Here is a 110,215-nt window from a genome sequence, read left to right on the forward strand (position 1 = left end):
CCCTCGCTGGTCTTCGTGGCGGCGGTGATCGTCTTGCCCTTCCACTCGGGGTGGGCGGCGGCGACGGCCTCGACGGCCTTCTCGTTCTCGTCGACGAGCTGCTCGCCCTTGGCCTCTTCACCGAGCGCCTTCGACACGAGCTCCATCTGGTCGTCGAAGTCGGTCAGGTAGCTGTCGCCGCCCTCGGGCACGCCGACGGTCGGGGCGATGCTCGACAGGCGGTCGTAACGCTCCTGGTCGCCCGAGCTCTTGGTGTCGAGGATCACGTCGGGCTCGAGGGCCGCGATGGCCTCGTACGAAGGCTCCAGGGTGCCGATGATCTCGGGGGCCTGGTCGTAGAGACCCTGCGCCCAGGGGCCGACGCCGTCGGCCTCGTCGCCGAAGGCCAGCCAGTCCGACGCCCCGACGGGCTGCACGCCCAGCGCGAGCGCCGCCTCGGCGTCGCCCCAGCCCAGCGCGACGACGCGCGTCGGCTTCTTCTCGACGGTGACCTCGCCGAACTTCGTGTCGATCGAGACGGGGAACGCGCCCGACCCGCCCGAGGCGCCGCCGGCGGCGTCGTCGGAGTCGGTGTCGGCCGAGCAGCCGGCCAGGGCGAGGGTGGCGACCGCGACGGCGGCGGCGATCGAGAGTGTCTTGCGCATGTGTTCCTCAGGGCTGTGACGTCGGTGCTGTGACGTGGTGTCGGGCGGGAGGTCGGGTGCCGGGTGCCGCGGCGGGCGCCGCCCGACAAGACTCCAAGTGAGGGTAGCCTAAGCTAATCACCATGGCGATGCCCCGAGCGCTCACGGTCGGCCGTGCCCCGCGACCGACGCGAGGCTCCCGGCGCACCCGCACGCGCCTCCTCGCCCTCGTGGCCGCCCTGGCCCTGTTGGCCCTCGCCGTCGTCCTGGGCCTCGCCGTCGGCGCGCGGCCGGTCGCCCTCGACGAGGTGCTGCGCATCCTCACCGGGGCCGCGAGCCGCGACACGGCCGACGCCACCGCCGTGCTCGACCTCCGCCTGCCGCGTACGGTCGCCGCGATCGTGGCCGGGGCCGGCCTCGGGGTCGCCGGTGCCGTCGTGCAGGCCGTGACGCGCAACCCGCTGGCCGACCCGGGCATCCTCGGCGTCACCTCGGGCAGCGCCTTCGCCGTCGCCCTCGCGGTCGGCTTCGCCGGGGTCACCTCGGCGAGCGGCTGGGTCTGGTTCTCGTTCGTCGGCGCCGGTGTCGCCACGGTCGCCGTCGCGCTGATCGGCGGCGCCGGACGAGGAGGCGGTGGTCCCGCCCGCCTGACCCTCGCCGGCCTCGCGCTCGGGTCGGTGCTCGCGGGCATCACCTCGTCGATCGTGCTGGCCGACCCCCGCCGCTTCGACGCCGTCCGCGCCTGGGAGGTCGGCTCGCTCGCCGACCGCGGCTGGGAGCCCGTGGTCACCGTGCTGCCCTTCGTCACGGCCGGGGTCGTCGTCGCCCTGATCGCCTCGCGTCCGCTCGACGCCGTCGCGCTCGGCGACGAGCACGCCGCCTCGGTCGGCGTCTCGGTGCCCGCCGTCCGCGTCGTCTCGCTGGTCGTCGTCACCCTGCTGGCCGGAGGCGCGACCGCCGTGGTCGGGCCCGTCGCGTTCGTGGGACTCATGGTCGCGCACGCCGCCCGCGGCGTCGTCGGCCCCAGCCAGCCGTGGATCACCGCGCTCTCGGCCGTGCTCGGGCCCGTGCTGCTGCTGCTCGCGGACGTGCTCGGCCGCGTCGTCGCTCCCCCGGGCGAGCTGGCCGCCGGGCTCGTCACGGCTGCGATCGGGGCACCGGTGCTCATCGCGATCGCCCGACGCCGACGGGTGGGCGGCGCATGACGCGGGCGGACCCGGGCACGCGGACGACGCCGGCGACCCCGGGTGTCGGCCCGCGCCTCCTGCGCTCGTGGCGCTCGACCGGCGGACGTCGACGCACGGCGACGCTGGTGCTGGTCGTGGTGGCCGTCGTCGTCGCGGTCGTCGCCCTCGGCATCGGCGACTACCCGCTCAGCCCGCCCGAGGTCGTGCGGGCCCTGTTCGGCGGCGACGGTTTCGCGTCGACCATCGTGCTGAACTGGCGGTTGCCGCGCGTCCTCGCGGCCCTTATCTTCGGCGCCGCACTCGGCGTCTCGGGCGCGATCTTCCAGTCGCTGACCCGCAACCCGCTGGGCTCGCCCGACGTGATCGGCTTCTCGACCGGCGCCTACACCGGGGCGATCGTCGTCATCGTGTCGGGTGCGGCCTCGACGATCGGTACGGCCGCCGGCGCCCTGATCGGCGGGCTCGTCACCGCCCTGGTCGTCTACCTGCTCGCCTACCGCCGCGGCGTCCATGGACTGCGGCTGATCATCGTGGGCATCGGCGTCACGGCCCTGCTGCACTCGGTCAACAGCTGGCTGCTGCTGCGCGCCCAGAACGAGGTCGCCCTGACCGCGTCGTTCTGGGGGGCGGGTTCGTTGGCGCTGGTCGGCTGGCAGCAGCTCGTCCCGGCGCTGGTGCTGCTCGTCGTGCTGACCCCGCTCGTCATGGGGCTGTCCCGGCCGCTACGTCAGCTCGAGCTCGGCGACGACGCCGCCCGGTCGCACGGCCTGCGCGCCGAGCGCTCCCGCCTGGCGCTGGTCGTGGTGGGCGTCGCCCTCACCGCCGTGGTGACCGCCAGCACCGGGCCGATCGCGTTCGTGGCCCTGGCCGCGCCGCAGCTCGCCCGCCGCCTGGTGCGGTCGGCCGGGGTGCCGCTCGTCGCGGGCGGGCTCGTCGGCGGGGTGCTGCTGCTCGTCGCCGACCTGGTCGCCCAGCACGTGGCCGCCAACCCCGTGCCGGTCGGCCTCGTCACCCTCGTGATCGGCGGGGTCTACCTGATCACGCTGCTCGTCTCGGAATCCCGGAGGTCCGCGTGAACGCCGACGCCACCCGCCCGCCCGCCCCCGACGTGACCGGTGCGACCGACGCTACCGACGCGACCGGTGCGACCGACGCCGCCCGCGCCTCCGACGGGACCCGCTCCTCCCGCCTCGTCGCCCGCGGAGCGCACCTCGCCTACGACCGTCGCACGGTGAGCGAGGCCGTCGACGCCGACGTGCGCGACGGCTCGTTCACGGTCATCGTCGGGCCGAACGCCTGCGGGAAGTCGACCCTGCTGAGGGCCTTCGCGCGCCTCCTGAAGCCCCGGTCGGGGTCGGTCCTGCTCGACGGACGCGAGCTCGCGGGCGTGCCGGCGAAAGAGGTGGCCCGCATCGTCGGCCTCCTGCCGCAGACCTCGACCGCACCCGACGGCATCACGGTCGCCGAACTCGTCGCGCGCGGCCGCTACCCGCACCAGGGGCTCTTCCGGCAGTGGACCGGCACCGACCGCGAGGCCGTCGACGCGGCCCTGGCCGAGACCGACCTCACCGCGCTGGTCGACGTGCCGGTCGACGAACTGTCGGGCGGACAGCGCCAGCGCGTGTGGGTGGCGATGGCGCTCGCGCAGCAGACCCCGGTGCTGCTGCTCGACGAGCCGACGACCTACCTCGACATCGCCCACCAGTACGATCTGCTCGACCTCTTCGCCCGGCTGCACGGGCAGGGCACGACCGTGGTCGCGGTGCTGCACGACCTGAACCAGGCCGCGCGGTACGCGACCGACCTGATCGTGATGGCCGACGGCGACGTGGTGGCGACGGGCACCCCGGCCGAGGTGCTGACCGAAGAGCTCGTGACCGACGTGTTCGACCTGCCCTGCGTCGTCGTGCCCGACCCCGTGACCGGGTCGCCCATGGTCGTGCCCCGCCGCCGCTGAGGTCGGGTAGGCACCCGGGGTGCCGGCGAGCAGGATGGTCCCATGAAGATCGAACTCGACGGCACCACCGCACTCGTCACCGGATCGACCCAGGGCATCGGCTTCGCGATCGCCCGCGGGCTCGCCGCCGCCGGGGCCCGCGTCATCGTGAACGGACGCTCGACCGAGACCACGGCGGCGGCCCGGGCGCGCCTCCTCGAATCGTTGGCGAGCGACGCCGACTTCGCCGCCCTCGACGCCGACACCCAGGAGGCGCGGGTCGTCACGCTCGCCGCCGACCTGGCCACCGAGGCGGGCGCGCAGACGGCGATCGCGGCCTTCCCCGAGGTCGACGTGCTGGTGAACAACCTCGGCGTCTTCGGCTCGGCCGACGCCCTGAGCATCGACGACGACGAGTGGCGCCGCTACTTCGAGACGAACGTGCTCTCGGCCGTGCGGCTGACCCGGGCCTACCTGCCCGGCATGATGGAGCGCGGCTGGGGCCGGGTGCAGTACATCGCGAGCGACTCGGCGATCGTGACGCCGGTCGAGATGATCCACTACGGGGTGTCGAAGACGGCCCTGCTCGGGGTGTCGCGGGGGTTCGCGAAGGCGGCGGCGGGTTCGGGCGTGACGGTCAACAGCGTCATCGCCGGGCCGACGCACACGGGTGGCGTCGAGGAGCTCGTGCGCGAGCTGGTCGGCGACGACCTGCCCTGGGACGAGGCGCAGCACGAGTTCATGCTGAAGCACCGGCCGCAGTCGCTCGTCCAGCGACTGATCGAGCCGGAGGAGATCGCGAACATGGTGGTCTACCTCAGCTCACGCTTCGCCTCGGCGACGACGGGCGGGGCGCTGCGGGTCGACGGCGGCTACGTCGACGCGATCGTGCCGTAGGGCGGGAGCCGACGTCGAACCACCGATGTGGTGTCGAACCACGTACATCGGCGGTTCGACACCACATCGGTGGTTCGACCCGGGGGCACAGGCCGGGCACCCGGCTCAGGCCTGGGCTTCGGCGATGACCTCGGCACTCCAGCCGTCGTAGCGACCGCCGGCTCGCTGCACGACGTCGAACACCTCGCGGGTGAAGGTCACGGCGCGGTCGTCGTCGAGCGCGTCCTCACGGCTGGCCCGCAGATCGGCCCCCAGCAGACCGTGCCGGGTGACCGTGGCGTCGTAACCCGAGCTGCGTAGTTCGTCGGCCGCCCGTTCGGCAGCCGCGCGGCGCGGGAAGTCTGCGGAGTGCGTGACCGTCCGCGCGAGGTCGAACCGGTCGCGGAGCTCGTGGCGGGTCACCAGCTGGGCCGCGCAGCGCTGGAGGTGGACGACGAGTCCCGTGTCCATCGTCGTGCCCCGGGCCCGGACTAGCGGGTGCGGGTGGCGGGGCGTCCGCCGCGACCGCGGCGGTCGGCACGCGGCGCACGGGAGGGCAACACCGCCGCGACCAGGAAGAAGACGATGCCGAAGATGACGACGATCGACCCGATGACCATGAGGGCGATGATGACGGTTTCCATCCGCCCATCCTCCCGGGCGGGCGGGGCGCGCACAAGGCGCGACTCCTGAGCATCCACCGCCCGCGCCTCCTCGGGGTACGCCTCCCAGCGTCACGACCACCGCCCGCGGGTAGACAGTCGTACCACCGGCACGGACCGCACGCCCTCTTTCGGCCCGATGTCGGCGGCCGGACGTAGCGTCGAGATCGCCGGTACGACGGGGGACGTCGCCCGGCACCACGTCTTCTCCGAGGAGTCCGAGTGACCAGCGACACGACCACCACCCGCCCGACCCTGTTCTGCCTGCACGCCCTCGGCACGAGCCGCCTCGAGTACGGCCCCGTCACCGACGCACTCGGCGGCGACTTCGAGGTGGTCGCCCTCGATCTGCCCGGCTTCGGCGACGCCACCACGGCCGACGGCGTGACCGTCGACGACATGGTCCGCCAGGTCACCCGGCAGATCCGCCGACACGGCGCCACCCGCTGGCTGCTCGTCGGCCACAGCATGGGCGGCAAGATCGCCTCGATCGTCGCCGCACGCACGCTCGCGGGCCAGGGCGGGCTCTTCGGCCTCGCCGGGGTCGTGCTGCTCGCGGCGTCCCCGCCGTCGCCCGAGCCGATGAGCGAGGCGAACCGCGAGCAGATGATCGCCGCGGCGGCCGACGGCCCGCTCGACACCGACACGACCCGCGCCTTCGTCGACGACAACGTGGGCGCCCCGTTGCCCGCGGTGCTCGACGACCAGGCCCTCGCCGACCTGCACCGCACCTCCCCCGAGGCGTGGACCGCCTGGTTCGACCGCGGCAGCCGCGAGGACTGGTCGGCCGAGGTGGGCAGCCTCGACCTGCCCGCCCTGATCGTGGCCGGCGGGGCCGACGGCCCGCTCGGCGAGGACGCCCAGCGTCGCCTCAACGGCTCCGTCTACCCGCGCGCCACGCATCTCACCCTCGACGGGGCCGGCCACCTGCTGCCGCTCGAGCGTCCGGCCGAGGTCGCTTCGGCCATCGTCGACTTCTGGCGCGACGACGCCGGGCGGGCGCCGGTGATGTCGGACGACTTCGCGCGCGTCGTCGCGTCGAGCCGCACCGCGTCGAACACGCGCGGCATCCTCGCGAAGCGCTCCGTGGCCGACGACCCGCGCTACGCCCCGCACGTGCTGACCGAGGCACAGCTGACGACGCTGCGCGCCGTCGCCGCCCGCGTCGTGCCGCAGGACGACCCCGCGCACTCGATCGACCTCGCCGCACGCGTCGACGCACAGCTCGCCGCCGGCTACGGCGACGGCTGGCGCAACGCCGACCTGCCGAGCGACCCCGAGGCCTACGCGCTGGGCCTCGACGCCCTCGCCGACTTCGGCGACCTGACGCCCGAGCAGCAGGACGCGCGCCTCACGGCGATCGTCGCGGGCGAGGCACCCGCGACGGACGCCTTCTCGGCCGAGCAGCTGACCGCGTGGTTCGAGGACTGCCGCGTCGACCTGGTCAAGCTCTGGCTCGCCCACCCCGCGACGATGGAACGCATCGGCTTCGACGGTTTTGCGAACGGCCGTGCCGGTCGCGCCCTGCAAGGATTCAGCCGGCTCGGCGCCGGCCAACGAGAGGGCTGGGAACCAGCCATGGAGGTCACCCGATGAAGCTCGACGCGCAACGCACCTACGACGAGTCCGAGGTCGTGGACGCGGTCGTGATCGGCACCGGCGCCGGTGGCGCCCCGATCCTGGCGAAGCTCGCCCTGCAGGGCTTGAAGGTCGTCGCCCTCGAGGCCGGCCGCAACTTCGAGCCCGACGAGTACACGCAGGACGAGATCGAGGCCGTCCAGATCAACTGGATGGACGAGCGCCTCAGCGGCGGCGAGACCCCGACCGCGTTCGGCCAGAACAACAGCGGCAAGGGCGTCGGCGGCTCCACCCTGCACTGGGGTGCGTTCACGCCCCGCCCCGACGAGCGCGACCTCAAGCTCAAGTCGCTGACCGGCAAGGGCGAGGACTGGCCGGTCGACCACGCCGAGCTGATCGACTACATCGAAGAGGTCGAGCACTTCGTCGGCGTCTCCGGCCCGGCCGACTACCCGTGGGACCCGTCGCGTTCGTACCTGATGCCGCCGCCCGCGCGCAACGCGTCGAGCGACATGATGATCCGCGGCTGCGAGGCCCTGGGCATCCGGGCGACCGACGCCCCCGCCGCCCTGGTCAGCCGTGACTGGCGCCAGGAGCACGTCGGCACCCGCCCGGCGTGCGTCGGCTGCGGCAGCTGCCACCAGGGGTGCCGCAGCGGCGCCAAGGTCAGCATGGACACGAGCTACCTGCCGATGGCCGTCGCGAACGGGGCCGAGATCCGCCCCGAGTCGATGGTCACGGGCATCGAGCTCGACGAGGCCGGCGAGGTGTCGGCCGTCGTCTACGTCCGCGACGGTGTCGAGCACCGTCAGCGCACCGCGGCGCTCTTCCTCTGCGCGGGCGGCGTCGAGACCCCGCGCCTGCTGCTCCACGCCGGCATCGCCAACAGCAGCGACCAGGTCGGCCGCAACTTCATGGCCCACGGCGCCACGCAGGTCTGGGGCACCTTCGACACCGAGATGCGCGGCTACCGCGGTTACCCGTCGTCGATCATCACCGAAGACACGATGCGGCCCGAGGGCGTCGACTTCGTCGGCGGCTACCTGATCCAGAGCCTCGGCGCGATGCCGTTGACGCTGGCCACGACGCTCGCCCGCGGCGCCGGCCTGTGGGGCCCCGAACTCGTGAAGGCGCTCGACGACTACCGCTTCATGGCGGGCGTCGGCATCAACGCCGAGTGCCTGCCGAGCGAGCAGAACCGGCTGACGCTGTCCGACGAGGTCGACGAGTTCGGCATGCCCAAGGTCGTCGTCACGTTCACGCCCGGCGAGAACGAGAAGGCGATCGATGACCACGCCGTCGAGACGATGACCGCCATCGTCGAGGCGGCCGGCGGGCGCGACATCCGCGTTCTGGCTCGCACGGCGCACACGATCGGCACCTGCCGCATGGGCACCGACCCCGCGACGGCCGTGGTCGACCCCGACGGACGCAGCTTCGACGTGCCGAACCTCTGGATCGCCGACAACTCGGTCTTCCCGAGCGCCGTCGTCGCCAACCCCGCGCTGACGATCATGGCTCTCGGCCTGCGCACCGCCGACCGTTTCCTGGCGAGCGCCGGGCTGTCGGGCACGGTCGCCGGCGAGCGCGTCGGCGCGGACGTCTCGCGCGTCGTCGACGCGGCCTGAGCCCCCCGGCCCGACCCGCGCCTCCTGAGCCCCGAGCCCAGGAGGCGCGGGTCGCGTCGGTGAGGAACGCCCCCGTGACGCAGGGCCACGGGGGCGCCCTCTCCTAGCCCTTACGCCACAGGTCGAGCGCGAGCCGCGTCACAGTCACGAACATCGTCGCGATCTGCAGCCACGGCACGGTCTTCCTGGGCTGGCCCTCGGCGTCTTTCGACATGAGGATCACCTCCTGGTGTGCGCGCCGGCTAACACGAGGAGCGGAAGGTGCCAGGGATGCAGTCCAGGCGGACCTGGATTACAATCATCCGAGTAGTGAACTCGGGATCGCTTGCATCCCTGGTCTTCCACTCGGAGGACAAACGAAGCCCACGATCGTTCCCGCGGTCGTGGGCTTCACTCTTGCCCGGGGCCGTGACCCGGCGGTGCCCGGCCCCGCCCACTAGCCTATGTGACATGTCAGTCGCACGCGGAGTGGACCACGCTGCAGGGCGGCGGACGCTGCTGCTGGCCGTCACGCTCACGGTCGTGCTCGGCGTCGCCGCGAAACTGCTCGTGCCCGGGCTGACCGGCGACCTGTTCGGCTCGGCGCTCTACACCGTGCTGCTCGCCCTGCTGCTCGCGCTCGTCGCCCCGCGCCTGCCCACCCTCGTCGTGGCCGGTGTCGCCACGGTCGCCTCGGTCGGGGTCGAGCTGCTGCAGCTGACCGGGCTGCCCGCCGCCGCCTCGGCCGCGTTCCCGCCCGCGGCGTGGGTGCTCGGCTCGACGTTCGCGGCGACCGACCTGCTCGGGTACCTGGCCGGGGGCGTCTCGGGACTGGTGCTGCTCGGGGTCCTGCGCCGCGCCTCCTGACCTCCGCACCCCCGGGAGGCGCGGGTCGAGTGGGCGCGGAGTGTCCTTCGTCGAGACGCGAGGGACGTCTTCTGCCCACTCGACCGGCGCGAGAGCCGGCGCCGGGGCGTCAGCTCGCCGAGGCCCGCCCGCGCCAGAGCAGCCAGACGAAGTACGGCGTGCCGATGACGGCGGTCAGCAGGCCGGCGCCGAGCTGCGCCGGGGCGATCAGGGTGCGGCCAAGCACGTCGGCGGCGCAGACCAGCACCGCGCCGAGGAGCACGGCCACGGGCAGCACCCGCGCGTGCCGCCGTCCGACCAGCGAACGCGCGGCGTGCGGGGCGACGAGCCCGACGAATCCGACCACGCCGACGGCGGCCACGGCCGTCGCCGTGAGCAGCACCGCCAGCGACAGGAAGACCAGTCGCGACTGCGAGAGGGAGACCCCGAGGAGGCGCGGGGTGTCGTCGTCCACCCCGAGCAGGTCGAGGCGGCGACGCAGCAGCACGACCACGACGAGAGCGGCCACGAGCACCAGCGACACCGGCAGCGTGTCGTCCGTCGTGCGGCCGTAGGTCGAACCGGACAACCAGGTCAGCGCCTTCGCGCCGTTGAACGGGTCGGTCAGGACGATCAGCAGGCTGATCGCGGCCGCCGTCGCCGTCGAGACGCCGATGCCGATCAGCACGAGACGGTTCTGGGGGAACCCGCCGCGTGAGGCGAGGCCGAACACGACCACGGCCGCCGCGACGGCTCCCGCGAACGCCCCACCCGCGATGCCCCAACCCGTCGCGAGCGGCACGGTGGTGACGAGCAGCACGGCCCCGAGGCCGGCTCCGCCCGTCACGCCGAGGATGCCCGGCTCGGCGAGCGGGTTGCGGGTGACGGCCTGCACGAGCGTGCCGGCGAGCGCCAACGCCGCGCCCGCCGCGAGGGCGGCCGCGACCCGCGGCACGCGCGTGTCGAGGACGTAGGTGACGACGCGGCCGGACCGGCCGGCCACCCAGTTGGCGACGTCGCCGAGCAGCAGCTTGGCGTCGCCCAGCAGCACCGAGCCGAGGACGACGGCGACGAGGGCGACGAGCACGACCGCGACGACCACCACGAAGCGCAGGCGCGAGACCACGGGGTGCCGGTCGGTCGGGGTGACGCCGCCGTGGTCGCGGGCCCGGAAGGCCAGCACGACGAGCACGACCGCCCCGAGCAGCGAGGTCACCACGCCGGTGGGCACCTGGACCGACGTCTCGGCACCGACCAGGGCGCGCAGCAGCACGTCGGCGCCGAGCACGAGGGCGGCACCGGCCAGGGCCGCGAGGGGCAGGAAGACGAGGAAGCGACGGACGGCGGGCACGGCCCGACGCAGCAGTCGGACGAGGGCGGGGGCGCAGAGGCCGACGAAGCCGATCGGCCCCGCGAGGGTGACGGCGGCGGCCGAGAGCAGCACGGCCGCGAGGACGGTCACCACGCGGGTGGTGCGGACGTCGACGCCGACGCTGCGGGCGGTGTCGTCCCCGAGGGCGAGGGCGTCCACGCGGAGGTTCATCGCGACGAGCACCAGCAGCCCGACGACGATGACGGGGGCGAGCTGCACGACGCCGTCGAAGCCGTTCTGCGAGATGCTGCCCTGGCCCCAGGCGTACAGCCCGGCGGTCTGCTGCGGGAAGAGCAGCAGGAGGGCACTCGTCACCGAGGCGAGGCCGAGGGCGAGGGCGCTGCCGGCGAGCACGAGCCGCACGGTGCCCGCTCCCAGCCCGGACACGGCGAGCACGAGCCCCGCGGCGAGCAGCCCACCGACGAAGGCGACGCCGGACGACGCGAGCAGGGGCAGGCTCAGCCCGGTGACGGCGGCGAGCGCGAGCGCGACGTAGGCCCCGGCGTTCACGGCGAGGGTGTCGGGCGAGGCGAGCACGTTGCGGCTCATCTGCTGCAGGGCCGCACCGGCGGCGCCGAGGGCGACGCCGACCAGCAGGCCGGCGACCATCCGCGGGAGGCGCGAGGCCACGACCACGGACGCGTCGCCGGCCGTCGCGGTGCCGGTCAGCGCCTGCCAGACCTGTCGGGCGCCGACGTCGGCGGTGCCCTGCGTGACGTCCACGAGGGCGAGCACCACGACGACGGCGACCAGCGCGACCGTCACGCCCACCGACCCGAGCGTGAGCCGACGGGGGGCGGCGAGCCGCGCCTCCTGGGCTCGTGCCGCGCGGAGCGCCCGCTCGTCGGGCCCGGCGGCGGGCTCGTCGAGCCGGGACGGCGCGGGGTCGGTGGGGGTGACGGTCGTGCTCACGGTGCCGGTTACTTCGTCAGGGTCGACACCAGCGAGTCGACGTAGGCGGTCATCGCGGCGGGGCCACCGAACATCCAGATGCCGTCGTCGAGGCGGTGCACGTCACCGGACTGCACGAACGGCAGCGACGTCCAGACGGCGTTCGAGGCGAGCGACACCGCGAACGGGTCGTCGGCACCGGCGGCCGTGTTGTCGATGTAGAGGAACTGCACGTCGGCGGGCAGCTGCGTGAGGCCCTCGACGTCGGTCGTGGCGAGGCCGTACGCCTCGTCGCCCTCGACGGTCCAGGCGTTCGTCAGGCCCAGCTCTTCGGTGACGTCGGCGACGAGCGAGCCCTTGGCGTAGGGCCGGATGCTGACCTGGCCGGCGTCGACGTACCCGTCGGCGAAGGCGAACGGCGTGCCGGCGAGTCCGGCGTCGGCGAGGGCCTGCTTGCCCGACTCGACGGCGTCGGTGAACTCCTTCTTCACCTCGGTCGCCTTGTCCTCGGTGCCGGTCGCCTTGGCGATGAGGTCGAGGTTGTCCATGCTGTGCTCGATCTGGCGCGAGGCGTCGGCCGAGGTGACCTGCAGCACGGGAGCGATCTCCTTCAGCTGCTCCACGGCCTCGGCGCTCAGCCCGTCGGTCGCGACGATCAGGTCGGGCGCGAGCGACGCGACGGTGTCGAGGCTCGGTTCGCCGCGGGTGCCGATGTCCTTCGGCTCGTTGGTCAGCGGCACGGCCGCGTCCCACTCGTTGTAACCCTTGACGTCGGCGACGCCCACGGGCTCGACGCCGAGGGCGACGAGGTCCTCGACGACGTTCCACTCGGTGCCGACGACCTTGGTCGCCGGGCCGTCGAGGGTGATCTCGGCCCCGGTGCCGTCGGTCAGGGTGATCTGCTCGCCGCTGCCCGAGGTCGAGCCGGCGTCGGCCGACTCGGTGGTGCCGCAGCCGGCGAGGGTCAGGGCCGCGGCGGCGGCGACGGCGGTGACCGTCAGCAGTCGTCGCGCGGGGCGGCGGGCGGACCCGCCGGAGGTCGGGGTGTGGCGGGGCGTCGTCAGAAGGCGCTGGGTCACGGGTGGTGTCTCTCTCATCGGACGGGCGTGTCGGCCCGGGTGTGGTGTCGGCCGATCGCGCGGGTGCGCAGGTGGCCGGTGGTGGGGTCGGTGTCGACGTCGATGCGGATGCCCCAGACGTCGGTCAGGAGGCGCGGTGTCAGCACGTCCCCGGGGTCGCCCTCGGCGACGATGCGGCCCTCGCTGAGCACGACGATGCGGTCGGCGAGCGCGGCGGCCTGGTCGAGGTCGTGCAGGACGACTCCGACCGCGATGCGGCCCGAGTCGGCCAGGTCGCGCACCAGGTCGAGCAGTTCGACCTGGTAGCGCAGGTCGAGGTAGGTGGTGGGCTCGTCGAGCAGCAGCACCCCGGTGTCCTGCGCGAGGCAGCTGGCGAGCCAGACCCGCTGCAGCTGGCCGCCCGAGAGCTGGTCCACGCCGCGATCGGCGAGGTCGGCCACGCCGGTGAGCTCGAGTGCCCGGTCGACGGCGGCGGGGCCCTCGGGGTCGGAACGCCCCCAACGGCCGCGGTGCGGGTAGCGGCCGAACTCGACGACGTCGCGCACACTGAGGCCGCCGGGGGTCGGGCGCCCCTGCGTCAGCAGCGCGACGCGCCGAGCGAACTGTCGCAGCGACAGCTCGAACCCGTCGACGCCCTCGCCCTGGCTCTGGTCGTGGCTCTGGCCGCCGCTTGCCGGGTCGAGTGGGCGGAAAGTGTCCTTCGCCGGACCGGGAGCAACATCTTCCGCCCACTCGCCGGCCCGGTCGTCGCCACGAGGAGGCGCGGCGAGGGTCAGCGAGCCCGTGCGCGGCTTCTGCAGTCGGGCCAGGGTGCGCAGCAGGGTCGACTTGCCGCTGCCGTTCGGGCCGACGAGGGCGGTGACGCAGCCGGGCCGCAGCTCGAGGCGGGCCCCGCGGACGACGTCGACGCCGTCGTAGGCGACCGAGACGTCGTCGGCGCGAAGGGCGGCCGAGGAGGATGCGGTGGCCGCGAGGGGCAGGTCGGTGGTCACGCGCTTAGGTTAGCCTAACCTCACCCCGGTGCCGCAACCCGGCCTCTCGACGTCGAGCCGACCCGCGCCTCCCGGGCGTCGGCGAGACTGGACCGATGACCTCTCGGACGACGATGACGACGACCCTCCTGACCACCGCAGCCCTCGGGCTGGGCCTCGGCCTGGCCGCCTGCTCGACGCCCGGGGCGTCGACCCCCGCCCCGAGCACGACCGCCACCCCGGTCCCCCTGCCCAGCCCGATCGCCGCGCCCGACCTCGGGACCCCCGAGGTCGAGGCCGCACTGGCCGACCTCGAGACCCGGTACGACGCACGGATCGGCCTGAGCGTGCTCGACACCGGCTCGGGCGCGACCCTCGACCACCGCGCCGACGAGCGCTTCGGCTACGCGTCGAGCCTCAAGGCCTTCGCCGCGGCGGCCCTGCTCGACGCGACCGACGACGCCGACCTCGACCGCGTCGTCACCTGGACCCAGGCCGAGGTCGACGCCGCCGGCTACTCGCCGCTGACCGGTCAGCACGTCGCCGACGGGCTCCCGCTGCGGCAGCTCGCCGAGGCGGCCGTGCGGCAGAGCGACAACACGGCGCTGAACCTCGTGCTCGCCGAGCTCGGCGGCCCGACCGGACTCGACGCCGCCCTCGCCGCGCAGGGCGACGACGTGACCGACGTCGTCCACACCGAGCCCGAGCTCAACACCATCACCCCGGGCAGCACGGCCGACACGACCACGCCCGATGCCTTCACCGCCACCCTCGCCCGCATCTCGGACGGCGACTGGCTCGCCGCCGACGACCGCGCCACCGTGCTCGGGTGGATGTCGGGCAACGCGACCGGCGACACCCTGATCCGCGCCGGCGCTCCCGACGGCTGGCAGGTCGCCGACAAGTCAGGAGGCGCGGGCGGCATCCGCAACGACGTCGCGATCGTGGTCCCCCCGTCGGGCGACCCCGTGGTGATCTCGGTGCTCACCACGCGCAACGACCCCGCCGCGAAGTACGACGACGCCCTCGTCGCCGAAGCCGCCCGCATCGCCCTCACCGCGGTTGCCTCCGCCCGCTGACCCGGCCAGCCCCGCCCCCTCCTACGCGCCCCCGTCGAGTGGGCAGAAGATGCTCTTCCCGCGGTGACGAGCAGCATCTTCTGCCCACTCGTCGCCGACCATCAGCGCGGCGACGACCCCGGCCGCACACCCCGCCACCACCTGTTCTCCCGGCGTTCACGCGGCCTCCCCCGGGACGTCGCCGCGCCTCCTTAGCGTGCCCAGCGGGCCGCCCGGTCCCCCGTCGCCCTCACCACATCGAGGCGAACCCCGGCCCCGCACCCCGAAGGACCCACACCGCATGATCGACAAGCGCCTGCTCGTCTCGGCAGCGACCCTCAGCATCGCCGCCCTCGCCCTGACCGGCTGCTCGGCGAGCGCCGACGCCGACAGCGCAGGAGGCGCGGCGAACGGCACCGACGCCGCCACCGCCACCAGCGCCGAGGCCTTCGGAGGCATGGACGCCCTCGTCAGCGCCGCCCAGGCCGAGGGCGAGCTCAACGTCATCGCCCTGCCCGACACCTGGGCGAACTACGGGAAGATCATCGACGGGTTCGAGAAGAAGTACGACATCACCGTCAACTCGGACAGCCCCGACATCTCGAGCGCCGAGGAGATCACCGCCGCCCAGAACCTGAAGGGGCAGGACACCGCCCCCGACGTCTTCGACCTCGGCTCGGCCGTGACGCTCGACAACCTCGACCAGTTCGCGCCGTACAAGGTGTCGACCTGGGACGACATCGCCGACGACCACAAGGACGCCGACGGCAAGTGGGTCTACGACTACACCGGCCTGATGTCGGTCGGCTACGACGCCGACGCCGTGCCCGCCCCCGAGAGCCTGGACGACCTGCTCGGCGGCGACTACAAGGGCAAGGTCGCGATCAACGGCGACCCGACCCAGGCCGGTGCCGCCGCCGCGGCCGTCGAGTGGGCCGCGCTGCAGTCCGGCGGCAGCGCCGACGACGTCAGCACGGGCGTGGACTACTTCTCGAAGCTGGCCGACGCGGGCAACTTCCTGCCCACCGACCCGACCCCGGCGACCATCGCCTCGGGCGAGACCCCGGTCGTCTTCGACTGGAGCTACAACAACCTGGCCGCCGCGGCCGACGCCGGCGGACGCGACTGGAAGACGGCCGTGCTGCCCGGCACCGCCCTCGGCAGCTACTACAACCAGGCGATCAACGTCGACGCGCCGCACCCCGCCGCGGCCCGCCTGTGGCAGGAGTACGTCATGAGCGACGACGCGCAGAACCTGTACCTCGCGGCCGGCGCCTACCCCGTGCGCCTCGCGGCGATGACCGAGGCCGGCACCGTCGACCAGGACGCCCTCGAGAAGGTCGGCGAGCAGCCCGCCGACACCGTGCAGTTCACGGCCGAGCAGACCGAGGCCGCCTCGAAGGTCCTGGCCGACACCTGGGCCACGGCGATCGGCTGATGGTGACGACGTCGACCCGCGCGGCGGACACGACCGCCGACGTGCGGTCGGCACACGAGGGGGACGGCGGCGACCCGTCGACCCGCGCCTCCTCGTCCTCCGCCGGCGTCGGCCCCTCGCGGGGTCGGCGCCGTCCGGCGGCGTGGTGGGGGCTGACCCCGTTCGCCGTCTGGGTGCTCCTCTTCCTGATCGTGCCGTGCCTGCTCGCGCTCGGAACGGGCTTCGTCGACGGTGACGGCGCCCCCACGCTCGACAACCTCGCGGCGCTCGGCGACCCGCTGATCGTGCGGGCCTTCGCCAGCTCGGCGGCCGTCTCGGCCGTCACGGCGGTGGCCGGGGCCGTCGTCGGAGCCGTCGTCTGCTGGGGCCTCACCTCGCTCCGCCCCGACGGAGCCGTCCGCAGCGCGATCGACGCCGCATCGAGCGTGCTCGCCCAGTTCGGCGGCGTCATGCTGGCGTTCGCGTTCATCGCGACGATCGGCATCCAGGGCGTCGTCACGCGGCTGCTGATCGACGTCGCCGGCGTCGACCTCTACGCCGACGGGGTCTGGTTCTACCAGGTGCCCGGGCTGCTGCTGCCCTACCTGTACTTCCAGGTGCCCCTCATGGTGATCACGTTCATGCCCGCCGTCAGCGGCCTCCGCCCGCAGTGGAGCGAGGCCGTCGCCACGCTCGGCGGCACCCGGTGGCAGCACCTCGTCCGCGTGGTCGTCCCGGTGCTCGCCCCGGCGTTCGTCGGCAGCCTGCTGCTGCTCTTCGCCAACGCCTTCTCGTCGTACGCGACCGCCGCCGCACTGATCAGCCAGGGCGCGCAGATCGTGCCGCTGCAGATCCGCGCCGCCCTGATCAGCGAGACCGTGCTCGGCCGCGAGAACGTCGCCGGCGCGCTCGCGCTCGGCATGGTCGTCGTCATGGCCGTGCTGATGACCGGCTACTCGCTGCTGCAGCGCCGCACCGAGCGGTGGCAGCGATGAGCGCCCGGACGACCAGCGCTCCGCGGACGACGAGCGCTCCGCGGTCGACGAGCGCAGGAGGCGCGGGCACGGTCGCGCGCCGCACCGCCCTGGTCGTCGTGGGAGCCCTCTTCGCGGTGCCGATCGCGGCGATGGTCGCGTTCTCGCTGCGCAGCGCCGACGGCACGGGCCACGACCTGAACCACTGGCTGGCGATCGTCGACCCCGAGAACGAGCGGATGTACCGCAACCTCGTCGAGGGAGTCACGAACTCGCTGCTGCTCGCCGTCGTCGCGGCACTGCTCGTGCTCGTGCTGCTGGTGCCGGCCATGGTGCTCGTGCACCTGCGCTACCCGCGCCTCGTGCGGCCGCTCGAGTTCGTCTGCCTCGTGCCGATCACGGTGCCGGCGATCGTGCTCGTGGTCGGCCTCGCACCGGTCTACTCGGTCGTCTCGCGGGTGGTCGGCTCGGGCGCCTGGACGCTCGCGCTCGCGTACGGCGTCACGGTGCTGCCCTACGCCTACCGGGCGGTGCAGTCCGACCTGGCGGCCACCGACCTCCGCACGCTGACCGAGGCCGCGCGCACGCTCGGCTCGAGCTGGCCGCGCACGATGGCCCTCGTGGTCGTGCCGAGCCTGCGCCGGGGCCTGCTCGCGGCGGCGTTCATCACCGTGGCCGTCGTGCTCGGAGAGTTCACCATCGCCTCGCTGCTCAACCGCGTGAACCTGCAGACCGCCCTGGTGCAGGTGTCGCGTTCCGACCCCTACGCCGCCGTGATCCTCGCTCTGATCTCGCTGGCCTTCGCCTTCGTGCTGCTGCTCGTGATCGGCCGGGTCGGAGCCCTCGGGGCCGCCCGTCCGATCCCCACCCGAAAGGCCCTCTCGTGACCGCCACGCTCCCCCGCCCCTCCGTCACGAGTCCGACCGTCGCCGGTGCGGGTGCCGCCGTGGCGTTCCACGACGTCACGAAGCAGTTCGCCGGGCACCGGGCCCTGACCGGGCTCGACCTCGAGCTGCAGCCCGGCGAGCTCGTCGCCGTGCTGGGCCCGTCGGGCTGCGGCAAGACCACCGCACTGCGCAGCCTCGCCGGGCTCGAGGACGTCACGGGCGGCCGCATCACGATCGACGGCCGCGACGTGGTCGGCGTCCCGACGCACCGTCGCGACGTCGGCATGGTGTTCCAGGCGTACTCGCTGTTCCCCCACCTGACCGTGCGGCAGAACGTCGAGTTCGGGCTGCGCATGCGTCGCGTCGACAAGGCCGCCCGGGCCGCCCGGGCGGGCGAGATGCTCGACCTGGTCGGGCTCGGCGACCTCGGCGAGCGCTACGCGCACCAGCTCTCGGGCGGCCAGCAGCAGCGCGTCGCCCTGGCCCGGGCGTTGGTCACGCGACCGCGGGTGCTGCTGCTCGACGAGCCGCTCAGCGCCCTCGACGCGAAGGTGCGGGTGCAACTGCGGGACGAGATCCGCCGCATCCAGCGCGAGCTGTCGATCACGACCCTGTTCGTCACCCACGACCAGGAGGAGGCCCTGGCCGTGGCCGACCGCGTCGCCGTCATGCGCGCCGGGTCGATCGAGCAGGTGGGCACCCCGGAAGAGCTCTACTCGGCCCCCGCGACGGCGTTCGTCGCCGAGTTCGTCGGGACGAGCAACCGGGTGTCCGGCGAGGTCATCGGCGCTCTCGTGCGACTCGCGGGCTGCCCCGAGGTGCCGGTCGTGGGCACGCCGGCCGAGGGACCGGTCTGGGCCTACGTGCGCCCCGAGGACGTGTCGTTCGTCGAGCAGGGCGGACTCGCGGGCGTCGTCGAGTCGGTGTCGTTCCTGGGGGCCGTGTGCCGCACCCGCGTGCGCGTGGACCGCGAGACCCTGCTGGTGCTCGACCACCGGGCCGACGAACGACGCGAGCCGGGGTCGTCGGTGCGCGTCTCGTTCACGCCCGCCCGCGTGGCCGTGACGACCCGCGCCTCCTGACGCGATCAGCCGGGCGACGGAGGCGACACGCCCGACCCCGCCGCTAGCCTCGGGGGATGCCCTCGGTGACCGACCCCGACGACGTGCCCCGCGCCTCCTCGGTGTGGCAGGCCGAGATCGTCACCACCCGGCGACCGCGGCTGCTCGTCGCCGGACGGTGGATCGTCTCGGTCCTCGCCGCGTTCTTCTTCGGCTCGTTCGACGGCGAGTGGCCGGGCTTCGACGTCGTGGTGCGCGAGCGCTCGACCGGTCGCGAGATCCACCGGCTGGCTCCTCAGGGCCTCACCGGCGCCGACGAGTCGAAGCTCGACATCGAGGCGGACCTCGACCGGCTCACCTGTGACGGGTACCGCGCCGAGTGGAAGCTCGACTGACCCACATCTGATACTTCAGGCGGATGCGAGCCATCACCGCGAGGGATGACCAGGAGGCGCGGGTCGTCTTGACTGGGCACATGACTTCCGCTGCGCCCGCCGTCGACTCCCCACCCATCCCCGGCACCCGCTGGAGGTTCGTCGACTCGCTGCGCGGCTTCGCGCTGTTCGGCATCCTGCTGGTCAACACGCTCGACATCACCCGCCTCGGCATCGACCTGGCGATCGAGTCCGCTCGCCCGGTCGACGACCCGGTGCGCGATCTGCTGACCGTCACGGTGCAGACCCGGTTCGTGCCGATTTTCGTGTTCCTCTTCGGCATGAGCCTGTGGTTCGTGCTCGCCGGCGCCCGGTCGCGCTCGCCCCGCCCCGGGCTCGTCATGGTGCGCCGCCTGGTCGGGCTCGTCGCGATCGGCGGGCTGCTCATGTTCGTCTACCCCGGCAACGTGCTCCTCGAGTACGGCGTCGTCGGCCTCGTCATGCTGCCGATCGTCGTCTTCGCACCGCGCTGGGCGACCCTGGCCCTCGGTGCCGCACTGACCGTCGCGGCCTACGCCCTGACCGGTGGCGGTCTGGCCTCGACCCCCGGCCTCATGCTGCTCGGTGCGGGCGCCGCGGCCTACGGCCTGCCCCGCGTGCTCGAGTCGGCCGGGCGCGGCGTCGCCCTGGTCTTCGCCGGGGCCGCGGTGCTCACGGTGCCGGCCCTGCTGTGGCAGGCCACGGCCCCGGGCGACCCGCGTTTCTCGACGCCGGGCAGCATCGCCGGGCTGGTCATGGCCGTCGCCTACGCCACCGCTCTCGCGCTGCTCTGGCGCACCCCCGCCCGCCGTGCCATCGCGGCCGTGTTCGAGCCGCTCGGGCGCATGGCGCTGACCAACTACGTCGTCGCGGCGATCGTCGTGGCCGGCCTCGCGCTCGTGGTCGACTTCGGGCACATGGCCAGCGTCGTGCCGGGGCTGGCCATCAGCGTCGCCCTGATCGCCGTGCAGTCCGTGCTCAGTCGCCTCTGGCTCGCCCGGTTCGTCTACGGACCGGTCGAGTGGTCCTGGCGGAGCGTCACCTGGTGGCGGCCGGCCGCGCTGGTGCGCCGGGCGTCCTGACCGACGCGACGCGCGCCTCCTCGGGTCGGCGGTCGAGCGGTCGCGCGGTCGAGCGGTCGAGCGGTCGCGAATCGTCCTTCACGCGCCCCCGAACCACGATTCGGGACCACTCGGCCACCGAGACGACTAGCGGAGGCTCCACGAGGCGCGCACGACGGTGTCGAGAGCACTCGAGAGGTCGGTGCACCACCAGCGACGCCCGGGGGCTGCGACGAGGGTGAGCTCGTAGCCCGCCTCCGTCTGGGCGACCGTTCCGAGGACCACGAGGGCACCTCGCTCCGACCGGCGCACGTCGACGACGCGCCACCGGCCGCGCCCGACCACGTCGAGCCTCAGGTCGAGCGCGCTCGCCAGGGGGCCCCGCCCGGGCCAGGTCGTCCCCGACCGGCCACTGCCACCCTCGATGAGCATCGTCGCCTCTCTCGCGGCCCGCCCCGATGCGGTCCGACGAGGTGCACGCTAGACACGCGACCTGACAACGCGCGGGGTTGACGCCGAGAACATCGCGTGCTTCCCGTCCCCCGGCGCGTACCCCGTCCCGTACCCCGTCCTTTCGTGGGCGACCCGGCACGAGCCCGGACGCACGGCCCCCCGCCTGTCAGGGTGGAGCGATGCCGTCCCCCACCCCGTCGTCCGACGCCGCGTCCCTCGAGGCCCTGCGCGCCTCCGTCCTGTCGACCCGAGGAGGCGCGGTGGACGACAGCATCCCCCAGCTCGCCGAGGCCGACCCGGAGCTGTTCGGGGTGGCCGTGGTGCGGCCCACCGGCGAGGTGGTCGCGGCCGGCGACTCGGGTCACGCGTTCTCGATCCAGTCGGCGGTCAAGCCGTTCCTCTTCGCGCTCGCCCTCGCCGACACCGGCGGAGCGGCGCTCGACGCGGTCGGCATCGAGCCGACCGGCGAGGCGTTCGACGCGATCAAGCTCGAGGGCGGCACCGGGCGACCGCCGAACCCGATGGTCAACGCCGGAGCCCTGCTCACGGCCAACCTGGTCGACGGCGACACCTGCGACGAGCGCACGGCGCGCATCCTGGCGGGTCTCGGAGGCTTCGCGGGGCGCGAGCTCGACTACGACCGCGAGGTCAGCGAGTCCGAACAGCTGCACGGCGACCGCAACCACGCGCTGGCGCACCTGATGCGGTCGGAGGGCACGCTCGACCGCTCGGCCGACGACGCGGTCGCGCTCTACGCCCGGGCCTGCTCGGTGCTCGTCGACACCGAGGCCCTGGCCGTCATGGGCGCGACGCTCGCGTTCGGCGGCCGCAACCCGGTGACGGGCGTGCAGGTCGTCGACGCCCGCGTCGCCCGCGACGTGGTGTCGGTCATGGCGACCTGCGGCGTCTACGACGGGTCGGGCCGTTGGATGCGTGGCGTCGGGGTGCCGGCGAAGTCGAGCGTCTCGGGCGCGATCGTCCTGTCGGCGCCGAACAGGCTCGGGGCGGCCGTGTTCAGCCCGCCGATCGACGAACAGGGGACGAGCGTTCGTGGTGCCGAGCTGAGCCGCCGGTTGAGCGAGGAACACGACCTGCACTCGTTCGGCTTCCGCGGCTGACACGGTCGAGGCCCCCGGTGGGCATCCTGGGAACAGGAGCCGACCGGGGGCCTCGACGGGTACGAGCCCGGGCTCAGGCCTGGACGTCTCCGCGCCAGGCGCCGTCGACGTTGCCCTCGCGCTCGATGAACTCCTTGAAGTTCTTGAGGTCCTTCTTGATGGCGTGGTTGTCCGCGCCGAGCGTGTTGCCGATCTTCTCGAGGAAGCCCTCGGGGGTCCAGTCGATCTGCACCGTGAGGCGCGTCACGTCGTCGCTCAGCTTGTGGAACGTGATGACGCCGGCGTGGTCGACCTCGCCGCCCGTGCTGTTCCAGGCGACGCGCTCGTCGGGGTGCTGCTCGGTGATCTCGGCTTCGAAGGTCTTCTCGACCGGCCCGACCTTGACCTTCCACACCGTGAGGGTGGGCGTGGTCTGGGTGATCGACTCGACCTCGTCGAGGAACTTCGGGAACTCCTCGAACTGGGTCCACTGGTTGTAGGCGACGCTGACGGGAACGTTGACGTCGATGGTCTCGATGGCCTGTGCCATTGTGCACTCCTTGCTGACGGTGTTCAGGAATCGTGGGCGGCGCCGAGTCGGCGTCGTGCCCTGCGGTGAACGGTAGGAGGCGCGGGTCGGCTTCGCCCACGTGCGGAGGCAACGGTCAGGTGACGGGTGACGCCGCCCACCGCGGGACCGCACAGTACTCGCGTGCCGGCCGCGGAGGGGTGGAGCGGTCCAGCGGTGGTGTCGCCGGAACGGGACCACCCCGCCACGACGGATCGTGACGGGGTGGTCGGGGTCGACGGCGTGGCTGGGCTCGACCGCGTGGTCGGGGTCGACGGCGTAAGCGCCGAGAGGGTCAGCTCGCCGTGTCGCGGGCCGGTGATGCGTCGATCGCGTCGACGGTCTCGTGCGCCTGGCCCGAGACGACCTCGATCTTGCGCGGCTTCGCCCTCTCGCTGACCGGGATGACGAGTGACAACACGCCGTTGTCGTAGTGGGCCGTGATGCGACTCGAGTCGATGCCCTCACCCACGCTGAACTGGCGGAGGTACGAGCCGTGCGGCCGCTCTTGCGCGAGCCACTTGACGCCGTCGCGGGTGTCGGGAGTGCGGTTGGCCCGGATGGTCAGCAACTGACCGTCGACGTCGACGTCGACCGACCCCGGATCGATGCCCGGCATGTCGGCGTTGAGCACGTAGCGGTCGCCGTCGCGGTAGAGGTCGACCGGCATGACCCTGGGCCCCTGTCGCATGCCCGTGAGGGCGCCGGTGAGACGGTCGAGCTCGGTGAAAGGATCGAAAGACATGGCCATGATGAAGAGTCCCCTTTCGGTTGATCGGTGTGACCCGGGACCAGGTGGCCCCGGCTCGTTGACGACACGAATGTACCTCTGACCAGCGTTTCGTACCTCAAACGCAGCTTGAACGCTGCCGAGAGATCACTGAGGACGCTGCGCCTGCCGGCGGGCGGCCAGTTGGGCGTCGATCTCCTCGATGCGGGCCAGGTTGCGCAGCAACCGGAGGAAGTCGGCTGCGGCTGCTTCGACGTCGTCGTAGGTGCGGACGCTCTGTTCCTCGACGAGACCTCGCTCGTCGAGGAAGTAGGTGCTCCACACCTCGTCCCGTCGAGCGAGGACGAGCGCGAAGGGCTTCCCCGTCGTCGCGTCCCCGATGACGGCGTTCAGGTGGCCGAGTCCGCCGGCGTCGACCTGGGTTCGGAGGGCGGCCAGGGTGCGCGCGACCATCGTCATGACGGTTCTCCTGATCGGCGGCGTCGGTCTCGGAGTTCGTCCTGGATCTCGAGCTTGCGATGCTGGGACCTCAGGCGGTCGAGGAAGTCGGCCACGGCCGAGACCTCGTCGGGGAACGCATGCAGGCTCCGTTTCTCCACGGCCGCTCGTTCGTCGATGTAGAAAGTGCTCCACACACCGTCTCGTCGCGCCACGGCGAGACAGTCCGGGCGCCTGAGGTACACGTCACCGAGAGCGACACGGACGCGGACCAAGCCCTCCGCCTCCATCTGCGCAGGCAGCGACTCGAGGTCGGTCATCGACGCACGTTCGACGCGCTCGAGGTCGCGCTCCCGTTGCAGGTCGCGGAGGAGCTTCTTCAGCCGGAGCAGGACGAGGAAGTCCTCCAGGGCCTCGGACTCGCTCGGGTAGGTCCGCACGCTCCCGTCGACGACAGCCGCGCGCTCGTCGGCGGAGAAGGTCACCCAGGCATCGTCGCGTCTTGTGACGACGAGGCAGTCCGTCCTGTTCGCGTGGTCACCGTCGATGACGTGTCCCAGGTCGTGGAGTCCCTCTGCCGCCATGACGGCGTGCACCGACTCGATCGTGGCCATGTCATGCCCTCCCCGGTCGGTCGTCTTGTGACGCGCGCCACGTCTCGTGGGCGAGCCTGTTCTTCTCCCTGATGCGCGACATGAGTGCGTCCTCGTCAGCCCTCAGCCTCATGAGACGCAGGAAGTCGTCCAGAGCGTCGGAGAGTTCCTCGTACGTGCGAACGCTGGTCTTCTCGACACCGGCACGTTCGTTGGTCGAGAACGAGGTCCAAACGCCGTCTCGTCGGGTCAGGACCAGGGCGTCCGCCGAACTGGCGTGATCGTCTCCGATCACGTAGGCGAACCTGTCGAGCCCTTCGGCCTCGATCGTGGCGAGCGTGGCCTCGAGCGTCGTCATGCCCTGGGCCCCTCGGCGGTCGTCGCCGCATGGGGTGAGTCACCCTTGTGCCGGCGCTCCGTGAAGGCGAGTTCGTTCTCTTCGCGGACGCCCCATTCCTTGTGACCTCGACGAAAAGGCCGATGTTCGAGAGTTCCTGCACGCTGGTGGGAAGCAGGATCTGCACCCCACCCCCCGATTGACCGACAGCGGGGGCAATGGGTCCGCGCATCATGTGCCTGTCGCCCCAGGTGAGTTCAGCCTGGATCATTGCGGGGTCGAAGCGTTCGCGAACCGAGCTGCCCGTCACTTCGTCAGAGGATCTTGCTGGCGATGAGGCGTCCGAGATAGGTGACGTCGAACGACCCCCGGAACTCGAATCGGACCTTGCCCAGACCGCTGAACCACAACTCGAGTTCGGCGTCGAGGTCCAGCGTTCCTGCCGTCTCGACAGAGAAGGCCTGCACCTTCGAGTAAGGAAGAGAGCTGAAGTCCCGCTTCTTGCCGGTGATGCCCTGGACATTGACCGCGATGATGCGCTTGTCCGTAAAGACGACGAAATCTCGGACCGTCTTGGCGGCGACGAGCAAGGCCTCCCCCTCGAGCAGCAGCCCTGCGATCTGCGGCTGGATCTCGGCGGGGTCGATGTGGCTCAGTTTGAAAACTGAGCTTGAGGAAAAGTCAATCATGCGGCGACCCTACCGAAGTAGGTGCCGAAGCCACAGTCGGAGCGAGTGACGGGAATCGAACCCGCGCTATCAGCTTGGGAAGCTGAAGTTCTACCATTGAACTACACTCGCGCGGCGCCTCGAGGGCGCGTCAGACCACTATAGCGGCCCGCGCCTCCGGTGCTCCCTGTGCCCTGCCGAGCGTGTGGCACCGCCGGACGGACGTCGCACCGCCGAAGTCGACGGTGCGACGTTCAGCAGGCGGTACGACTCCACGCAGCACCGCCAGGAGGCGCGCTCAGGCCCCGGTCGCGACCGAGACGATGCGCAGGTCGACCGAGGCCGGCGGAACGGGCTCCCCGCTCACCCGGTCGAGCAACGCCTGGGCGACCGCACGGGCCACGAGCGGCCCGGAGCCGCTCTCGTCGACCGCGATGTCGAGGGTGATGCGGGTCTCGAGGTCGGCCACGGCGATGCCGACGAGCGGCACGGGTCGCCCGGGGGCGGCGGCCTCGGCGGAGGCCGGGTCGGCGCGCTCGGCGTCGGGGACGTCGGACGCCGCCGACGCACCCGCCTCGGCCGCGACCGAGTCGTCGCTCTGCACGGTGGAGCCCACGACCCCTCCGCCCCCCACGACGGTGCTCAGCCCCTGCAGGGCCGACCGCACGACGCTGCCGAAGCCGGGCCGTGCCCGGACGTGCACGACGCCGTCGACCGATGCGGCGATCTCGCCGAGCTCCGCGGCGAGCAGGGACAGGTCGGCCGGGCTGATGGGGGCCCGCAGGCCGTCCTCGTCGCTCATGCCGCGCCTCCTTCGCTCTGCAGGTGGACGTCGTCCACGACGACGTCCACGCTCTCGAGGGTCAGTTCGGTCTGACGGGAGAGGCTCGACGACACGGCCGCCTTCACCGCCTCGGCGAGGGCCGGCAGGGGTTCGCCGAACAGGCCGCTGACGACGACCTCGACCCGGACGAGGGCCCCGGGCACGCTGACGTCCCCGTGGATCGTGCACGAGATGACCATGGCGCCCTCGACGCCGTCGCCGGCCTCGCGGATGAGTGCCCGCACGGCACCCTCGGTGATGTGCAGGGTGGAACGCTCGTCGATCGAGGCGAGCGGGATCTGCCGTCCGGCCCGCGACTCGAGGCGCACGCGGTCCATCACGCCCGAGATCCAGCTCGGGTCGGGGGCGGGGGTCGCTGCGGCGTCGGACTCGAGCAGTCGAGCCCCCATCGCCCGCAGGCGCTCGAGGGCCGCGAGCTGGGCCCGGGCCTCGGGCGACTCCTCGATCTCGGGGTCGTACGGCTGCCGACCGGCGTCGAGGTAGTCGACGAGGCGTTCGGGCGAGACGCCGTCGTCGGCACCCTCGACGGGCTCGTCGGACTCCGGGTCGGCCTCGACGGGCCCGTCGGGCGCCGGTTCGACCTCGACGGGAGCGCCCGCCTCGACGGGAGCGCCCGCCTCGACGGGAGCGCCCGCCTCGACGGGAACGCCCAGGTCGACGGGAACGTCGGGCGGGGTCGGGTCTTCGTGGGCATGGTCGGTGCCGTGGGGACGGTCACTCATCGCCAGGCCTCCATCTCGCGGGTCAGGGTCTCTCGGGCCCGGGCGAGCTGCCCCCGGACCGCGGTCACGGTGGTGCCGGTCCGTTCGGCGATCTCGGTGTACGACTCGCCGCCGACCTCGCGCAGCGCCCACACCTGCCGCTGGCTGGCCGGCAGTCGCGCGAGCGCCGCACGCAGCGCCTCCATGGCGTCGTTCGACGACGCCAGGCGTTCCGGATCGGTCGTCGGCGTCGCCGAGGCCAGCTCGAGGTCGTCGACGTCGTCGGTGAGTCGTCGCGACCGGATCAGGTCGAAGGCCTTGCGCGACACGATGCGCATCATCCAGCCCTTGGCCGCGGCGGGCGTCTGCAGCGTGGGCAGTTCACGCCAGATCGTGATGGACGCCTCTTGCACCGCGTCGGTCGCGTCGGCCCGGGAGCCGGTCAGCCGGGTGGCGTACGCCGTCATCAGCCCGAGGTGCCTCCGCAGCAGGACCTCGAAGGCCCGCTCGTCGCCCTCGGCGGCGCGCGACGCGAGCACCGCGTCGGAGGCCTCGGCCAGGTCTGCCGCCATGTCCGCCCCCTTCTGCTGCTGCGTCCGCCCGGTCTCCCCGGGACGAGGAGGCGCGAGTCGCGACCCGTGGATGAGTACCGACGCATTCCGTGACGTTCGGGCCCCGGAACGCGTCTCATTCCTGGATACACCGGAACCACCTGAACCGGTACCGGTTCTCCGGCGCGTCGGTGTCCACCCTCGGCACCCCCCATCGGGTAGGACCGAAGGGTGGCATCGACATTGCCCGCATCGAACACCTCGAACGACGAGAAGGAGTCACCCATGGCACCCGCCGACACGGCCCCCCGCAGCACCGTCCCGAGCACCACGGTCCCGAGCGGCACGGTCCCGAGCAGCACGGTCCCGAGCACGACCACCACGCCGGGCAAGACGGTCGTGGCCGACGGCGTCGTCGCCAAGGTCGCCGGCATCGCCGCCCGCGAGGTGCCCGGCGTCTTCGCCCTCGGCGGCGGCACCGCTCGCGCGTTCGGCGCCCTGCGCGACGTCATCGGCACGACCGACCTCGGTCAGGGCGTGCGCGTCGAGGTGGGCGAGACCCAGGTCGCCGCCGACGTCACGATCGTCGTCGAGTACCCGGCCCCCATGCACACGGTCGCCGAGCAGGTGCGCGCCGCCGTGGCCCGGACGATCGAGCAGCTCGTGGGCATGGAGGTCGCCGAGGTGAACGTCGCGATCAACGACGTCCACATCCCCGGTGACGACGACGCCGACGACGACTCCACCCGCGAGAGCCGCGTCTCGTGACCGCCACCACCACGGGCATGGCCGTCGGCGCCGTGCTCGCTATCTCGGCCCTCGCCTTCGGCTTCTGGGGCCTCGTCCTCGTCGCGGTCTTCATCGCGGTCGGGGCGCTCGTCGGACGCGTCGTCTCGGGTGAGACCGACGTGAAGGGCCTGCTCGACGCCCTGCGCGGACGGCGTTCGTCGTCATGACCGCTGCCGCCACCGCCTCCTCCCCCGCCGTCGAGCGCACGCCTGCGGACTCCGCCGACGTCCGCGGCACGGGTACCGTCGTCGCCGGGCACGTCAGCATCCCCGGCAAGGTGCTGCAGAAGGTGGCCACGGCCGTCGTCGCCGAGACCCTGCGCGTCCGTCGGGCCGACGTCCGCGTCGAGGCGGCGGACGATGCCGGGCACCTCGCCCTGCGCGTCTCGACGCCGGTGCGCGTACCGATGCTCTCCGAGGCCATGACGATGCCCGAGGGCGGGGTCGTCGCCGTCGTGCGCGACCTGCAGTCCACCCTGACCCGCCGGGTCTCCGACCTCGCGGGGCGGACCGTGTCCCGCGTCGACGTGACGGTCAGCGGCAGCCGCCTCGAGCGGACGGGGCACACCTCGTGAGCGAGATCGACCCCGGCCTGTACCGCCGCGTCCTGCGGCGTGAGCTGCACTCCTCCCGCTCGGGCAGCACCATCGTCGTGCTCGTCCTGCTGACGCTCGTCGTCGGGTACGTCGGCGTCGAGGCCGTCTACGCCGCACTCGGGCGACCGGCTCTGCTCTTCTCGCCGGTCGACGTCCTCGCGACGCTGACCTCGTCCGTCGACGGCGGCGGCACCTCGGGCCTCGTGCTCGGCGCGGGTGTCGTCGCAGCGCTCGTCGGTCTCGTCCTCGTCGCCCTCGCCATAACGGCCGGCCGTCGCGGACGCCACACCATCGACGACGCCCGCGTGGCGGTCGTGGTCGACGACCGCGTCATCGCCTCGTCGCTCGCCCGGACCGCCCGCACGTCGGGTCGCCTGTCCGAGCAGCAGGTCTCGGCCTGGGTCTCGAGACGACGGGCGCAGATCGACCTCACGCCGTCCTCGGGCCTCGCGGTCGACGACGCCGCGGTCGATGCCGCGGCCCGTGCCGAGCTCGAGTCCGTCGCCTACCGCCCGGCCCTGTCGGCCCGGGTCCGCACCACCGATCAGGGACGGCTCGGCGCATGACCTCCAGCAATCGGTTCGCGAACCGCCTCTTCCTGTTCGTCGTCGGGCTCGTCACCCTGGCCGTGGGCGTGTTCCTCGTGGTCGTCGCCCTGCCCGGCGGCGGTGCGCTGCGCGACCTGCTGTCGCCCGCGTCGTCGGCCGTCGACGACGCGGTGGCGACGACGCCGATCGACCCGACCGGCGGGACGGGCGGCAGCTGGCTGCCGCTGGCCCTCGCCCTGCTCTGCCTGCTGCTGGTGATCGTCTTCGTCGTCGCGATCTTCGCCCACGGGCACGGTCGCACCGACAGCGTCGTCGTCCACGACGACCCGGCCGGCTCGATCGCCGTGTCGAGCTCGTTCGCCGACACCGCCATCACCGACGCACTTCGCGACCGACGCGACGTGGCCTCGGTCGGCGTCTCGGCGTGGACGGTCACGGGCCGACCGGCCCTCAAGGTGCGCGTGCGCCTGACGGCGGGGTCGTCCCCGGCCCCCGTGGTCGCGGCGGCGTCCGACGTCGCCCGCGGACTCGACCGCGTGCTGGGCGAGACCGTGCCCGTGCTCGTCGAGATCACCGGAGCCTCGGCGGTGCGCAAGGGGTCCGACAGCCGCGTGGCCTGACGACCCGCGCCTCCTCGGCTCTGCGACCCGCACCTCCTCGGTTCGGCTCGGCCTCAGCGGACGGCGAGCAGGATCTTGCCGCTGTGCCCGCCGGACTCCATGCGCTTGTGGGCCGTGGCGACGAACTCGAGCGGGTAGACGCTGTCGAGCACCGGTCGCACCGATCCGGCCTCGACCAGCGGCCAGACGTGCTCGCGCACCTCGGCCATGATGGCGCGACGTTCGTCGAGCGGGCGGGCGCGCAGCGTGGTCGCCCAGACCCGTCCGCGCTTCGCCATCAGGCGCGACAGGTCGATCGTGGCCGACGCACCGCCCTGCACCGCGATCACCATGACGCGGCCGTTCACGGCGAGCGCCTCGACGTCGCGGGCGATGTAGTCGCCGCCGACCAGGTCGAGCACGACGTCGACGCCGCGGCCCTCGGTGAGCTCGTCGACGACCGCGACGAAGTCCTCGGTCTTGTAGTCGATGCCGCGGGTGGCGCCGAGCTGTTCGCAGAACGACGTCTTGTCGGCGGAACCGGCGGTGGCGTAGACGGTCGAGCCGAGCGCCACGGCCACCTGGATGGCGATCGAGCCGACGCCGCTGGCGCCGCCGTGCACGAGCAGGGTCTCACCCGGCTTCAGCCCGGCGCTCATGAACACGTTCGACCAGACGGTGGCGACGGCTTCGGGCAGGCCGGCCGCCTCGACGAGGTCGACGCCTCGGGGCAGGGGCAGCACGAGCCCCTCGTCGACCTGGACGCGGTCGGCGTAGCCACCGCCCGGCAGCAGGGCCACGACGTAGTCGCCGACGGCCGCGGCGGTGACGTGCTCGCCGGTCGCGACGACGGTGCCGCTGACCTCGAGCCCGGGCCAGGACGGTGCCCCGGCGGGCGACGGGTAGTGCCCCTCACGCTGGTTGACGTCGGCGCGGTTGACGCCCGCGGCGGCGACGTCGATCACGACCTCGCGCGGGCCGGGCACCGGCTCGGCCACCTCGGAGACGACGAGGGCGGAGGGCCCTCCGGGCACGGGGACGGTGATGGCACGCATGCTTCCATCCTCCCCCCGCGGCCCGGCACGCGCTGACTAGGCTTGTCGCGTGCTGCTCTCCGACCGCGACATCAAGCTCGAACTCGACGCCGGGCGAATCGGCCTCGACCCCTACGACCCGACGCTGATCCAGCCGTCGAGCATCGACGTGCGGCTCGACAGGTTCTTCCGCCTCTTCGACAACCACAAGTACCCGTTCATCGACCCGGCCGACGAGCAGCCCGAGCTGACCCGCCTGGTCGAGGCGAAGGCCGACGAGCCGTTCATCCTGCACCCGGGCGAGTTCGTGCTGGGCAGCACCTACGAGTTCGTCACCCTGCCCGACGACGTCGCGGCCCGCCTCGAGGGCAAGAGCTCGCTCGGGCGCCTCGGTCTGCTGACGCACTCGACCGCCGGCTTCATCGACCCCGGCTTCGGCGGGCACGTCACGCTCGAGCTGTCGAACGTCGCGACCCTGCCGATCAAGCTCTGGCCCGGCATGAAGATCGGCCAGCTCTGCTTCTTCAAGCTCAGCTCGCCGGCCGAGCACCCCTACGGTTCGTCCGAGTACGGCTCGCGCTACCAGGGCCAGCGCGGCCCGACCGCCAGCCGGTCGTTCCGGGGCTTCGTGCACACGGACGTCTCCGCCCGCGACTGACCGCCGCAGGCTCGTGCCGCGGTCGCGGGAGTCCAGAAGGCGCGGGTCGCGTCCTCGACGCTCGACGCCCCCCAGGAACGAGAAGGGGGTGCGGAAGGAACCCGACTCCCTCCGCACCCCGGCGACACGAGAGAAACCCGACGTCGATCTCGTGCGCTGTGACTCGCGGTCCTGAACCTGTCACCGCGAGGCTTTTTCATTCTGCGACCCTGTGCGCGCCGGGCAAACCCGGGCCTGTCCGGAAAACGAAACGGATGCTCAGCTTGCGAAGCGTAGGTGAAAATCTCATCCATCAGCCCTCGAGGGTGTCCCGGGGTGACCGTCCGAACTCGGCCGTGTACTGAGCCGCGAAGCGGCCCGCGTGGGCGAAACCCCAGCTGAGCGCCACACCCGCGACCGTGTGGCCGAGGGTGGGGTCGGCCATGACGAGGTCGCCGTGCGCCCCGCGCAGTCGGGCCCGCCGCAGCTCGGCCATGGGCGTCGAGTCGAGGTGGCGACGGAACGCCAGCTGCAGGGCCCGCGGCGTCACCCGAGCCGCCTCGGCCATCTCGACGACGCCGATGTCGTCGTGCGCGTGCTGCTCGATGAACTCGCGCGCCCGCCGCACCGTCGAGGGCAGGGGGGTGAGGCCGTCGTCCCCGCCCACACCGACGACGTTCGTCTCGAACGTCTCGAGGTAGGCCGCGACGAGCGACCGGAACGCCGAACCCCGCACGAGGGCGCTCGCCATGGCCGCGTCGTTGCGGATGACGTTCGCGTGGACGTGGGTCACGAGGTCGGACCAGTAACGGGCCATGGCGGCGGACACCGCCTCGGTGGCCGTCGAGCGGAGTCCCCCCGGGGCCGCCAGCCGCATGGCGCCCAGCTCACGCTCGACGGCGGCGCGGTCGAGGAGCACCTGACCGAGCACGAGGTCGAGCGAGTCCATGGTCTTCGCCTCGTGCGAGGGGAACGCGAACGGAGCACCGGGATCGACCCGGATCTCGTGGTCCCGCGTCCGCAACGACAAGCGGCCCGCCATCACCCCACCGGCGACGAGGAACCCCGCGGGCTCGCTCTCGGTCAGCAGTCGACCGCGCCGGTACTCGAAGCGGCACAGCGCGAACCGCGTCTCGCCCGAGACGGCCCGGCTGTAGACGAACGGCTCGGGACCGCTGCCCTCGAGCCGGGTGATCTTGTAGTTCTTGCGGATCAGGGCGTGCGCGACGTCCCGGTCGGTGGTGGTGACGCTGCGGACCCGCGGGTCGACGTGCGCCGAGAGCGGCACCGACGACGAATCGGGCAGGTTGGTCGAGGCTGATCCGGCGGTGGCTGCCGCCGCCTCGGGTGAGACTGATGACACGGTCGTTCCCCTCGGGTGGGACGGTGACCCGGGGTGGTTGGTCCCGGTTCGGTCGGGCCCGACGTCGGCGTCGGACGACCATTCCGAGATTATCCACCAGCTGCATGCGAGGCACCCCACGAACGGGGGGGCTTGTCAAGGCCCCGTCGGTGTGTTCGGGCCGGGCGTAGCGTCAGGTCATGGACTACAGAACCCTCGGGAACAGCGGTGCCTCGGTGTCGGAGCTGACACTCGGCACCATGACCTTCGGCGCCGAAGCCGACGAACCGACCTCACACGACATCCTCGACGCCTTCGTGGCGGGCGGCGGCACGCTCGTCGACACCGCCGACGTCTACAGCGCCGGCACCAGCGAGACCATCATCGGCCGCTGGCTGGCGAGCCACCCCACCGACGCCGATCAGGTGGTGCTCGCGACCAAGGGACGCTTCCCCATGGGCGACGGCCCGAACGACGTCGGCCTCTCGCGTCGTCACCTCGCGAAGTCCCTCGACGCGTCGCTGACCCGGCTCGGCGTCGAGCACGTCGACCTCTACCAGATGCACGCCTGGGACCACCTCACCCCGATCGACGAGACCCTGCGGTTCCTCGACGACGCAATCAGCGCGGGCAAGATCGGCTACTACGGCTTCTCGAACTACCTCGGCTGGCAGGTGACGAAGGCCGTCGGACGAGCCGAGGCCCTCGGGTTCGCACCGCCCGTCACGCTGCAGCCGCAGTACAACCTGCTCGTGCGCGACATCGAGCACGAGGTCGTGCCGGCCTCGCTCGACGCCGGCATCGGGCTGCTGCCCTGGTCGCCGCTGGCCGGCGGCTGGTTGAGCGGCAAGTACGTCCGCGACCAGGCACCCACCGGTGCCACCCGCCTCGGCGAGGACCCGAAGCGGGGCATGGAGGCCTGGGAGGCGCGCAACGCGGACGAGCGCACCTGGACCGTCCTCGACGCGGTCACCTCCATCGCCTCGGCGCACGACGCCTCGGCCTCGCAGGTCGCGCTGGCCTGGCTGCTGCGTCAGCCCGCGGTCACCTCGGTGATCCTCGGTGCGCGCACGGTCGAGCAGCTCGACGACAACCTGGGTTCGTCGGCGCTGGCCGCGGTCCTGACCGACGACGAGGTCGCCCGCCTCACCGCGGCGAGCGCACCCCGGGTCGACGACTACCCCTACGGCACGGCAGGCGTCGCCCAGCGCGACCGGAAGATCACCGGCGGCCGCTGACCAGGAGGCGCGGCGCGCCTCCTGCGGGCACCGCGCCTCCTGCGGGCACCGCGCCTCCGCACGCGCTGCGCCTCCGCACGACACCTCGAGATGGTCACCGCGCCAGGTTTTCTCCTGGCGCGGTGACCATCTCGCGGTGCTGTGGGGTGCAGCGTGGTGCGGCGGCACGCGTGACCGAGCATCCCGCCACGAAGTAAACATCCCGCCACGCAATCGTGTGGCGGGATGTTTACTTCGTGGCGGCGTGCCCTCCCCGAGCAAGGCGGCCCGGTGGACGGGGGTTCAGCGGGCGGGGGCTCAGCGCTGCAGCGACGCGGTGGCGCCGACGCGGCCGCGGGCTGCCCGCACGGCGATCGTGACGACCAGCACGACGACGGCGGCGACGATCGCGGCCACACCGGCGACGACGTTCTCGGGTTCGCCGGTCAGGCGGCCGACGGCGATCCAGGCGAGTCCCCACGACAGCGACAGGGCCGGAGCGATGCGGCCGCGGCCGGCGAAGGCCAGCACGACGCCGACGAGAGCGGCCACGCCGAGGACCACCGACGACCAGAACCCGGCCGCGAAACCGAAGCCGTCGAAGCCCGCGTCGACCAGGCCGGCGGCGATGTTGGCCACGGTCGCGACGCTGACCCACCCGAGGTAGAGGCCGAGCGTGCCGTCGGTGACGATCGCGTCGACCCATCCGCTCGACGCGGTGTGGAACAGGATGACGAAGATGCGTGCGAGCACGAGCAGCAGCGCGACGATCACGGCGGCACCGAGCCACACGCTGCCGAGCTGCACGGCGGCGAACAGCCAGGCCGCGTTGAGCAGCAGCGAGGCCGCGACCCAGTAACCCAGGCGGCGGTGCCGGGTGACGGCGCGCTGACCAGGGAGGGCCTGGTAGATCGCGTAGGCGACGAGGCCGAGGTAGATGACGCTCCAGATGCTGAAGGCCGTGGTCGCGGGAGCGACGGTGGTGGCGGTCGCACTGAGGGCGCCGCCCGCCGCGTCGGAGACCGAGACGCCGCCGAAGGCGCCCGAACCGTAGGCGGCCAGCACGATCGCGAGCACGGCAGTGACGACCACGACGATCTGGCGGACGACGTCGCGCGACGTCGCGGGGTCGGCAGGGGCTCGGGTGCTCGTGTCGGTGGTCATGCCGTGGACGCTAGTCGCGCCCGCCCGCCGATCTCTTAGTTGCTAAGAGGATTGCCAGGGAAGGCGGTCCGCACACCCGAGGAGGCGCGGTGCCGGCGGGCGGTCAGCCCACCTGGACGGGCGGCCCCGCGATCAGCAGCACCACGAAGACGACGACCACCGCGACGACCAGCAGCACGAGGGCGAGGACGAGGTGCCCGAGCATCCAGCGCAACAGGCGGTCGAGCGGACGTCGGTCGCGCGGGTCGTCGGTCGCCGTGCGGCGCCAGGCACCGGCGAGGAGGCCGCGGCGGTCGATCCAGCGCTCGACGGGCAGGGAGGCGAACGGCACCACGGCGCTGGCGAGGGCGGCCAGGGTCACGCCGCCCGACCAGCGCTGGTTCACCGCGACGACGACCCCTGCCACGAGGTAGGCGAGGAACACGAAGCCGTGGATCGGCCCGGCCACGCTGACCGGCCAGTCGCCCACCCCCACCCCGTACTTCAGGACCATGCCCGCAATCAGCAGCGACCAGGTCACCACCTCGGCGACGGCGAACGAACGGAAGAGGGTGCGAGGCGACACGAGCTGCTCCTGGTGAGGGGCCGACGGGGACCCACCCATGCTCGCAGCCCCCGCCTGGGCACCGCCCCTGCCCCTGCCCGGGCTCGGGCTCGGGCTCGGGCTCCTGCTCGCGCTCGGGCTCGGGCTCGGGCTCGGGCTCGGGCTCGGGCTCGGGCTCGGGCTCGGCGAGACGTCACGACGGCCCCGGGGGCGGACGGGTGCGAGCGTGCAGGAGGCGCGGGGCGAGGCGACCACGCAACGTGCGTACCCCTCTGGCTGGGTGCCGACCCGCGCCTCCTCGGTTGGATGGGGTGCATGACGACACTCGCGATCATCGGAGCAGGCAAGGGGCTCGGCGCTGCCGTGGCCCGACGATTCGGCGCGGAGGGCTTCAGCGTCGCACTCATCTCACGGCACCAGGGCCGGCTCGACGCCCTCGCGGCCGAGCTCGAGGCCGACGGCGTCACCGCGCAGGGCTTCACCGCCGACGTGCGCGACCCGGCGAGCATCGCGGCTGCGCTCGAGCAGGCCACCGAGCAGCTCGGGCCGATCCAGGTGATGCAGTACAGCCCGCTGCCGCAGAAGGACTTCATGCGCCCGGTGCTCGAGACCATGCCCGCCGACCTGGTCGGTCCGGTCGAGTTCTCGATCTACGGGCCGGTCGCGGCGGTGCACCAGGTGCTGCCCGGCATGCGGTTCCTGCCCGACGGTGGCGGCACCATCCTCTTCGTCAACGGCGGCTCGGCCGTCACGCCCGGGGCGAAGGTCACCGGCACGTCCATCGCCTTCGCGGGGTTGACCGCCTACGCGCAGCTGCTCCACGACGAGCTCGCCGGCGAGGGCATCCACGTCGGTCAGCTGATCATCCCCGGCGGCATCGAGCCCGAGAGCAGCGACAAGAGCCCGGAGGCGCTGGCCGAGCTGCTCTGGCAGCAGCACGTCACTCGCGGCGACTTCCGCACCACGGCGCCCGAGAAGGGCACGCCCGCCTGACGTCGAGAGCGCGGGCGGAGGGCTGATCCCTCCGCCGGCCGGCCATGAACCCCGTTTCGAACGATGCACCCGTTTTCTTCTGGGTTCATCGTTCGGAACGGGGTTCTTCGCTGATCCGGTTCGTACCGGATCGGCACGGCTCGGGCCCGGGTCAGCACGGCGCGGACCCGGGTCAGCACAGCGCGGGTGCGGGCCCGGGCCCGGGCCCGGGCCCGGGCCCGGAACCGTAGCGGGCAGGCTCAGACGCCGCCGAAGCGCTCGGTGCGGACGCGGGTCGGCGCGTGCCCGAGCTCGACCAGCCACCCGGCGACGACCGCCACGAACGAGTTGGCCCCGCAGACGTAGACCAGCGGGTGCTCGGAGGCGGGCAGCACGAGACGCTTGAGCTCGTCGCGGGTGAGTCGGCCTGCCTGCCTGCCGTGCCCCTCGGGAGCGGTGCGACTGAAGACCCAGTCGACGACGAGGGGCACCCGAGGCCCGGTCGCGTCGTGATCCGAGGAGGCGCGTGCGGCCTCGTCGAGCTCCGCCACGTACCACCGTGAACCCGGGTCGCGCACCGAGGCGAGCAGCCGCATCGGGGGTGCGTCCCGGCCTCGTGCCCGCACCATCGCCATCAGGGGTGCGACGCCCGACCCCCCGCCGATCAACTGCACGGGGGCCGACGTCGGCGGGGTGGCCCCCTCGGGCTCGGGCAGCACCGCGTGCACGGCCGACTCGGGTTCGAACTCGGTCGGCGGCCAGACGAACCACCCGCCGATCGGGCCGCGCACCTCGATCGGGTCGCCGGGTTCGGCCGCGTCGACCAGGTAGGGCGAGACCTCGCCGTCGTCGAGGCGCTCGACGGTGACCTCGATCTGCGGGACCGGACCCGCGCCTCCTGCGCCTCGCGCGCCGTCGGAGGCCCGGACGTCGCTCAGCGAGTACGACCGCACGGCCGTGTAACCGTCGTCGGCGGTCAGGCGCAGGTCGACGTGCTGGCCGGCTCGCGCGGGACGGAGGCCGGGCACCGCGAGGGTCAGGGAGCGGGCTCGCGGCGTCTGCGCGACCGACGAGATGATCGTGGCGGGCAGCCAGTCGTACGGGTCACCCACGGGGTCGGTCCCGCCAGCCCCACCGGCCCCGGCCCCGGCCCCGGCGACGGGCTCGCTCACGCGTACCGTTCTTCCTTCCACGGGTCGCCGTGCGGGTGGTAGCCCATGCTCTCCCAGAAGCCGCGGCGGTCGGTGGCCATGGTCTGGATGCCCTGCAACCACTTCGCGCTCTTCCAGAAGTAGAGCCCGGGCACGAAGAGGCGCGCGGGCCCGCCGTGCTCGGCGTGCAACGGCTGCCCCTCGTAGGTGTCGACCACCCAGGCCTTGCCCCCCAGCAGCTCGTCGAGCGGCAGGTTGGTCGTGTACCCGCCGTGGCTGGTCGCCATCGCGAACTCGTGCGTCGTCTCGAGGCCGTCGAAGAGCGTGTCGAGCGAGACGCCCCGCCAGTGCGTGCCGAGCTTCGACCAGCTCGTGACGCAGTGGATGTCGGTCTCGATCGCCTCGTGCGGAAGTGCCTGGAAGTCGGCCCAGCTCAGCGAGCGCTGCCCGGTCTCGGTCGCGACCTGGAGCTCCCACCGCTTGATGTTCGGCGTGGGGCCGGCCGAGAGGACCGGGAACCCGCTCTCGAGGTACTGCCCCGGGGGCAGTCGCGGGTCGGCCGCGCGCCGCCTGCCGAAGCCGGTGAATCCTGCCATGGTGCGCCTCCTCGGGGTGGAGCGGGGTCGTTCGCGGGCGCGTCCCGCGCCCGTCAGCCTACGCACGACCCCCGACGTCGCAGGGCCCCGAGGCTGCGTCCGCGCTGGGAGAACGTTGACCCCGGCATGGGTGGAGGTCGTACGGTGGATGCAGGTCAATTCGAAAGGACCCCACATGGCTGAGTACACCCTGCCCGATCTGCCCTACGACTACTCCGCTCTGGCGCCGCACATCAGCGCGAAGATCATGGAGCTGCACCACTCGAAGCACCACAACACGTACGTCACCGGCGCGAACACGGCCAACGCCGCCCTCGCCGAGGCCCGCTCGACGGGTGACCTGGCGAACGTCAACAAGCTCGAGAAGGACCTCGCCTTCAACCTCGGCGGCCACGTCAACCACTCGATCTTCTGGACGAACCTCACCCCCGAGACCAGCGAGCCCACCGGCGACCTGCTCGAGGCCATCGGCCGCGACTTCGGCGACCTCGAGAAGTTCAAGGCCCACTTCACCGCCACCGCGCTCGGCGTCCAGGGCTCGGGTTGGTCCGTGCTCGCCTACGACGTGCTCGGCCAGCGCCTCAGCGTCTTCCAGCTCTTCGACCAGCAGGGCAACGTGCCGTTCGGCCTCGTCCCCCTGCTGATGCTCGACGTCTGGGAGCACGCCTACTACCTCGACTACCAGAACGTGCGCGCCGACTACGTCAAGGCCTTCTGGAACATCGTCAACTGGAGCAACGTCGAGGCCCGCCTCGCCGCCGCGACGACCAAGACCGACGGTCTGATCACGCTCTAGTCGCTCCACCTGCACCACGCCGACGGCGCGTCCCCACCCGGGGGCGCGCCGTCGCCGCGTCCCCTCGGCCCGCGACGACTCGTCCCCACCACCGGTGCGTTCGTCCTGAAGGATGAAAACCCGCAGGAGGCGCGCGCGGCCCGACGACGACGCCTTACGGTCGTCGACATGGACACCATCCCCGACGACCTGCGCACCTGGGTGCCGCGCCTCGCGGCCCCCGTATCCGCCGCGGTCTTCGTGATGCTCTGGACGATCGCCGAGGCCGGCCGGGGCGATCTCGTCGAGAACGTCGTCGTGTTCGGCCTGTTCGGCATCGCCATCGGCCTCTCGGTCTGGATGCCCTGGACCTCCGTCGGGGTGCTGACGGTCGTGCCGGCCCTGCAGCTGGCCGGCTGGGTCGAGGCGCCAGGGGCGACGACGTGGCCGACGTACCTCGCCATCGCGTTCGTGGCGTTCTTCGCGGCCTTCGCCCGGTCGGTCGCCGTGCGGTTGGTCGCACTGGCCGCCGCCGGCCTCGCCTCGGGGCTGGCCGCGATCGCCATGGCCGTGCCCACCCTCGCGCGGCCGTACGTCTGGTCGTCGTGGGTGGGCGGCGGCCAGGGCACGAAGACCGACGTCATCACCCTGGCTGCCTCGCTCTTCGGTGCCGCGGCCGCGGCCTGGGCGGTCGGCATCTTCCTGTCGAGCGTGCTGCGCGTGCGCCGCATCGGGCAGGTGCTCGAGCTGACCGAGACGCGCTTCCACGAGACGGACTTCGAGCTGCGCCTCGCCCACGACCGAGCCCGCATCTCGCGGGACGTGCACGACGCCCTCGCCCACTCGCTCGCGGTGGTCGTGTCGCAGGCGCAGGGCGCCCTCGCCCTGTCGGCGACCCGTCCCGAGGTCGTCGAGCAGGCGCTGCGCACGATCGCCGACGTCGGCCGCACCTCGCTGGTCGACGTGCGACACCTGGTCGAGCGCATCCAGCAGGACGCCGACGACGCGACGCCCCGGGAGACCATCGTCGACCTCGACCGGCTGGCGACGACGATGCGCGACGTCGGCATGACCGTGACCCTGCGTCATCTCGGCGACTCCGCCGAGCTGTTGCCCTCGCAAGAGCTCGCAGTCTTCCGCATCGTGCAGGAGTGCCTGACCAACGCCCTCAAGCACTCGGGCTCGTCGAGCACCGTCGACGTCGCGCTCGACTGGCGTGGTCCCGGTCTCGCCCTGCTCGTGACGTCGTCGGGCGACGACCCGCTGGTCGCCGCCCGCCGCGGCACGGGCCGGGGCACCGGCATCGCCAGCATGACCGAACGGGCCCGGCTCGCCGGTGGCTGGCTGACGGCCGAGCTCGGCGACGACGGCGTCTTCGTCGTCACCGCCTTCCTGCCGACACCCGAACCGATCGGACTCCTGCAGTCCTGGACGGAGCAACCCGCATGACCGACGTGACGACCGTGACGACGCGCACCGCGCCTCCTGCCCTCGTGAGGGTGGTCGTCGTCGACGACCAGCCGTTGTTCGCCTCGGGGCTGCAGATGCTGATCGAGGCGCAGTCCGACCTGATCTGCGTGGGCACGGCCGTCGACGGGGCCGCCGGCGTGGCCCTGGTCGAGCGTGAGCGGCCCGACGTCGTGCTGATGGACCTGCGCATGCCCGTGATGAACGGCCTCGAGGCCACCACGCGCATCGTCGCGGCGGCGAGCACCGACCCCGACTCGACCCCGCGCGTCGTGGCCCTGACCACGATCCAGCGCGACGAGGCCGTGTTCAGCGCCTTGAAGGCCGGGGCCTACGCGTTCCTGACGAAGGACGCGACGCCCGACGAGGTGTTGACGACGATCCGCGCGGCGGCGGCCGGCGAGCCGGTGCCGACCGCGGCCGCCGCGCTCGACGTGGTGCACGCGTTCGCCGTACCGACGCCGTCGCCGAAACGGCGGAGCGAGCCGCTCGAGGTGCTCTCACCTCGCGAGCGCGAGATCTTCCTGCTCGTGGCGAGGGGCCTGAGCAACGCCGAGATCGCCGAGAGCGCGTGGCTGAGCGAGGCGACGGTCAAGAGCCACGTCCGGGCGGTGCTGCAGAAGCTCGGCATGCGCAACCGCGTGCAGATCGTCGTCTTCGCCTACGAGAACGACCTAGTGGGCCCGGCGCGCGACGACGAGGGGGGAACGCGATGACCGGCGAGAAGAGCGTTCCACCCGGCAGCGTTCCTCCTCGACGACGAGCGAAACGGGTGACGCTCGCCGCCGTGGTCGCGGTGGTCGCCGGCGTCGTCGCCTACGGCATCCCCGCGAACGCGGCCTACGCGTTGCCCGACCTGCCGGCGAAGGACGTCGACGCGTGGACGATGCCGCTCGACCGGTACGTGCCGGTCGGCGAGACCTCGTCGGCCTACGCCTTGCTCCTCGTGGCCCAGCAGTGCATGGTGGGGGCGGGCTACGACGACTACGTGGTGCCCTGGCGGGACGTGGCGGCGAGCGACCGGGCGGGCGAGCTGTCGACGAACGGTTCGCTCCGCCTGCGGGCCTTCGACCTGGCGACGGCCGAGACCCGGGGCTACCACGCCGCCTCGGTGATCGATGCGGGGGCCGCGGCCTGGTCGGAGTTCTCGGCGCAGCCCTGGACCACCGGCAGATCCGACCGGTTCGACACCTGCGTGCAGCGGGCCCGCAAGACCGTGCCGTCGTTGGACGACTACTACAACCGGACCCAGTCACTCGTACGCCTCAACAACGCGGCGTTCGAGGGGGCTCGCGACGACCCCACGGTGACCGCGACCTGGGACGACTGGCGCGGGTGCATGCAGGACGCCCGGGTCGGCGACGTGGCCTCCGACCCGTCGGGCATGCCGACCCGCGAGATGGCCGACCGGTTCGAGACGCTCGACTCGAGCACGTCGCCGACCGCCGACGAGATCGAGATCGCGACGGCTGACGCCCGCTGCCGCGAGTCCTCCGGCTACCGCGACGCCCTCTACGAGGCCGAGTGGCAGCGCCAGCTCACCGTGCCGCACGACGACGGTGAGCTCTTGGCCCAGATCGACACCGCGGCCCTCGCGGCCGACAACGCCACGATCCGGCAGGTGCTGACCGAACTCACGCCGCCTCGGCCGCCCTCCTGACCGCGCGGGCCCCCTCCTTGAGGGGACTGGAAAACCGGTCGTGCAGTATCTAACCTGGGTGTACAGAGGACACGTCGGGGGACGGGGGCACATCCGACGGCCTGATCAGCGGGGGCAACGAGCTGGTCAGGCCTTCGTGCCCGGGGGCCACGACGGTGGGCAGCACGAACGCCCACATGTCGCGCAGCCGGTCGAAGAGGTCGGAGCGGCCGGTCAGGGCCTGCGACACGATGTGCACGCCGGCGTACGACCCGACGACGAACCGGGCGACGCTCTCGACGTCGGTGTCGTCACGGAAGTCCCCGTCGGCGACCGCCCGCTCGACGAGTCCCGAGATCTGGGCCTGCCAGTCGAGGTACGGGTGCTCGACCCGGAGGTCGCGGCTCGGCGACTGGGTGGTCAGGCGGATGCCCGCCGTCACGAGCACCTCGGTGGTCAGCTGCGTCGCGAGCGACGCGCACGAGAGCATCAGCGCCTCGGCACCGCTGCCCGCGGTCTCGGACACCTGGTCGGCGTAGGCCCGCGAGAGGGCGTGCTGCTCGGCGATGACCGCGTTCGCGAGGTCGGCCTTCGAGCGGAAGTGGAAGTAGAGCGCACCCTTGGTCACCTTGGCGGTCTCGGCGACGAGGTCGAGCGAGGCGTCGCTGTAGCCGTGCTCGTCGAAGACGACGGCGGCCCCTCGGATGATGGCGGCGCGGGTCGCCTGGGCGCGTTTCTGCTGGGGCATCGGGTGGGTCTCTCCTGCGGGTCGAGACGGTGCCCTGCGAGGCACCGCACGGCCGTCCCCCGTCGACCGCTGCACACGTTACCGGGGCCACCTGCGCCCTCCGACAGCTGCCGGGGTACGCGTGGCGAAGCGTTTCGGGGTACGACTGACCGGTCCGCCTGCCGCTCGTGACGACGCGTGCCGCGCCTGGTCACGGCGCGCTAGCGTGCGAGCATGACGCTCAGCCTCGTGCCCATGCCCACCTCCCGTCTCGTGCCCTGGATGCGACGCTCGAGCGACGAGTACGAGAAATCCCGCGTGCTCGCCGGCGAGACCCCCGAGCAGGCTGCCGAGGCCGCCCGACGCTCGTTCGGCGAGGCCTTCCCCGACGGGTCGCCGGCCGACGGGCACCTCGTCTACGACGTCATCGACGACGCCCGACCCGGTGAGCCCGTCGGCATCCTCTGGATCGCACCTCGCGTGCCCGGTTCGTCGGACTGGTGGGTCTTCGACGTCGAGATCGACGAGGCCCACCGCGGCGCCGGACTCGGGCGGGCGACGATGCTGCTCGCCGAGCAGGCCGCCGCCCGTCACGGCGCCGTGACCCTCGGCCTGAACGTGTTCGGCTACAACGAGGTCGCCCGCCACCTCTACGAGTCGCTCGGCTACGAGACGACCGCCGTGCAGATGAAGAAGCCCGTCACCGCCTGAGGGGCGACCCGGGAGGCGCGGTGCCGGACTCGGGGACGGGCACCGGCTCGGGCGAGGCGACCCGCGCCTCCTCGGGGTCGCCGTCCCCGGCGCGGACCCTCGGCACGCGGCTGGCGTACAGCACACCGCCGACCACCGCGACGCCGGCGACGAGCTCGACCAGGTCGGGCACCTCGCCGAACGCCAGCCACGAGGCCAGCACGCCGACCACGGGCACCAGCATCGAGAACGGTGCGACGGTCGCCGAGGGGTAGACCGAGAGCAGGCGCGTCCAGATGCCGTAGCCGACGACCGAGGCGATCAGCACGAGGTAGAGCAGGCAGAGCACCGACGGCAGCGCCTCGAGCGTGAAGACCGTGCCGAGGCTCTCGCCGATGCGGGCAGGCCCCTCGACGACGAACGACAGCGCGAGCATGGGCACCGGCGCGACGATCGACATCCACAGCGTCAGGTGCATCGGGTTCGGCGGCGCGGCCCGTCGGACGGCCACGTTGCCGATCGCCCAGCCGAGCGCGCCGCACAGCGTCAGGACGACGGGCAGCAGCGCCGCGACCTGCGACCGGTGGCCCGCGATGACGACGAGCCCGACCACGGCGATGCCGATGCCGATCGCCTGCCGACGCGTGATGCGTTCACGGAGCCAGAAGCCCGCGATGACCACGGTGAACGGGGCCGAGGCCTGCAGCACGAGCGAGGCGAGACCCGAGGGCATGCCCGCCGCGATCCCGAGGTAGAGGAACGCGAACTGCAGCATGCCGAGCGTCGCCCCCACCAGCAGGAGGCGCGACCACGGGATCGCGGGACGCGGCACCAACAGCACGGTCGGCACCGCCAACAGGGTGAAGCGCAGCGCCACGAGCAGGAACGGCGGGAAGTGTTCGAGGGCGATCGCCGTCACCGGGAAGTTGATGCCCCAGCAGACGGCGACGACGAGGGCGAGGAGGCGGTCGCGGACGGTCACCGGTCCATCGTGGCGTGCCGGACCGTTCAGGACCAGCGCAGATGTCCGCGAGGTCTTTGTAGGCTGCCTTCATGGACCTCGCCCACCTCGACCTGCTGCGAGAACTCGCCGACCGCGGCAGCGTCACCGCCGTCGCGGCCGCGACGCACCGGTCGCCCAGCGCCGTGTCGCAGCAGCTGAAGACGCTCCAGCGTCAGCTCGGGGTCGAGCTCGTCCGTCGCGTCGGCCGGGGCGTCGTGCTGACCGAGGAAGGCAGCGCACTGGCCCGGGCGTCGATCGGGGTCGCGACCGCGGTCGCCGAGGCCGAGGCGGCGTTCGACGCCGTCCGCGGAGGCACGGGCGGCGTGGTGCGGGTGTCGATGTTCGCCTCGGCGGCCGAGCTGCTGCTGCCCGGGCTGCTGCACCGCATGAAGGCGCACCCAGGCGTCGAGCTCGACGTGGCCGACCGGGACGTCTCGGAGGACGAGTTCGCACCCCTGACGGCCGACTTCGACGTGGTGCTCGCGCACCGGTCGGACGGTGTGCTGCCGCCGGGCCGGGGCTCGACGACCGTCGTGTCGCTGCTGCGCGAACCGCTCGAGGTGGCACTGCCCCTCGGCCATCGGCTGGCCGACCGCGGACGCGTGGCCGTCGACGACGTCATCCGCGAGCCGTGGATCGGCGTCCCCGAGGGCTACCCGATCGACCGCGTGCTGGTGTCGATGGCCGTGCAGTCGGGCGTCGCGCCCGAGGTCGTCCACCGCACGGTGCACCTGCCCCTGATCGAGAACCTCGTCGCCGCCGGACACGGGGTGGCACTCGTGCCCCGCCACACGTCCGCGTCGCGCGCGCCCGGCCGGTTCCACCTGGCGACGCTCGAGAACGTGCGAGCCGGGCGGCACCTCGAGGCCCTGATGCGACCCGACCGCGCGGCCCGGCCGGCCGTCCGCACCGTGGTCGACGAGATCCGGGCCGAGGCCGCGTCGATCTGACGAACCAATGGGTGAGGCGCGCGAAGTCTCGTCGCCACCTTGTGACACCGAGCTCTCGGACGTACAGTTTTCTGTACTCAGGAGGCATCATGAAGACACTCACCTATTCCGAATCCCGTGCGAACTACGCGGCGACGCTCGACTCGGTCACCGACGATCGCGAAGAGGTCGTCATCACCCGTGCCGGCCACGACCCCGTCGTGCTCGTCGCCCTCGACGACTACGAGTCGCTGAAGGAGGCGGCTTACCTGTTGCGCAGCCCGGCGAACGCCCGGCGACTCCTGGGGGCCATCGAGCGCTTGAGCGACGGCGGCGGGAGCGAGCGCGAGCTGCACAGATGAGGATCGTCTTCGACGACGACGCGTGGGACGACTACGTGTACTGGCCGACGCAGGACCGAAAGGTGCATAAGCGCATCAACACCCTGATCCGTGACATCGAACGCAACGGGAACGAGGGCATCGGGAAGCCCGAGGCCCTCAAGCACGGATTCCACGGCTTCTGGTCTCGCCGCATCACCGACGAGCACAGGCTCGTCTACAAGGTCACCGAGACGGACGTCTTGATCGCGCAGTGCCGCTACCACTACTCGGGCTGAACTCGCGTGGTCAGCGGACGCCCTTCGTCGCGAGGAAGGCGACGGGGTCGGTCGCGACGCCGCCCTGGCGCACCTCGAGGTGCAGGTGGCAGCCGGTCGAGCCGCCCGAGGTGCCGACGCCGGCGATGTTCTGGCCGGCCCGGACCTGCTGGCCGACCGAGACGTAGATGCCGTTGCGCTCCATGTGGGCGTACGCGCTGCTGACCCCGCCGCCGTGGTCCACGACGATCAGGTTGCCGTAGCCGCTCGACGACCCGGCGTAGCTGACACGGCCGGCCGAGACCGAGTAGATGGGCGTGCCGCAGGCCGCACCGAAGTCGGCGCCCGCGTGCAGCTTGTACTCGCCCGTGATCGGGTGGATGCGGTAGCCGTAGGCCTGGTACGAGCTGTATGAGCGGATGGCCGCGACCCACCCCGTGCCCGGGTCGGGCACGGTGACGCCCGGGCCCGGGCCGCCCGTACCGGGTGCCACGGGGCCCGTGCCGCCCCCGGCGGCCGGGGCGGGACGCGCCGCCGCGGCTGCCGCGGCCGCGGCTGCCGTCTGGGCCTGGGCGTAGGCCTGCTCGAGCGTCATGCGGTCGTCCTCGAGCAGGGCGACCTGCGCGGCGAGGGTGGCCTTCTCGTCGTCGACGGCGACCAGGTCGGCCTCGGCCGTCACGCTGGCCGCGGCCGCGTCGTCGAGCGCGGTCTGGGCGTCGGCCGCGAGCCGGTCCCGTTCGGCGAGCGCCACGGCGGCCTGGTCGGCCAACGAGGTCGCGAGGTTGTCGGCGGCCTGCGCCCGCTCGCGGAGGCGGCCGACGTTCTCGCCGAGCTTGCTCGACAGGCTCAGGCCTTTGAGGACCTCTTGGGCGCCGTCGCCGGCCGCGAGGAGGTCGCCCACCATGCCCCCGCTGCCGGGGCGGGCCATCAGGGCAGCGGCCTGGCCGACGACCCGTCGCGACGAGTCGGCGGTCGCACGGGCCTCGGCCCGACGCGTCTCGAGCTGCTCGTGCCGCGCGGTCGCCTCGTCGACGGCCGCCTGGGCCTCGCCCAGCACGCGTCCGGCCTCGTCGGCCGAGGTGCGGGCGGCTTCGGCACGGGCCGACGCGGCGTCGAGCGCCGTCTGCAGGTCGGCCAGCGCCTTCTTTTTGGCGGACTCGTCGCCGCGCGCGGCGAGGACGGCCTGCCAGGTCGGGGCGGCGGCGCTCGCCCGGTCGGGGACGACGAGCACGGCGAGCAGCGCCACCACCAGCGCGAGGACGAGGGTCGACGCCGACGTCCGTCGGTGGAGTGGGCTCGAGGCGGAAACGGGGCGGACGGAGTGGGGCATGGCTCTCTGTCTGTCTGGTGCGCACGACCCGTCCGGTGAGGCCGGGGGTGCGCCGCGGTGCAAGGGCGTCCGCGCTCGGGCCTCGCGGACCACCCAGCCTAGCGAGATGCGCGGGGTCGGAACCAGCGCGGCCACCCGGCACCGCGCCTCCTCGGGGTGACCGACGCCCTGGGGAGGAGACGTCGACGCGGCGGCGACCCCGGCGGCGATGCCGGCGCCCGCGAGGTACGGCCGTGTCCCCCTTTCGGCCCCTGTGCGCGAGGGTGCATCCGTGGTCGACTGTCCCTTCCACCACCGTCGGGGCAGCATCCCCGGCTGCGCCGAGAGAGGCGCAGATGGCATCGTCCCGACCGGCCCGGACCACCCTCGGCCTGCTCGCCGCGGCCGCCGTCGTCCTGCTGGCCGCGTGCTCGTCGGGTGACACCACCCGCCCGACGCCGACCGACGGGTCGTCGAGCCCGACCCCGACCCCGACGTCGCAGGCGACCCGGGTGACGCCCGAGACGATCCGCACGGCTCCGTCCGGCACGGTCTTTCACGGCGGCATCGCCCTCGAGCCGAACTCGCTGGCGGTGCGGGCGGAGGCGACGCTCAGCGCCGACGGGGAGACGGACGCCGCCCGGGCCGCGGCCATGATCGCGAAGCGCCCGGTCGCGATGTGGATCGGCGACGGCTACGACGACGCGCAGCTCGTGAAGGTCATCACCGACTACCTCGCCGCCGCCGAGGAGCAGGGTGCGACGCCGGTGTTCGTCACGTACGCGATCCCCGACCGGGACTGCGGCAACTACTCGGCCGGCGGCCTGTCCGTCGAGCGCTACCCCGCCTGGAACGCGACCGTCGCGGCCACCCTCGCCGGGCACCGGGCCGCGGTCATCGTCGAGCCCGATTCGCTCGGCATGCTGAGCCGGTGTCCGCAGCTGGCCGACACGCGCCTCCCGCTCTTGAGGCAGGCCGTCGCCGACTTCGCGGCGGCCGGTGTGCCCGCCTACCTCGACGGCGGCAACTCGCACTGGGTGCAGCCCGAGGTGATGGCCGAACGACTGGAGGCGGCGGGCGTCGACCAGGCACGCGGCTTCTTCACCAACGTCGCCGGCTTCTACCCCGTGGGCGACGAGCAACCGTACGCCGAGGAGGTGGCCGCGATGACGGGCGGCAGCCGCTACGTGATCGACGTGTCGCGCAACGGCCGCGGCTGGAAGGGGACCTGGTGCAACCCGGAGGACGTCGGCCTCGGCCAGGACCCCCGCGTCGTGTCCGACGACGGCCGCCTCGACGCCCTGCTCTGGGTCAAGACGCCGGGAATCAGCGACGGCACCTGCAACGACGGACCCCCGGCCGGCGAGTGGTACCCGTCGTACGCCGAGATGCTCGTCGACCGCCGCCCCGAGTGGGCGCGCAGCTGACCGGCGACGCCTAGCGCAGTCGGGCGCGCAACAGCTCGAGGAACTCGTCGGCCATCGCGAGCTGACGCTCGAGCTTCGCGCGACGCTCGACGGTCTCGTCGACGAACGCCGCCAAGGAGGCGCGGGTCGCCTGGTCGCGCCCGTCGCCCTCGTCGCCCGCCCCGGGCTCGCCCGCAGCCCCGCCGTCGTCGCCCGCCCCGCCGTCGAGCGCGTCGACGACCCGCAGCAGCTCGGCCATCTCGTCGAGGCTGAACCCCAGCGGCTTCATGCGCCGGATCACCATGAGTCGCAGGTAGTCGTCGTGCGTGTACAGCCGGAACCCGCCCTCACTGCGGCCCGACGGCGTCAGCAGACCGACCTCGTCGTAGTGGCGGATCGTGCGCAGCGACATCTCGGTGCGGTCGGCGAGCTCGCCGATCTGCATCGTGGCGGTCTCGTCGGGCATGGGGTCTCGTTTCATCTCTACCCTCACGTAAGGGTAGGGTTGCATCGTACGGCAGTGTCGCCGGCTCCCCCATTCTTCCGCACACCCCCAGGAGTCCCCCGTGACCACTGCCCCCGACTCCGACCGCGCGCGCCCTGAACCCGCCGCGCGGTCGGTCCGCCCCACCCGCCCCGCCGACACGGTGCTGTCCGTGTTGCGCAACCCGCGCCTCCTGACCCGCGAGGCCCTGGCCGGCGTCGTCACGACGCTCGCCCTCGTGCCCGAGGTCATCTCGTTCTCGGTGATCGCCGGGGTCGACCCGATGGTCAGCCTCGTCGCGTCGATCGTGCTGGCGCTCGTCATGTCGGTGCTCGGCGGCCGCCCGGCGATGGTCACCGCCGCCGCGGGGTCGGTCGCCCTCGTGATCGCGCCGCTGGTGCGCGAGCACGGCACCGACTACGTGCTGCCGACGGTCGTCCTGGCCGGGCTCGTGCAACTCGCGTTCGGGCTCGCCGGTCTCGCCCGGCTGATGCGGTTCATCCCCCGCTCGGTCATGATCGGCTTCGTCAACGCACTCGGCGTGCTGATCTTCGTGGCGCAGGTGCCGCACATCATCGACCAGCCGTGGGTCGTCTACCCGCTGTTCGCCCTGACCATCGCGATCGTCGTGCTGTTGCCGAAGGTGACGAAGGCCGTGCCGGCACCGCTGGTCGCCATCGTCGTCGTGACGGTCATCGCCGTGGCCGCCCGCCTCGACGTGCACACCGTCGGCGACGAGGGACCGATGGGCGGCGGCCTGCCCGGCCTGACCCCGTGGCTCGCTCCGTTCACGCTCGAGACGCTGCAGATCATCTGGCCCACCGCCCTCAGCGTCGCCTTCGTCGGCCTGATGGAGACCCTGCTGACCGCCAAGCTCGTCGACGACCTCACCGAGACCCCGTCGCACAAGGGCAAGGAGTCCTGGGCGCTCGGCGTCGCGAACATCGCAGCCGGCTTCTACGGCGGCATCGCCGGCTGCGCCATGATCGGCCAGACGGTCGTCAACGTGAAGATCGGGCGGGCCCGCACCCGGGTGTCGACGATCGCGGCCGGGCTCTTCCTGTTGCTGCTGGTCACCGGGCTGAGCGCCGTGATGTCGGCGATCCCGATGGTGGCGCTGGCGGCGGTCATGATGATCGTCGCGATCACCACGGTCGACTGGCACTCGCTGAAGCCGTCGACCCTGCGGCGCATGCCGGTGCCCGAGACGCTCGTCATGGTGGTCACGGTGGCCGTGGTCGTCGCGACGAACAACCTCGCCCTCGGCGTCGCGGTCGGCGTGCTGCTCGCGATGGTGCTGTTCGCCCGGCGGGTGGCCCACGTGATCACGGTCGAGCGGCACGTGACGCCGGGCGCCGTGGCCGACACCGGCACCCTCGGCGAGGCCACGGCCGCCTCGAACGCAGAAGGCGCGGGTGCGGTCGTCGGGTCTGCCCCGGCCCCCGAGACGGTGCGGTACGACGTCATCGGCCCCCTCTTCTTCGGCAGCAGCAACGACCTCGTCGAGCACTTCTCCTACGGAGACGACCCCGAGGCGGTCACCGTCGACCTGTCCCGCGCCCAGGTGTGGGACGCGTCGAGCGTCGCGGCCCTCGACTCGGTCGACGAGAAGTTCCGGGCGCACGGCGTGACGGCGACGTTCGTCGGGCTGGACGACCGCAGCGAGGCGTTCCACGGCCGTCTCACCGGCCGCCTCGGGTAGAGCGTCGTCCCGGAGGCGCGACCCGCGCCTCCTGGTCCTGCCCCCGCCCGCCGCCCGCCTGCCTGCCGTCCCCGCCCCGCCCCCGCCCCGGTGTGCAAATCGCGACAACCGGGGCCGGACGAACGGCCCCGGACGAACATGAGCGGCGCGGCTCCGGCCGGTTGTCGGGTTCGGCACGCGAGATGGCTCGTCACAGGTCGCGAATTGCACACGCGGCACGCTGGTGACGTGCCGGAGGCGGACCTGCCGGAAGGCGGACCCCGGGAGGCGCGGGTCACCACCCGAGGACGACGACACCTCGGAGGCGAGGGGCACCACATCAGGACGACGACACCCGGAGGCGCGGATCACCACCGCGGGATGACCGCGCCCCGGAGGCGCGGGTCACCACCCGAGGACGACGACCCCTGAGGTGAGGATCGTCAACGCAGAACGACGCCCCGCGGAGGCGCGGGTCGTCAGCTCTGGGCGCGCGGCGTCCTGACGCGGCCGAACCCGGAGGGCCCGGCTCAGCCGTCGATGCGGACGAAGTGGTGCGCCTGGTTCCAGATCGGGCGGACGTCGACGAAGCCGCCGGGCTTCGGGGCGTCGAGGATCATTCCGTTGCCGGCGTAGATGCCGTCGTGGGCCAGGTTGTCGAACACGACGAGGTCGCCGGGCACGGCCTCGGACTCGGGGATCGTGCGCCCCTCGGTGTTCTGCGTCGGCACGTAGTGGGTCAGCTCGATGCCGAACTGCGCGTAGACGAAGGTGATCAGGCCCGAGCAGTCGAACTTCGAGGGGTCTTCGCCGCCGTGCACGTACGGCGTGCCGATGTACTGCAGCGCCACGGCGAGCACCTGGTCGCGGTCGAGTTCGGGGTAGAGCGGATTCGCGAGGTAGTCGGCCGTGGTCGGCCCCTCGTAGGTCGTGTTCGCCGCGGCCTTGCGGTTCTGCAGGTTCTGCGTCGCGACGTCGATCATCGACGTGGCCGAGTAGGCGTCGCGGGCGGTCTCGTCGGACTCGTCGGTCAGCGACGCCGTGTCGACCGACAGCGTCTGCGAACCGAGCGACGACCGCGACGACTCACCCGCGGCGACGGCCTGGGCCTCGTCACCGGTGGTCGCGAGCAGCGGCAGCACGCCGCTGGCGGCGAAGCCGACGATCGCGGTGACGATGGAGAGCTTCTTCACGGCGGTGCCGACGCTGCGCGCCGCACCGGCACGACCGGCGGCAGCACGGGCCGGCGACACGGGACGAGCGGCCACGACTGCGGCACGGCGAGCGCGACGCGAGGGACGGACAGGTGCGGGGTGAGCGGCGACCGAGGAGGCGCGGGCGGCGACCGCAGGACGGGCGGCCTCGGTCGCGGCGGACTCCTCGAGACCGAGCAGCGGGCTGGTCTGGACCGGAGCCTCGGCGCGGCGGGGACGGACGCGCGGGGCGACCGCGGCCTCGGCGGCACCGACGAGGGCGGCGCACTCGACGAAGGACTCGCGGTGCGAGGTCGGCAGCACGTCGCGACGGGCGCGGCGTTCGCGACGCTCGAGGGCGAGGCGGGCCGAACGCTCACCGAGCGGACGAGCACCGTCGTGACCAGCGGGGTTCTGACCAGCACTTTCGACATGACCAGCCGTCGCGCCACCCTGATCCGGAGAGGTCGGGGAGGCGGGCTTCGTCACGCGTACGGTCCTCTCGTCTGGGGGTGGTGCGAACACTCGACCCTAGCGCGCATCATCCTCGAGGTGTAGTTGTCGCCGGAAAAAGATCACGAATCGGTCACGGGATCATGCGGGTGATCCCTCGTCGGGTGAGTGCGGGTCACCCTGCCCGGACGACGGGCCTGGCACCCCGCGACGCCGCCTGAGCTCGCGCCGCAGCGCCCGCCGCTCGCGCCAGCTCGGGGGCGGAGGCGGCACGGCGGCGGCCTCGGCGGCTCGTCGCGCCTGACGCCGCTCGTGCCAGAGCAGCACCTCGCCGTCGACGTCCCGCGTGGGCGTCACGACCGGCGGGCCCCCGGACAGCTGGCGCCTCGCCTCGACGATGCGCGCGTTGAAGTCGTCGAGGTGCGAGCGCACGGCGGCCTCGGATCGCAACCGGTCGAGCTCGGCGTGCAGCCCGGTGCTCTCGGCCCGCAACGACAGGGCCGGAGGCGCGAGCCCGGTGAGCCCCTCGCGCTCGATCAGACCACGCAGCCACCAGTCGGGGTCGACCGTGGCCCCGGCCAGGCCGGGCAGCGGCTTGCCGGCGAGCGGCAGGTCGTCGAACTCGCCGCGGGCGATCGCCAGGTCGATGGCGGTGCGGGCCCAGGCCCGCATCTCGGCGGCCGTGCGGGTGTCGCGGGGCGCGTCGTCGCTCGGCACGTCGCCGTCGACCCGGTAGCGGGCCGCGTCGACGCGGTGGTCGCGACCCTGCGGTCGTCGTTCGGGTTCTCGGTCCATGCGCCGCGCCTCCTGCGCTCGTCGTCGGACGGCGGGCGGTGCCCGACCGTCGCCCCTGCTCGTCCGTGCTCTGTTCGTCCGTGCTCTGCGGGTTCGTGCTCTGTGGGTTCGTGGCATCGAGGGTACGCCGCACCTCCGACGGTGGCCGGGCCTACCCTGGAGGCCCTGCCCGCCGCTCGAGGAGGCCCGATGCGCGACGCCGCCCCACCCGCCCCCCGCTCGATCTCGACGGCGTACGCCCTGTGGATCGTCGTCGTCGTCCTGGGCGTCGTCGGCGCCGTCCTGCTGATGCTGTTCGGCGGGCCGGCGCGGGTGTCGACGTCCGGTGGGGCCCTGGCGGATCCCCGTGGGGCCGACATCGCCGGCGGGGTGTTCGCGATCGTGGTCGCCCTGGTGCAGCTCGCGGTCGTCCGGTCGATGCGCGACGGGCGCCGCTGGGCGCGCACCGTGTTGCTCGTGCTGACCATCCTGCAGGTGCTGGGCGGTGTGAGCGGGGCGAGCGGCGGCGGGGTGCTCGAGTGGGCGTCCGTGATCTGTGCGCTGATCGCCTGCCTGCTGATGCTGCTGCCCTCGTCGACGGCGTTCTTCGAGAGGCACACCCGCTAGGCCCTCGCCCGGCGCGCTCGCCGGCGCTGCCCGCGCTGCGGGACGTCCCGAGGAGGCGCAGGTCGCGAAGTCAGGAGGCGCGGGTCGTCAGGCCAGGAGGCGCGGGTCGTCAGACCGAGCGGCCCCGACCCCGGGCGCGCAGCACGTCGACGACGACCGCGCCGACGACGGCCCCGGCACCGAGCAGGGCGAGCACGGTGCTCGACCGGACGAAGTCCGAGCGGCGACCACGGGGCAGGCGCCCGGCGGCGAGGTCGTGGAGCAACTGGCCGGACGCCGCGAGGCAGGCCGACTCGGCCTCGGCGTCGTGCAGGGACCAGTCGGGCACCGAGACGTCGCCGATCACGCTGACGTCACCGTCGTCGGCGTCGAACCAGACGTCGACGGGTGCACGCCGCGGGCCCGTGACCGTCAGGACGCGCGTCTGCCAGCCGACGCGGCGCAGGGTCGTGCCGGGCACCTCGTCGCCGACCCACGAGTGGACGACCCGCAGGCGTCCGCTCTCCTCCGCGGCGGCCAGGTCGAGCGCCCGTCGCAGCCGGTCGACGAACGGCGGACGCTCGGGTTCGGGCAACGAGATGGTCGGCAGGCCTCGGTACATGCCGACAGTGTGCCCCGCCCGCCTGGACGCCGCCGCACCGCCGGCCCCCGCACCCGCCGTCGCCGCCGTCGCCGGCGTCGCCGCCAGCCCGCCACGAAGTAAACATGCCGCCACGCAAAAGGTGGCGGCATGTTTACTTCGTGGCGGCGAGCGCAGGAAGCGCGGGTCGGCCGGCACCCGCCCCTTGCGGACCGGCGTGGGCACGACCTACCGTGGCGGGGTACCCCGTCGCGAGAGCAGGCACCGGTGCGGCCGACACACCGGCCGGTCGACCGCCCTCGCGGGCACGGGGGCCCACCGCACAGAAGGCAGAGCGTTGCGTCTCATCACCGGTACTGCGCCCCTCGCGCAGCAGTCGCCCTCGCACTGACGCCACTCCCGCCCGCCCCGTGAACCGGGCGCCGCCTCGCTCGAGGCGCCGCGCCTCCTGCCGGGTCGCTCCCCCGCCGCAGCCGACCTCCGTCGCCGGCGAGGGACGGGTGGTCGTCGTGCTCCGACACCACCCACCGGGAGCCCTCGTGCCCACCATCACCACACCCTCCATCGTCCTCTCCGACCTCTCGTTCTCCTGGCCCGACGGCTCGGGGGTGATCGACCACCTGTCGACCGCATTCGGTCGTGGCCGCACCGGCCTCGTCGGCGCGAACGGCGCGGGCAAGTCCACGCTCGTCCGGCTCGTCACCGGCGACCTCGTCCCCACCGGCGGGCGTCTCACGACCACCGGCGAGGTCGACCTGCTGCCGCAACGGCTGCGGTCCCGCGCCGACGACACCGTGGCCGACCTGCTGGGGGTCGGCCCGCGCCTCCTCGCCTTGCGGGCGATCCTCGCCGGCGACGCGACCGAACGGCAGTTCGAGCTGCTCGCCGACGACTGGGACGTCGAGTCGCGCGCCGCCGCGGCCCTCGCCGACGTCGGGCTGGGCCACCTCGACGGCGGTGCCCGCATCGCCAGCCGCAGCGGCAGCGGCAGCGGCACCGGCACCGGCACCGTCCTCGACCGCCCGGTGTCGACGCTGTCCGGAGGGCAGGCCGTGCTCGTCGCCATCGCCGGAGTGCGGTTGAGGGGTCGGCCGATCGCCGTGTTCGACGAGCCCTCGAACGACCTCGACCGACGATCACGCGGCCTGCTGCTCGACGTGGTCGACCGCTGGCGGGGGACGCTCGTCGTCGTCAGCCACGACCGCGAGCTGCTCGAGCACGTCGACGAGATCGCCGAGCTGCGCGACGGCTCGATGACCGTGTTCGGCGGCACCTGGTCGGCCTACGAGCAGCAGCTCGCGGTGCTGCAGGCCGCGGCCGAGCGCGACGTCCGGGCCGCCGAGCAGGTGTTCAAAGCCGAGCGGAGGCAGCGCATCGAGGCCGAGACGACCATCGCGCGGCGGGCCAAGGCGGGAGCCAAGGCCGGCGAGTCGATGCCGAAGATCATGGCGAACCAGCTGCGCGGCCAGGCCGAGGCGACGGCGGGCTCGCTGCGCAAGGCGCACGCGTCGTCCGAGCAGGAGGCGCGGGTCGCGGTCGACACCGCCGAGCGACGCCTGCGTCGTGACGACACGATCGTGGTCAACCTGCCGGACCCGGCGGTCCCGGCGTCCCGGCGCCTCGCCGAGCTGACGGTGCGGGGACGCACCATCGTCGTCCAGGGGGTGGAGCGCGTCGCCGTCGTCGGCGACAACGGGTCGGGCAAGACGACGCTGCTCGAGCAGCTCGTCGGTGCGCCGGACGCGCGGCCGCATCCGCTGCCCGACACGCACGCCGTCGCGCTGACCGGTCGGGTCGCCCACCTCGGGCAGAAGAAGGACTCGCTCGACGACGCGCTCACGGTGCTCGAGAACGTCCGGCGGGCTGCACCGGACGTTCCCCCGCGCGAGGTGCGTAACCGCCTCGCGCGGTTCCTCATCAGGGGAGACATCGTGGACCGGCTCGCCGGGACCCTCTCGGGCGGCGAACGGTTCCGGGTCGCGCTGGCCGGACTGCTGCTCGCCGACCCGCCGCCCGAGCTGCTGGTGCTCGACGAGCCGACGAACGACCTCGACATGGCGAGCACCGACCACCTGCTCCAGGCGTTGCGCGGGTACCGCGGGGCGCTCGTGATCGTCAGCCACGACGAGGCCTTCCTCGAGCGGCTCGAGCTCGACGCCCGGGTCGAGGTCCGCTGAGGCCGTCCTGCCGCGGCCGGACCGGGCCTCCGCCGTCGCCGCCAACGCGCGAACCCGCCACGAACTAAACACCCCGCCACGAGAAAAAGTGGCGGCCTGTTTACTTCGTGGCGGCGAGGGCAGGGAGGTGTGGCGCGAGCCGCCGACGCAGCCCGACCCCGTCACACGACGCCAGGAAGTGGTCACGACACCACGACTAGTCCTGGCGCTGTGTCCATCTCCTGGCGGGGAGCCCGGGAGCCCGGGAGGCGCGGCCGGCGGCGAGAGCAGGAGGCGCGGCGCGGGCCGGACGGGCGAACGCAGGAGGCGCGGCGCGGGCCGCCGACGGAGCCCGCGCCCGTCACACGCTTGGCACGGAGGCCCGCAGGCAGTTGACTGTGTCCACCCGCCCGGCCCGCACCGCCGGCACCCCCACAGCACACCCGTTCCCGGAGGTCCCGCCTCATGCCCGTCCACCCCGCCGCACCCGCCCGTCTCGCCGACTCCGCGCACCCCGCCGCACCCGCACCCCGCCCGAGCACCCTCCTCGGCAGCACCCTCCTCGGCAGCACCCGCCTCGGGGCCGCCCGCGCCGGGGATCGCTCGTCGTCCCGCCTCCGCCACCCGCGCCTCCTCGGGGTCGCCGGCGGCCTCGCCGGTCTCGCGCTGCTGGCCGGCTGTGCCAGCGCCCCGTCCGACACGGCCGCCTCGGGCAGCGCCGGCGCGGGCGAGAACTGTGCCCGCATGGTGACGAACTCCGGCGGGCTCGACGACCGCTCGTTCAACCAGTCGAGCTGGGCCGGCCTGCAGAAGGCCGAGAAGGACGACGGTATCCAGGCCCGCGTGCTCGTCTCGACGACCGAGAACGACCTGGCCCCGAACGTCGCGCAAGCCGTCGACTCGGGCTGCGGCTTCGTGCTGACGGTCGGCTACGAGCTCGCCCCCGCCACCGAGGAGCAGGCGAAGGCCAACCCCGACATCGACTTCGCCATCGTCGACGAGACCGTCGAGGCCCCGAACGTCAAGCCGATCCTGTTCGACACGGCGCAGGCCTCGTACCTCGCCGGCTACCTCGCGGCGGGCGTGAGCAAGACGGGCAAGGTCGCGACCTTCGGCGGCGGCAACCAGCCCCCGGTCACCCTGTTCATGGACGGCTTCGCGGACGGCGTCGACGCGTACAACGCCGCGCACGGCACGAGCGTGCAGCTGCTCGGCTGGTCGAAGGAGGCGCAGGACGGCTCGTTCACCGGCGACTTCGAGGACGTCAACAAGGGCAAGCAGCTCGCCCAGGCGTTGATCGACCAGGGCGCCGACGTGATCATGCCGGTCGCCGGGCAGGTCGGCGAGGGAGCGGCGTCGGCCGCACTCGCCACGGGCGACGTCGACGTGATCTGGGTCGACAACGACGGCTACGACACGTTGCCGGCCGAGTACCGCCCGATCGTCCTGACCAGCGTCATCAAGGACACCGAGAAGGCCGTCCAACAGATCGCGGTCTCGTCGACCGACGGCTCGTTCAGCAACGACCCCTACGTCGGCACGCTCGACAACGGCGGGGTCGGCCTCGCCCCGTTCCACGACCTGGCGTCGTCGGTCAGCCCCGAACTGTCGTCCGAGCTCGACGCCCTGCGCGACCAGATCGCCAGCGGAGCCGTCACGGTCACCTCACCCAGCCAGCCGTAGGCCGGGTCGACCCGGGGCCCGGGCCGACCCGGGGCCCGGGCCGACCCGGGGCCCGGCCGCGGCCCCTGCCGCTCCGCCGAGTGGGCAGGAGATGCGCGTCGGCGCGAGCCGAGCAGCACCTCCTGCCCACTCGCGGGCCAGGACGAGGAGGCGCGGGTCAGGAAGCGACGGGGGTCGCGGCGCCGCCGACCCCGGCCCGCGCGGCCGCAGTGAGCACCGCGGCGACGACGCGGTCGGTCGTCATGCCGCGCTCGCGCAGCGCATCGGCCGCGGGGGCCGAGAGGCCGAACTCGTCGATGCCGACGACGACGCCGTCGGGACCGGCGACGCCCTCCCAGCCGAAGCTCGCGGCGGCCTCGACGACGACCCGGGCCGACACCGCGCGGGGCAGCACCTGCTCGCGGTACTCGGCGGGTTCGGCGTCGAACCACTCGCGGCAGGGCATCGACACGACGCGCACGGCGAGGTCGTCGATCTGCGCGACGGCCTCCAACACGAGGGCGACCTCGCTGCCCGTGGCGACGACGACCACGTCGGGCGTGCCCGGGCCCGCTGCTGCCCCGGTGCCGGTGGGGCCGCCGGCAACCAGGCCGCCGTCGGCCACCCCGCTCATCGAGGCCGGTGCGTCCTGCACGACGTAGGCCCCGCGGCGCACGCCCGCGAGCACCACGTCGGCCGGCGTCGCCGCGACAGGCAGCGGCTGGCGGGCCAGCACGAGACCGGCCGGACCGTCCTTCTCGAGGATCGCCAGCCACGCCGCGGCCGTCTCGGCACCGTCGGCCGGGCGCACCACCGAGAACCCGGGCATCGCGCGCAGGCTCGCCAGGTGCTCGATCGGCTGGTGGGTCGGTCCGTCGGCGCCGAGGGCGACCGAGTCGTGCGACCAGAGGTAGGTGACCGGCAGCTGCATGAGCGCCGCCAGCCGGATCGCCGGGCGCTGGTAGTCGCTGAACACGAGGAACGTCCCGGCGAAGAACCGCGAGCCCTCGATCAGGGCGATGCCGTTCATGGCCGAGGCCATCGCCCCCTCGCGCACGCCCCAGTGGACGTTGCGACCGGCGCGGCCGGTGCCGGGGGCCTCCTCGGGGAGGTACGACGCGCCTCCTGCGATCGCCGTGCGGTTGGGCTCGGCGAGGTCGGCCGAGCCGCCCCACAGCTCGGGCAGCGCCTCGGCGAGCGCCTGGATGACCTTGCCCGACGCGTCGCGGGTGGCGAGCGTGTCGCCGGGGGCGAAGACCGGGAGGCGCGACGCGAGGTCCGCGGGCAGGGTGCGTGACCGCGAGCGGCGCAGTTCGGCGGCGGCGACGGGGTGGGCGAGCTCCCAGGCGTCGGCGGCGACCTGCCAGGCCTCGCGGGCGGCCCGGCCGCGCTCGAGCACGGAGCGGGTGTGGGCGAGCACGGCGTCGTCGACGGTGAAGGGCTCGGAGTCGACGCCGAGCTCGACCCGGGTGGCGGCGACCTCGGCGGCACCGAGCGGGGCGCCGTGCGAGGCCGAGGTGTTGCGGGCGTTCGGGGCCGGCCAGGCGATCTGCGACTTGAGCACGACGAGGTGGGGGCGGTCGCCGCGGCGATCGGTGGTCGAGAGCACCTCGTCGAGGGCCTCGACGTCGACGTCGCCGTCCGAGGCGAGCCCGACGTGGTCGACGCGCCAGCCCTGCGCCGCGAACCGGGCGCCGACGTTCTCGCTCGAGGTGAGGCTCGTGTCACCCTCGATCTGGATGTCGTTGTCGTCGTAGATGACCGTGAGGTTGCCGAGGCGGTGCCGCCCGGCGAGCGCTCCGGCCTCGTACGAGAGACCCTCCTGCAGGTCGCCGTCGGACGCGAGCACGAAGACCCGGCGGTCGAAGACGGACTCGCCGGGGGCGGCGTCGGGGTCGTTGACGGCACGCTCGTGCAGCATCGCCATCGCCATGCCGACGGCCGTGGCGAGGCCCTGCCCGAGCGGTCCGGTCGTGGTCTCGACGCCGGGGGTGTGACCGAGCTCGGGGTGGCCGGGGGTGCGCGACCCGAACGACCGGAACGCCTTCAGGTCGTCGAGCGACACGTCGTAGCCGGTGAGGAAGAGCTGCGTGTAGAGCAGGACGCTCGCATGCCCGCAGCTCAGCACGAACCGGTCGCGGCCGGCCCAGTCAGGTGCCTGCGGGTCGTGCCGCAGGTGCTTCTGGAAGAGGAGGTGCGCGACGGGCGCCAGCGCGGCCGCCGTCCCCGGGTGGCCGGACCCGGCACGCTCGACGGCGTCGAGGGCGAGCAGGCGGGCGGTGGTGACGGCGGCGTGGTCGAGGTCGTGGGTCACGTGTGGGGCTCCGGTTCGGGAGGGGCGGGCTGGGTCTCGGACGACCGTAGCGTGAGACATCAGGACGTCATGATGAATCAAGACGACTGCCGACTTGCACCCGTGGTCGACGCGACGTACTCTCGTCGAAGTCATCATGACGACTTGACGACCTGACGACTCAGGGCGGTCGCCACGATCCGACACCACCCACTTCGGCGAGACCCTTCTTCAGCAACGGCGCGGAGGCACCAGATGAGCACCACGAGCGGCACGAGCAAGTACGTGGCCGTGCGCGAGCACCTGCTGTCGCGCATCCAGAAGCTCGAGGCCGGGTCGCAGCTGCCCGCCGAGCCCGTGCTCTGCGACGAGTACGGCGTCAGCCGCATCACGCTGCGGCACGCGGTCGACGGCCTGATCGCCGACGGCCACCTGGTGCGCGAGCACGGCCGGGGCACCTTCGTCACCGAGCCGCAGTACCGCCTGCACTACCGCGAGCGGTTCGCCGACGAGGTCAAGGGCTTCCACGCCCAGCAGACCGGCGAGGGCTTCTCGGTCAGCACCCGCGTGCTCGGCCAGAAGGTCGTCCGCGCCGGCGAGACGGTGGCGAGCCACCTCGACATCAACTCGGCCGACGAAGTCGTCGAGCTGACCCGCCTGCGCTTCGTCAACGGGTCGCTGCACCACCTCGTGGTGACCTGGCTGCCGTTCTCGCTGTTCCCCGAGACGGCGACCGTCGACTTCACCGACGGCTCGCTCTACGGGCACCTCGACCGCGAGCACGGCGTGACCCTCGCCCGGCAAGACCTGCTCGTCTCCCTCGACGCGGCGAGCACGCTGCACGCCGACGAGCTCGACGTGCCCCTCGGCACGACGTTGCTGCGCATCGCGTCGACCGTGTTCGACGGCGACGAGCGTGCCGTCGCCTACGGGACCAGCCACTTCACCCCGCAGAACAGCGAGATCTTCTTCGGCCTGCACGGCTGACCTACCCGGCGCTCCTCGTCCGCCGAGCGGCGCCTCCTGAACTCCACCACCGCCCCCGACGCCCGCCGCGACGACGACGTCACCCACCCCCACCAGGAACGACAGTGCTGACCGACCTCCTCACCCCCGAGACCATCCTCTTCGCCGACCGCGTCGACGGCTGGCGCGACGCCGTCGAACGCGTCGCGCAGCCCCTGCTCGACAACGGCGCCATCAGCAGCCACTACGTCGCGGCGATGACCGACTCGATCGCCGCGGGCGGCACCTACATCGACCTCGGCTTCGGCATCGCCCTCGCGCACAGCCGGCCCGAGAACGGCGTCGTGCGCACCGGGCTGTCGAGCCTGCGCGTCGGCGAGACCGTCCTGCTGAACGACGAGCCCGCGCACCCGATCGACCTCTTCTTCTGCCTCGCCGCGACCGACCCGCAGAGCCACCTCGACACGATGATGGCCCTCGCCACCCTGCTCTCCGACGAGACGCTCCGCGCCGAGCTGCTCGCCTCCTCCACCCCCGCCGACACCCTGGCGGTCCTCACCAAGATCGGACAGAACGCATGAAATTCCTCGCCGTCTGCAGCTCGGGCCTCGGTTCGAGCTTCATGGTCCACATGAACATCGAGAAGGTCCTCAAAGAGCAGGGCATCACCGGGGTCGACGTCGACCACGCCGACCTCGGCTCGGTCGGCCCGGGTGCCGCCGACGTGATCTTCGTCGGCGCCGACCTGGCCGACTCGGTCGGCGGGCTCGGCGACGTCGTGGTGCTCGACAGCATCATCGACCTGGCCGAGCTGCGCACCAAGGTGCGCGAGACCGCGATCCGCAAGGGCGTGACCGTGCCCGACGCCGGGGCCAACTGATGGAGGGCGTGCTCTCCGTCCTGCTGGACGTCTTCCGCCAGCCCGCGATCATCGTCGCGCTGATCTCGCTCGTCGGCCTGCTGCTGCAGCGCAAGGCGTTCAGTGACGTGCTCAAGGGCACCGTGCGCACGCTCGTCGGGTTCCTGGTGCTGGCCGCCGGTGCCGGCGTGGTGGTCGCCTCGCTCGACCCGTTCGGCGCCATGTTCCAGCAGGCGTTCGACGTGCAGGGAGTGGTGCCGAACAACGAGGCCATCGTCGGCCAGGTGCTGCTCGACTACGGCTCGGCCGCCGCGCTGATCTTCTTCTTCGGGTTCATCGTCAACGTGCTGCTGGCCGCGACGACGCACTTCAAGTACATCTACCTCTCGGGTCACGTCGCCTTCTACATGGCCGCGATGATCGCCGTGATCCTCGGCGTCGCCGGGTTCCCGGTCTGGGGCGTCGTGCTCTGGGGTGCACTGCTGCAGGGTCTCGTCACGACGCTGTCGCCGGCGATCGTGCAGCCCTTCATGCGGAAGGTCACCGGCTCGAACGACGTCGCCCTCGGCCACACCGGCGGTGCCGGCGTCGCCCTGAGCGGCCTGGTCGCCACGCTGACCCGTGGCAAGGGGACGCCGTCGAAGTCGACCGAGGACATCACGTTCCCGAAGGGCCTCGGATTCCTCCGCGACACCACGGTGATCGTGGCGCTGTCGATGGCCGTGATCTACGTGATCGTCGCGCTGTTCGCCGGGGCCTCGTTCGTCGAGACCGAGCTGAGCGACGGCCAGAACTACATCGTCTACGTCGTCATGCAGGCCGCGACCTTCTCGGCGGGCGTCTTCGTGATCCTCGCCGGCGTGCGCGTCGTGCTGGCCGAGATCGTGCCCGCGTTCAAGGGCATCAGCGAGCGCCTCGTCAAGAACGCGATCCCCGCGCTCGACGTGCCGATCACCTTCACGTTCGCCCCGAACGCCGTGCTGATCGGGTTCCTCGCGAGCTTCGTCGGCGGCATCGTCGGCATGTCGGTCATGATCTTCGCCGGCACCGCCATCGTGATCCCGGGCGTCGTCGCCCACTTCATGACCGGAGCCGCCTCGGGCGTCATCGGCAACGCCGCGGGCGGTCGACGCGGTGCCGTGCTCGGTGCCTTCGCCAACGGTCTCGCGATCACCTTCCTGCCGCTGTTCCTGCTGCCGGTGCTCGGCGACATCGGGCTGTCGAACTCGACCTTCTCCGACTCGGACTACGGCGTGGTGGGCATCCTGTTCGGCCAGATCAGCCTGGCCGGAGGTCAGATCGCCGTGATCGTCGCGATCCTCGCGTCGCTCGTGCTGGTGTACGCGTCGAGCCTGTTCGTGCGGGCCCGTGCCCGCCGGAACGGTGGCCGCGACGGTGGCGCCGACGGCGACGCCGGCTCGGGCGATGCGGCGGCGGCCGCCGACGGTACGCGCGTCGGCCAGACCGCCTCGGCGCGCTAGGTCGGTCGGCCTCCCGGCTGACGGTCGGCCTCCCGGCTGACGACGGGCGGGTTCGGCGGGAACGGTCGTCTTCGGACGCCCGCCTCCCCCGGACCCGCCCGTTCTGCGTGTCCGGGCCGTCCGTCGATCACGATCACCGCGCCTCCTCGTCCCGACTGCTCGGTCGAGTGGTCCGAGATCGTCCTTCCCGGCGGGGTGGAGGACGATCCGGGACCACTCGACGGGAGCGTCAGGGCGTCAGGGCTCGAGGTGTGCGTAGTCCGGCAACTCGAGCGCGTCGGCCGGCGGGGTGGAGAAGCGCGCCCCGAGCCGACCCGCGACCCGGGTCGACGCGAGCCGCACCCCGGCGTGGAACAGCGCGACGCCGGCGCGGGACGTCGGGTTGGCGACCCGCGGCACCCCCGGTGGCAGCTGCTGTGCCTGCTCGACGTACGGCCGCATCAGCCGCTCGTACCCGGCGAAGGCGTCACGGTGGTGACGGTGCGAGGCGAGCTCTCCGGCCAACACGTAGGCCCCGGCCAGCGACAGGCTCGTGCCCATGCCGCTCACCGGCGAGGCGCAGTACGCGGCGTCACCGAGCAACACGACCCGGCCCGACGACCAGCGCGGTGCCCGCACCTGCCCGATCGACTCGAAGTAGAGGTCGTCCGCGTGGTCGAAGCCGTCGAGCACGCGTCGGGCCTCCCAACCCGCGTCGTCGAAGATCTCGTGCAGTCGGGCCCGCTGTTCTGCGACGGTGCGACGCTCGGCCCGGCCCCGCTCACGGGTGCGGTCGGTGACCAACGACATCGCGGCGCGCATCGTCCCGTGGGGGTCGGGCCGCAGGGTGATCGAGCGACCTCCGGCGGCGTTGTACCAGCGCCACCAGTCGTCGTCGGCGGCCGTGCGCGGGATCGTCGCATACGTGGTCTCGAGCCCCAGCGACCGGATCGTCGGCTCGTCGCCGAACACCAGGCGCCGCGTCGACGAGCCGATGCCGTCGGCGGCGACCACGAGGTCGAAGCGTTCGTCGGGAGCGTACTCGAACGACACGACGACGCCCCGCGAGCCGGACCCGGGAGGCGCGGTGCCGACGGGCGTGGAGGCCGCGGTGGTCGTCGGGTCGCCTCCGGTGGCGGCATCGGCTGCGGGGTCGGCGGCCCCCACCCCGCCCCCGACCTCGTCGTCCTCGCGAATGCCGGTGATGCGGTCGCCGAAGCGGTACGTGGTGCCACGACCCCGGCCGTCGCCCCTGGTACGCCCGACGAGGAGCCGCGCGAGGTCCCCCCGCAGGATCTCGAGTTCGGCGGTCGCGCCTCCTGAATCGGAGGTTCCGGCGGGGAACTCGGCGACCGTGCCGCCCGTCGGCCCGACGAACCGGGTGCCGACCTCGCCCGTGGTGGCGGCGCGGACGTCGTCCTCGAGGCCCATGCGGCGTACGACCTCGCGGCCTGCACCACGGACGTCGACGTTCTGCCCGCCGGTCCGCAGCTCGGGGGCTCGTTCGACGATCGTCGTCTCGAACCCGTAGCGGTCGAGCCAGTAGGCGAGGGCGGGCCCCGCGATGCTGGCACCCGAGATGAGGACGCGGGTGCGCGAGGTGGGGATGGTCACAAGTTGCTCCCTGGATTGATAATCAACGATATTGGCAATCTACACGGCTATCGTGGAGTCGTGACCGACATCGACCCCCACGACCGCCCCGATCGCGACGACCGCACCCGGGCCCGGCGTGACGGTCGCGAGCTGCCCGCGGACGACATCCGTGCCCGCGTGCAGCAGGTGTCGGTCCGACAGCAACGGTTCGAGCGGCACCTGGCCGAGCGCCTCGGCGTCGACCGGGCCGGGCTCGACGCCATGGACCACCTGATCACGACCGGCCCCGCGACCCCGAGCGAGCTGGCCCGCCGCGTCGAGGTGTCGACGGCGGCGATGACCCTCGTGCTGAACCGCCTCGAGTCGGCCGGTCACGTGCGGCGCGCGCGACACCCCTCCGACGGCCGCAAGCTGATCGTCACGGCCGAGCAGGCGTCGGCCGACCGGGCCTACGAGCAGGTGCTGCCGATGATCGACGGCATCGAGCGCCTCGTCGACGGCATGGACGAGACCGAGCGGGCGGTCGTGCAGGGCTTCCTCGACCGGCTGATCGCCGTGTACGACGACGCGACGCCCTGAGGCCGTCCGGAGCTCGTCGACGAGATGTCACGACGTGCCGGGATGAGACGCGGCTGCGGGCTCGGAGCGGCCCGGCCGGCGATGGATCAGCAGGGCGCCTACGGCTGAACCGGGTCGCTCCACGACGGGAACGGCGCGTACTCGCCCGGCACCGACTCCTCAGGGAAGTCCGCCGGGTCACGATCAGCGATCGCAGAGACCAACTCGCCCGAGCCCCCGTGCGAACCAACTGGTCTGTACCGAGGAAGTTAGCATCCTCCCGTCCAGGGAAGGCCGGGCGGCCGTGAGCCGGGCCGCCGTGGGCTCAGTGTCTCGCGCCTCCTGACGCCCCGAGGTCGAGCAGCCACTCGTGGGCCGCCGCGACGAGTGCGTCCACGCCGTTCGTCAGGGTCGGCTCGACGACCGGCGCGTAGAGCGGCGAGTGGTTCGAGGGCAGCCGTCCGACGATGCGGGCGAGGTCCGCGGGCGAGGCGGCCTCGGCGAACGACGCGGGGTCGGCACCCCCGAGCAGCCAGAAGCTGCACGGCGCACCGGCCGCGGTGGCGAGGATGCCGACGTCCTCGCTGCCCGTCACCGGCCCGGGAGCGATGACCTGCTGCTCGCCGAAACGACGCACCAAGGAGGCGCGGGTGCGGTCCGCCGCGGACGGGTCGTTCACGACGGCCGGGAAGCTCTCGTAGTGCTCGACCGTGGGCGGCTGCGGTGCGCCGGCCGCCGCGGCCTCGCCCTCGGCGATGCGCGTGACGGCGGCGAGCGCCCGTTCACGGACGTGCTCGTCGAACGACCGCATGCTGATCAGGATCTCGGCGGTGTCGGGGATCACGTTGTTCTTGGTGCCCGCGTGGATCGACCCGACCGTGATGACGAGCCGATCAGCGGCAGCGGTCTCGCGCGAGACGATCGTCTGCAATCTCAGCACCGCGGCCGCGGCCATGACGATCGGGTCCACCGTCGTGTCGGGGCGCGACCCGTGCCCACCGCGACCGTGGAAGGTGATGCGGATGCCGTCCTGCGCGGCGAAGGCGGGGCCGGACTGCAGGGCGACGAAACCGGCCGGGAACGGCGCGACGTGCTGGCCGAGGACGACGTCGGGAGTGGGGATGCGGTCGAACAGCCCGTCGGCGACGAGTGCGCGGGCGCCGGCACCGAGCTCTTCGGCGGGCTGGAAGAGCACCTCGAGGGTGCCCGACCAGGTGTCGCCGCCCGCCAGCTGGCGGGCGGCACCGATGAGGCAGGTCACGTGCACGTCGTGACCGCAGGCGTGCATCACCGGCACGTCGCGCCCGTCGGGGTCGGTGCCTCGGGCCGTGCTGGCGTAGTCCAGGCCGGTGGCCTCGGCGACGGGCAGTCCGTCCATGTCGGCCCGTAGCAGCACGGTCGGGCCGTCCCCGCGGCGCAACACGCCGACCACACCCGTGCGCCCGACGCCGGTGTGCACCTCGAAGCCGAGGGCGGTGAGCTCGGCCGCGACGATCGCGGCCGTCGCGTCCTCGTGGAACGACAGCTCGGGGTGCCGGTGGAGGTGCCGGTACAACTCGCCGAGCGGTGCGCCCACGGCGGGCGGCCGGGCGTCGTCGGGGAGGGGGCGCGGCTGGTCGGTGCCGGTCGAGGTCATGAGGTGCTCCTCTGGTGGTACGTGGGTGGTTCGTCGTCACGACGCTACCCACCACCCCCGTCACTCGCCATGTGCCCGCCGCCCTCTCGTGACGGTCGACCAGCCCTACCCTGGAGGGGTGATCGAGACGCCCGACGACCTCATCCCGCTCGTCGACCGGTGGGTCGAGGGCTGGGCGCTCTCGCGCGGCGCCGCTCGTCGCCGCGACGGAGACGCCTGGCGGGTCGAGGTGGCGGCCGCGACCCGGTCGCTCGAACGCATCGTGGCGCAGCCGAGGCCGGCCGAACTCACCCGCCTCGTCGACGAGACGACCACGCCCGGCGTCTGGCTCTCGGTGGTCGGCCCCCTCGACGACGTCGCCCGCCAGACCTTGGCCCGGCTCGACGCCGTGACGCACGCCGAGCGCATGATGACGGCCCCCGTGTCGGCGACGCCGTCGCCCCCGGGGATCGTCGTCGACGACGACGACCAGGTCGTGCACGTGCGGGACGAGGTCGACGGCGTCGTCGCCGCCCGCGGCCAGGCGGCGGTCGTCGGCGAGCACGTCGTCTTCGACCGCATCGCGACCGACCCCGACTTCCGGAGGCGCGGGCTGGGTCGCCGCGTCATGGCCGGTCTCGAGCACGGGGCCGCCGCCCGAGGAGCGACGACGGGTCTGCTGTTCGCGAGCGTCGACGGTCGCCGCCTCTACGAGAGCCTCGGCTGGCGCGAGGTCGCCGAGCTGGGCACGTGGCGGGGCCGCGGCCTCCCGGGGTGACGACCCGCGCCTCCTGATGGCACCGAGGTGGCACGACCCGCCGCTCACTTTCGTCGTCGAGCGGCACGTCGTGACATCTCGCGGCGGCGTGGGCGGCCACCTGCCACGATGACCTCGTGACCGAGCGCGCACCCGACACCGGCGGCCGACCTGCCCGTAGCCCGGCCCGTGGCCCGGCCCGCAGTCCGAGCCGCGTCCGCGAGGTGCTGTCCGCGTTCTCGGTGCTCGGGCTGACGTCGTTCGGCGGTCCGATCGCACACCTCGGGTACTTCCGGGCCGAGGCCGTGACGCGACGACGTTGGCTGGGCGACGGGCCGTACGGCGACCTGGTGGCGATCGCGCAGTTCCTTCCGGGGCCGGCCTCGAGCCAGGTCGGGTTCGGGCTCGGCCTGCTGCGGGCGGGCCCGGTCGGGGCGCTCGTCGCCTTCGTCGCGTTCACCCTGCCGTCTGCGCTGATCATGTTCGCCGTGGCGACCGGTGTCGGCCTGCTCGACGGCGTCGTCGGGTCGGCGATCGTCGCGGGGCTGAAGATCGGCACGGTCGCGATCGTGGCACATGCCGTCATGGGCATGTGCCGGACCCTCGCCCCGGATCGGACGCGCGCGAGCATCGCGGTCGCCGCCGCCGTCCTCGCGCTGACTCTGACCGGACCGGCCGGACAGCTGTCGGCGATAGCACTGGGAGTGCTGGCCGGGCTCGTCTTCTGTCGGACGGCCGAGCCCTCCGCCGGTACGAGCCCGTCCTCACCCCTCCGCTTCCCCGTGACCCGGGCCGCCGGCGTCACCTGCCTCGCGGTGTTCGCGGCGTTGCTCGTCGGCCTGCCCGCCCTGGCCTCCGTCACCGGTTCGGGCACCGTCGCGCTCGTCGACGTCTTCTACCGCGCCGGAGCCCTCGTCTTCGGCGGCGGCCACGTCGTCCTGCCCCTGCTGCACGCCGGCTTGGTCGAACCCGGCTTCGTCGACGACGACACCTTCCTGACCGGTTATGCCGCCGCCCAGGCGGTCCCGGGCCCGCTCTTCACCTTCGCCACCTACCTCGGCGCCGTGGCCGACATCGGACCAGGAGGCGCGCTCGGGGCCGTGCTCGCGACCCTCGCGATCTTCGCGCCGGGTCTCCTGCTGCTGGTCGGGGTGCTGCCGTTCTGGAACACCCTCGGCGACCGCACGCCGGTCCGAGCCCTGATGCGCGGAGCGAACGCCGCGGTCGTCGGCCTGCTCGCCGCCGCCCTCTACGACCCGGTCGCGACGACGGCGATCACCGGTCCGGGGTCGTTCTGCCTCGCCCTCGTCTGCTTCGTGCTGCTGGTCGCGTGGCGGACTCCGCCGTGGGCCGTCGTCGCGGTGGCGGCGGCCGGCGGGCTCCTGCTCGCGGTGCTGCCCGGCTGACCCGGACCCGTCCGAGCCCGGCCCCGCCCGGCGAGGCACCCGCGCCCCGCCCGCACCCCGTGTTCTGCTGGAGGCATGCCGTTCGACCAGAGCCTCGTCCCGTGGATCATCGCCGCCGTCCTGCTCGTCGCCCTGATCGTCGTCGCCGTCGTGCTGCGCGCCCGGGCGAAGCGCGCCCTGGCCACCGCGAAGGCCGCCGCCGACGAGCAGGCCCGAGCCGCCCGCGAGCAGCACGAGGCCCTCGCCGCGGCCCACGACGACGCCCTCGCCCAGGCCGCCGCCGACCACGCCCGCGAGCGCGACGCCCTGGGTGCCGAGCGCCAGGCCGCCCTCACCGAGGCGAAGCAGGCCCGCGACCTCGTCGCGGCCGGGCTCAAGTGGGAGGCCACCTCGCGCGACGACATCGCCGACGCCTGCCGTCAGCTGGGCGTGGACGCCGTGTTGCTGACCAACGTGGTCTTCGTGCCCGTGGCGACCAGCGCCTCCTCGCGGTTCGTCGCCCAGGTCGACCACGTCCTGCTCGGCGAGACCGGCGTGATGGTGATCGAGAACAAGGGCTGGAACGGCATCGTCTTCGACGGCCTGACGCCGAGCAGCGTGTTCCCGGCGTTCGCGGGCCTGTTCGACGAGAGCACGATGACGCCGCCGTTCGCGCTGCAGGTCGTCAAGGACTCCCCCACCGTGCTCACCGTGCGGACCCACCTCGGCCGGGACGCCCCGGCCTCGCAGGTGCGGCGGCAGGCGCAGCGGTTGTCCGACCGGGTGCAGGCCGAGACCGGCGTCCGGCTCTGGTTCGACACCTGCGTGTTCTACTCGCACCGCGACGCGACGGTCTTCGCGACCGAGCGCGACGCCACCGACGGAGGCGCGGCGACGGCGATCGTGTCGCATCGGTCCCAGCTCGCGGGCGTCGTCCGCGAGCTGACCTCGCGTCCGACGAAGAAGCTGTCCCGGGCCCGGGTCGACGACCTGGCCCGGCTGTTCGCGTCGTACGGCGCCGACGTGCTCCGTTTCGGTGCGTACGCCCAGGAGGCGTGGGTCGCGTCGGCGCCGGAGGTCGCGGAAGCGCAGGAGGCGCGGGTCGCGTCGGCCCCCCAGGTGCAGGAGGCGCGGGTCGCGTCGGCACCGGAGGCCGCGGACGTCCAGCGCCCCGACCCGACCGAGTGAGTTCGGCGAGACGACCCGACGTGCCGCTCGTCTTCGAAGGTGAGCGGCGCGTCGTGACATCTCGACCCTCCGTCACCGGATGACGGGGTCGCCGCCCGACCCCGGCCCCTCGCCCAGCCCGTCGAGGTCGACGGCGCCCTCCCAGTCGCCCGCGTGCCGGCACGCCGCGGCACCCGACAGGCTCGCGAGCCGCAGGCGTCCGGTCAGCACCTCGCCGCGGGCCCACCCCGCGAGGTAGCCCCCGACGAACGCGTCCCCGGCGCCGACGGTGTCGACCACGTCGATCTCGTGCGCGACGCTTAGGGCCCGATCACCGCCGTCGATCGCGAACGCGCCGGCCGCTCCCGCCGTGACCACGACGTGCCGGTGGCCCGCCCCGGCCAACGCGTCGGCGGCGAGCTCGGCCTGCTCGAGGCCTGACGCCCGGGTGTCGACCTCGAACGAGGGCCCGACGAGGAACGGCACCTCGTCGAAGCTCGCGACGACGAGGTCGGCCGCCGCGGCGAGCTCCCGGTGCGCTTCGGCGGCGGGCCGGTCACCCCACAGGCGCGGCCGGTGGTTGACGTCGAACGAGACGAGGGCGCCGGCCTCGCGGGCCCGCGTGACGAGGTGCCGGACGGCCTCGGCGGCCGAGTCCGAGAGGCAGCCGGTGATGCCCGTGACGTGCACGAGGGTGCCGGGGGCGAGGTCGAGGTCGAGCGCGTCGACGTCCGCGGCGGTGAGGGCGCTGCCCGCGCAGCCGGCGCGATGGTACGAGACGGCGGTGCGACCGTCGGCCCGCACGTCCTTGACGAGCAGGCCGGTGGGGCGATCCGGGTCGACGACGGTGCGGACGGTCACCCCCTCGGCCCGCAACTCACGGACGACGCGTCGGGCGAGCGAGTCGGCGGCCACCCGGCCGGCCCAGACGACCGGGACGCCCAGGTGGGCGAGGGTCATGGCGACGTTGGCCTCCGCGCCGCCCGTGCCGACCGTCACCTGCTCGGCCCGCCAGAGCTGCTCGTCGGGTCCCGACCGGAAGACGGCGAGGCCCTCGCCCACGGTGACGACGCGCTCGATCGACCCCTGGGCGTGCCCCCGGGCGCGCCCCCGGCCCTCGAACCCGCTCGGGACGCCGCTCATGCCGTCACCTCGTCGCGGAACGCCCGGGCACGGTCGGTGACCAGGTCGAAGCGGCCGGCGGCGACGGCGTCGCGCGGGGTGATCCAGCTCGTGCTGATCGAGTGCACGGCGTCCCCGCGATAGGACGCGGCCTCGGCGAGGCCCACCCCTCCGCTCGGCACGAACCGGAGGTCGGGGAACGGCCCGGCGAGCGCCGAGATCGCCGCCGCGCCACCGAGCTGGGCCGCGGGGAAGAACTTCTGCACCGCGAACCCTGCGGCGCGTGCCCGCATCACCTCGGTGGCCGTGGCCACGCCCGGGACGTGCGGCACCCCGAGCGCGCGGCACCGGTCGGCGACGGACTCGTCGAGCCCGGGGCTGACGACGAACGTCGCCCCGGCCTCGACGGACGCGTCGACCTGCTCGGCCGACAGTGCCGTGCCGCACCCGACGACGAAGTCGGGCACCCCCGCCATGGCCAGGAGCGCCTCGATCGCGCCCGGGGTGCGGAGGGTCACCTCGGCGCACGGCACGCCGCCCGCGACGAGGGCGCGGGCGAGCGGAACGGCCTGCCCCGGGTCGTCGATCACGACCACGGGCAGCACATGGATCTCGGAGAGGCGGATGAGGACGTCGACGGCGCTCATGCCACCACCCAACCATCGCCCGCCCACGCCGCACAACGACCGGGCGTCGCCTGGGGACGACGCCTCGCCCCCAGGAGGCGCGGTGCGCGTCCTGCCCACACCGCGCCTCCTCGGGTCCTCGGTTCCGTCGGCCGCACCCTGTAGCGTCGGGGGGACGACGAGGCAAGACGACACCTGTGGTCGACGGACCATCCAGGGGCGAGGGGATCGGCATGGGACGCGTGACGGAGGGTGCCGACGCGGTCGGGCGAGCGCTCAACACGGCCCTGCGTCGCGTGCCTCTCGAGAAGGTGCCGCTGTTCCGGCAGTCGTTCATCGCGCTGTTGATCGTGCTGGCCGCGGTGCTCAGCGCGACCCTGCCCTGGCTGATCGTCACCGACGCGATCACGATGTGGCTCGGCGTCGGGGTGGCCGTCGCCGCGCTGGTGTTCGCCGCCCTGATGGCCCGCCACGCCGAGCTGCGCCGGTGGGAGATGCTCGTCCCCGCCGCCGACTTCGTCGCCGTGGGGCTGCTGCGCTACGGCACGGGCGACCAGCGCTCGGTCTTCCTGCCGATCGTGCTGCTGGCGGTCATCTGGGTCGCGTCCTGGCCCGGCCGGCGCAACGTGCTGCTGCCCCTGGTCGGAACGTGTGTCACCTTGCTGTTGCCGTACCTGTTCACCTCGGACGGTCGGGGCCCCAGCGAACTGATCCGCCTGGCGTTCGCCCTGATCGTCTACGCGACGGTGGCCGCGGCCGTCAACGAGCTGGCCCGCCAGGCGAAGGCGCGCCTCGAACGGGCGCGGGCCCAGCAGCACGCCGTCGAGCGCGAACTGAACCGGGCGGCCGTGGTGCAGCAGTCGCTGCTGCCTCCCGACGCCTCGACCCTGCCCGACGCCTTCGCGGTGTTCGGGGCGTGCGTGCCGGCCCGCGAGGTCGGCGGCGACTTCTTCGACTGGTACCCGACCTCGTCCGGCATCGCCGTGACCGTCGGCGACGTGATGGGCAAGGGCGTCGGCGCGGGCATGATCGCGGCCGCGGTGCGCTCGGTGATCCGCAGCAGCGTCGACGACGGCGACCCGGCCGAGGCCTTCCACCGCGCCTCCGTGGGGTTGACGACGAGCGCCTACGACACCGAGACGCAGTTCACGACGTCGTTCCACGCCCGCATCGACGCCGACGGCGGCGTGCTCTGGGCCGACGCGGGGCACGGGTTGGCGTTCATCCGGCGCGCGGCGGGCGGCGTCGACCGTCTCAACTCTGCCGACCTGCCGATCGGTGTGGGCACCGCCTGGCATCGGCACCGCTCGCAGCTCGACGCGGGCGACGTGTTCGTCTGCGTCAGCGACGGGGTGCTCGACCTGTTCCCGGTCGAGCTCGAGGCGCTGTACGACCTCGAGCAGCTGCTCGCCGCGACCCCCGAGCCGGCCCGCATCGTCGAGGTCGTCGAGGGGCTGGCCCGCGAGCGCGAACGCAGCGACGACGTGACGGTCGTCGCGACGACGCTCGTGCCGACGTCGGTGCCGGTGCGCCCCTGAGCTGGGCGGCGACCGGCTCGCAGGAGGCGCGGTGCCTGTCGGACGCACACCGCGCCTCCTCGTCCCCACCCTGGGCGCGGTGCCTGCCATGCTTGCCCGATGACCCGCGCGCTGCTCATCGTCGACATCCAGCTGGACTACTTCCCCGGGGGTGCGTTCCCCCTCGTCGAGCCCGAGGCGGCAGCAGCCGCCGCCGGCGCGACGCTCGAGGCATTCCGGGCGTCGGGCGAACCCGTGGTGCACGTCTTCCACGTCTCGACCGGCGACGGCGCGACGTTCTTCCGACCGGGCACCGCCGGCCTCGCGTTCCACCCGACCGTCGAACCCCGTGACGGCGAGCTGGTCGTCGAGAAGCACGTGCCGAACAGTTTCGTGGGCACGGGACTCGAGGCGAGCCTCCGCGAGCGCGACGTGACCGAACTCGTGATCGTCGGGATGATGAGCAGCATGTGCGTCGACTCGACCACGCGGGCCGCGCACGAGCTCGGCTTCACCTGCACCGTCGTCGCCGACGGGTGCGCAGCCCCCGACCTCGTGCACGGCGGGACGACCGTCGCCGGCCGCGACGTCCACGCGGCGTTCATGGCCGCCCTCGACGGCAGCTTCGCGACCGTCGTCACGAGCGAGTCGCTGCTCGCGGCCTGACCGCTCGGCGCGCTGGGCTGCGTCACGTCGGCTCCGCCTCTTCCCGCCACGAAGTGAACATGCCGCCACCTTTTCCCGTGGCGGCATGTTTACTTCGTGGCGGGTTGGCCGGCGGGCAGGGCGGCGGGCGACCGAGCGGCTGGTCAGGCGGGCTGGCGGGCTGGCGGGCTGGCGGGCAGGCGGGCAGGCGGGCAGGCGGGCAGGCGGGCAGGCGGGCAGGGGGGCAGGCGCAGCGTTCGACCCGGCTCGATAGGGTTCGGTCATGTTATGGATATCCGTCGTCGGGGTGCTGGCCGGAGTCTGGTGCCTGGTCGCGCCGCCCCGGGCCATGTTGTTCGGCTCGCGTTGGCAGGTGCGCGACGGCGACCGGGCCGAGCCGAGCGATCTCCTGGTCCGGTACACGCGGGTCTCGGGCGTGATCCTGATCGTGCTCTCGGTCGGCTTCGGGTTCTGGGGCTTCACCGCGCAGCGACAAGCGGAGGCGCGCGACTCGTTGCAGGACGCCTGGGACATCGGCGTCTTCTCGTCGTACGGCGACCTGCAGATCGACCTCGACCCCGAAGTCGAGCAGACCACGAGCGTGGCCGGTGTGATGTCGCGGTCCACAGGTGAGCAGCAGGGGCTGCCGGTGTGGCAGGCGAAGGTCGTCGGGCGTGACGACCTCGGTGAACTGGGCGGAGACCTGGCCGACGGTGACGTCGTCGTCGCCGTGCGGCAGGGCAGCTGTCAGCCCGGGACGGTCTTCGTCGAAGAGGGCGCCGACGAGGTCTCGGTGGCGGTGACGGGCGTCTCGAAGATCCGGTTCCAGGGTGCGCCGTTGCGCTGCGGCACGTCGAACCCGCTGACGAAGCCCGACGCGGACGAACTCCGCATCGTTCACGTGCCCCTTTCCGCCCCACTCGGCGACCGCGAGCTCGTGCTGCCCGACCCGCCGGCGCGCAACTGACCGGCCGCGCCGCGCCTCCTGACCCTCTGACCGCGTCCACGCCGCCACGCCGCCACGAAATAAACGTCCCGCCACCTTTTCCCGTGGCGGGATGTTTATTTCGTGGCGGGGTAGCGGGGTGTCGGGTCGGGAGGCCAGCGGAGTGGCGGGCCGGCAGGCCAGCGGGCCGGCAGGCCAGCGGGCCGGCGGGGTGGCGGGGTGGCGGGGTGGCGGGCCGACGGGGTGGCGGGGTGGCGGGCCGACGGGGTGGCGGGGTGGCGGGCCGACGGGGTGGCGGGGTGGCGGGCCGACGGGGTGGCAGTCCAGCAGGCCGGCGGCGCTACCCCCGGCGCCGGCTCGCCACCAACGCGACGACCAGCCCCGTGATGACGGTGGCGCCGACGGCGTTCGTGACGCGGGCCCGGCGGCGGTAGCGCTGGTGGGCCTGGTCGGTGGCCTCCATCGCGGCGATCGTGACGGTCTCGGCGACGTCGCGCACGGTCTTCTCGGCCCGGTCGGCGATCACCTCGGCGCGGTCGACCAGGTCGTGGGCCGACGACCCGGCCCGGTCGGTGACGTCGCGCACCACGGTCTCGGCCCGGCCCGCGAGGTCGTGCAGGGCACCCCGGGCGACGGGCGGCACGACGTCGGAGGTGTCGATGAGTTCACGGGCCCGCCGTGCGGCGCGGGTGACGAAGTCGTCGGGGTCGGTGGTGCTCATGGTCGGCTCTCTCCGTTCGCCCGCGCACGGGTACGACGGGTCCCCGCCATCGTGCTCCCCTCACACGAGGAACGGGCCCACAAGCCCCGAGGAGGCGCGGATCGCGTCCCCGAGGACACCCCGTCCCCAGCACACCGCGCCAGGAAGTGGGCACAGCACCAGCCCTTGACCTGGCGCTGTGTCCACATCCTGGCGTCATGCGCCCCGGCACCCGCGCCCTGCCGCACCGCAACCCACCGCCCCGCACCTCCTCCCCGCACCGCACCGCACCGCCGCCGAGCGCGCAGACTGGCCTCTGACCCCCCGACGGAACGAGCCACTCCCCCATGACCACCACCGTCCTCCTCGCCGGCGCGACCGGCGACCTCGGCCAGCGCATCTCCCGCGAGCTGCTCCGCGACACCACGAGCGACGTGCGCCTGCGCGTCCTGACCCGCCCCGGCAGCACCGGCGCGGCCACGCTGTTCGGTGACGACGACCGGGTCGAGGTGACCCGCGCCTCCTACACGGACGTGCCCGCCCTGACCGATGCCGCCCGCGGCGCCGACGTCGTCGTGTCGGCCGTCAGCGGCGTCCGCCCCGTGATCGTCGACGCACAGCGTGCACTGCTGAAGGCAGCCGTCGCGGCGGGGGTGCCGCGGTTCGTGCCGTCGGACTACTCGGCCGACTACCGCAGCATCCCGCCGGGCAGCAACCGCAACTTCGAGCTGCGGCGTGAGTTCGCGGCCGACGTCGACGCGGCTCCGATCCGGGCGACGTCCGTGCTGAACGGCATGTTCACCGACCTGCTGACCGGGGACGCGCCGATGGTCCTGTTCGACCGGAAGCGTGTGCTGTTCTGGTCGTCGGCCGACCAGGTGCTGGACTTCACGACCAAGGACGACGTCGCCCACGTCGTCGCCCGGGTCGCGCTCGACCCCGAGGCTCCGCGCGTCGTCGAGGTCGCCGGGGACAGGGTCACCGCCCGCCAGGTCGCCCGCACGATGAGCGAGCTCACCGGCACGCCGTTCAAGCCGCAGTGGGCCGGAACGACCGGCACCCTCTCGGCGATGGCGGCCGTCATGCGCCGCACGTCGAAGGGCGACGACACCTTCCCCGCCTGGCAGGGCATGCAGTACTTCGTGAACATGTTCAGCGGCGACGCGCAGCTGCGCCACGTCGACAACGACCGCTACGGTCCCGAGCGCTGGACGACCGTGCGCGACGTCCTCGCGACGCGGACCGGCTCGCCGGCCGGGTCCGCCGCCTGACCACCGCAGGAGGCGCGGGTCGCGTCGATCACGCCTCCGTCGCTTCCCGAGACCGCCCGACGACCCATGTCGTCCCCGGGTCGCGCCGCTCTCAACCCCCGGGTGGATGCCCGCCTCTGCCGCCGGCCGCCACGATGGCGTGTGCCGTTCACCCCCAGCCACGCCGTCGTCGCTCTGCCGTTCGTCCGCACGCCCCTGCCGTTCGGGGCGGTGGCGGTCGGCTCGATGGCGCCGGACGTGCCACTGTTCTTCCCCGTCGGGGTGACCTACGAGCAGACCCACGGGTTCCCGAGCCTGCTGCTGTTCTCGGTGCCGGTCGCGGTGCTGCTGTACCTCGTCTGGCGCGTGCTGCTGCGGCCGGCGGCGCGCGCCCTGCTGCCGACGTCGATCGGGTCGCGCCTGCCGACGTCGTGGGACGCCAGTGGGCTCGGGTACAGGCCTGAGGGCGGGCAAGGGCCCGTGCCCGGCGACGGGACCGGCCCCGGGACCGACCCCGGCACCGGCTCGGGGGCCGGCCTGGCCCGCACGGCCCCGTGGGCTCTCCTCGCACTCGTCCTCGGTGTGCTCACCCACGTGTTCTGGGACGCGTTCACGCACCCGGACCGGTTCGGCAGCACGCTGATCCCGGCACTGGCCCAGCCGTGGGGGCCGTTGGTCGGCACGCAGTGGGCGCAGTACGTCTCGTCACTCGGCGGGCTGGTCGTGCTCGGCATCGCGGCCGTCCGGTACCTGCGGCGCACTGCCCCGACCACGACGCCCGAGACCGCGGCCCCCGTCCCGGCTGCACGCATCCGCCTCGTGTTCTGGGCCTCACTCGCCGCGGCCCTCGTCGCCGGCGTCGTGATCGTCGCCGCGACCCGGGGACTGCCGACCGACGTCCACACGGCGAAGTCGTTCACGTTCTTCGCCGGCACCCTCGCGGGCGCACTCGTGCTGGTCGCGACGGCCGTCGCCGCCGTGGCCGTGCAGCTGATCCGCGCTCGCGCACACCCCCGACGAGCCTGACGCGGACGGCCTCCGCCGTTGCCGACCCCGAGGAGGCGCGGCTCGCCCCGATGGTGCACCCGCGGCGGCGACGGCATCGAGCAGGGACGCAGGAGGCGCGGCTCGGCCGACCCGCGCCTCCTGCGTCCCTGCTCACCCGGCCCGGTCGCCCCCGGTCGCGGCGGTGTCGCGCGGCAGCACGAGCCGCGCGGTCAGCCCGCCGCCGGGAGTGTCGACCAGGTCGACCGACCCGCCGTCGTGCTGGACGAGTTCTCTGGCGATGGCGAGTCCGAGGCCGGAGCCGCCCGGCGTGGTGCTCCAGAAGCGGTCGAACGCGCGGGCCCGGTCAGCCGCCGACATGCCGGGCCCGCGGTCGATCACCTCGACGAGGACTGCGTCCGCCTCCGGGGGCGCCGTCGCTCGCAGCGTCACCGCCTCGCCGGTCGGGCACACCCGCAACGCGTTGTCGATGAGGTTGTCGAGCGCCTGCTCGAGCTGCCCCGACGAGGCGAGCGCGACCAACCCCGGTCCGCCCGACCCCGACCCGCCGAGCCCCGACCTGCCGACCCCCGGCCCCCCGAGCTCCACCACGATCCGCGCCCCGACGTCCTCGGCCGACGACGACCAGACCTCGGCCCGCGCCTCCAGGACCGCGCCGACGTCGACGGGTACCGGTGTGGCCGAGGCGCCCTGACTCCGGGCGAGCACGAGCAGGTCCGAGACGAGTCGGCTGAGCCGACCGGACTCGCTCAGGGCGCGATCGACGGCGGCCACGTCGGCGGGGTCGTCGAGCCGGTCCTGCAGGTTCTCGAGGCCGAGGCGCAGGGCGGTGAGGGGCGTGCGCAGCTGGTGCGACGCGTCGGCGGTGAAGGCCCGCTGGGCCGAGAGCAGCACCTCGATGCGTCGGGTGCCGTCGTTCAGGGTGCTCGCGAGACGTCGCATCTCGGGCGGGCCCATCGCGTCGAGGTCGGCACGGGCGGTGAGGTCGCCGCGCGAGATGCGGTCGGCCATCGCGTCGAGCAACCGCAGCGGGCGCAGCAGCGACGTGGCGACGACGGCGCTGGCGATCACCGAGAGCACCAGGACGACCGCGCCGGCCGCGAGCCGGAAGAGCCAGATGCCCCGCACCTCCTCGTCCACCGGGGCCGTGGGCACCGTGACCCGGACGGCGCCGTCCACCCGGCCGTCGTCGGTCGTCGCGGGCACCGTCACCTGCAGGCCACGCTCGCCGAGCACGGAGTCGTCGAGTGACCGCACGCGCTCCTGCCCCGACAGGGCGGCGTCGAAGTCGCCGTCGTCCGCCCCGACGACCGGCCGGCCGAGGGCGGGTGACCTGTCGACGCCGATCAGCTCGACACGGCCGTCGGTCTGCTCCTCCATCTCGTCGCGCAGCTGCAGCAGCGCCACCCGGGCGCCGCGGGCCGTGGCGTCGTCCGCTTCGGTGGCGGTGGCGAGCAGGACGGCGATGGTGCGTGCCTCGCGCAGGGCCACCTCGCGTTGATCGCTGCGCAACAGGTCGGTCAGCTGCAGGCCGACCGGCACGGTGAAGGCGACGAGGGCGAGCCCGACGATCACGAGGTACGAGGCGACGAGCCTACGGCGCATCGGCGTGCTCCAACCGGAACCCGACCCCGCGCACGGTCGTGATGGCGATCTCGGGCCCGAGCTTCTGCCGCAGGGCCGACACGTGGACGTCGAGGGTGCGCGTCGACCCGAACCAGTGGCTGTCCCAGACCTCGTCGATCAGCGCCTCGCGGGTGACGACCGACCCGACGCGTCGGGCCAGGGCGACGAGCAGGTCGAACTCCTTCGGCGCGAGGGCGACCTCGGCGTCGTGTCGGCGCACCCGCCTCGCCGCGACGTCGACGCTCACGGCGCCGAGGACCACGGCAGGAGGCGCGGGTTCGGTGGCCTCGCCCGTCGCGTCGCCCCCGTGGCGCCGGGTCACCGCGCGGATGCGTGCCACGATCTCGCGGACGCCGAACGGTTTCGCGACGTAGTCGTCGGCACCGACCTCGAGCCCGGCGACGGTGTCGACCTCGTCGCCTCGGGCGGTGATGACGATGATCGGCACGTTCGACCGGGCTCGGAGCCGCCGGCAGACGTCGAGGCCGTCCATGTCGGGCAGGCCGAGGTCGAGCAGGACGACGCCGGGTGGGTCGGCGTCGAGCGCCTCGCCTCCGGTCGTCACCCACTCGACGTCGTAGCCGAAGCGTGCGAGGCCCTCGCGCAGCGAGGCGGCGATGGCGGGATCGTCTTCCACGAGCAGAACGAGCACGGTCGACGATCTCACCCTCGACTGGACGGACGGCGAACGCAGGAGGCGCGTGCCGGCCGACGGCGCACGGTCGCCTAGCCCTTCACCGGCTCCTTCGACGAGTGGTGCTCGACGATCTGCCACTCGCCGTCGTCCTCGGCGTAGACGAACGTGAACCGGGCCGGCACGACGTCGCCGCTCGCCCCCATCGTGAACGTGTACAGGCCGGAGTGCGAGACGTACCCGTCGCCGAGGTCGCGGACGACGCTCTCGGTGATCTCGCCCTGCGGTTCGTTGAGCAGGAAGCCCTCGAAGTACTCGAGGCGCTCGGCGGGGGTGTCGTGGATGCCGGGCGAGACCGTAGGCAGCAGGACGGCGTCCTCGGCGTAGTGCTCGGCGACCCGGGTGGGGTCACCGGTGGCGAGCGAGGCGTTCCAGTCGTCGAAGAGGGACTCGACCTCGGCCTCGGTCGGGACGTCGGCCGTCGGGGGCGTCTTCTCGGCCGTCGAGGAGTCGCGGGCCGGGTCGGGGGCGGCGGCGGTCGCGGCCGTGAACCCGGTGATGCCGAGGACGGCGGCGGCGGAGACGGCGATGACGGGGAGGGCGATTCGACGGCGGGTCATGTGCGTGTTCCTTCGCTTGGGGGCCGGTGTGCCGGCCCGTGGTGTGCGGTGGATCAAGCCTCTCGAGAGGCGCGTCAGCACTCGGTCAGCAGGAGGTCAACGCGGGGACAAGATCCCGGTCGGGTGTCGCTGGGGAGGAGGCGCGCCTCACCCCGAGGAGGCGCGGCTCACCTCGCCCGCTACCGTGGCCGGATGAGCACCGAGGCCTGGGAAGACCGCGTCGCCGCCCTGTGGGCCGACGAGACCGTCGACGACGAGCAGCGAATCGAGCGCATGACGGCCCTGGCCGCCGATGCACCTCACCCCGCGCTGGGCGAGTTCGAGCTCGGCGGCGCCCACGACTCGGGGGGCCGGGAGGCCGAGGCCCACGTGCACTACGCGGCGGCGACCGAGGCCGGCCTCGATGCCGTCGACCCGGCCCGTGCCGCGCAGACGGTCGTGCAGCACGCCTCGACCCTGCGCAACCTCGGCCGCGTCGACGAGGCCATCGCCATGCTGCGTGACGCCCCCGAGCACCCGGCCACCGGAGCGGCGCCGAAGGTCTTCCTCGCGCTCGCCCTGCACAGCGCCGGCCGGGTCGACGAGGCCCTGCGGGTCGCGATCGAGGCCGTCGAGCCGACCCTCCCCCGCTACCACCGCTCGGTCAGCGCCTACGCGGCCGCACTCACCGAGCGCTGACCCGGCCACTGCCCCTGCGAGCGCTGACCCGGCCGCTGCCCGTGCGAGGCGCCGACCCGTCCGCTGGGGATGGCCACCGCCCCGCGCCGCCCGTAAGGTTGTCACGACATACGTTCGGCTGAGGGGAGCACATGACCGACGCAAAGCTTCCGGCCGATCTCTTCGCCGACCTCGACCGCGGCAGCCCCATCCCGTTGTGGTTCCAGATGTCCACGCGACTCGAGGCGGCCATCCTGGGTGGGCAGCTGCCCGCGGGCGCTCGACTCGAGAACGAGGTCGGACTCGGCGAACGTCTCGCCCTGTCGAGACCCACCGTCCGCCGAGCCATCCAAGAGCTGGTCGACAAAGGACTCGTCGTCCGGCGGCGAGGCATCGGCACCCAGGTCGTCCACGGACCCGTGACTCGCAACGTCGAGCTGACCAGCCTGTTCGAAGACCTGACCGACAGTGGCAAGGCCCCGACGACACGTCTGCTCGCCCACCAGGTCGTCGAGGCCGACGAGAAGACCGCCATGGCGCTCGGCATCGAGGTCGGCGACCAGGTCAGCCACGTGCGGCGCCTTCGCCTGGCGGACGGGGTCCCCGTCGCGGTGCTCGAGAACTACCTGCCGCTCGACCTCGCCCCGTTCTCGGACGCCGACCTCGCCGCCCAGGGCCTCTACCAACTGCTCCGAGCCCTCGGCGTCACGATCCGGGTGGCGAAGCAGCGGATCGGAGCCCGGGCCGCTCACGCCGACGAGGCTCAGTTGCTCGAGATCGAGCCGCGCGGGGCAGTGCTGACCATGACCCGCACCGCCTACGACGCGTCGGGGCGGGCGGTCGAGGTCGGGCACCACTGCTACCGGCCCGACCTCTACTCGTTCTCGATCACCCTCGTCGACAAGTAGTCGAGGAACGGCGCCGGGCGGCGGTGGCCGGCTCCAGGCGCCGACGCCCGACCGACCGGCGGGTCAGCCGGCCTGTCCGGCGGCGGAGGGCACCTGCAGTTCACCCGTCACGTACTGCGCCACCCCGAAGCCGAACGACCAGTCCTGCGGACCGTTCTCGACGTAGCCGATGAAGACGTCCCCTCCGGCTACGCCGACGGTCTCGAGGCCCGAGGCGATCCGGGCGTAGAGGGCCTGCTTGGCTTCGTCGGTGCGTCCCCTCTGGGTGAAGATCTGGATCATGACGACTCCGCCGGAGCGTTCGAAACCGAGCCCGGCGTCTTGCGCGATGATGCGACCGGCGGGCAGTTCGTTGATCACCTGGAAGCGGTCTCGAGGCGGGATGCCGTAGACCTCGACGATCGCGTCGTGGACGGCGTCGGCGATCGCGGTGATCTGTTCGGGGGTGCGACCGGGCAGGAGGTCGATGCGGACGAGGGGCATGGTCTCTTCTTTCGTCGGGAGTGGTCAGGTGTCGGCGGGTGTCGGCGGCTCAGGCGCGCGACGCGGCGTCGATGCGCGCCGTGATCTGTTCGCGTTGGTAGCGACTGACGCTGTCGACGGCTTCGTCCTCGGCGAAGACGCTCGAGACGGCGACGGTGTCGTCGCGATCGAAGAAGCCGAGCCGGTGCAGGCCGCCGAAGAAGCCGTCCCAGTCGACGTCACCGTCACCGATCTTCAGGTGCTGGTGCACACGGGCCGCGTTGCCGGGCGGGTTGGAGATGTACCGCAGCCCGTGCGACCGGCGGTGGTCGAACGTGTCGGCGATGTGGACGAGCCCGAGCGAGTGCCCGGCCGCGGCCATGATCTCGGCCATGTCGCCGCCGTAGTGGAAGGTGTGGCACGCGACGTAGGCGAGACCGACGTGCTTCGTGTTGAGACCGCGGATGACCCGGAGGGCCTCCAGGCCGTCCTCGACGAAGTCGTCGGGGTGCGGGTCGATGAAGACGCGGATGCCCTCACGTTCGAGGACGGGCAGCAACTCTTCCATCGACCAGTAGAACTGACGCTCGGACTCTTCCGACAGCTCGGGCCGACCACTGAACTCGGTGTTGATCACGTCGACACCGAGGCGGGCGGTGATCTCGATGACGCGCTTCCACTGCTTGACGGCGGCCCGACGGGACTCCTCGTCAGGACCGGACCAGCGCAGGACGGGCAGGACGGACGCGATCTCGACCCGCGCCTCCTTGCAGGCCGCCGCGAAGGCGTCGACGAGGTCGTCGTCAGCCTTCGGGTGCCGGAAGAACGGGATGAAGTCGCGGTGCGGGGTCAGCTGCAGGTGGTCGTACCCCAGCTCGGCGACCTTGGCGGGCAGCTCGAGCAGGGAGTGGCTGTGGTGCAGCGGGGTGGGGTCGAGGGCGATCTTCACCACCGGTCACTCCCCCGTCGCGGCGGCACGGGGCCGGTCGTAGAACGACGGCTTGGCCATCGCGTAGTCGACCTCGACGCGGCGGCCGGTCTTCTGCGCCTCGACGCCGGCGGTGGCGACCACGCTCGCGAGGTAGCCGTCCCAGGCGCTCGGACCGTCGATGGTGCCGCGGTGCGCGGCGTCGACCCAGCGCTGCACCTGGGTGTCGTAGGCGGCGCCGAAACGTTCTTTGAACGTCGGCGGCACGGCGACGCCCGACCGGGCGGCCGTGGTGAGCTGGAGTCCGGTCTCGCGCCCAATGGAGGCCACGCCGCTCTCGAAGACGGCGTCCGTGGTGACCTGGTAGCCGAACTGGATGTTGACGTTGATCTCCACGATCGCCATCGTGCCCGACTCGGTCTCGAGGATCACGAACTGCGGCTCGCGGAGCCCCTCGGGCGCCAGCGAGTTGCGGCGGGGCTTCTTGACCTCGACCGCGACGATCGGCTCGCCGGCGATGAAGGGGACGGCATCGATCTCGTGGATGACCGAGTCGAGGATGAGCATCTCTTCGGAGTAGCTCGGCGGGGTCGTGGCGTTGCGGTGGGCGCAGTGCAGGGCGAGCAGGGCTCCGTGCTCGCCGGACGCGACGAGGGCCCGGAGGTCTTGGTACCCCTGGTCGAAGCGGCGCATGAAGCCGACCTGGATGTGCGGCCGGTCGAGCTTCTGCTCGGCCTCGAGCACGCGGAGCGACGCGGCCTCGTCGGTCGTGAGGGGCTTCTCGCAGAGGATGGCCAGACCGCGGTCCAGAGCGGGCAGGAGGACGGCCTCGTGCAAGAACCCGGGGGTGGCGATGATCACCGCGTCGATCTCGGTGGTGGCGAGCGCCTCGTCGAAGTCGGCCGCGGTGATCGCGCCGGGGGCGGTCGCCGCCGCGGCGTCGGCACGAGCGGTGTCGGGGTCGACGACGGCGACGACCGTGGCCCCGCTGATGGTGGACGTGATGCGAGCGACGTGGTCGGCGCCCATCATGCCGGCGCCGACGACGGCGACGCGGAGGTCGGGGGTGGTGGTCACAGGGGTTCTCCTTCGGGGCGGGGGATCGTCGGCTGGGACGTCAGACGAGGCGGGAGCGGGGCGAGCAGCTCATGATGTGCTCTCGCGTGCGGGTGGCGATGCCGAGCGGCAGGTCGATCGATTCGACCGGGAACATGTCCTGCTCGACGATCGCGAAGATCTCGGGATCGATGCGGCTGACCGCGTCGAGCACGGGGGCGAGTTCGGGCACGCCCTTGGGCGGCTCGACCATGACGCCCTGGGCGACGGCGTCACCGAACGGCACGTCGTTCTTGAGCACGGTGAAGCGCAGGTCGGAGTCGACCTGCTTCAGGTGCAGGTAGCCGATGCGGTCGGGGTACTGCTCGACGAGGCGCACGGAGTCGCCGCCGTAGTAGGCGAAGTGCCCGGTGTCGAGGCAGAGGTTGGTGTAGCGGGCGTCGGTCTCGGCCAGGAAACGCTCGGTTTCTCGGTACGTGCCGACGTGGCTGTCGGCGTGGGTGTGGAACTGCTGCTCGACGCCGAATTCTTCGAGGAGCGCCTTGCCGAGCTTGTCGTGGCCGGCGCCGAGTTTCGCCCACTGGTCGTCGGTGAGGGTGCGGGCCTCGAGCACCTCGCTCGTGGCGTCGCTGCGCCAGAGGTCGGGGATGACGACGAGGTGCTCGGCACCGAGCGTCGAGGCGAGCCCGGCGACGGCGAGCGCTTGGTCCCAGGCGCGTCGCCACTGGTCGTCGCCCTTGTGGAACCCGGTGAAGACGGTGCCGGCAGACAGCTTCAGGTCGCGCCGACCGAGCTCGTCCTCGAGCTGGTGGGGGTCGGTCGGCAGGTACCCGTAGGGGCCCAGTTCGATCCAGTGGTAGCCGGCCTGTTGCACCTCGTCGAGGAAGCGCGGCCAGGGGATCTGACTGGGGTGCTCGGGGAACCAGACGCCCCACGAGTCGGGCGCGGTCCCGATGCGGAGCCCACGCCGACCCGGGCCTGTGGGCGTGGCGTCGGGGTCGGTGACGGTGTCGGTCATGGCGGCGGTGCCTTTCGAGAGGGTGCGGGTGAGGTTCGGCGGTGTCAGCCGAGCAGCGGGCGCTGTGCGGCCTGCTGCTCGTGGTAGTCGGCCAGGGCGGCCGTGGTGCTGTCGAGGGTCGAGACCTGCGCGACCGGGACGTCCCACCAGCCCTCGCCGTCCGGGGCGTAGACGAGTGGGTCGCTGTTCACGTGGATGAGCGTGCTCTTCGACGAGGCCTTGGCCGCGGCGAGTGCTGCGGAGAGGTCGGCCACGGCATCCGTCGTCGGATGCACTTCGACGACGTCGAGCCCGTAGCTGCGGGCGTTCATCGCGAGGTCGACCGGAAGCACCTCGGTGCCCTGGAAGTCGAGGGACTCGGGATCGAGCTTGCGGTAGAGGGTGCCGAAGCGCTCGGCGCCGACGGTCTCGGAGAGGTGGCCGATCGAGGCGTAGCCGTGGTTCTGGATGAGGACCACGATGATCTTGATGCCCTCGGCGACGGCGGTGACCAGTTCGGTGTGCAGCATGAGGTAGGAGCCGTCACCGACCATGACGATGACGTCGCGGTCGGGGGCACCCCTCTTGACGCCGAGGCCACCGGCGATCTCGTAGCCCATGCACGAGAACGCGTACTCGACGTGGTACCCGAGCGGGTCGCGGACCCGCCACAGCTTGTGCAGGTCGCCGGGCAACGACCCGGCCGCCTGGACCACGACGTCGGTGGGGTCGCTGGCGGCCTGGACGGCGCCGATGATCTCGGGCTGGCCGGGCAACGCGAGCCCGGACGGCTGGAAGGCCTCGTCGACGAGGGCATCCCAGGTCGCCTTCTCGGCGGCCACGCGGGTGGCGTGCTCGTCGGGTACCCGGTGCTCGGCGAGCGCCGCGCCGAGGGCGTCGAGCGTCTCGCGGGCATCGGCCACGACGGGCAGTTGCGAGCCGTGCTTGTAGGCGTCGAACGACGTGATGTTGACGTTGACGAACCGCACGTCGCTGTCCTGGAAGGCCGTCCGTGAGGCGGTGGTGAAGTCGCTGTACCGGGTGCCGATGCCGATGACGAGGTCGGCCTCGGCAGCGATGCGGTTCGCGGCGGTCGTGCCGGTGGCGCCGATGCCCCCGAGGTACTGGGGGTGGTCCCAGGCGAGTGACCCTCCGCCGGCCTGTGTGGTGCCGACGGGGATGCCGGTCGCGCGGGCGAGGGCGTCGAGTTGCTGCTCCGCGCCCGAGTAGAGGATTCCGCCGCCGGCGACGATGACGGGGCGCTTCGCACCCTTGACGGCGGCGACGGCGCGCTCGAGCGGCCCTCGCTCGGGCACGGGCCGCCGGATGTGCCACTCACGGGGTTGCAGGAACTCGTCGGGCACGTCGAGCCACTCGGCCTGGACGTCCTCGGGCAGGGCGATCGTGACGGCACCGGTCTCGGCCGGATCGGTCAGCACGCGCATCGCGGCGAGCGCGATCGAGAAGAGCTGCTCGGGCCGGTCGACGCGGTCGAAGAACCGCGACAGCGGCCGGAACGCGTCGGTCACCTGCAGGGACGTGTCGTGCGGCATCTCGATCTGCTGCAGCACGGGATCGCTGACCCTCGTGGCGAAGGTGTCGCTCGGCAGCAGCAGGGCCGGCAGGCGGTTCGTCGTCGCGAGCGCGGCGGCCGTGAGCATGTTGGCGGCACCCGGACCGACGGAGGCGGTGCTCGCGTAGGTCGCGCGCCTCCGGTGCATGCGGGCGTAGCCCACGGCCTGGTGCACCATCGCCTGCTCGTTGCGCGCCTGGAGGTACGGCATGAGGCCCGGCCGGTCGACGTGGTACTGCTTGAGCGCCTGGCCGACGCCCGCGACGTTGCCGTGGCCGAAGATGCCGAACATGCCGGGGATAGTGCGTTCTCTCACGTCACCGTCGACCGTCCATTGGTTGGCGAGGAACTCGACGAGTGCCTGGCCGACGGTGAGTCTCTTCGTCGTCATCGACGCGGTCCTTTCGAGGGTGCGGTGGGGAGGTAGGGCAGCCGGGGGTCGGGAGCCTGGGACTCCCACCCGGCACGGACCCAACCGTGTGCCGGGTCGTCGGTGATCAGCCAGGCGCGCTCGGGGTCGGGCCCCGCCATGACGTTGAGGTAGTAGAGGTCGTAGCCCGGGGCGGCGACGGCGGGGCCGTGGTACCCGAACGGGACGAGGGCGACGTCGCCGGTGCGGACGAGGGCGTTCACGTCGATCTGCCCCGCAGGTGAGCTGTAGGTGGCGAACATGCCGAACGGGTCGGCCTGCGAGGGGGCGTCGAGGCCGCGGCTGACGGCGGACTCGAAGTAGTAGATCTCTTCGAGGCGGGACTCGGTGCCGGGCACCCCCTCGTCGTGTTTGTGCGGAGGGTACGACGACCAGTTCTCGGCGGGCGTCACGACCTCGCAGACGATGAGCTTCTGGGCGTGCAGCCCGTCCGGGGTGCCGAAGTTGTGCACCTGGCGGGTCGATCGACCGGCTCCGCGGATCTCGACGGGAATGTCGTCACGACGGAGCACCTGTACGTCGAGCACCTGGTCGGCGGGTGCCTCGGCGACCGCGACCCGACCGTGCCCGCTGACCACCGCCTCCGTCCGGACGCCCAGGTAGGCGACGTCGGCCGGCCCGTCGAAGACGGACTCGCGCCCGGCGAGCTCGAGGGTGCCCGACCCCCCTCGGGCGTCGCTCCACTCGACCACGACGTCACCGGTCAGCGGCACCACCATGCGCTCGAGCCCACCGGCGGCGAGGTGCAACGAGACACCGTCACCGAGCTCGCCGACGCGCAGGCCGGTGTGCTGCCAACCGTCGAGGTCGCCGTCGACGACGGTCTGCCAGCCGTCGCGGGTCAGGTCGCCGCGGGGGAAGAACCAGCGGGGGTCGTCGTTCATGTCGTCCACCTCATCATCGAGCGGAGCGGCCCGGGGGCCACGGGGGTACTGCCTGGGGACAGATCGGGCCGGCGGTCAGTTCTGGGGGAAGCCCAGGTCGACGCCGCCGTGGCTCGGGTCCAGCCAACGCGACGTGATCGCCTTCTCGCGGGTGTAGAACTCGAAGCCCTGCATCCCGTAGGCCTTGTCCGAACCGAAGATGCTGTCCTTGAAGCCGCCGAACGAGTAGTACGCGACGGGCACCGGGATGGGCACGTTGATGCCGATCATGCCGACCTCGATCTCGGCCTGGAAACGCCGCGCCGCGCCTCCGTCGTTGGTGAAGATCGCGGTCCCGTTGCCGTAGGCACCGGCGTTGATGAGGGCGACGCCCTCGTCGTACGACGCGACGCGCACGATCGACAGCACCGGCCCGAAGATCTCTTCGGTGTAGACGCGGCTGGTGAGCGGCACATTGTCGATCAGGGTGGGCCCGAGCCAGAAGCCGTCGGCCTCACCGTCGACCTCGATGCCCCGGCCGTCGACGACGACGTCGGCTCCGTCGGCGAGGGCGATGTCGATGTAGCTCGCGACCTTGTCACGGTGCTGCTCGGTGACGAGAGGGCCCATGTCGCAGCTGCGGCGACCGTCGCCGACGGTGAGGCCGGCCATGCGTGAGGTGATCTTCTCGATCAGTTCGTCGGCCACGGGTTCGACCGCGACGACCACGCTGATCGCCATGCAGCGCTCGCCCGCCGAACCGAATCCGGCGTTGATCGCGCTGTCGGCCACCAGGTCGAGGTCGGCGTCGGGCAGCACGAGCATGTGGTTCTTGGCACCGCCGAGGGCCTGGACGCGCTTGCCGTGCTGGGCAGCGGTCTCGTAGATGTACCGGGCGATGGGCGTCGACCCGACGAACGAGATGGCCTTGACGTCGGGGTGCTCGAGCAGGCCGTCGACGGCCTCTTTGTCGCCGTGGAGGACGTTGAAGACACCCTCAGGCAAGCCGGCCTCGGCGAAGAGGCGGGCGAGGAACACGGCGCTGGACGGGTCCTTCTCGGACGGCTTCAACACGACGGTGTTGCCGACCGCGATCGCGATCGGGAAGAACCACATCGGCACCATGGCCGGGAAGTTGAAGGGGCTGATGACTCCGACCACGCCGAGGGGCGCCTTGGTCGAGTACACGTCCACCCCGGTGGACACCTGCTGCGAGAACTCGCCCTTGATCAGATGGGGGAACCCGGTCGCCAGTTCGACGACCTCGAGGCCGCGGGTGATCTCGCCGAGGGCGTCGCTCAGCACCTTGCCGTGTTCGCTCGTGAGGATCTCGGCCAGTTCGCCCTTGCGCTCGTTGAGGAGCTCACGGAAGCGGAACATGATCTGCTGACGCTTCGTGATCGAGAGGTCGCGCCAGGCGGGGAACGCCCGTCGCGCCGAGGCGACGGCGGCCTCGATCTCGGAGGCGTCGGCGAGCGAGACGTCCTTCGTCGCGACCCCGAGGGCCGGGTCGTAGACGGGGGCGGTGCGGCCGCTCGTGCCGGGCACCTCGGCGTTGTCGATCCAGTGCGCGACCAGAGGGCGATCGGTGGCGGCGTTGCCGGTGTGCGTGCTGGTGGTGCTGGTCATCGTTCTGCCGATCCGTTCGTGGTCGAGGGAGAGTGGACGAGCCCGGCGGCGTGGTCCACGGCTGCGGCGACGTCGTCGTCGCTCGGGTAGAGCAGGGTGCGCCCGACGACGAGCCCGCGGACGCCGGGGAGGGCCAGGGCCGCGGCCCAGCGGGCGTAGGTGTCGGCCGGGTCGACGGCGGGGTCGCCCCCCAGCAGCAGCGTGGGCAGGGTCGTCGCCGCCATCACGCGTTCCATGTCGTCGACGACGGGCAGCTTGAGCCAGCTGTAGGCGGAGGATTCGCCGAGGCCCGACGCGATGGCGACCGACTTGATGACGGCATCGGCCGTGAGGTCGTTCGTCACGCGCCCGTCGACCCACGAGCTCATGAAGGGCTCGAGCATGATCGGGAGGCGCAGCCTGGCCGACTCGGTCACCGCGCGTGCCGTCGCGGCCAGGGTCGAGGCCGTGCCGGGGTCGTCGAGGGCCACGCGGACGAGCAGTTTCGCGAAGTCGAAGCGGGAGTCGGCGATCGACGCGGCCGAGTACGCGGTGAAGCGGTCGTCCAGCTCGAACGTGGCGCCCTGGAGCCCGCCCCGGTTCATGCTTCCGACGACGACCTTGCCGTCGAGGGCGCCGAGCAGGGCGAGGTCCTCGAGGATGTCGGGAGTGCCGAGCACCCCGTCGACGCCGGGTCGGTCGAGGGCGACGACGAGTCGACGGAGGAGGTCGTACCGGTCGGCCATGGCGATCGCGTCGCCTCGGACACCGAGAGCACCACGGGCGGGGTGGTCCGCCGCGATGATGAAGAGGCGTCCGTCGGCGGCCAGGGGGGCGGGCCGGGTGCGGGCGGCGAGGGCCTCGGCCACCCGGTGCGGTTCGGCGGCCCGGAGGGTGCGGAGGCGCTCGAAGTCGAGAGCCGGGGTGGTGCGGTCAGACATGGTGTGCCTCCTCGAGGACGGCCTCGACCTCGTCGGTGGTGGGCATGGCGGTGGAGCACTCGAACCGGGTGGCGACGATGCCGCCGGCCGCGTTGGCGAAGCGCAGGGTGCGGTCGAGCGACCATCCCTGGATCAGGCCGTGGCAGAGGGCTCCGCCGAACCCGTCGCCCGACCCCAGGCCGTTGATGACCTGGACGAGGTGCGCGGGCACCTCGATCCGTTCGTCTCGCGTCTTGGCGAGGACGCCCTTGGGACCCTGCTTGACGACGGCGAGTTCGACGCCTCGTTCGAGGAGGGCGTCGGCGGCCCGCTCGGGCTCGGTCTCGCCGACGGCGATCTCGCACTCTTCTCGGTTGCCGACGGCGACGGTGACGTGCTCGAGGGCGCGCCCGACCTCGCGGGTGGCGACCTCGGGGCTTTTCCAGAACATGGGGCGGTAGTCGAGGTCGAGGATCGTCAGGGGACGACGACCCCGGGCCTGCCAGGCCACGTGGTGCGCCTGCCTGCTCGGTTCTTCGCTGAGGCCGGTGACCGTGGCCCAGAAGACCGTGGCCTGCTCGACGGCGGCGAGGTCGAGCGAGCCCGCGGTGATCATGAGGTCGGGTGCCTTCGGCTGCCGGTAGAAGTAGAGCGGGAAGTCGTCGGGCGGGAAGATCTCGCAGAACGTGACCGGGGTGTTCAGCCCGTCGACGGTCGAGACGAGCCGGGTCGAGACGCCGAGCCGCTCGAGCTCTCGGACGATGTAGCGGCCGAAGGGATCGTCGCCGGTGCGGGTGACCACCGCGGACCGGCGGCCGTGACGGGCGGCGGCGATGGCGACGTTGGTCGCGCTGCCCCCGACGGATTTGCTGAAGGTCTCGACCTCTTCGAGGGGAACACCGGACTGCTGCGGGTAGATGTCGACGCCGACGCGGCCCATGGTCAGGACCTCGTAGGGGGCGGTGTCGTTGTGGTCGGTCATGACGTGGTCGTCCTTTCGAGAGCCGGGCGTGCGGTCGTGGTCACTTCTTGCCGTTCTTCACGACGTAGATGGCTCCGGTGCTGAAGTCCTCTTCGAGTTGCTCGAGCGAACGCCCGTTCGTCTCGGGCACCTTCTTCACGGCGAAGAGGAACGACCCGGCGTTGAGCACGGCGAAGATGAAGAACGTCGTCGAGATGCCGATGCCGGCGACGAGGATCGGGAAGAGCAGGCTGACGGCGAAGTTGGTCAGCCAGAGGATCAGCACCGTGAGCCCCATGCCGACGCCGCGCAGCTTGAGGGGGAAGATCTCGCTGAGCATCAGCCAGACGAGGGGGCCGATGGTGCCCTGCATGGTGCCGACGAAGCCGATGACGAAGATCAGGACGACGATGGCGCGGCCGAGCCCTTCGGGGATCAGCAGCGACGACAGGCCGATCAGCAGGTGGAAGATCGTGACGCCGGCGAAGCCGACCATGAGCATGGTGCGTCGTCCAACCTTGTTGATGATGCGCAGGGCGACGAGCATGGCGACGACGGCGATCACGCCGGCCCCGACGTTGGCGATCAGGGCCCCGCTCTGCGAGAAGCCGGACTGCTGCAGCACCTGGGTGCCGTAGTACATGATCGAGTTGATGCCCGTCAGCTGCTGCGCGACGGCCAGGCCGATGCCGATGAACAAGATCTTGCGGAGCCAGGGCTCGGCGATGAGGTCGGCGAGGCGGGCACTCTTGGCCTCTTTCTCTTCGTCGGCGAGAAGGCGCACCTCGGCCATCTCGGCCACCGCCCGGTCGTCGGCGCGGATCTGCTTGAGCACGGCGAGCGCGTCGTCGTCGCGGCCCTTGGCGATCAGCCAGCGAGGGCTCTCGGGGACGCGGAACATGCCGATGAAGAGGGCGATCGCGGGCAGCACCGCGACCGACAGCATGTAGCGCCACACGTTGTCGTGCTCGCCCCAGACGCTGCCGATGACGGCGTTGATCGTGAAGGCGGCGAGCTGCCCCGAGACGATCATGAGCTCGTTGCGGCTGACGAGCCCGCCGCGCTGCTCGGTGGGGGCGAGCTCGGCGAGGAACACCGGAACGGTGACCGAGGCACCGCCGACCGCGATGCCGAGGAAGAACCGTGCCCCGGTGAGGAACTCCCAGGTGGGGGCGAGCACGCAGGCGAGGGCCGCGAAGAAGAACAGGATGGCGAGGGTGTTGATGGTGGGCTTCCGCCCGAAGGCGTCCGAGATGCGCCCGATGAAGAACGCCCCGACCGCAGCCCCGATGAGGATGGCCGAGACCATGATGCCCTCGCTGGCCGGCGTGAGACCGAGGCTCTCCTCCATCGAGTCGAGCGCGCCGTTGATCACGCCCGTGTCGTAGCCGAAGAGCAGCCCACCGAAGGTGGCGATGACCGCGACGGTGCCGAGGCGCTTGGTGTGCGGGCCCGAGACCAGGGCGGGAAGAGCTACTCGGGGCGAACTGCCCGATGTGTCGGTGACCACGATTCCTCCATTGGTTGTGGTTACAGCTTCCCGCGTCGGTGCGGGTCGTCGCCCCTGCATCGGCGACAGGATGAGGCTAGCCATGTCTGTATGTCCTGTCAATCGGTCATGGAGTCGGAGACTTGACTGAGGCGAGGAGGCGCGGCTCGGGTGACCCGCGCCTCCTGCGGTGAGCGGCTCCCTAGAATCGGAGCATGCCTTTCGACGAGTGGTACGACGATGAGACGCGAGAGGCCGCGACGGCCCGCGTGCTGCAGCGGCGGATGACGAACCCCACCGACCGCAACGTCCTCACCGTCGTCGCGGAAGAGTTCAACGTCCCGCGACAGACCCTCAGCGACTGGGTCGACGAGGCCTCGCCCGAGTCCGCCAAGCCGAAGCGCAAGCCCCGCCCCAAGTTCTCGCAGGTCGTCAAGACCACCAAGGAGGCGCGGGTCGAGTCCCCCACGGACGACGGGCCAGCCGAGTCATCGCGGTCCGCCGCACCCCCGGAGCCCGCGAGCGGATCCGAGCCCGACGCCGAGGCCGAGGCCGTGCAGCAGACCGAGGCCGTGCAGCAGACCGAGGCCGTTCCGCAGACCGAGACCGCGCCCGAACCGCAGACCGAACCCGAGCCCGAGCAGGACCCCTGGGCAGTGTCCGATCCTGCCCCCGAGCCCGAGCCCGAGCCCGAGCCCGAGCCGACACCCGAGGCTGAACCCGAGCCACGGCCCGAACCCGTGCCCGAGCCTGCATCCGAACCCGCACCCGCATCAGCTCCCACACCCGCACCCGCCGGCACCCGCCTCACCGCCCTCGAGGCCGAGGTCGCCGCCCTCCGCGCCGGCAACCGGGCGCTCGTCGAGGCGCTCCGCGTCCTGGTCGACGACTGATGGAGATGGCCGACCTGCTGGTCGTGCTGGTCACCGGTTTCGTGGTGATCGCCGCTGCGACCCTCGTCGGCCCCCGCCTCGGAGTCGCCGCCCCGCTGCTGCTGGTCGCCGTCGGGGTCGCCGCGAGCTTCCTGCCGGTGTTCGCGTCGGTCGAGATCGATCCCGAGCTGATTCTCGCCGGCGTCCTGCCGCCGCTGCTCTACTCGTCGGCCGTGTCGATGCCGGCGATGAACTTCCGCCGCGAGTTCGGGGCCATCAGCAGCCTGTCGGTCGTGCTGGTCGTGGCGACCGCCCTGCTGCTCGGCGTGTTCTTCCAGCTCGTCCTGCCCGACCTCGGCTTCGCCTGGGGTGTCGCGCTCGGCGCGGTGATCAGCCCGACGGACGCGGTCGCGACGTCGATCGTCAAGCAGACGTCGGTGTCGAAGCGGGTCGTCGCCATGCTCGACGGCGAGAGCCTGCTCAACGACGCGACCGCGCTGGTGCTGTTGCGTACCGCGATCGTGGCGACCGCCGCCTCCTTCTCGTTCTGGGGTGCGCTGGGCACGTTCGCGTACTCGGTCGTCGTCGCGCTGGTGATCGGTCTGGTCGTCGGCTGGGTCAACCTCGCCGTGCGGAGGCGCGTCACCGACTCGACCGTCAACACGGTGATCTCGTTCGCGGTGCCGTTCGTCGCGTCGCTCCCGGCGAGCGCCGTCGGGGCGTCCGGGCTCGTCGCGGCGGTGGTCGCGGGCCTCGTCACGGGGGTCCGGGCGCCGCGGGTGCTGTCGCCGCAGAACCGCCTGTCGGACACGCAGAACTGGCGCACGGTCGAGCTCGTGCTCGAGGGTGCCGTCTTCCTCACCATGGGCCTTCAGATCAAGTCGATCGTCACGGACGTGCAAGAGGACCACTCCGGTGTCGCGCCGGCGCTGCTGATCGCGCTCGGTGCGTTGGCGCTGACGATCGTCGTGCGGGCGGCGTACGTCGCGCCGCTACTGCGCTTCCTGTCGGCCAGGGCGCGTCACGCCGAGGCGATGCAGCCGCGGGTGCAGAGCATGCAGGACCGCATCGAGTCCGAGGGTGCCGGCGGCTCGTTCGCCGAGCTGAACCGGCGGGCGCGCAGCGACCCGCGGCAGCTCGAGGCCGGAGCCGGTACCGGTGCCGGTTCCGGCGACACCGCAGGAGGCGCGGTGGGCGACCCCGCGGACCTCGCGTCGGCCGGTCGGTCACCCCGTGCCCGCACGCCGCGCAGCCCGAGGCGCGTCGAGCCGCGCACCCGATCGGGCCGCGCCCGGTCGCCGCGCACCCCTTCGCAGCGGACGCTCGACCAGTTCACGAGGCGGGTCACGCAGGGCCTGGCCGACATCGAGTACTTCCTGCGTCAGCCGCTGGGTTGGCGCGACGGCACGGCGGTCGTCTGGGCGGGGATGCGCGGCGCGGTGACGGTCGCGGCGGCGCAGACGCTGCCCGAGGACACCCCGCAGCGCCCGGTGCTGGTGTTGATCGCGTTCGCGGTCGCGGCGCTGTCGCTGCTGCTGCAGGGCGGGACGATCGGGCCCCTCTTGAGGCGTCTGTCGCCGCCGGTCGACGAGGCCGCGGAGCACGCCCAGAACGAGTCCGAGCGCACCAAGATCGTCGAGCTGATGCGGACGAGCGCCGACACCGTCCCCGGCCCCGACCCCCGCACGGTCGACCGCTCGAAGGAGGGTTTCGACGCGTCGGTGGCCCACACCCTGGCGATGTTGGCCGCGCAGCGTGAGGCCCTGCTCGACGCCCGCGACAACGGCCTGTTCGACGCCGATGTCCTCGCGGACGCCCTCACGAACCTCGACGCCTCCGAGATCGCGATCGAGCTCCGCGGCCGCCTCGCCGACTGACCCCGGCCGCCGTCGCGGTTCCCCGCGCCTCCCCCTGAACGACCGCAGGAGGCGCGGGTCGGGTACCCCCGGACGCCTCGCTGACCGGGCCTGGCGCCGGTCGGCCGCGCGCGCCTCCTGGTCGTCCCACCGACGCCGGACGCCGGCCGCCGCACGTCGGCCTCAGGCCGCCGGACGCCCCGCGCTGTCCCCCGCCTGGCCGCTTCGCGAGTGCTCGGCGACCCGAGGCTGGAAGCTCGCTGGAGGTCGATGACGGGTGGGGCGCCGCACGCGTCCGAATGGTGTGTCCGCACCGCGGCACACCGTGTCCGCACCGCGGCACAGCGATCCCCGGCCACCGTCCCGAGTGGCCTCGCCGAGAGAAGGACCACCACCATGAGCGCAGACGACGAGAAGCAGGCCGACGGAAGCTTCGCCGGCAGGTTCCGCGACCAGCTCGGCAGCCGGGCGATCGAGCCCATCATCAAGGCCGTCCGCACCGAACTGCGGTCGGCGCGCGACGAGATCGCCGGCCGGGCGCGGGATGCGCGATCCGGCGCCGTGCTGCTCGCCGTCGGCGCCGTCCTCGCGATCGTGACCGTGATCCTCCTCGCCGTCACCGCCGTCGCGCTGCTGGCCCTGGCCCTGCCGCTCTGGGCCGCCGCGCTGATCACGTTCGCGGTCTTCGCCGTCGTGACCGCGGTGCTCGTCGCCGTCGGCCTGAAGGGCGTCAAGCGAGGCATCCCGCCGGTGCCCTCCGACACGGTGAAGAACCTCACCTCGTCGGCCGACTAGCTGCCGCTCCGCCGACACCCCTCCGAACCCGACCCACTCCCCACCCGACACCGTCCCCACCCGACACCAGAGAGTCCCCCATGCCTCGCAACACACCCGCCAGCCGGTCCACGAAAGAACAGCGCACCCAGCACGCCGAGACCTACACGCCGCTCGCGCGGTACGCCTCCGAGGCGTTCGGGGCGTTCCTCCTCGTCGTCGGAGGCGTGGGCACGGCCGTGTTCGCGTCGTCGTTCCCGGACGACGGCAACACGCTCGGTGTCGGCTTCCTCGGCGTGGCCCTGGCGTTCGGGCTCAGCGTGATGGCCGGCATCTACGCCGTCGGTCACATCTCGGGTGGCCACTTCAACCCGGCCGTGACGGTCGGCTTCGCCTTGGCCGGTCGGACCACGTGGGCGAGCGTGCCCGGCTACGTCGTGGCGCAGCTCGTCGGTGCGGCCGCCGGAGCGAGCGTCGTGGCGCTCGTCGCCGCGGACGGCCCCGCCGGCTACTTCGCCGCGGCCCGTGAGTCGGGTTTCGCGTCGAACGGCTTCGGGACTTCGTCGCCCGGCGGCTTCGGACTCGGAGCCGTGCTCGTGACCGAGATCGTGCTCACGGCCGTGTTCGTCGGAGTGATCCTCTCGGTAACCGCCAAGAACGAGTACAAGGCCCTGGCACCCCTGGCGATCGGCCTGACCCTGACGCTGATCCACCTGATCAGCATCCCGGTGAGCAACACGTCCGTGAACCCCGCCCGCTCGCTGGCGGCGGCCCTCTACGGCGGCCCCGACGCGCTGGCCCAGGTCTGGGTCTTCTTCGTGGCGCCCCTCGTCGGCGCCGCCCTCGCGGGCCTCGCCCACCGCGTCCTGCGTCGCCGCGCCTGACCTGCCCGAGCGGCAGCGAACCGAAGGAGGCGCGGGTCACGTGACCCGCGCCTCCTGCGGTTGGCTGCTCCCCCGCGGTCGCATTCCGGGCCGAGCGGTGCCGTCCGCAGGCCCTCGGCTGCCGACCGACCGGCGCACACTGCGAGACTCGGACCGGCTACCCCTGGGGTGTCGGGCTGGCGGAGAGGGGCAGGCAGTACCGGGGTGAACGCCACTCGCCCGTCCGGGTGCACTCGATCGGGACGTCCACGCCGCGCACGGTGAGGGTCTCGTCCTGGAACCCGCCGGACGCGCGTCCCGTCGGGTGCCGGAAGGTGAAGACGTGGGTGCCGTCGGCCGAGGTGCACTGCCACGGGCACTGTAGTCGCCAGCCGTCGATGCGGACGCACTCCCCCAAGCGGTCGGTGCACGAGATCGTCGTCCACGTACTCCCACGTGCCGGGGTTGCCGTGGTCGGTCTGGAGGACGCTGTGCGGTGTCGACTCCGCGAGCTCGCGCGGGAAGTCGCCGTGGTCCCAGTGGGGCGATCCGATCATCAGCGTCACGGGGACGCCGACCGCCACGGCGAACAGGATCAGCATGATCGTGGCGTCGCGTTTCTGCCGCTTCGTGAGCTGTGTCACGGGCTTGCGGGCCGGCTTCGCTTTCGACACTGCTCTCCCCTGGACACGGTGGGACCGGGACGCCCCTCGCCCCGTGCGCGCGCCGCGAGCAGCCCCGTTCCGATCATCGCAGGCCTCGGGGCAGCGTGGTCACGTGCCACACCTCGGCCGGCGGGGGTAGCCCGTGTGAGGATCAGGTGGCGTGCCGCGTCCGGTGGCGTCGCAGACGAGGGGAAGCGCGGATGGCCGACACGAGCGAGATCGTGCACGTGGTGTTGGTCGAGTGGGCCGAGGGAGCCCCGGCCGACGTGGCCGAGCAGGCGTCGCGGCTGTCGACCGAGCACCTGACCGGCATCGACGGTGTGCTGTCGGTGTCGAGTGGTGAGAGCGTCAGCCCCGAGCAGCTCGAGGCCGGCTTCGACTGGATGCTCGTGGTGCGCTTCCGTGACCCCGCGGCGCGGGACGGCTACCTGCCCCACCCCTCGCACCAGCCGGTCGCGAACTACCTCGGCGACGCGTCCGCCCGCGTCGTCGTCTTCGACGTCCGGGCGTAGGGCAGGCGCAGGAGGCGCGGGTCACGTGACCCGCGCCTCCTGCGCTTGCCGCGTTCGCGGCTAGAACGCGATGTACTGACCGTTGTCGTAAAGGACGAACGACTGAGCCGCCTCGGGCACGATGTAGGCCGTGTAACCCGTGAAGGCCGAGCCGGGGTAGAGCTTCGGGCCATCACTCATCGAAGGCATCCCGTCGCCGAAGATGATGTATTCACTGTCGTACCGGTTGCCCTCAGGAGTCGCCAGAGAGAGATCGTAGGACGCCAGCGACGGCTCGACCCCGTCCGGGTCGATTCCCGTCATGGCGAGTTCTGCGACGACGTACTTGAAGCCCGCAGGGGCTTCTTCGTTGAACATGTTCCACTGCGCGACGAGCGCGTTGGCGTTCGCGTCAACGATTCGCGCGGTCAGGCTGTACTTCTCCCCGCCGAGGAATCCCTTGGCGACGTAGGGCTGTGGTGCGGGACTCTCGATCGTGCCGGTGGCGGCTGGTGCCGCACTCGCCGCCGGCGCGGGCTCAGAGGCCTCGGGCGCGGGCGCTTCCTCCGTCGGCTCGGCAGGTTCGCTGACCTCGGTCGTGGCCTCGGCCGTCTCGATCACGCTTGCTTCGGTCGCCGTCGTGCCGGGGCCGGCCAGCGCGGCAGACGTCGCGATGATGCCGGTGAGCAGGGCGACGCTACCGAGGGCAAGGCCCGTGACGGCAGCGTTCTTCTGCTGCTTCTTCACGAGAGCAAAGATGCCCAGAGTGACGCCTCCGAGTGCCAGCAAAAGGCCGAGCACAGGGACGAGGCCCGTGAGGAACGCGGCGATTCCCACGAAAAGAGCTCCCAGAGCCAGCTTCCTGGACCGAGCCCCCGGCGCAATGCCGTTCGGCTGGACGGGCGAAGCCTGCCGCCCGTCAGGACCCGGCTGGGCGGGCGGAACCTGCATGGCGTCGGGACCTGGTGCGGGCATCGTCGGCACCTCGGTGACCATCGGGGCGGCGTCGTGCCACCGTTGTCCATCCCAGTAACGCGGTTCGTTGTTGGCGTGCGGTGCTGGGTACCAGCCGGCGGGTGTCTCGTGAGGCAAGTGTCTATCTTTCGGGTCGGGTCGACAGAGGTGTGCAGCTACGCCGGACGTCCGTCGGGGGATCGTCGCGAAGCCTGGTGGAGTCCGAGCGGGAGTGACTGCACCAGAAGGTCAGGAGTCGGCGATCGGGAGTTCCTCGACCGCTTCACCACTGCCTGCTCGCGACACCATAGCGGAAAGCGAATTATCCTCGCAGCCCCGGTGTGCGCCTTTCGGGGCTGGATGACCAGCGCGTCCTGCAGGCGCCTCCTCCCCCGGGATCGCAGCGGGGTCACTCGGCGGTAGGTTCACCTCATGAAGGTCCTGGCCGGCATCGTCACCGCGCTGCTCGTGGTGTCGGTGCTGCTGGTGCTCGCGGTGCGGGCCGATCCGGACGTGCCGCTCGTGCTGTCCGGCTCCGACGCGCGCCTCCCCTACTGCACCACCTACGACCCGGTGATCGTGGCCGACCTGACGACGGAGGCCCTCCCGACCTGTGCACCGCACGGGGTCGAGATGCGCTTCCCCGACGGCTTCGTCATCGACCTGCCCGACGAGCCCGGCGCCGGCGGACGCCCCTCGGAACGCTACGACTACGGCTACGTCGACGTCGGGGCCTTCGGCATGTACGCGTCGCGGGCCGACCACGCCTGCGAGCACATCGAACAGTGGGGCACCCCCGAGGCCATCCGTCGCGTCACCGACGCCTTCGGCGACGACTACGCCTGCGTGCCCGACCAGCAATGACCCGAGGAGGCGCGGGTCGTCTCCTCGAGACACGATCGGTATGACGCTTCAGTCGCTACCCCTCACCCGTTCGGTGCGATCAGCACCTTCGCGTGCTGCGTCTTCCCGCTGTCCAGCTCCACGAGCAACCCCGGCAGCTCGTCCAACCCGACCGTCCCCGTGATGAGCGGCCCCGCCTCGACCGAGCCGTCGGCCAGCGCCCGCATCGCACCGACGAAGTCGGAGTGCGTGTAGGCGAGGCTGCCGATGACGGTCAGCTCGCGGCTCTGCCAGTCGCCGTACGACACCTCCGAGGTGGTCATCGGGTAGCCGAGCAGCGCGAGCGTGCCGCCTCGGCGGACGAGCTCGGCGCTGGACTGGAACAGCGAGGAGGCGCCGGTGCACTCGTAGAGGACGTCCGCCCCGAGTCCGTCGGTCAGCTCGAGCACCCGAGCCGTGGAACCCTCGCCGGGAGCGTGGACGTCGGTGAGGCCGAGGCGGCGGGCGGTCTCGCGCCGCGCCTCCATGGGTTCGACGATGACGACGGCTCCGGCGCCGGCGTGACGGGCGTGCTGGGCGGTGAGCAGGCCGATGGGGCCGGCGCCCTGGACCACGACGACCGAACCGAGGCGCTGGCCGGCCCGGCGGACGGCGTGGAAGGTGACGGCGGTGGGTTCGACGAGACTGAGCTGCTCGTCGGTGAGGCCGTCGAGTGCGCGTTGGACGCGGCGTTCGGGGACGGTGACGTGTTGGGCGAAGGCTCCGTGGGCGGGGGCGTCGGGCGAGATGCCGTTGGCCTCGGCGAAGGCGGTGTCGCAGTGGTCGGAGTGTCCGGCGCGGCACATCGCGCACGTGCCGCAGGGCGGGCCGACGCTGGCGACGACCCGGTCCCCCACGGCGACGGTCGTGACTCGGCTGCCGGCGGCGATGACGGTGCCGGTCCACTCGTGGCCGAACACCGCGGCGGGGATGAGCCCGCCGGACGCCCACCCGTGCGTGTCCGTCGCGCACACGCCTGTGTACCGGATGCGCACGACGACCTGCTGCTCCCCCGGAGCCTCGAGGTCGACCTCGGCGAAGGCGACCGAGCGCTCGGCGTCGACGGTGGCAAAACGGGTGCGGGCAGGGAGGTCGGTCATGCCCACCAGGGTAGACGTGGGCGACAGGTGTTGCCTGGCGTGGCCATTCTCCAAGCTGCACCAGGATCTACATCTACCGCGACGGGGCGACCTTGAAGCGACACAGTGGTCTCGCAGCAATGCGGGAGCCCCAAGATCGGGTTAGGGCCAGCGTGACGACTCCACGTGGAATCCCCTTGCCTCGACGCACATCCGCGAGGTCGACACGCTGGTCAATTTCCCTGAGTGGCCCGGCGTGACTCCAATTTTGACTGCCGCGCCGCGACGCTCGGCGCCCTGCCGTGGTTGCGCGAGCGCGAGCTGTCAGCTCGAATCACCGTGCCTGCAGCAAGGGTGGCGTGAGATTAGATGACGGAGTCTCCGAACTACCTGCGTTCGTCGGGCCAGTGACTCGGAACTGCAGATCCAGGATGCGAGCGAGCACCTGCGGACGTCACTCCGGCTCCCCATGAGCCGCGTTGTACGCGTCGACGACTCCATCGGAGAGCCGTCCATGGTCCTTGACGGCCATGCCCTGCCTCCTTGCCCACTCCCGAATGTCCTCCGGCGCAACAAGGTGGCGCGCCGGCTTCGCTGCCGCTACTGCGATGAAAGGTCGGAGAGCCTCATCCAAGAGCTGGACACTCGTGGGCCCAAGATCCAACGAATACTCGCGCCCCTTGTACGTGAGCACTGTCGGATTGACCGGGCCCGTCAAGTGCTCGCCTGAATAGTCATCTATCGTGATTGTGCGCTTTGCCATAATCCAATTAAAGACCAATTGAATCTGGTTGGCAAGCTAAATGAATCCTTTGCCATTTTGGAAACTCCAAGGATTGATAGGCGTCCCTGCGCACCGCACACCGAGACGGCAGATTACTGAGCGGACCGGGCACCCTTGCGAAGACGAATCGGGTCGGTCTCGTCGGGCGGAACATGGGCGTCGAGAAATGCGCATCCGAGGGTCATTCCCAGAGCGTGGCTGATCTGCCGCCACAACCATCGGGGGATGCTACCTAGGTCCACGCCTTGCGGCTGCAGTTGGCGTCTTGGACCGTATCTTCTAGCTTCTGAGGATGGTGAGTTTGAGGGCATTGGCTTCATCCTGCGTGATGGCACCCGATGCGATGAGTGAATTGAGCCGCTCGAGCTGCGCCAGAACGTCGGTCTTATCCGAAGCGCTCACCTCCCTCAAAGCGGATTCCGCAAGCTGGGCTGCAGGAAGCGCACCTGCAGCCGCATTTGCGTGACGATTTATCTGTTCTGCCATCTGACGCGGAACGGACAGCCTGTCCGGGTGCACCATGACGCGCACGGCCCATCCGCGACCTCCCACTTGAAACTCACCCTGCCGAGTGTCGTGTTTTTCCTTCTTCTGCAGTGCCATTCCAGGGATGATCGCGCTACCGGGCAACGGTGAGAGCAGAGCCATACGGGTCAAGGTCGGGCGCTGCGTTATGAGCTCTTGCCCGTCCAGGTATACCTGCGCCGACGTGTATGGGTCGATCGGATAGCCCCCGTTGGGCGTCACAACACGGTCGCTTCTAACGATGAGCCACTTCTCGCCGCTCACGACCTTGAACATCGACCCCTTCCGAGCAGTTTGCGAGAACCCGTCTTCAGCGTCGATCTGCCCGATCTGTTCAGATCCGACCCGGAGCAGCCCCGCCCCCTCCTCTCGACGAATCCGCAACTCCGTTGCACCACGCACCGGTCGTCCACCCTCGGCCTTTGCGATTGAAAGCGCGAGTGCAATCTCGCGCTCTTCCGCCTCTACTCGGCCCTCGGCTGCATGCTCGGCAGCTTCGCGGAGCCGATCGTCGACGCGGACGTAGGGAGCAGACTTCACCGGTACCAGGCCGCCCAGCTCGCGATAACTCACGAGAGAGCCCGTCGCAAACGCCTCGAGGACCGCCTTTGTTGCCTCGTCCTCGGTGGCCTTGTCTGCGACCTTCTGCTCTTTCACTGCCGAGCGTTGCGCCTTGAGTTCGGTCACAGCCTGCGCGCGGTCAGTTCGTCTACTTGCGTTCACCTCCCTCAGCTCGGCCTGGTTGACTTCCGCGCGCTCTCGAGCCGACTTCGTGTTGTCGACGAAGTCCGTTAGGCCCTGCGGCGTTACGTGGTTGCCGGTCGCTACAAGATTCACGTCCACACCGGTCGCGCGCAGGATCTCTTCGTAGAGAAGGCGAGCGTCGCCGACGGTCTTCTTTAGGAAGTGGAACTGCGTGATGCCGGTGGCCGTCTGAACGGTCAAGGCCCCGTTTATCAGCATTGAAGGTGCCTTGTAGGAAACTGCGATGATTTCTTGGGCCGGGAGGCGCCGCTCGGGGGCACCAAGAGCCCCCGAGGCAATCTTGTTCCGCGCCGTGACAACGAACATGTGCCCGTCGAATGTGGCGTCCATCCCATACCCCTTGACCTCGAGCATGACGGGCCCTTCCCTTTAGACAACTTGATGAATACGCGAAACTGCCTCGCTGACCGAACCCTAGTGGGGACTGGCCCACGCGACGTTCGAATAATTACAGGGCAAGGTAGTGTCAAGGAAATTCGATGCGGAGGAAGGGAAGCTGACCGTAGCCCCTATGGACGCCGGGCCAGCGGACGGAAAAGGCCAAGGCTTGGTCCACCTGGCATTCTTCATTAAACGGTCGTAGGCGAAACAACTCGGCTGTGACCAACGGGAGCGGACAAGCCCCGGCTCCAGACTCCCCTCCTCACACACCTCGGGCCCTCTATGCGGTCGTTCATCGGGACACCTCCGGGTGATTGCTGTGGCGAGCTGCGGTCAAGTGGCACCTGGCCTGCGGACTCGCGTATGCCTGTCCCGCAAAAATGACCGGTGACGGGGGTTCAAACGCTCCAGCCATCGGATGTTCATCGGATACGCCCGCGTCTCGACCTCGGGACAGGATCTCGCAGCACAACGTGACGGTCTTGCAGCGCTCGGTGTTGACGATCAACACGTGCATCTTGACCACGGTCTGTCGGGCACGACTCGAGCCCGGCCCGGCCCGGGCTGCGCGAAGCTCTCACGGCGTGCCGTGCCGGCGATGTCCTGTTTGTCACGAAGCTCGACCGTCTCGCCCGATCACTTCGCGACACGCCGACATCGCCGACGAGCTGACGAAGAAGGGCGTCGCTTTGAATCTCGGGGGAGCGGTCTGCGACCCCACCGACCCCGTCGGCCGGCTGCTGTTCAACGTCCTCGGCATGGTGGCCGAGTTCGAGGCCGACCTCATCCGGGCCCGCACCCGGGAGGGCATGGCAATCGCCAAGGCCGCCGGCAAGCTCCGCGGCCGCAAGCCCAAGCTCACCGCCTCGCAGGAGAAGCACCTGGTGCAGCTGCACCGCACCGGCACCCACATCACGAGCGAGATCGCCGAGCTCTTCGGCGTCGCTCGGTCGACGGTTTACCGCGCCATCCAGCGGGGCGGAGATGGAACAGGGGTTTAGAACGACGCCGTCTTCGCCCCGCACGAGTGGCATCACGTGACGAATGTCGGAGGGTGGTGTTGTAGTCGGTGTGATTAGGGGGAGGTGGAATGTGTCTGTTGTGATGGTGAGGCAGCGCCACGAGACGTCGCCGACGCCGGATGGCTGCCGTTGGTGTGGCGCTGAGCGGACGGGCCACGGGCATATGTGGGTGCGGTCGGTTGGGGGGCACCGTTGGGCTGCCCCAACACCGGCACAGCGCCTCGCGAGGTTTCGTGCGCGAGGAACTATTGCGCCCGCAGCTTGAGCTGTTCGAAGACATCGATAAGCGGTGCAGGTACGTCCTCTTTGGTCTTGAGGCGTAACACCAGTGAAAGCAGCATGTCCGGCTTGCCTTTGGGGGCCTTGCTGGAGCCCGGTCGCAGCATGTCCAGGATGTCGCTGCTAAATTTCTTGCCCGAGCGAAGCGCTGCGAAGTCATCTGTAGACCAGACGGTGGAGGGTGCATCTTCGTTGTCACGTGGCCAGAGGTCGTTCGCCGCGGTGGCCCATTGATCGTCGGAAAATACGTCCTCGATCTCGTGGGGATCTCCGATGTACAAGCAGTGTTTATCGGGATCTAGACCGCCCTTGCGGAGTCGGTCATCGCTGAAAACGTGCTTTGCAGTGGTCTTAGAGTCGGCATCGACGAGGAACGCAACATCCCGGTTATGTCCGTGTAGGAACTGCGCAAAGCGCAATGCCCCCTCGTTGTTATGGCAGGGCCAGAGAGCGATCCCAGATGATTCCAGATGGCGGCCGGTAGCAAGTTTGAAGAGCACTGGGATGACGCCTGCTTCGGTCTCGCCTTCGACACCGACGAAGAGACGTTCGTGCAGCAGGACGGTGTTGCGGAGGCCCACGCTGGCCGCGATTGCGCCGAGGTGCGAGCCGACGTCGGAGTCGTCGGCTAGTTGCTCGAGGATGGTCCGATGTTCGGCATGCTTGATGTGAATGACATCACTGATGTCTGTCCCATCGATTAGGTTCATCGAATGTGAGGCAATGACTACGGTGACGTTTGGATGCTCTGTCTGCTCGTGGATGAGCCGCATGAGCTCTCGTTGGTGCCCGTAATCGAGGTGGGTGTCCGGCTCGTCGTACAGAAGCACAACGTCTTCGCCGGAGCGTGCCATGACTGTCGAATTGTGCTCCCACACGGCCAGGGCGATGCGACGGGCACGGCCGGCGCCGGAGTGTTGCAACCCAATTTCCTCGCCAGCAGGATTCTTCACGGTTATCCGCGTGGACTTGAGGCCGTTGGCGCTGGTAAAACTGACCGTGGGCTGGATCGAGACGTTCCCGATGTCACGCACTGTCTGCATGATGTGGTCGCGGATCTCGTCAGCGTCGCGGACGAGTTTCTCTTCCAGTTCCTCTTCGATAGTTCGAACGCTGCCCTGCAGTTCGTCAGATTCAAGGTGCGCTCGGTAGGCCGTCTGCAGCGTTGTCTGAATCGCAGTTTCTGCATTAACTGCACTGGCGGCATCGAAGTGCTGACCCGCTGGGAGTGCGCGGTCTAGCCCGGTTTCAGCCGCGGTCCACTTTTCCACTTTGTCGGCTTCGGTAGCAGCCTCATCTAACCGCGCAACGAGCTCAGGTTTTAGGCCATTCGTGGGTAGGCCAAGCCCTTCCAGACGGTCCTTCAGGACGTCGACCTTTGCGGAGGCGTAGTCGCGCAAGCTGTGATCAGCGGGCACCATCTTGAGCACTTCAAGAGCAGTGGAGCCGTTCCGATGGACTCGACGGACACGAAGCGGTGACGGGCCAAGGTCCGCTTCCGTATCGCGTAGCTCGAAAGACCCTTCCACCCACGTTTCCTCCACGCGATGAATCTCGTTGTCCTCGAGACCACCAGACTCGCTACGAAGATAGGTACGGTCCGACTCTTCTAACTTGAGCGAGCCGAGCAGGAACGAGATTGCGTCGATGATGGCAGTCTTGCCGGCGTCGTTGTGGCCTGCCAGGACGGTTGGCGACCCAATGGGAAGTCCAGTCATGGATTCGACTGACCGGAAGCCGGCAATGGATACATTCGTGAGCTTCATCGTGCCCCCAGGCGCATGTTGTGACGAATCATCAACATAGCGCGCCCGTCACACCGCAGTTTGGAATGGCGTGCCCGGTAGACGATCGTTCATCGAGATCAGTTTCGGACCGACCTATCGAGACAGTTGGCGCCTCGTAGCTGCGCGGGAGTGGCCAGCCTCCACCGGTGGTCGGCGACCGATCGTCTATCGAGAGGCCTATCGGGGGTTTGTTGGTGGCGTTTTTGGCGGTTTCTCGCCTTCTTGAATGTGCTTGAAAACTTCTTCCACGGGCGGACGCGGCGGCGGTGTGGGCTCTGGCCTTTCACTCATCATCAGCCTTTTTGTTCGGGCCGTCAGCGCCGTGGGTCAGTGTCGTGAAGACGTCATCGACGCTCGGGCGGGGCCGAGCTGGGGAAGATGGTTGATTCTGCGGGTCCGGGCGTTCCTCTTGGGGCATAAGGGTCTCCTTCTAGTTGAGCAATGCCGCTGATTATCGCTGACAACAGAAGCGCGACGACACTCGCAGATAAGAATCGAAACCCCCTTGTCATCCAGACTGCCCGTTCCGCATTTAGGCCGTCCCGTTTTTCTATCTCGACCTTTCTCACTTCCAGGAGGTGGTCTTGAAGATCGGTGAGAGGCATGTCGTCGTCGACGTACCTAGCAACCAGGTCTCCTGCGGACACGACGCCAAGGGCCAGAGGGACAATGGCTCTCGTGGAAACGACAATCGTCGTGGCTGCCAGGACGAGGGGGGCGATGGCAGTCAGGTCATCCCACGCGGGACTGAGAATCGCGATGCTGGCCGCCACGACAGCAGCGGCGGCCGTTGTGGCATATGCCGCTTTTGTTTCAATTGTCCGGGTGCGCTCCACAGATCGTTGACCCTGGACGTCAAGCTCAGCTTGCAGAGCGACGATGCGCTGTGACCGTCGAACAGTCCGCTTCGTCCCGCTTCTTAGCCCCGCAAGCTTCATAGCAATGAGCCTACGGTTCGCGCCTGGCGCTTCGCCGGCGCAAGAGTGTCAAAATCAAGCGCATGCACAATGACATGGTGGGGGCACCAAGGCCCCGCATTTTGGTACACGGAATGACAGACGCAGAAGTCGAAATCATTAGAACGGTGGCGGGAAGCGTTGTAGTCGCCCAAAATATGAACGATATGCACGCGGAAGAACACGATGTTCTTGTTCTGGCAGAAAGCGGCTTCTCCGACCTCGCGGGCGTTTACCCTCGCCGCCTCGTCTTCGCACCTA

114 protein-coding genes, 1 tRNA gene and 3 pseudogenes (2 of these 118 cut by a window edge) are annotated in these 110,215 nt (G+C 71.9%); 62 read left to right on the plus strand and 56 right to left on the minus strand.

Going from position 1 to position 110,215, the window contains the following annotated elements:
• Positions 1–644 carry the 5' portion of an iron-siderophore ABC transporter substrate-binding protein gene (locus SJY14_RS01060; protein ID WP_396599534.1) on the minus strand. The gene continues 352 nt to the left of window position 1, outside the view, so the window shows 644 of its 996 coding nt (coding positions 1–644); it begins with the start codon at positions 642–644; its stop codon lies off the left edge, out of view.
• Between the two features lie 122 nt (positions 645–766).
• Between SJY14_RS01060 and SJY14_RS01065 the strand changes: the two genes are divergently transcribed.
• From SJY14_RS01065 to SJY14_RS01080, 4 genes are read left to right on the plus strand one after another with little or no spacing between them, the layout of a single operon-like run.
• A complete protein-coding gene (locus tag SJY14_RS01065; protein ID WP_396599535.1) occupies positions 767–1,828 on the plus strand; it encodes a FecCD family ABC transporter permease in 1,062 nt (353 codons plus the stop codon).
• Positions 1,825–2,886 (plus strand): FecCD family ABC transporter permease, encoded by a 1,062-nt coding sequence (locus tag SJY14_RS01070; RefSeq protein ID WP_396599536.1) that lies wholly within the window; start codon positions 1,825–1,827, stop codon positions 2,884–2,886. The genes SJY14_RS01065 and SJY14_RS01070 overlap by 4 nt, the downstream gene beginning before the upstream one ends.
• Positions 2,883–3,767, plus strand: coding sequence for an ABC transporter ATP-binding protein (locus SJY14_RS01075; RefSeq protein ID WP_396599537.1), 885 nt, complete (start codon positions 2,883–2,885; stop codon positions 3,765–3,767). Before SJY14_RS01070 ends, SJY14_RS01075 begins: the two co-directional genes overlap by 4 nt.
• Positions 3,768–3,809: 42 nt before the next feature.
• A complete protein-coding gene (locus SJY14_RS01080; protein ID WP_396599538.1) occupies positions 3,810–4,643 on the plus strand; it encodes an SDR family NAD(P)-dependent oxidoreductase in 834 nt (277 codons plus the stop codon).
• A gap of 105 nt (positions 4,644–4,748) precedes the next feature.
• Here the strand turns inward: SJY14_RS01080 and SJY14_RS01085 are convergent, their stop codons facing one another.
• Positions 4,749–5,093 (minus strand): ribonuclease E inhibitor RraB, encoded by a 345-nt coding sequence (locus SJY14_RS01085; RefSeq protein WP_071255845.1) that lies wholly within the window; start codon positions 5,091–5,093, stop codon positions 4,749–4,751.
• 20 nt (positions 5,094–5,113) lie between these two features.
• The gene (locus SJY14_RS01090) at positions 5,114–5,266 is read right to left on the minus strand and encodes a hypothetical protein (protein ID WP_396599539.1); all 153 of its coding nucleotides are present in this window, start codon (positions 5,264–5,266) and stop codon (positions 5,114–5,116) included.
• Positions 5,267–5,506: 240 nt separating this feature from the next.
• Between SJY14_RS01090 and SJY14_RS01095 the strand changes: the two genes are divergently transcribed.
• The 3 genes from SJY14_RS01095 (at position 5,507) to SJY14_RS01105 (ending at position 9,336) form a co-directional block, all read left to right on the plus strand.
• Positions 5,507–6,880: an alpha/beta fold hydrolase gene (locus SJY14_RS01095; RefSeq protein WP_396599540.1), complete on the plus strand. Its 1,374-nt coding sequence runs from the start codon at positions 5,507–5,509 to the stop codon at positions 6,878–6,880.
• Positions 6,877–8,490: a GMC family oxidoreductase gene (locus tag SJY14_RS01100; RefSeq protein ID WP_396599541.1), complete on the plus strand. Its 1,614-nt coding sequence runs from the start codon at positions 6,877–6,879 to the stop codon at positions 8,488–8,490. The genes SJY14_RS01095 and SJY14_RS01100 overlap by 4 nt, the downstream gene beginning before the upstream one ends.
• Positions 8,491–8,940: 450 nt before the next feature.
• A complete protein-coding gene (locus SJY14_RS01105; RefSeq protein WP_396599542.1) occupies positions 8,941–9,336 on the plus strand; it encodes a DUF2809 domain-containing protein in 396 nt (131 codons plus the stop codon).
• A gap of 109 nt (positions 9,337–9,445) precedes the next feature.
• Here the strand turns inward: SJY14_RS01105 and SJY14_RS01110 are convergent, their stop codons facing one another.
• From SJY14_RS01110 to SJY14_RS01120, 3 genes are all read right to left on the minus strand, one after another.
• Positions 9,446–11,599 carry an iron ABC transporter permease gene (locus SJY14_RS01110; protein ID WP_396599543.1) on the minus strand — a complete coding sequence of 718 codons (2,154 nt, stop codon included), beginning with the start codon at positions 11,597–11,599 and terminating at the stop codon, positions 9,446–9,448.
• A gap of 8 nt (positions 11,600–11,607) precedes the next feature.
• Positions 11,608–12,582, minus strand: a complete 975-nt coding sequence (locus SJY14_RS01115; RefSeq protein WP_255364230.1) for an iron-siderophore ABC transporter substrate-binding protein — start codon at positions 12,580–12,582, stop codon at positions 11,608–11,610.
• 89 nt (positions 12,583–12,671) lie between these two features.
• Positions 12,672–13,649, minus strand: a complete 978-nt coding sequence (locus SJY14_RS01120; protein ID WP_396599544.1) for an ABC transporter ATP-binding protein — start codon at positions 13,647–13,649, stop codon at positions 12,672–12,674.
• 95 nt (positions 13,650–13,744) lie between these two features.
• Between SJY14_RS01120 and bla the strand changes: the two genes are divergently transcribed.
• The 7 genes from bla (at position 13,745) to SJY14_RS01155 (ending at position 20,520) form a co-directional block, all read left to right on the plus strand.
• Positions 13,745–14,707: a class A beta-lactamase gene (gene bla / locus SJY14_RS01125; protein WP_396599545.1), complete on the plus strand. Its 963-nt coding sequence runs from the start codon at positions 13,745–13,747 to the stop codon at positions 14,705–14,707.
• Positions 14,708–14,987: 280 nt separating this feature from the next.
• Positions 14,988–16,124, plus strand: coding sequence for an ABC transporter substrate-binding protein (locus SJY14_RS01130; RefSeq protein WP_071255849.1), 1,137 nt, complete (start codon positions 14,988–14,990; stop codon positions 16,122–16,124).
• Complete coding sequence (locus tag SJY14_RS01135; protein WP_396599546.1) at positions 16,124–17,098, plus strand: ABC transporter permease; 975 nt, start codon at positions 16,124–16,126, stop codon at positions 17,096–17,098. Before SJY14_RS01130 ends, SJY14_RS01135 begins: the two co-directional genes overlap by 1 nt.
• Positions 17,095–17,964 (plus strand): ABC transporter permease subunit, encoded by an 870-nt coding sequence (locus tag SJY14_RS01140; RefSeq protein WP_396599547.1) that lies wholly within the window; start codon positions 17,095–17,097, stop codon positions 17,962–17,964. The genes SJY14_RS01135 and SJY14_RS01140 overlap by 4 nt, the downstream gene beginning before the upstream one ends.
• Positions 17,961–19,046 carry an ABC transporter ATP-binding protein gene (locus SJY14_RS01145; protein WP_071255851.1) on the plus strand — a complete coding sequence of 362 codons (1,086 nt, stop codon included), beginning with the start codon at positions 17,961–17,963 and terminating at the stop codon, positions 19,044–19,046. Before SJY14_RS01140 ends, SJY14_RS01145 begins: the two co-directional genes overlap by 4 nt.
• Before the next feature lie 56 nt (positions 19,047–19,102).
• Positions 19,103–19,420 carry a hypothetical protein gene (locus SJY14_RS01150; RefSeq protein ID WP_396599548.1) on the plus strand — a complete coding sequence of 106 codons (318 nt, stop codon included), beginning with the start codon at positions 19,103–19,105 and terminating at the stop codon, positions 19,418–19,420.
• A gap of 80 nt (positions 19,421–19,500) precedes the next feature.
• A complete protein-coding gene (locus tag SJY14_RS01155) occupies positions 19,501–20,520 on the plus strand; it encodes a DUF418 domain-containing protein (RefSeq protein WP_396599549.1) in 1,020 nt (339 codons plus the stop codon).
• Positions 20,521–20,646: 126 nt separating this feature from the next.
• Here the strand turns inward: SJY14_RS01155 and SJY14_RS01160 are convergent, their stop codons facing one another.
• Entirely contained in the window at positions 20,647–20,931 is a 285-nt protein-coding gene (locus SJY14_RS01160; RefSeq protein ID WP_071255853.1) for a hypothetical protein, read from the minus strand.
• Positions 20,932–21,131: 200 nt separating this feature from the next.
• On the opposite strand from SJY14_RS01160, the gene glsA reads away from it, so the two are divergent.
• On the plus strand, positions 21,132–22,070 hold the full coding sequence (gene glsA / locus SJY14_RS01165; RefSeq protein ID WP_071255855.1) for a glutaminase A: 939 nt from the start codon (positions 21,132–21,134) through the stop codon (positions 22,068–22,070).
• Between the two features lie 73 nt (positions 22,071–22,143).
• Here glsA and SJY14_RS01170 read toward each other — a convergent pair whose 3' ends face one another.
• The 10 genes from SJY14_RS01170 to SJY14_RS01215 form a co-directional block, all read right to left on the minus strand.
• Entirely contained in the window at positions 22,144–22,599 is a 456-nt protein-coding gene (locus SJY14_RS01170; protein WP_071255857.1) for an SRPBCC family protein, read from the minus strand.
• A gap of 313 nt (positions 22,600–22,912) precedes the next feature.
• On the minus strand, positions 22,913–23,368 hold the full coding sequence (locus SJY14_RS01175) for an Hsp20/alpha crystallin family protein (RefSeq protein ID WP_071255858.1): 456 nt from the start codon (positions 23,366–23,368) through the stop codon (positions 22,913–22,915).
• A 126-nt stretch (positions 23,369–23,494) separates the two neighbouring features.
• The gene (locus tag SJY14_RS01180; RefSeq protein ID WP_071255860.1) at positions 23,495–23,806 is read right to left on the minus strand and encodes a hypothetical protein; all 312 of its coding nucleotides are present in this window, start codon (positions 23,804–23,806) and stop codon (positions 23,495–23,497) included.
• A complete protein-coding gene (locus SJY14_RS01185; RefSeq protein WP_071255861.1) occupies positions 23,803–24,399 on the minus strand; it encodes a hypothetical protein in 597 nt (198 codons plus the stop codon). Before SJY14_RS01185 ends, SJY14_RS01180 begins: the two co-directional genes overlap by 4 nt.
• A 1-nt stretch (position 24,400) precedes the next feature.
• A complete protein-coding gene (locus SJY14_RS01190; protein WP_071255862.1) occupies positions 24,401–24,736 on the minus strand; it encodes a hypothetical protein in 336 nt (111 codons plus the stop codon).
• 293 nt (positions 24,737–25,029) lie between these two features.
• Positions 25,030–25,404 (minus strand): PH domain-containing protein, encoded by a 375-nt coding sequence (locus SJY14_RS01195; RefSeq protein ID WP_054145075.1) that lies wholly within the window; start codon positions 25,402–25,404, stop codon positions 25,030–25,032.
• Positions 25,405–25,444: 40 nt separating this feature from the next.
• Positions 25,445–25,515, minus strand: a tRNA-Gly gene (locus SJY14_RS01200).
• Between the two features lie 166 nt (positions 25,516–25,681).
• Entirely contained in the window at positions 25,682–26,185 is a 504-nt protein-coding gene (locus SJY14_RS01205) for a hypothetical protein (protein WP_055976126.1), read from the minus strand.
• Positions 26,182–26,949, minus strand: a complete 768-nt coding sequence (locus tag SJY14_RS01210) for an Asp23/Gls24 family envelope stress response protein (protein ID WP_396599550.1) — start codon at positions 26,947–26,949, stop codon at positions 26,182–26,184. The genes SJY14_RS01205 and SJY14_RS01210 overlap by 4 nt, the downstream gene beginning before the upstream one ends.
• Complete coding sequence (locus tag SJY14_RS01215) at positions 26,946–27,500, minus strand: RNA polymerase sigma factor (protein WP_071255864.1); 555 nt, start codon at positions 27,498–27,500, stop codon at positions 26,946–26,948. The genes SJY14_RS01210 and SJY14_RS01215 overlap by 4 nt, the downstream gene beginning before the upstream one ends.
• 264 nt (positions 27,501–27,764) lie before the next feature.
• Here SJY14_RS01215 and SJY14_RS01220 point away from each other — a divergent pair, with 264 nt between their 5' ends.
• From SJY14_RS01220 to SJY14_RS01240, 5 genes are read left to right on the plus strand one after another with little or no spacing between them, the layout of a single operon-like run.
• A complete protein-coding gene (locus SJY14_RS01220; protein WP_071255866.1) occupies positions 27,765–28,247 on the plus strand; it encodes an Asp23/Gls24 family envelope stress response protein in 483 nt (160 codons plus the stop codon).
• A complete protein-coding gene (locus SJY14_RS01225) occupies positions 28,244–28,435 on the plus strand; it encodes a DUF2273 domain-containing protein (RefSeq protein WP_071255867.1) in 192 nt (63 codons plus the stop codon). The genes SJY14_RS01220 and SJY14_RS01225 overlap by 4 nt, the downstream gene beginning before the upstream one ends.
• A complete protein-coding gene (locus SJY14_RS01230; protein ID WP_071255868.1) occupies positions 28,432–28,842 on the plus strand; it encodes a hypothetical protein in 411 nt (136 codons plus the stop codon). Before SJY14_RS01225 ends, SJY14_RS01230 begins: the two co-directional genes overlap by 4 nt.
• A complete protein-coding gene (locus SJY14_RS01235) occupies positions 28,839–29,429 on the plus strand; it encodes a hypothetical protein (protein WP_083396305.1) in 591 nt (196 codons plus the stop codon). The genes SJY14_RS01230 and SJY14_RS01235 overlap by 4 nt, the downstream gene beginning before the upstream one ends.
• Positions 29,426–30,031, plus strand: a complete 606-nt coding sequence (locus SJY14_RS01240; protein WP_071255869.1) for a hypothetical protein — start codon at positions 29,426–29,428, stop codon at positions 30,029–30,031. The genes SJY14_RS01235 and SJY14_RS01240 overlap by 4 nt, the downstream gene beginning before the upstream one ends.
• Positions 30,032–30,084: 53 nt before the next feature.
• Here SJY14_RS01240 and SJY14_RS01245 read toward each other — a convergent pair whose 3' ends face one another.
• The gene (locus SJY14_RS01245) at positions 30,085–31,065 is read right to left on the minus strand and encodes an NAD(P)H-quinone oxidoreductase (RefSeq protein ID WP_071255870.1); all 981 of its coding nucleotides are present in this window, start codon (positions 31,063–31,065) and stop codon (positions 30,085–30,087) included.
• Between the two features lie 49 nt (positions 31,066–31,114).
• On the opposite strand from SJY14_RS01245, the gene dcd reads away from it, so the two are divergent.
• A complete protein-coding gene (gene dcd / locus SJY14_RS01250; protein WP_043593858.1) occupies positions 31,115–31,702 on the plus strand; it encodes a dCTP deaminase in 588 nt (195 codons plus the stop codon).
• 292 nt (positions 31,703–31,994) lie between these two features.
• On the opposite strand, the gene SJY14_RS01255 is transcribed toward dcd, so the two are convergent.
• On the minus strand, positions 31,995–33,044 hold the full coding sequence (locus tag SJY14_RS01255; RefSeq protein WP_396599551.1) for a helix-turn-helix transcriptional regulator: 1,050 nt from the start codon (positions 33,042–33,044) through the stop codon (positions 31,995–31,997).
• 179 nt (positions 33,045–33,223) lie between these two features.
• Between SJY14_RS01255 and SJY14_RS01260 the strand changes: the two genes are divergently transcribed.
• Positions 33,224–34,261 (plus strand): aldo/keto reductase, encoded by a 1,038-nt coding sequence (locus tag SJY14_RS01260; RefSeq protein ID WP_071255874.1) that lies wholly within the window; start codon positions 33,224–33,226, stop codon positions 34,259–34,261.
• A 297-nt stretch (positions 34,262–34,558) separates the two neighbouring features.
• On the opposite strand, the gene SJY14_RS01265 is transcribed toward SJY14_RS01260, so the two are convergent.
• Both SJY14_RS01265 and SJY14_RS01270 read right to left on the minus strand, forming a co-directional pair.
• Positions 34,559–35,404, minus strand: coding sequence for a TspO/MBR family protein (locus SJY14_RS01265; RefSeq protein ID WP_071255876.1), 846 nt, complete (start codon positions 35,402–35,404; stop codon positions 34,559–34,561).
• Positions 35,405–35,507: 103 nt separating this feature from the next.
• Positions 35,508–35,969, minus strand: coding sequence for a DUF3817 domain-containing protein (locus tag SJY14_RS01270; protein WP_255364225.1), 462 nt, complete (start codon positions 35,967–35,969; stop codon positions 35,508–35,510).
• Between the two features lie 37 nt (positions 35,970–36,006).
• Here SJY14_RS01270 and SJY14_RS01275 point away from each other — a divergent pair, with 37 nt between their 5' ends.
• Positions 36,007–36,267 (plus strand): hypothetical protein, encoded by a 261-nt coding sequence (locus tag SJY14_RS01275; RefSeq protein WP_071255879.1) that lies wholly within the window; start codon positions 36,007–36,009, stop codon positions 36,265–36,267.
• Entirely contained in the window at positions 36,264–36,941 is a 678-nt protein-coding gene (locus SJY14_RS01280) for an SDR family NAD(P)-dependent oxidoreductase (protein WP_056044369.1), read from the plus strand. Before SJY14_RS01275 ends, SJY14_RS01280 begins: the two co-directional genes overlap by 4 nt.
• Positions 36,942–37,180: 239 nt before the next feature.
• On the opposite strand, the gene SJY14_RS01285 is transcribed toward SJY14_RS01280, so the two are convergent.
• Complete coding sequence (locus SJY14_RS01285) at positions 37,181–38,092, minus strand: FAD-binding oxidoreductase (protein WP_255364226.1); 912 nt, start codon at positions 38,090–38,092, stop codon at positions 37,181–37,183.
• On the minus strand, positions 38,089–38,667 hold the full coding sequence (locus tag SJY14_RS01290; protein WP_071255881.1) for a molybdopterin-dependent oxidoreductase: 579 nt from the start codon (positions 38,665–38,667) through the stop codon (positions 38,089–38,091). Before SJY14_RS01290 ends, SJY14_RS01285 begins: the two co-directional genes overlap by 4 nt.
• A 175-nt stretch (positions 38,668–38,842) precedes the next feature.
• On the opposite strand from SJY14_RS01290, the gene SJY14_RS01295 reads away from it, so the two are divergent.
• From SJY14_RS01295 to SJY14_RS01310, 4 genes are all read left to right on the plus strand, one after another.
• The gene (locus SJY14_RS01295) at positions 38,843–39,463 is read left to right on the plus strand and encodes a superoxide dismutase (RefSeq protein ID WP_055976080.1); all 621 of its coding nucleotides are present in this window, start codon (positions 38,843–38,845) and stop codon (positions 39,461–39,463) included.
• Between the two features lie 168 nt (positions 39,464–39,631).
• Positions 39,632–40,891, plus strand: a complete 1,260-nt coding sequence (locus SJY14_RS01300) for a sensor histidine kinase (RefSeq protein ID WP_071255882.1) — start codon at positions 39,632–39,634, stop codon at positions 40,889–40,891.
• Positions 40,888–41,625: a response regulator gene (locus SJY14_RS01305; RefSeq protein WP_396599552.1), complete on the plus strand. Its 738-nt coding sequence runs from the start codon at positions 40,888–40,890 to the stop codon at positions 41,623–41,625. Before SJY14_RS01300 ends, SJY14_RS01305 begins: the two co-directional genes overlap by 4 nt.
• A 56-nt stretch (positions 41,626–41,681) precedes the next feature.
• Positions 41,682–42,569, plus strand: a complete 888-nt coding sequence (locus SJY14_RS01310; RefSeq protein ID WP_396599553.1) for a hypothetical protein — start codon at positions 41,682–41,684, stop codon at positions 42,567–42,569.
• 49 nt (positions 42,570–42,618) lie between these two features.
• Here SJY14_RS01310 and SJY14_RS01315 read toward each other — a convergent pair whose 3' ends face one another.
• Positions 42,619–43,296, minus strand: a complete 678-nt coding sequence (locus SJY14_RS01315) for a ScbR family autoregulator-binding transcription factor (protein ID WP_071255885.1) — start codon at positions 43,294–43,296, stop codon at positions 42,619–42,621.
• Positions 43,297–43,509: 213 nt separating this feature from the next.
• Between SJY14_RS01315 and SJY14_RS01320 the strand changes: the two genes are divergently transcribed.
• Entirely contained in the window at positions 43,510–43,986 is a 477-nt protein-coding gene (locus tag SJY14_RS01320) for a GNAT family N-acetyltransferase (RefSeq protein ID WP_396599554.1), read from the plus strand.
• Here SJY14_RS01320 and SJY14_RS01325 read toward each other — a convergent pair.
• A complete protein-coding gene (locus SJY14_RS01325; RefSeq protein WP_396599555.1) occupies positions 43,976–44,947 on the minus strand; it encodes an EamA family transporter in 972 nt (323 codons plus the stop codon). The two genes, SJY14_RS01320 and SJY14_RS01325, sit on opposite strands and share 11 nt — an antisense overlap.
• Before the next feature lie 71 nt (positions 44,948–45,018).
• Between SJY14_RS01325 and SJY14_RS01330 the strand changes: the two genes are divergently transcribed.
• The 3 genes from SJY14_RS01330 to SJY14_RS01340 all read left to right on the plus strand — a co-directional run bounded on the left by SJY14_RS01330 (position 45,019) and on the right by SJY14_RS01340 (position 46,516).
• On the plus strand, positions 45,019–45,918 hold the full coding sequence (locus SJY14_RS01330; RefSeq protein WP_396599556.1) for a LysR family transcriptional regulator: 900 nt from the start codon (positions 45,019–45,021) through the stop codon (positions 45,916–45,918).
• Between the two features lie 89 nt (positions 45,919–46,007).
• On the plus strand, positions 46,008–46,259 hold the full coding sequence (locus SJY14_RS01335; RefSeq protein ID WP_396599557.1) for a type II toxin-antitoxin system Phd/YefM family antitoxin: 252 nt from the start codon (positions 46,008–46,010) through the stop codon (positions 46,257–46,259).
• Positions 46,256–46,516 (plus strand): Txe/YoeB family addiction module toxin, encoded by a 261-nt coding sequence (locus SJY14_RS01340; protein ID WP_396599558.1) that lies wholly within the window; start codon positions 46,256–46,258, stop codon positions 46,514–46,516. The genes SJY14_RS01335 and SJY14_RS01340 overlap by 4 nt, the downstream gene beginning before the upstream one ends.
• 10 nt (positions 46,517–46,526) lie before the next feature.
• Here SJY14_RS01340 and SJY14_RS01345 read toward each other — a convergent pair whose 3' ends face one another.
• Positions 46,527–47,825: a M23 family metallopeptidase gene (locus SJY14_RS01345; protein WP_396599559.1), complete on the minus strand. Its 1,299-nt coding sequence runs from the start codon at positions 47,823–47,825 to the stop codon at positions 46,527–46,529.
• Positions 47,826–48,160: 335 nt separating this feature from the next.
• Here SJY14_RS01345 and SJY14_RS01350 point away from each other — a divergent pair, with 335 nt between their 5' ends.
• Complete coding sequence (locus SJY14_RS01350; RefSeq protein ID WP_396599560.1) at positions 48,161–49,231, plus strand: glycoside hydrolase family 6 protein; 1,071 nt, start codon at positions 48,161–48,163, stop codon at positions 49,229–49,231.
• A 10-nt stretch (positions 49,232–49,241) separates the two neighbouring features.
• Here SJY14_RS01350 and SJY14_RS01355 read toward each other — a convergent pair whose 3' ends face one another.
• The gene (locus SJY14_RS01355; protein ID WP_143048634.1) at positions 49,242–49,676 is read right to left on the minus strand and encodes a MerR family transcriptional regulator; all 435 of its coding nucleotides are present in this window, start codon (positions 49,674–49,676) and stop codon (positions 49,242–49,244) included.
• Between the two features lie 100 nt (positions 49,677–49,776).
• Here SJY14_RS01355 and SJY14_RS01360 point away from each other — a divergent pair, with 100 nt between their 5' ends.
• A complete protein-coding gene (locus tag SJY14_RS01360; RefSeq protein ID WP_083396307.1) occupies positions 49,777–51,396 on the plus strand; it encodes a SulP family inorganic anion transporter in 1,620 nt (539 codons plus the stop codon).
• A gap of 509 nt (positions 51,397–51,905) precedes the next feature.
• Here the strand turns inward: SJY14_RS01360 and SJY14_RS01365 are convergent.
• Both SJY14_RS01365 and SJY14_RS01370 read right to left on the minus strand, forming a co-directional pair.
• Positions 51,906–53,057 carry a C40 family peptidase gene (locus SJY14_RS01365; protein WP_143048635.1) on the minus strand — a complete coding sequence of 384 codons (1,152 nt, stop codon included), beginning with the start codon at positions 53,055–53,057 and terminating at the stop codon, positions 51,906–51,908.
• A 105-nt stretch (positions 53,058–53,162) separates the two neighbouring features.
• Positions 53,163–53,816, minus strand: coding sequence for a DUF1992 domain-containing protein (locus SJY14_RS01370; RefSeq protein ID WP_396599561.1), 654 nt, complete (start codon positions 53,814–53,816; stop codon positions 53,163–53,165).
• 189 nt (positions 53,817–54,005) lie between these two features.
• Here SJY14_RS01370 and SJY14_RS01375 point away from each other — a divergent pair, with 189 nt between their 5' ends.
• Positions 54,006–54,422 (plus strand): hypothetical protein, encoded by a 417-nt coding sequence (locus tag SJY14_RS01375; RefSeq protein WP_396599562.1) that lies wholly within the window; start codon positions 54,006–54,008, stop codon positions 54,420–54,422.
• A gap of 109 nt (positions 54,423–54,531) precedes the next feature.
• On the opposite strand, the gene SJY14_RS01380 is transcribed toward SJY14_RS01375, so the two are convergent.
• The gene (locus SJY14_RS01380) at positions 54,532–55,023 is read right to left on the minus strand and encodes a hypothetical protein (protein WP_071255905.1); all 492 of its coding nucleotides are present in this window, start codon (positions 55,021–55,023) and stop codon (positions 54,532–54,534) included.
• A 518-nt stretch (positions 55,024–55,541) separates the two neighbouring features.
• Between SJY14_RS01380 and SJY14_RS01385 the strand changes: the two genes are divergently transcribed.
• Positions 55,542–57,179, plus strand: coding sequence for an ATP-binding cassette domain-containing protein (locus tag SJY14_RS01385; RefSeq protein WP_396599563.1), 1,638 nt, complete (start codon positions 55,542–55,544; stop codon positions 57,177–57,179).
• A 444-nt stretch (positions 57,180–57,623) separates the two neighbouring features.
• Complete coding sequence (locus SJY14_RS01390) at positions 57,624–58,841, plus strand: BMP family protein (protein ID WP_396599564.1); 1,218 nt, start codon at positions 57,624–57,626, stop codon at positions 58,839–58,841.
• Between the two features lie 157 nt (positions 58,842–58,998).
• On the opposite strand, the gene SJY14_RS01395 is transcribed toward SJY14_RS01390, so the two are convergent.
• Positions 58,999–61,134, minus strand: coding sequence for a transketolase family protein (locus SJY14_RS01395; RefSeq protein WP_396599565.1), 2,136 nt, complete (start codon positions 61,132–61,134; stop codon positions 58,999–59,001).
• Between the two features lie 234 nt (positions 61,135–61,368).
• Here SJY14_RS01395 and SJY14_RS01400 point away from each other — a divergent pair, with 234 nt between their 5' ends.
• The 4 genes from SJY14_RS01400 (at position 61,369) to SJY14_RS01415 (ending at position 64,419) form a co-directional block, all read left to right on the plus strand.
• Positions 61,369–62,100 carry a GntR family transcriptional regulator gene (locus SJY14_RS01400; RefSeq protein ID WP_071255908.1) on the plus strand — a complete coding sequence of 244 codons (732 nt, stop codon included), beginning with the start codon at positions 61,369–61,371 and terminating at the stop codon, positions 62,098–62,100.
• Positions 62,101–62,204: 104 nt separating this feature from the next.
• Positions 62,205–62,660: a PTS sugar transporter subunit IIA gene (locus SJY14_RS01405; protein ID WP_396599566.1), complete on the plus strand. Its 456-nt coding sequence runs from the start codon at positions 62,205–62,207 to the stop codon at positions 62,658–62,660.
• Positions 62,657–62,959 (plus strand): PTS sugar transporter subunit IIB, encoded by a 303-nt coding sequence (locus SJY14_RS01410; RefSeq protein WP_043596598.1) that lies wholly within the window; start codon positions 62,657–62,659, stop codon positions 62,957–62,959. The genes SJY14_RS01405 and SJY14_RS01410 overlap by 4 nt, the downstream gene beginning before the upstream one ends.
• An 8-nt stretch (positions 62,960–62,967) precedes the next feature.
• Positions 62,968–64,419 (plus strand): PTS ascorbate transporter subunit IIC, encoded by a 1,452-nt coding sequence (locus SJY14_RS01415; protein WP_396599567.1) that lies wholly within the window; start codon positions 62,968–62,970, stop codon positions 64,417–64,419.
• Positions 64,420–64,656: 237 nt separating this feature from the next.
• On the opposite strand, the gene SJY14_RS01420 is transcribed toward SJY14_RS01415, so the two are convergent.
• Positions 64,657–66,012 carry an FAD-dependent monooxygenase gene (locus tag SJY14_RS01420; RefSeq protein ID WP_396599568.1) on the minus strand — a complete coding sequence of 452 codons (1,356 nt, stop codon included), beginning with the start codon at positions 66,010–66,012 and terminating at the stop codon, positions 64,657–64,659.
• A gap of 60 nt (positions 66,013–66,072) precedes the next feature.
• Between SJY14_RS01420 and SJY14_RS01425 the strand changes: the two genes are divergently transcribed.
• Positions 66,073–66,573, plus strand: coding sequence for a MarR family winged helix-turn-helix transcriptional regulator (locus tag SJY14_RS01425; RefSeq protein ID WP_396599569.1), 501 nt, complete (start codon positions 66,073–66,075; stop codon positions 66,571–66,573).
• Positions 66,574–66,877: 304 nt separating this feature from the next.
• On the opposite strand, the gene SJY14_RS01430 is transcribed toward SJY14_RS01425, so the two are convergent.
• Positions 66,878–68,188 (minus strand): amidohydrolase, encoded by a 1,311-nt coding sequence (locus SJY14_RS01430; protein WP_396599570.1) that lies wholly within the window; start codon positions 68,186–68,188, stop codon positions 66,878–66,880.
• Between the two features lie 118 nt (positions 68,189–68,306).
• On the opposite strand from SJY14_RS01430, the gene SJY14_RS01435 reads away from it, so the two are divergent.
• The 3 genes from SJY14_RS01435 to SJY14_RS01445 all read left to right on the plus strand — a co-directional run bounded on the left by SJY14_RS01435 (position 68,307) and on the right by SJY14_RS01445 (position 71,497).
• Positions 68,307–68,945 carry a GNAT family N-acetyltransferase gene (locus SJY14_RS01435; protein WP_396599571.1) on the plus strand — a complete coding sequence of 213 codons (639 nt, stop codon included), beginning with the start codon at positions 68,307–68,309 and terminating at the stop codon, positions 68,943–68,945.
• 203 nt (positions 68,946–69,148) lie between these two features.
• Positions 69,149–70,330, plus strand: coding sequence for a chromate efflux transporter (gene chrA, locus SJY14_RS01440; RefSeq protein WP_396600238.1), 1,182 nt, complete (start codon positions 69,149–69,151; stop codon positions 70,328–70,330).
• Positions 70,331–70,405: 75 nt separating this feature from the next.
• A complete protein-coding gene (locus tag SJY14_RS01445; RefSeq protein ID WP_396599572.1) occupies positions 70,406–71,497 on the plus strand; it encodes a nuclease-related domain-containing protein in 1,092 nt (363 codons plus the stop codon).
• Positions 71,498–71,569: 72 nt separating this feature from the next.
• On the opposite strand, the gene SJY14_RS01450 is transcribed toward SJY14_RS01445, so the two are convergent.
• Together SJY14_RS01450 and SJY14_RS01455 are read right to left on the minus strand one after the other, a co-directional pair.
• The gene (locus SJY14_RS01450) at positions 71,570–72,619 is read right to left on the minus strand and encodes a sugar kinase (protein WP_396599573.1); all 1,050 of its coding nucleotides are present in this window, start codon (positions 72,617–72,619) and stop codon (positions 71,570–71,572) included.
• On the minus strand, positions 72,616–73,245 hold the full coding sequence (locus tag SJY14_RS01455) for a bifunctional 4-hydroxy-2-oxoglutarate aldolase/2-dehydro-3-deoxy-phosphogluconate aldolase (RefSeq protein ID WP_396599574.1): 630 nt from the start codon (positions 73,243–73,245) through the stop codon (positions 72,616–72,618). Before SJY14_RS01455 ends, SJY14_RS01450 begins: the two co-directional genes overlap by 4 nt.
• A 212-nt stretch (positions 73,246–73,457) precedes the next feature.
• Between SJY14_RS01455 and SJY14_RS01460 the strand changes: the two genes are divergently transcribed.
• From SJY14_RS01460 to SJY14_RS01470, 3 genes are all read left to right on the plus strand, one after another.
• Positions 73,458–74,762: a PP2C family protein-serine/threonine phosphatase gene (locus SJY14_RS01460; RefSeq protein ID WP_396599575.1), complete on the plus strand. Its 1,305-nt coding sequence runs from the start codon at positions 73,458–73,460 to the stop codon at positions 74,760–74,762.
• 99 nt (positions 74,763–74,861) lie between these two features.
• Positions 74,862–75,407, plus strand: coding sequence for a cysteine hydrolase family protein (locus tag SJY14_RS01465; protein WP_396599576.1), 546 nt, complete (start codon positions 74,862–74,864; stop codon positions 75,405–75,407).
• Between the two features lie 262 nt (positions 75,408–75,669).
• Positions 75,670–76,353 carry a hypothetical protein gene (locus SJY14_RS01470; protein ID WP_396599577.1) on the plus strand — a complete coding sequence of 228 codons (684 nt, stop codon included), beginning with the start codon at positions 75,670–75,672 and terminating at the stop codon, positions 76,351–76,353.
• A gap of 319 nt (positions 76,354–76,672) precedes the next feature.
• Here SJY14_RS01470 and SJY14_RS01475 read toward each other — a convergent pair whose 3' ends face one another.
• Complete coding sequence (locus SJY14_RS01475) at positions 76,673–77,053, minus strand: hypothetical protein (RefSeq protein WP_043597691.1); 381 nt, start codon at positions 77,051–77,053, stop codon at positions 76,673–76,675.
• A 326-nt stretch (positions 77,054–77,379) separates the two neighbouring features.
• Here SJY14_RS01475 and SJY14_RS01480 point away from each other — a divergent pair, with 326 nt between their 5' ends.
• Positions 77,380–78,303: an NmrA family NAD(P)-binding protein gene (locus tag SJY14_RS01480; RefSeq protein WP_396599578.1), complete on the plus strand. Its 924-nt coding sequence runs from the start codon at positions 77,380–77,382 to the stop codon at positions 78,301–78,303.
• A 141-nt stretch (positions 78,304–78,444) separates the two neighbouring features.
• Positions 78,445–79,308, plus strand: a complete 864-nt coding sequence (locus SJY14_RS01485) for a DUF4184 family protein (protein ID WP_396599579.1) — start codon at positions 78,445–78,447, stop codon at positions 79,306–79,308.
• A 132-nt stretch (positions 79,309–79,440) separates the two neighbouring features.
• Here SJY14_RS01485 and SJY14_RS01490 read toward each other — a convergent pair whose 3' ends face one another.
• The 3 genes from SJY14_RS01490 to SJY14_RS01500 form a co-directional block, all read right to left on the minus strand.
• The gene (locus SJY14_RS01490) at positions 79,441–80,892 is read right to left on the minus strand and encodes a sensor histidine kinase (RefSeq protein WP_396599580.1); all 1,452 of its coding nucleotides are present in this window, start codon (positions 80,890–80,892) and stop codon (positions 79,441–79,443) included.
• The gene (locus SJY14_RS01495; protein ID WP_396599581.1) at positions 80,882–81,550 is read right to left on the minus strand and encodes a response regulator; all 669 of its coding nucleotides are present in this window, start codon (positions 81,548–81,550) and stop codon (positions 80,882–80,884) included. Before SJY14_RS01495 ends, SJY14_RS01490 begins: the two co-directional genes overlap by 11 nt.
• A gap of 89 nt (positions 81,551–81,639) precedes the next feature.
• A complete protein-coding gene (locus SJY14_RS01500; RefSeq protein ID WP_071257568.1) occupies positions 81,640–82,167 on the minus strand; it encodes an SgcJ/EcaC family oxidoreductase in 528 nt (175 codons plus the stop codon).
• Between the two features lie 192 nt (positions 82,168–82,359).
• On the opposite strand from SJY14_RS01500, the gene SJY14_RS01505 reads away from it, so the two are divergent.
• Together SJY14_RS01505 and SJY14_RS01510 are read left to right on the plus strand one after the other, a co-directional pair.
• Positions 82,360–82,845 (plus strand): tetratricopeptide repeat protein, encoded by a 486-nt coding sequence (locus SJY14_RS01505; RefSeq protein ID WP_396599582.1) that lies wholly within the window; start codon positions 82,360–82,362, stop codon positions 82,843–82,845.
• Between the two features lie 131 nt (positions 82,846–82,976).
• A complete protein-coding gene (locus SJY14_RS01510) occupies positions 82,977–83,732 on the plus strand; it encodes a GntR family transcriptional regulator (protein WP_396599583.1) in 756 nt (251 codons plus the stop codon).
• Positions 83,733–83,795: 63 nt separating this feature from the next.
• On the opposite strand, the gene SJY14_RS01515 is transcribed toward SJY14_RS01510, so the two are convergent.
• The 10 genes from SJY14_RS01515 to SJY14_RS01560 all read right to left on the minus strand — a co-directional run bounded on the left by SJY14_RS01515 (position 83,796) and on the right by SJY14_RS01560 (position 95,040).
• A complete protein-coding gene (locus SJY14_RS01515) occupies positions 83,796–84,215 on the minus strand; it encodes a tautomerase family protein (protein ID WP_396599584.1) in 420 nt (139 codons plus the stop codon).
• Positions 84,216–84,264: 49 nt separating this feature from the next.
• A complete protein-coding gene (locus SJY14_RS01520) occupies positions 84,265–85,143 on the minus strand; it encodes a sugar phosphate isomerase/epimerase family protein (protein WP_396600239.1) in 879 nt (292 codons plus the stop codon).
• Positions 85,144–85,149: 6 nt separating this feature from the next.
• A complete protein-coding gene (locus SJY14_RS01525) occupies positions 85,150–86,199 on the minus strand; it encodes a Gfo/Idh/MocA family protein (protein ID WP_396599585.1) in 1,050 nt (349 codons plus the stop codon).
• A gap of 40 nt (positions 86,200–86,239) precedes the next feature.
• Positions 86,240–87,196 (minus strand): sugar phosphate isomerase/epimerase family protein, encoded by a 957-nt coding sequence (locus tag SJY14_RS01530; protein WP_396599586.1) that lies wholly within the window; start codon positions 87,194–87,196, stop codon positions 86,240–86,242.
• A 44-nt stretch (positions 87,197–87,240) separates the two neighbouring features.
• A complete protein-coding gene (gene iolD / locus SJY14_RS01535) occupies positions 87,241–89,139 on the minus strand; it encodes a 3D-(3,5/4)-trihydroxycyclohexane-1,2-dione acylhydrolase (decyclizing) (RefSeq protein ID WP_396599587.1) in 1,899 nt (632 codons plus the stop codon).
• Positions 89,136–90,062: a 5-deoxy-glucuronate isomerase gene (iolB, locus tag SJY14_RS01540; protein WP_396599588.1), complete on the minus strand. Its 927-nt coding sequence runs from the start codon at positions 90,060–90,062 to the stop codon at positions 89,136–89,138. Before iolB ends, iolD begins: the two co-directional genes overlap by 4 nt.
• Before the next feature lie 75 nt (positions 90,063–90,137).
• Positions 90,138–91,670: a CoA-acylating methylmalonate-semialdehyde dehydrogenase gene (locus tag SJY14_RS01545; RefSeq protein WP_396599589.1), complete on the minus strand. Its 1,533-nt coding sequence runs from the start codon at positions 91,668–91,670 to the stop codon at positions 90,138–90,140.
• A complete protein-coding gene (locus SJY14_RS01550; protein WP_071257554.1) occupies positions 91,667–92,590 on the minus strand; it encodes a deoxyribose-phosphate aldolase in 924 nt (307 codons plus the stop codon). The genes SJY14_RS01545 and SJY14_RS01550 overlap by 4 nt, the downstream gene beginning before the upstream one ends.
• Complete coding sequence (gene iolC, locus SJY14_RS01555; RefSeq protein WP_071257552.1) at positions 92,583–93,551, minus strand: 5-dehydro-2-deoxygluconokinase; 969 nt, start codon at positions 93,549–93,551, stop codon at positions 92,583–92,585. The genes SJY14_RS01550 and iolC overlap by 8 nt, the downstream gene beginning before the upstream one ends.
• Positions 93,552–93,591: 40 nt before the next feature.
• A complete protein-coding gene (locus SJY14_RS01560; RefSeq protein ID WP_255351268.1) occupies positions 93,592–95,040 on the minus strand; it encodes a sugar porter family MFS transporter in 1,449 nt (482 codons plus the stop codon).
• Positions 95,041–95,234: 194 nt separating this feature from the next.
• Here SJY14_RS01560 and SJY14_RS01565 point away from each other — a divergent pair, with 194 nt between their 5' ends.
• From SJY14_RS01565 to SJY14_RS01585, 5 genes are all read left to right on the plus strand, one after another.
• Positions 95,235–95,912, plus strand: coding sequence for a hypothetical protein (locus SJY14_RS01565; protein WP_396599590.1), 678 nt, complete (start codon positions 95,235–95,237; stop codon positions 95,910–95,912).
• 5 nt (positions 95,913–95,917) lie between these two features.
• Positions 95,918–97,768 (plus strand): cation:proton antiporter, encoded by a 1,851-nt coding sequence (locus SJY14_RS01570; protein ID WP_396599591.1) that lies wholly within the window; start codon positions 95,918–95,920, stop codon positions 97,766–97,768.
• Between the two features lie 375 nt (positions 97,769–98,143).
• Positions 98,144–98,542: a phage holin family protein gene (locus SJY14_RS01575; protein ID WP_396599592.1), complete on the plus strand. Its 399-nt coding sequence runs from the start codon at positions 98,144–98,146 to the stop codon at positions 98,540–98,542.
• Between the two features lie 80 nt (positions 98,543–98,622).
• Positions 98,623–99,405, plus strand: a complete 783-nt coding sequence (gene aqpZ, locus SJY14_RS01580) for an aquaporin Z (RefSeq protein ID WP_396599593.1) — start codon at positions 98,623–98,625, stop codon at positions 99,403–99,405.
• A gap of 844 nt (positions 99,406–100,249) precedes the next feature.
• Positions 100,250–100,561 (plus strand): Dabb family protein, encoded by a 312-nt coding sequence (locus tag SJY14_RS01585; RefSeq protein WP_396599594.1) that lies wholly within the window; start codon positions 100,250–100,252, stop codon positions 100,559–100,561.
• A gap of 60 nt (positions 100,562–100,621) precedes the next feature.
• On the opposite strand, the gene SJY14_RS01590 is transcribed toward SJY14_RS01585, so the two are convergent.
• Complete coding sequence (locus tag SJY14_RS01590) at positions 100,622–101,536, minus strand: hypothetical protein (RefSeq protein WP_396600287.1); 915 nt, start codon at positions 101,534–101,536, stop codon at positions 100,622–100,624.
• Positions 101,537–101,551: 15 nt separating this feature from the next.
• Positions 101,552–101,632: pseudogene (locus tag SJY14_RS01595) on the minus strand (DUF2510 domain-containing protein); the annotation flags it as partial.
• A 294-nt stretch (positions 101,633–101,926) separates the two neighbouring features.
• Between SJY14_RS01595 and SJY14_RS01600 the strand changes: the two are divergent.
• The gene (locus SJY14_RS01600) at positions 101,927–102,358 is read left to right on the plus strand and encodes a hypothetical protein (protein WP_396599595.1); all 432 of its coding nucleotides are present in this window, start codon (positions 101,927–101,929) and stop codon (positions 102,356–102,358) included.
• A 62-nt stretch (positions 102,359–102,420) separates the two neighbouring features.
• Here SJY14_RS01600 and SJY14_RS01605 read toward each other — a convergent pair whose 3' ends face one another.
• From SJY14_RS01605 to SJY14_RS01615, 3 genes are all read right to left on the minus strand, one after another.
• Positions 102,421–103,476, minus strand: a complete 1,056-nt coding sequence (locus tag SJY14_RS01605) for a zinc-binding dehydrogenase (protein ID WP_396599596.1) — start codon at positions 103,474–103,476, stop codon at positions 102,421–102,423.
• 433 nt (positions 103,477–103,909) lie between these two features.
• The gene (locus SJY14_RS01610; RefSeq protein ID WP_396599597.1) at positions 103,910–104,218 is read right to left on the minus strand and encodes a histone-like nucleoid-structuring protein Lsr2; all 309 of its coding nucleotides are present in this window, start codon (positions 104,216–104,218) and stop codon (positions 103,910–103,912) included.
• A 300-nt stretch (positions 104,219–104,518) separates the two neighbouring features.
• Positions 104,519–105,883, minus strand: coding sequence for a hypothetical protein (locus SJY14_RS01615; RefSeq protein ID WP_396599598.1), 1,365 nt, complete (start codon positions 105,881–105,883; stop codon positions 104,519–104,521).
• Positions 105,884–106,328: 445 nt separating this feature from the next.
• Here SJY14_RS01615 and SJY14_RS01620 point away from each other — a divergent pair.
• From SJY14_RS01620 to SJY14_RS01630, 3 genes and pseudogenes are all read left to right on the plus strand, one after another.
• Positions 106,329–106,397 (plus strand): annotated as a pseudogene (locus SJY14_RS01620) (recombinase family protein); the annotation flags it as partial.
• Positions 106,398–106,513: 116 nt separating this feature from the next.
• Positions 106,514–106,686 (plus strand): annotated as a pseudogene (locus SJY14_RS01625) (recombinase family protein); the annotation flags it as partial.
• 33 nt (positions 106,687–106,719) lie between these two features.
• Positions 106,720–106,911: a helix-turn-helix domain-containing protein gene (locus SJY14_RS01630; RefSeq protein WP_396600240.1), complete on the plus strand. Its 192-nt coding sequence runs from the start codon at positions 106,720–106,722 to the stop codon at positions 106,909–106,911.
• Between the two features lie 266 nt (positions 106,912–107,177).
• Here the strand turns inward: SJY14_RS01630 and SJY14_RS01635 are convergent, their stop codons facing one another.
• Both SJY14_RS01635 and SJY14_RS01640 read right to left on the minus strand, forming a co-directional pair.
• A complete protein-coding gene (locus SJY14_RS01635; RefSeq protein WP_396599599.1) occupies positions 107,178–108,977 on the minus strand; it encodes an AAA family ATPase in 1,800 nt (599 codons plus the stop codon).
• Positions 108,978–109,342: 365 nt separating this feature from the next.
• Positions 109,343–109,936, minus strand: a complete 594-nt coding sequence (locus SJY14_RS01640; protein ID WP_396599600.1) for a hypothetical protein — start codon at positions 109,934–109,936, stop codon at positions 109,343–109,345.
• Positions 109,937–110,049: 113 nt separating this feature from the next.
• Here SJY14_RS01640 and SJY14_RS01645 point away from each other — a divergent pair, with 113 nt between their 5' ends.
• Positions 110,050–110,215, plus strand: the 5' portion of a protein-coding gene (locus SJY14_RS01645) for a hypothetical protein (protein WP_396599601.1). 1,085 nt of this gene lie beyond the right edge of the window; the window shows 166 of its 1,251 coding nt (coding positions 1–166); the start codon lies at positions 110,050–110,052; the stop codon falls past the right edge of the window.

The organism is Frigoribacterium sp. R86507, assembly GCF_044597695.1.
In the GTDB taxonomy this organism is placed as follows: domain Bacteria; phylum Actinomycetota; class Actinomycetes; order Actinomycetales; family Microbacteriaceae; genus Frigoribacterium.

Excerpts from the sequence above, each read along its gene's own strand:
- SJY14_RS01330 (WP_396599556.1), top strand. The coding sequence starts at position 45,019 with ATGGACCTCGCCCACCTCGACCTGCTGCGAGAACTCGCCGACCGCGGC.
- SJY14_RS01635 (WP_396599599.1), bottom strand. The coding sequence starts at position 108,977 with ATGAAGCTCACGAATGTATCCATTGCCGGCTTCCGGTCAGTCGAATCC.
- SJY14_RS01640 (WP_396599600.1), bottom strand. The coding sequence starts at position 109,936 with ATGAAGCTTGCGGGGCTAAGAAGCGGGACGAAGCGGACTGTTCGACGG.
- SJY14_RS01590 (WP_396600287.1), bottom strand. The coding sequence starts at position 101,536 with ATGGTCACCGAGGTGCCGACGATGCCCGCACCAGGTCCCGACGCCATG.
- SJY14_RS01290 (WP_071255881.1), bottom strand. The coding sequence starts at position 38,667 with ATGGCAGGATTCACCGGCTTCGGCAGGCGGCGCGCGGCCGACCCGCGA.
- SJY14_RS01140 (WP_396599547.1), top strand. The coding sequence starts at position 17,095 with ATGAGCGCCCGGACGACCAGCGCTCCGCGGACGACGAGCGCTCCGCGG.
- SJY14_RS01500 (WP_071257568.1), bottom strand. The coding sequence starts at position 82,167 with ATGACCCGCCGTCGAATCGCCCTCCCCGTCATCGCCGTCTCCGCCGCC.
- SJY14_RS01105 (WP_396599542.1), top strand. The coding sequence starts at position 8,941 with ATGTCAGTCGCACGCGGAGTGGACCACGCTGCAGGGCGGCGGACGCTG.
- SJY14_RS01295 (WP_055976080.1), top strand. The coding sequence starts at position 38,843 with ATGGCTGAGTACACCCTGCCCGATCTGCCCTACGACTACTCCGCTCTG.
- SJY14_RS01380 (WP_071255905.1), bottom strand. The coding sequence starts at position 55,023 with ATGTACCGAGGCCTGCCGACCATCTCGTTGCCCGAACCCGAGCGTCCG.
- SJY14_RS01070 (WP_396599536.1), top strand. The coding sequence starts at position 1,825 with ATGACGCGGGCGGACCCGGGCACGCGGACGACGCCGGCGACCCCGGGT.
- SJY14_RS01155 (WP_396599549.1), top strand. The coding sequence starts at position 19,501 with ATGACTTCCGCTGCGCCCGCCGTCGACTCCCCACCCATCCCCGGCACC.
- iolC (WP_071257552.1), bottom strand. The coding sequence starts at position 93,551 with ATGACCGACCACAACGACACCGCCCCCTACGAGGTCCTGACCATGGGC.
- SJY14_RS01215 (WP_071255864.1), bottom strand. The coding sequence starts at position 27,500 with ATGGCGGCAGACCTGGCCGAGGCCTCCGACGCGGTGCTCGCGTCGCGC.
- SJY14_RS01545 (WP_396599589.1), bottom strand. The coding sequence starts at position 91,670 with ATGACCAGCACCACCAGCACGCACACCGGCAACGCCGCCACCGATCGC.
- SJY14_RS01135 (WP_396599546.1), top strand. The coding sequence starts at position 16,124 with ATGGTGACGACGTCGACCCGCGCGGCGGACACGACCGCCGACGTGCGG.
- SJY14_RS01565 (WP_396599590.1), top strand. The coding sequence starts at position 95,235 with ATGCCTTTCGACGAGTGGTACGACGATGAGACGCGAGAGGCCGCGACG.
- SJY14_RS01550 (WP_071257554.1), bottom strand. The coding sequence starts at position 92,590 with ATGTCTGACCGCACCACCCCGGCTCTCGACTTCGAGCGCCTCCGCACC.
- SJY14_RS01245 (WP_071255870.1), bottom strand. The coding sequence starts at position 31,065 with ATGCGTGCCATCACCGTCCCCGTGCCCGGAGGGCCCTCCGCCCTCGTC.
- SJY14_RS01190 (WP_071255862.1), bottom strand. The coding sequence starts at position 24,736 with ATGACGACGCTCGAGGCCACGCTCGCCACGATCGAGGCCGAAGGGCTC.
- SJY14_RS01065 (WP_396599535.1), top strand. The coding sequence starts at position 767 with ATGGCGATGCCCCGAGCGCTCACGGTCGGCCGTGCCCCGCGACCGACG.
- SJY14_RS01585 (WP_396599594.1), top strand. The coding sequence starts at position 100,250 with ATGGCCGACACGAGCGAGATCGTGCACGTGGTGTTGGTCGAGTGGGCC.
- SJY14_RS01605 (WP_396599596.1), bottom strand. The coding sequence starts at position 103,476 with ATGACCGACCTCCCTGCCCGCACCCGTTTTGCCACCGTCGACGCCGAG.
- SJY14_RS01445 (WP_396599572.1), top strand. The coding sequence starts at position 70,406 with ATGCCGTTCGACCAGAGCCTCGTCCCGTGGATCATCGCCGCCGTCCTG.
- iolB (WP_396599588.1), bottom strand. The coding sequence starts at position 90,062 with ATGAACGACGACCCCCGCTGGTTCTTCCCCCGCGGCGACCTGACCCGC.
- SJY14_RS01370 (WP_396599561.1), bottom strand. The coding sequence starts at position 53,816 with ATGGACCGAGAACCCGAACGACGACCGCAGGGTCGCGACCACCGCGTC.
- SJY14_RS01515 (WP_396599584.1), bottom strand. The coding sequence starts at position 84,215 with ATGCCCCTCGTCCGCATCGACCTCCTGCCCGGTCGCACCCCCGAACAG.
- SJY14_RS01465 (WP_396599576.1), top strand. The coding sequence starts at position 74,862 with ATGACCCGCGCGCTGCTCATCGTCGACATCCAGCTGGACTACTTCCCC.
- SJY14_RS01275 (WP_071255879.1), top strand. The coding sequence starts at position 36,007 with ATGCTCGCAGCCCCCGCCTGGGCACCGCCCCTGCCCCTGCCCGGGCTC.
- SJY14_RS01505 (WP_396599582.1), top strand. The coding sequence starts at position 82,360 with ATGAGCACCGAGGCCTGGGAAGACCGCGTCGCCGCCCTGTGGGCCGAC.
- SJY14_RS01280 (WP_056044369.1), top strand. The coding sequence starts at position 36,264 with ATGACGACACTCGCGATCATCGGAGCAGGCAAGGGGCTCGGCGCTGCC.
- SJY14_RS01160 (WP_071255853.1), bottom strand. The coding sequence starts at position 20,931 with ATGCTCATCGAGGGTGGCAGTGGCCGGTCGGGGACGACCTGGCCCGGG.
- SJY14_RS01100 (WP_396599541.1), top strand. The coding sequence starts at position 6,877 with ATGAAGCTCGACGCGCAACGCACCTACGACGAGTCCGAGGTCGTGGAC.
- SJY14_RS01475 (WP_043597691.1), bottom strand. The coding sequence starts at position 77,053 with ATGAGCACCACCGACCCCGACGACTTCGTCACCCGCGCCGCACGGCGG.
- SJY14_RS01480 (WP_396599578.1), top strand. The coding sequence starts at position 77,380 with ATGACCACCACCGTCCTCCTCGCCGGCGCGACCGGCGACCTCGGCCAG.
- SJY14_RS01315 (WP_071255885.1), bottom strand. The coding sequence starts at position 43,296 with ATGCCCCAGCAGAAACGCGCCCAGGCGACCCGCGCCGCCATCATCCGA.
- SJY14_RS01455 (WP_396599574.1), bottom strand. The coding sequence starts at position 73,245 with ATGAGCGCCGTCGACGTCCTCATCCGCCTCTCCGAGATCCATGTGCTG.
- SJY14_RS01240 (WP_071255869.1), top strand. The coding sequence starts at position 29,426 with ATGACCTCCAGCAATCGGTTCGCGAACCGCCTCTTCCTGTTCGTCGTC.
- SJY14_RS01175 (WP_071255858.1), bottom strand. The coding sequence starts at position 23,368 with ATGGCCATGTCTTTCGATCCTTTCACCGAGCTCGACCGTCTCACCGGC.
- SJY14_RS01260 (WP_071255874.1), top strand. The coding sequence starts at position 33,224 with ATGGACTACAGAACCCTCGGGAACAGCGGTGCCTCGGTGTCGGAGCTG.
- SJY14_RS01460 (WP_396599575.1), top strand. The coding sequence starts at position 73,458 with ATGGGACGCGTGACGGAGGGTGCCGACGCGGTCGGGCGAGCGCTCAAC.
- SJY14_RS01510 (WP_396599583.1), top strand. The coding sequence starts at position 82,977 with ATGACCGACGCAAAGCTTCCGGCCGATCTCTTCGCCGACCTCGACCGC.
- SJY14_RS01170 (WP_071255857.1), bottom strand. The coding sequence starts at position 22,599 with ATGGCACAGGCCATCGAGACCATCGACGTCAACGTTCCCGTCAGCGTC.
- glsA (WP_071255855.1), top strand. The coding sequence starts at position 21,132 with ATGCCGTCCCCCACCCCGTCGTCCGACGCCGCGTCCCTCGAGGCCCTG.
- SJY14_RS01390 (WP_396599564.1), top strand. The coding sequence starts at position 57,624 with ATGCCCGTCCACCCCGCCGCACCCGCCCGTCTCGCCGACTCCGCGCAC.
- SJY14_RS01080 (WP_396599538.1), top strand. The coding sequence starts at position 3,810 with ATGAAGATCGAACTCGACGGCACCACCGCACTCGTCACCGGATCGACC.
- SJY14_RS01195 (WP_054145075.1), bottom strand. The coding sequence starts at position 25,404 with ATGATTGACTTTTCCTCAAGCTCAGTTTTCAAACTGAGCCACATCGAC.
- SJY14_RS01430 (WP_396599570.1), bottom strand. The coding sequence starts at position 68,188 with ATGACCTCGACCGGCACCGACCAGCCGCGCCCCCTCCCCGACGACGCC.
- iolD (WP_396599587.1), bottom strand. The coding sequence starts at position 89,139 with ATGACGACGAAGAGACTCACCGTCGGCCAGGCACTCGTCGAGTTCCTC.
- SJY14_RS01265 (WP_071255876.1), bottom strand. The coding sequence starts at position 35,404 with ATGACCACCGACACGAGCACCCGAGCCCCTGCCGACCCCGCGACGTCG.
- SJY14_RS01600 (WP_396599595.1), top strand. The coding sequence starts at position 101,927 with ATGAAGGTCCTGGCCGGCATCGTCACCGCGCTGCTCGTGGTGTCGGTG.
- SJY14_RS01570 (WP_396599591.1), top strand. The coding sequence starts at position 95,918 with ATGGCCGACCTGCTGGTCGTGCTGGTCACCGGTTTCGTGGTGATCGCC.
- SJY14_RS01610 (WP_396599597.1), bottom strand. The coding sequence starts at position 104,218 with ATGGCAAAGCGCACAATCACGATAGATGACTATTCAGGCGAGCACTTG.
- SJY14_RS01340 (WP_396599558.1), top strand. The coding sequence starts at position 46,256 with ATGAGGATCGTCTTCGACGACGACGCGTGGGACGACTACGTGTACTGG.
- SJY14_RS01350 (WP_396599560.1), top strand. The coding sequence starts at position 48,161 with ATGGCATCGTCCCGACCGGCCCGGACCACCCTCGGCCTGCTCGCCGCG.
- SJY14_RS01085 (WP_071255845.1), bottom strand. The coding sequence starts at position 5,093 with ATGGACACGGGACTCGTCGTCCACCTCCAGCGCTGCGCGGCCCAGCTG.
- SJY14_RS01410 (WP_043596598.1), top strand. The coding sequence starts at position 62,657 with ATGAAATTCCTCGCCGTCTGCAGCTCGGGCCTCGGTTCGAGCTTCATG.
- SJY14_RS01450 (WP_396599573.1), bottom strand. The coding sequence starts at position 72,619 with ATGAGCGGCGTCCCGAGCGGGTTCGAGGGCCGGGGGCGCGCCCGGGGG.
- SJY14_RS01300 (WP_071255882.1), top strand. The coding sequence starts at position 39,632 with ATGGACACCATCCCCGACGACCTGCGCACCTGGGTGCCGCGCCTCGCG.
- SJY14_RS01230 (WP_071255868.1), top strand. The coding sequence starts at position 28,432 with ATGACCGCTGCCGCCACCGCCTCCTCCCCCGCCGTCGAGCGCACGCCT.
- SJY14_RS01210 (WP_396599550.1), bottom strand. The coding sequence starts at position 26,949 with ATGAGTGACCGTCCCCACGGCACCGACCATGCCCACGAAGACCCGACC.
- SJY14_RS01530 (WP_396599586.1), bottom strand. The coding sequence starts at position 87,196 with ATGACCGACACCGTCACCGACCCCGACGCCACGCCCACAGGCCCGGGT.
- SJY14_RS01575 (WP_396599592.1), top strand. The coding sequence starts at position 98,144 with ATGAGCGCAGACGACGAGAAGCAGGCCGACGGAAGCTTCGCCGGCAGG.
- SJY14_RS01320 (WP_396599554.1), top strand. The coding sequence starts at position 43,510 with ATGACGCTCAGCCTCGTGCCCATGCCCACCTCCCGTCTCGTGCCCTGG.
- bla (WP_396599545.1), top strand. The coding sequence starts at position 13,745 with ATGACCTCTCGGACGACGATGACGACGACCCTCCTGACCACCGCAGCC.
- SJY14_RS01335 (WP_396599557.1), top strand. The coding sequence starts at position 46,008 with ATGAAGACACTCACCTATTCCGAATCCCGTGCGAACTACGCGGCGACG.
- SJY14_RS01185 (WP_071255861.1), bottom strand. The coding sequence starts at position 24,399 with ATGGCCACGATCGAGTCGGTGCACGCCGTCATGGCGGCAGAGGGACTC.
- SJY14_RS01130 (WP_071255849.1), top strand. The coding sequence starts at position 14,988 with ATGATCGACAAGCGCCTGCTCGTCTCGGCAGCGACCCTCAGCATCGCC.
- SJY14_RS01090 (WP_396599539.1), bottom strand. The coding sequence starts at position 5,266 with ATGGAAACCGTCATCATCGCCCTCATGGTCATCGGGTCGATCGTCGTC.
- aqpZ (WP_396599593.1), top strand. The coding sequence starts at position 98,623 with ATGCCTCGCAACACACCCGCCAGCCGGTCCACGAAAGAACAGCGCACC.
- SJY14_RS01630 (WP_396600240.1), top strand. The coding sequence starts at position 106,720 with ATGGCAATCGCCAAGGCCGCCGGCAAGCTCCGCGGCCGCAAGCCCAAG.
- SJY14_RS01400 (WP_071255908.1), top strand. The coding sequence starts at position 61,369 with ATGAGCACCACGAGCGGCACGAGCAAGTACGTGGCCGTGCGCGAGCAC.
- SJY14_RS01375 (WP_396599562.1), top strand. The coding sequence starts at position 54,006 with ATGCGCGACGCCGCCCCACCCGCCCCCCGCTCGATCTCGACGGCGTAC.
- SJY14_RS01150 (WP_396599548.1), top strand. The coding sequence starts at position 19,103 with ATGCCCTCGGTGACCGACCCCGACGACGTGCCCCGCGCCTCCTCGGTG.
- SJY14_RS01490 (WP_396599580.1), bottom strand. The coding sequence starts at position 80,892 with ATGCGCCGTAGGCTCGTCGCCTCGTACCTCGTGATCGTCGGGCTCGCC.
- SJY14_RS01305 (WP_396599552.1), top strand. The coding sequence starts at position 40,888 with ATGACCGACGTGACGACCGTGACGACGCGCACCGCGCCTCCTGCCCTC.
- SJY14_RS01615 (WP_396599598.1), bottom strand. The coding sequence starts at position 105,883 with ATGCTCGAGGTCAAGGGGTATGGGATGGACGCCACATTCGACGGGCAC.
- SJY14_RS01180 (WP_071255860.1), bottom strand. The coding sequence starts at position 23,806 with ATGACGATGGTCGCGCGCACCCTGGCCGCCCTCCGAACCCAGGTCGAC.
- SJY14_RS01355 (WP_143048634.1), bottom strand. The coding sequence starts at position 49,676 with ATGCCCGACGAGACCGCCACGATGCAGATCGGCGAGCTCGCCGACCGC.
- SJY14_RS01345 (WP_396599559.1), bottom strand. The coding sequence starts at position 47,825 with ATGCCCCACTCCGTCCGCCCCGTTTCCGCCTCGAGCCCACTCCACCGA.
- SJY14_RS01205 (WP_055976126.1), bottom strand. The coding sequence starts at position 26,185 with ATGAGCGACGAGGACGGCCTGCGGGCCCCCATCAGCCCGGCCGACCTG.
- SJY14_RS01220 (WP_071255866.1), top strand. The coding sequence starts at position 27,765 with ATGGCACCCGCCGACACGGCCCCCCGCAGCACCGTCCCGAGCACCACG.
- SJY14_RS01470 (WP_396599577.1), top strand. The coding sequence starts at position 75,670 with ATGTTATGGATATCCGTCGTCGGGGTGCTGGCCGGAGTCTGGTGCCTG.